The sequence below is a fragment of the Chryseobacterium sp. X308 genome (genome assembly GCF_020733145.1).
In the GTDB taxonomy this organism is placed as follows: Bacteria; Bacteroidota; Bacteroidia; order Flavobacteriales; family Weeksellaceae; genus Chryseobacterium; species Chryseobacterium cupriresistens.
In genome coordinates, this window is the sequence record NZ_JAJFZH010000016.1 from 1 (window position 1) to 115343 (window position 115343).

The 115343-nt window shown below is 36.7% G+C and carries 102 protein-coding genes and 1 tRNA gene (1 of these 103 running past the window's edge); 39 read left to right on the forward strand and 64 right to left on the reverse strand.

Annotated elements, in window-relative coordinates; genetic code table 11:
• Positions 1 to 255: 255 nt before the first annotated feature.
• The 7 genes from LIV57_RS16240 to LIV57_RS16270 form a co-directional block, all read right to left on the reverse strand.
• The gene (locus LIV57_RS16240; protein WP_227943455.1) at positions 256 to 633 is read right to left on the reverse strand and encodes a VanZ family protein; all 378 of its coding nucleotides are present in this window, start codon (positions 631 to 633) and stop codon (positions 256 to 258) included.
• Positions 608 to 985 carry a glycine cleavage system protein GcvH gene (gcvH, locus tag LIV57_RS16245; protein WP_047098621.1) on the reverse strand — a complete coding sequence of 126 codons (378 nt, stop codon included), beginning with the start codon at positions 983 to 985 and terminating at the stop codon, positions 608 to 610. Before gcvH ends, LIV57_RS16240 begins: the two co-directional genes overlap by 26 nt.
• A gap of 107 nt (positions 986 to 1092) precedes the next feature.
• Complete coding sequence (sprA, locus tag LIV57_RS16250; protein ID WP_227943532.1) at positions 1093 to 8124, reverse strand: cell surface protein SprA; 7032 nt, start codon at positions 8122 to 8124, stop codon at positions 1093 to 1095.
• A 57-nt stretch (positions 8125 to 8181) separates the two neighbouring features.
• Entirely contained in the window at positions 8182 to 8766 is a 585-nt protein-coding gene (gene ruvA / locus LIV57_RS16255; RefSeq protein ID WP_110010714.1) for a Holliday junction branch migration protein RuvA, read from the reverse strand.
• Between the two features lie 227 nt (positions 8767 to 8993).
• Complete coding sequence (locus LIV57_RS16260; protein ID WP_110010713.1) at positions 8994 to 11279, reverse strand: NADP-dependent malic enzyme; 2286 nt, start codon at positions 11277 to 11279, stop codon at positions 8994 to 8996.
• Between the two features lie 16 nt (positions 11280 to 11295).
• The gene (locus LIV57_RS16265; RefSeq protein ID WP_110010712.1) at positions 11296 to 12147 is read right to left on the reverse strand and encodes a BadF/BadG/BcrA/BcrD ATPase family protein; all 852 of its coding nucleotides are present in this window, start codon (positions 12145 to 12147) and stop codon (positions 11296 to 11298) included.
• An 85-nt stretch (positions 12148 to 12232) separates the two neighbouring features.
• Positions 12233 to 12496, reverse strand: a complete 264-nt coding sequence (locus tag LIV57_RS16270) for a hypothetical protein (RefSeq protein WP_227943456.1) — start codon at positions 12494 to 12496, stop codon at positions 12233 to 12235.
• Positions 12497 to 12861: 365 nt separating this feature from the next.
• Between LIV57_RS16270 and LIV57_RS16275 the strand changes: the two genes are divergently transcribed.
• The 7 genes from LIV57_RS16275 (at position 12862) to LIV57_RS16305 (ending at position 23203) form a co-directional block, all read left to right on the forward strand.
• Positions 12862 to 13320, forward strand: coding sequence for a GtrA family protein (locus tag LIV57_RS16275; protein WP_110010710.1), 459 nt, complete (start codon positions 12862 to 12864; stop codon positions 13318 to 13320).
• A gap of 3 nt (positions 13321 to 13323) precedes the next feature.
• Positions 13324 to 14061, forward strand: a complete 738-nt coding sequence (locus LIV57_RS16280; protein WP_227943457.1) for a lysophospholipid acyltransferase family protein — start codon at positions 13324 to 13326, stop codon at positions 14059 to 14061.
• A 30-nt stretch (positions 14062 to 14091) separates the two neighbouring features.
• Entirely contained in the window at positions 14092 to 15537 is a 1446-nt protein-coding gene (locus tag LIV57_RS16285) for an MFS transporter (RefSeq protein ID WP_227943458.1), read from the forward strand.
• Between the two features lie 94 nt (positions 15538 to 15631).
• Positions 15632 to 16591 carry a DUF3810 domain-containing protein gene (locus LIV57_RS16290; RefSeq protein ID WP_262908369.1) on the forward strand — a complete coding sequence of 320 codons (960 nt, stop codon included), beginning with the start codon at positions 15632 to 15634 and terminating at the stop codon, positions 16589 to 16591.
• Positions 16592 to 17691: 1100 nt separating this feature from the next.
• Complete coding sequence (locus tag LIV57_RS16295) at positions 17692 to 19206, forward strand: thioredoxin domain-containing protein (RefSeq protein WP_227943459.1); 1515 nt, start codon at positions 17692 to 17694, stop codon at positions 19204 to 19206.
• 190 nt (positions 19207 to 19396) lie between these two features.
• Positions 19397 to 21592: a peptidase domain-containing ABC transporter gene (locus tag LIV57_RS16300; RefSeq protein WP_227943460.1), complete on the forward strand. Its 2196-nt coding sequence runs from the start codon at positions 19397 to 19399 to the stop codon at positions 21590 to 21592.
• Positions 21593 to 21904: 312 nt separating this feature from the next.
• On the forward strand, positions 21905 to 23203 hold the full coding sequence (locus LIV57_RS16305) for an HlyD family secretion protein (RefSeq protein WP_227943461.1): 1299 nt from the start codon (positions 21905 to 21907) through the stop codon (positions 23201 to 23203).
• A gap of 408 nt (positions 23204 to 23611) precedes the next feature.
• Here LIV57_RS16305 and LIV57_RS16310 read toward each other — a convergent pair.
• From LIV57_RS16310 to greA, 7 genes are all read right to left on the reverse strand, one after another.
• A tRNA-Met gene (locus LIV57_RS16310) sits at positions 23612 to 23685 on the reverse strand.
• A gap of 44 nt (positions 23686 to 23729) precedes the next feature.
• Entirely contained in the window at positions 23730 to 25022 is a 1293-nt protein-coding gene (locus LIV57_RS16315) for a TlpA family protein disulfide reductase (protein WP_227943462.1), read from the reverse strand.
• Positions 25023 to 25083: 61 nt separating this feature from the next.
• Entirely contained in the window at positions 25084 to 25305 is a 222-nt protein-coding gene (locus tag LIV57_RS16320) for a signal peptidase (protein WP_110010702.1), read from the reverse strand.
• A 5-nt stretch (positions 25306 to 25310) separates the two neighbouring features.
• Entirely contained in the window at positions 25311 to 27281 is a 1971-nt protein-coding gene (locus LIV57_RS16325; protein ID WP_227943463.1) for a T9SS type A sorting domain-containing protein, read from the reverse strand.
• A gap of 74 nt (positions 27282 to 27355) precedes the next feature.
• Positions 27356 to 28543, reverse strand: a complete 1188-nt coding sequence (gene clpX, locus LIV57_RS16330) for an ATP-dependent Clp protease ATP-binding subunit ClpX (protein WP_110010700.1) — start codon at positions 28541 to 28543, stop codon at positions 27356 to 27358.
• 68 nt (positions 28544 to 28611) lie between these two features.
• Positions 28612 to 29001, reverse strand: coding sequence for an HIT family protein (locus tag LIV57_RS16335; RefSeq protein WP_110010699.1), 390 nt, complete (start codon positions 28999 to 29001; stop codon positions 28612 to 28614).
• 58 nt (positions 29002 to 29059) lie between these two features.
• Positions 29060 to 29530 (reverse strand): transcription elongation factor GreA, encoded by a 471-nt coding sequence (greA, locus tag LIV57_RS16340; protein ID WP_002981731.1) that lies wholly within the window; start codon positions 29528 to 29530, stop codon positions 29060 to 29062.
• A gap of 109 nt (positions 29531 to 29639) precedes the next feature.
• On the opposite strand from greA, the gene LIV57_RS16345 reads away from it, so the two are divergent.
• The 3 genes from LIV57_RS16345 (at position 29640) to LIV57_RS16355 (ending at position 32462) form a co-directional block, all read left to right on the forward strand.
• Positions 29640 to 30095 carry a hypothetical protein gene (locus LIV57_RS16345; protein ID WP_227943464.1) on the forward strand — a complete coding sequence of 152 codons (456 nt, stop codon included), beginning with the start codon at positions 29640 to 29642 and terminating at the stop codon, positions 30093 to 30095.
• Positions 30096 to 30104: 9 nt separating this feature from the next.
• On the forward strand, positions 30105 to 30554 hold the full coding sequence (gene dtd / locus LIV57_RS16350) for a D-aminoacyl-tRNA deacylase (protein WP_227943465.1): 450 nt from the start codon (positions 30105 to 30107) through the stop codon (positions 30552 to 30554).
• A gap of 249 nt (positions 30555 to 30803) precedes the next feature.
• Positions 30804 to 32462: a S8/S53 family peptidase gene (locus tag LIV57_RS16355; protein ID WP_227943466.1), complete on the forward strand. Its 1659-nt coding sequence runs from the start codon at positions 30804 to 30806 to the stop codon at positions 32460 to 32462.
• 86 nt (positions 32463 to 32548) lie between these two features.
• Here the strand turns inward: LIV57_RS16355 and LIV57_RS16360 are convergent, their stop codons facing one another.
• From LIV57_RS16360 to LIV57_RS16415, 12 genes are all read right to left on the reverse strand, one after another.
• Positions 32549 to 33061 (reverse strand): hypothetical protein, encoded by a 513-nt coding sequence (locus LIV57_RS16360; protein ID WP_137905297.1) that lies wholly within the window; start codon positions 33059 to 33061, stop codon positions 32549 to 32551.
• A gap of 60 nt (positions 33062 to 33121) precedes the next feature.
• Complete coding sequence (locus LIV57_RS16365) at positions 33122 to 33661, reverse strand: hypothetical protein (RefSeq protein ID WP_227943467.1); 540 nt, start codon at positions 33659 to 33661, stop codon at positions 33122 to 33124.
• 53 nt (positions 33662 to 33714) lie between these two features.
• Entirely contained in the window at positions 33715 to 34419 is a 705-nt protein-coding gene (locus tag LIV57_RS16370) for a DUF1361 domain-containing protein (RefSeq protein WP_227943468.1), read from the reverse strand.
• Between the two features lie 6 nt (positions 34420 to 34425).
• A complete protein-coding gene (locus LIV57_RS16375; RefSeq protein ID WP_227943469.1) occupies positions 34426 to 35796 on the reverse strand; it encodes a DUF4153 domain-containing protein in 1371 nt (456 codons plus the stop codon).
• 70 nt (positions 35797 to 35866) lie between these two features.
• Positions 35867 to 36352, reverse strand: a complete 486-nt coding sequence (locus LIV57_RS16380; RefSeq protein WP_227943470.1) for a ubiquinone biosynthesis protein COQ4 — start codon at positions 36350 to 36352, stop codon at positions 35867 to 35869.
• Positions 36353 to 36358: 6 nt separating this feature from the next.
• Positions 36359 to 36661, reverse strand: coding sequence for a hypothetical protein (locus LIV57_RS16385; protein ID WP_227943471.1), 303 nt, complete (start codon positions 36659 to 36661; stop codon positions 36359 to 36361).
• A gap of 29 nt (positions 36662 to 36690) precedes the next feature.
• Entirely contained in the window at positions 36691 to 36981 is a 291-nt protein-coding gene (locus tag LIV57_RS16390) for a hypothetical protein (protein WP_227943472.1), read from the reverse strand.
• A 64-nt stretch (positions 36982 to 37045) separates the two neighbouring features.
• Positions 37046 to 37336 carry a winged helix-turn-helix domain-containing protein gene (locus tag LIV57_RS16395; RefSeq protein ID WP_110010688.1) on the reverse strand — a complete coding sequence of 97 codons (291 nt, stop codon included), beginning with the start codon at positions 37334 to 37336 and terminating at the stop codon, positions 37046 to 37048.
• A 96-nt stretch (positions 37337 to 37432) separates the two neighbouring features.
• The gene (locus LIV57_RS16400; RefSeq protein WP_202840515.1) at positions 37433 to 38050 is read right to left on the reverse strand and encodes a hypothetical protein; all 618 of its coding nucleotides are present in this window, start codon (positions 38048 to 38050) and stop codon (positions 37433 to 37435) included.
• A 173-nt stretch (positions 38051 to 38223) separates the two neighbouring features.
• The gene (locus LIV57_RS16405) at positions 38224 to 39723 is read right to left on the reverse strand and encodes a RagB/SusD family nutrient uptake outer membrane protein (RefSeq protein ID WP_227943473.1); all 1500 of its coding nucleotides are present in this window, start codon (positions 39721 to 39723) and stop codon (positions 38224 to 38226) included.
• 11 nt (positions 39724 to 39734) lie between these two features.
• Complete coding sequence (locus LIV57_RS16410; protein ID WP_227943474.1) at positions 39735 to 42683, reverse strand: SusC/RagA family TonB-linked outer membrane protein; 2949 nt, start codon at positions 42681 to 42683, stop codon at positions 39735 to 39737.
• Positions 42684 to 43072: 389 nt separating this feature from the next.
• Positions 43073 to 43837, reverse strand: a complete 765-nt coding sequence (locus LIV57_RS16415) for an enoyl-CoA hydratase/isomerase family protein (RefSeq protein ID WP_227943475.1) — start codon at positions 43835 to 43837, stop codon at positions 43073 to 43075.
• Between the two features lie 257 nt (positions 43838 to 44094).
• Between LIV57_RS16415 and LIV57_RS16420 the strand changes: the two genes are divergently transcribed.
• Both LIV57_RS16420 and LIV57_RS16425 read left to right on the forward strand, forming a co-directional pair.
• Positions 44095 to 44646 carry a phage tail protein gene (locus LIV57_RS16420; protein ID WP_110010685.1) on the forward strand — a complete coding sequence of 184 codons (552 nt, stop codon included), beginning with the start codon at positions 44095 to 44097 and terminating at the stop codon, positions 44644 to 44646.
• Positions 44647 to 44683: 37 nt separating this feature from the next.
• Complete coding sequence (locus LIV57_RS16425) at positions 44684 to 45505, forward strand: T9SS type A sorting domain-containing protein (RefSeq protein ID WP_227943476.1); 822 nt, start codon at positions 44684 to 44686, stop codon at positions 45503 to 45505.
• A 148-nt stretch (positions 45506 to 45653) separates the two neighbouring features.
• Here the strand turns inward: LIV57_RS16425 and LIV57_RS16430 are convergent, their stop codons facing one another.
• Both LIV57_RS16430 and LIV57_RS16435 read right to left on the reverse strand, forming a co-directional pair.
• Positions 45654 to 48275, reverse strand: a complete 2622-nt coding sequence (locus LIV57_RS16430; protein WP_227943477.1) for a DEAD/DEAH box helicase family protein — start codon at positions 48273 to 48275, stop codon at positions 45654 to 45656.
• A 57-nt stretch (positions 48276 to 48332) separates the two neighbouring features.
• On the reverse strand, positions 48333 to 49019 hold the full coding sequence (locus LIV57_RS16435) for an SMUG2 DNA glycosylase family protein (protein ID WP_227943478.1): 687 nt from the start codon (positions 49017 to 49019) through the stop codon (positions 48333 to 48335).
• Positions 49020 to 49195: 176 nt separating this feature from the next.
• Here LIV57_RS16435 and LIV57_RS16440 point away from each other — a divergent pair, with 176 nt between their 5' ends.
• Positions 49196 to 49873: a CPBP family intramembrane glutamic endopeptidase gene (locus tag LIV57_RS16440; protein WP_227943479.1), complete on the forward strand. Its 678-nt coding sequence runs from the start codon at positions 49196 to 49198 to the stop codon at positions 49871 to 49873.
• 57 nt (positions 49874 to 49930) lie between these two features.
• Here LIV57_RS16440 and LIV57_RS16445 read toward each other — a convergent pair whose 3' ends face one another.
• The 20 genes from LIV57_RS16445 to LIV57_RS16540 form a co-directional block, all read right to left on the reverse strand.
• The gene (locus LIV57_RS16445) at positions 49931 to 50092 is read right to left on the reverse strand and encodes a bacteriocin-like protein (protein WP_227943480.1); all 162 of its coding nucleotides are present in this window, start codon (positions 50090 to 50092) and stop codon (positions 49931 to 49933) included.
• Between the two features lie 125 nt (positions 50093 to 50217).
• The gene (locus tag LIV57_RS16450) at positions 50218 to 50943 is read right to left on the reverse strand and encodes an XAC2610-related protein (protein ID WP_227943481.1); all 726 of its coding nucleotides are present in this window, start codon (positions 50941 to 50943) and stop codon (positions 50218 to 50220) included.
• Positions 50944 to 51060: 117 nt separating this feature from the next.
• Positions 51061 to 53556 (reverse strand): phenylacetic acid degradation bifunctional protein PaaZ, encoded by a 2496-nt coding sequence (gene paaZ / locus LIV57_RS16455; RefSeq protein ID WP_227943482.1) that lies wholly within the window; start codon positions 53554 to 53556, stop codon positions 51061 to 51063.
• A gap of 8 nt (positions 53557 to 53564) precedes the next feature.
• A complete protein-coding gene (locus LIV57_RS16460) occupies positions 53565 to 53837 on the reverse strand; it encodes a hypothetical protein (RefSeq protein ID WP_227943483.1) in 273 nt (90 codons plus the stop codon).
• Between the two features lie 14 nt (positions 53838 to 53851).
• Positions 53852 to 54679, reverse strand: a complete 828-nt coding sequence (locus LIV57_RS16465) for an alpha/beta hydrolase (RefSeq protein ID WP_227943484.1) — start codon at positions 54677 to 54679, stop codon at positions 53852 to 53854.
• Positions 54680 to 54747: 68 nt separating this feature from the next.
• A complete protein-coding gene (locus LIV57_RS16470; protein WP_227943485.1) occupies positions 54748 to 55341 on the reverse strand; it encodes a transferase hexapeptide repeat family protein in 594 nt (197 codons plus the stop codon).
• Positions 55342 to 55437: 96 nt separating this feature from the next.
• Positions 55438 to 56643: a 3-oxoadipyl-CoA thiolase gene (gene pcaF, locus LIV57_RS16475; RefSeq protein ID WP_227943486.1), complete on the reverse strand. Its 1206-nt coding sequence runs from the start codon at positions 56641 to 56643 to the stop codon at positions 55438 to 55440.
• A gap of 89 nt (positions 56644 to 56732) precedes the next feature.
• On the reverse strand, positions 56733 to 57146 hold the full coding sequence (locus LIV57_RS16480; protein WP_034695815.1) for a PaaI family thioesterase: 414 nt from the start codon (positions 57144 to 57146) through the stop codon (positions 56733 to 56735).
• A gap of 9 nt (positions 57147 to 57155) precedes the next feature.
• Positions 57156 to 57464 (reverse strand): hypothetical protein, encoded by a 309-nt coding sequence (locus LIV57_RS16485; protein WP_062672196.1) that lies wholly within the window; start codon positions 57462 to 57464, stop codon positions 57156 to 57158.
• Positions 57465 to 57556: 92 nt separating this feature from the next.
• Positions 57557 to 58687, reverse strand: coding sequence for a 3-hydroxyacyl-CoA dehydrogenase NAD-binding domain-containing protein (locus tag LIV57_RS16490; RefSeq protein ID WP_227943487.1), 1131 nt, complete (start codon positions 58685 to 58687; stop codon positions 57557 to 57559).
• 40 nt (positions 58688 to 58727) lie between these two features.
• Complete coding sequence (locus LIV57_RS16495) at positions 58728 to 59081, reverse strand: four helix bundle protein (protein ID WP_227943488.1); 354 nt, start codon at positions 59079 to 59081, stop codon at positions 58728 to 58730.
• 34 nt (positions 59082 to 59115) lie between these two features.
• Positions 59116 to 59916, reverse strand: coding sequence for an enoyl-CoA hydratase/isomerase family protein (locus tag LIV57_RS16500; protein WP_227943489.1), 801 nt, complete (start codon positions 59914 to 59916; stop codon positions 59116 to 59118).
• Between the two features lie 142 nt (positions 59917 to 60058).
• Positions 60059 to 60523: a 1,2-phenylacetyl-CoA epoxidase subunit PaaD gene (gene paaD, locus LIV57_RS16505; protein ID WP_227943490.1), complete on the reverse strand. Its 465-nt coding sequence runs from the start codon at positions 60521 to 60523 to the stop codon at positions 60059 to 60061.
• A gap of 166 nt (positions 60524 to 60689) precedes the next feature.
• Positions 60690 to 61337: an alpha/beta hydrolase gene (locus LIV57_RS16510; RefSeq protein WP_227943491.1), complete on the reverse strand. Its 648-nt coding sequence runs from the start codon at positions 61335 to 61337 to the stop codon at positions 60690 to 60692.
• Between the two features lie 6 nt (positions 61338 to 61343).
• Complete coding sequence (paaC, locus tag LIV57_RS16515; protein WP_227943492.1) at positions 61344 to 62093, reverse strand: 1,2-phenylacetyl-CoA epoxidase subunit PaaC; 750 nt, start codon at positions 62091 to 62093, stop codon at positions 61344 to 61346.
• Positions 62094 to 62162: 69 nt separating this feature from the next.
• Positions 62163 to 62444 (reverse strand): 1,2-phenylacetyl-CoA epoxidase subunit PaaB, encoded by a 282-nt coding sequence (gene paaB / locus LIV57_RS16520; protein ID WP_002981782.1) that lies wholly within the window; start codon positions 62442 to 62444, stop codon positions 62163 to 62165.
• Between the two features lie 111 nt (positions 62445 to 62555).
• Entirely contained in the window at positions 62556 to 63494 is a 939-nt protein-coding gene (gene paaA / locus LIV57_RS16525) for a 1,2-phenylacetyl-CoA epoxidase subunit PaaA (protein WP_110010672.1), read from the reverse strand.
• 115 nt (positions 63495 to 63609) lie between these two features.
• The gene (locus LIV57_RS16530; protein WP_227943493.1) at positions 63610 to 64695 is read right to left on the reverse strand and encodes a 2Fe-2S iron-sulfur cluster-binding protein; all 1086 of its coding nucleotides are present in this window, start codon (positions 64693 to 64695) and stop codon (positions 63610 to 63612) included.
• The gene (locus tag LIV57_RS16535; RefSeq protein WP_227943494.1) at positions 64695 to 66011 is read right to left on the reverse strand and encodes a phenylacetate--CoA ligase family protein; all 1317 of its coding nucleotides are present in this window, start codon (positions 66009 to 66011) and stop codon (positions 64695 to 64697) included. The genes LIV57_RS16530 and LIV57_RS16535 overlap by 1 nt, the downstream gene beginning before the upstream one ends.
• Before the next feature lie 237 nt (positions 66012 to 66248).
• Positions 66249 to 66827, reverse strand: a complete 579-nt coding sequence (locus LIV57_RS16540) for a TetR/AcrR family transcriptional regulator (protein ID WP_227943495.1) — start codon at positions 66825 to 66827, stop codon at positions 66249 to 66251.
• Positions 66828 to 67194: 367 nt separating this feature from the next.
• On the opposite strand from LIV57_RS16540, the gene clpB reads away from it, so the two are divergent.
• The 8 genes from clpB to LIV57_RS16580 all read left to right on the forward strand — a co-directional run bounded on the left by clpB (position 67195) and on the right by LIV57_RS16580 (position 78086).
• Positions 67195 to 69786, forward strand: coding sequence for an ATP-dependent chaperone ClpB (gene clpB / locus LIV57_RS16545; RefSeq protein ID WP_227943496.1), 2592 nt, complete (start codon positions 67195 to 67197; stop codon positions 69784 to 69786).
• Between the two features lie 322 nt (positions 69787 to 70108).
• The gene (locus LIV57_RS16550; RefSeq protein ID WP_110010667.1) at positions 70109 to 71113 is read left to right on the forward strand and encodes a zinc metalloprotease; all 1005 of its coding nucleotides are present in this window, start codon (positions 70109 to 70111) and stop codon (positions 71111 to 71113) included.
• 249 nt (positions 71114 to 71362) lie between these two features.
• Positions 71363 to 71893, forward strand: coding sequence for a hypothetical protein (locus tag LIV57_RS16555; protein WP_227943497.1), 531 nt, complete (start codon positions 71363 to 71365; stop codon positions 71891 to 71893).
• Positions 71894 to 72659: 766 nt separating this feature from the next.
• Positions 72660 to 73331 carry a sensor histidine kinase gene (locus LIV57_RS16560; protein ID WP_227943498.1) on the forward strand — a complete coding sequence of 224 codons (672 nt, stop codon included), beginning with the start codon at positions 72660 to 72662 and terminating at the stop codon, positions 73329 to 73331.
• Positions 73328 to 73969 carry a response regulator transcription factor gene (locus LIV57_RS16565; RefSeq protein WP_227943499.1) on the forward strand — a complete coding sequence of 214 codons (642 nt, stop codon included), beginning with the start codon at positions 73328 to 73330 and terminating at the stop codon, positions 73967 to 73969. Before LIV57_RS16560 ends, LIV57_RS16565 begins: the two co-directional genes overlap by 4 nt.
• Before the next feature lie 250 nt (positions 73970 to 74219).
• Positions 74220 to 75224 carry a zinc metalloprotease gene (locus LIV57_RS16570; protein WP_110010662.1) on the forward strand — a complete coding sequence of 335 codons (1005 nt, stop codon included), beginning with the start codon at positions 74220 to 74222 and terminating at the stop codon, positions 75222 to 75224.
• Between the two features lie 354 nt (positions 75225 to 75578).
• Positions 75579 to 76592 (forward strand): zinc metalloprotease, encoded by a 1014-nt coding sequence (locus LIV57_RS16575; RefSeq protein ID WP_227943500.1) that lies wholly within the window; start codon positions 75579 to 75581, stop codon positions 76590 to 76592.
• A 108-nt stretch (positions 76593 to 76700) separates the two neighbouring features.
• Complete coding sequence (locus LIV57_RS16580; RefSeq protein WP_227943501.1) at positions 76701 to 78086, forward strand: phosphatase PAP2 family protein; 1386 nt, start codon at positions 76701 to 76703, stop codon at positions 78084 to 78086.
• A 35-nt stretch (positions 78087 to 78121) separates the two neighbouring features.
• Here the strand turns inward: LIV57_RS16580 and LIV57_RS16585 are convergent, their stop codons facing one another.
• The gene (locus LIV57_RS16585) at positions 78122 to 79987 is read right to left on the reverse strand and encodes a M1 family metallopeptidase (RefSeq protein WP_227943502.1); all 1866 of its coding nucleotides are present in this window, start codon (positions 79985 to 79987) and stop codon (positions 78122 to 78124) included.
• A gap of 106 nt (positions 79988 to 80093) precedes the next feature.
• On the reverse strand, positions 80094 to 82463 hold the full coding sequence (locus LIV57_RS16590; RefSeq protein ID WP_227943503.1) for an outer membrane beta-barrel family protein: 2370 nt from the start codon (positions 82461 to 82463) through the stop codon (positions 80094 to 80096).
• A 247-nt stretch (positions 82464 to 82710) separates the two neighbouring features.
• On the opposite strand from LIV57_RS16590, the gene LIV57_RS16595 reads away from it, so the two are divergent.
• Positions 82711 to 84033 carry a sensor histidine kinase gene (locus tag LIV57_RS16595; protein WP_227943504.1) on the forward strand — a complete coding sequence of 441 codons (1323 nt, stop codon included), beginning with the start codon at positions 82711 to 82713 and terminating at the stop codon, positions 84031 to 84033.
• The gene (locus tag LIV57_RS16600) at positions 84023 to 84709 is read left to right on the forward strand and encodes a response regulator transcription factor (protein ID WP_227943505.1); all 687 of its coding nucleotides are present in this window, start codon (positions 84023 to 84025) and stop codon (positions 84707 to 84709) included. The genes LIV57_RS16595 and LIV57_RS16600 overlap by 11 nt, the downstream gene beginning before the upstream one ends.
• A gap of 4 nt (positions 84710 to 84713) precedes the next feature.
• Here the strand turns inward: LIV57_RS16600 and LIV57_RS16605 are convergent, their stop codons facing one another.
• From LIV57_RS16605 to LIV57_RS16645, 9 genes are all read right to left on the reverse strand, one after another.
• Entirely contained in the window at positions 84714 to 85541 is an 828-nt protein-coding gene (locus LIV57_RS16605; RefSeq protein WP_227943506.1) for an endonuclease/exonuclease/phosphatase family protein, read from the reverse strand.
• A 66-nt stretch (positions 85542 to 85607) separates the two neighbouring features.
• Positions 85608 to 85811: a hypothetical protein gene (locus LIV57_RS16610; RefSeq protein ID WP_202840449.1), complete on the reverse strand. Its 204-nt coding sequence runs from the start codon at positions 85809 to 85811 to the stop codon at positions 85608 to 85610.
• Positions 85808 to 87070: a S8 family peptidase gene (locus LIV57_RS16615; protein WP_227943507.1), complete on the reverse strand. Its 1263-nt coding sequence runs from the start codon at positions 87068 to 87070 to the stop codon at positions 85808 to 85810. The genes LIV57_RS16610 and LIV57_RS16615 overlap by 4 nt, the downstream gene beginning before the upstream one ends.
• 11 nt (positions 87071 to 87081) lie before the next feature.
• Positions 87082 to 87660, reverse strand: a complete 579-nt coding sequence (locus LIV57_RS16620) for a hypothetical protein (protein ID WP_227943508.1) — start codon at positions 87658 to 87660, stop codon at positions 87082 to 87084.
• Complete coding sequence (locus LIV57_RS16625; RefSeq protein ID WP_227943509.1) at positions 87660 to 88355, reverse strand: hypothetical protein; 696 nt, start codon at positions 88353 to 88355, stop codon at positions 87660 to 87662. Before LIV57_RS16625 ends, LIV57_RS16620 begins: the two co-directional genes overlap by 1 nt.
• Positions 88356 to 88371: 16 nt before the next feature.
• Positions 88372 to 89259, reverse strand: coding sequence for a DUF2589 domain-containing protein (locus LIV57_RS16630; protein WP_227943510.1), 888 nt, complete (start codon positions 89257 to 89259; stop codon positions 88372 to 88374).
• Between the two features lie 387 nt (positions 89260 to 89646).
• Positions 89647 to 91587 (reverse strand): M1 family metallopeptidase, encoded by a 1941-nt coding sequence (locus LIV57_RS16635; RefSeq protein WP_227943511.1) that lies wholly within the window; start codon positions 91585 to 91587, stop codon positions 89647 to 89649.
• An 83-nt stretch (positions 91588 to 91670) separates the two neighbouring features.
• Positions 91671 to 92552 carry an SDR family oxidoreductase gene (locus tag LIV57_RS16640; RefSeq protein WP_227943512.1) on the reverse strand — a complete coding sequence of 294 codons (882 nt, stop codon included), beginning with the start codon at positions 92550 to 92552 and terminating at the stop codon, positions 91671 to 91673.
• Between the two features lie 364 nt (positions 92553 to 92916).
• Positions 92917 to 93327 carry a DUF1573 domain-containing protein gene (locus LIV57_RS16645; protein WP_202840441.1) on the reverse strand — a complete coding sequence of 137 codons (411 nt, stop codon included), beginning with the start codon at positions 93325 to 93327 and terminating at the stop codon, positions 92917 to 92919.
• A 158-nt stretch (positions 93328 to 93485) separates the two neighbouring features.
• Between LIV57_RS16645 and LIV57_RS16650 the strand changes: the two genes are divergently transcribed.
• The 3 genes from LIV57_RS16650 (at position 93486) to LIV57_RS16660 (ending at position 97809) form a co-directional block, all read left to right on the forward strand.
• The gene (locus tag LIV57_RS16650) at positions 93486 to 94739 is read left to right on the forward strand and encodes a sensor histidine kinase (protein WP_227943513.1); all 1254 of its coding nucleotides are present in this window, start codon (positions 93486 to 93488) and stop codon (positions 94737 to 94739) included.
• A 12-nt stretch (positions 94740 to 94751) separates the two neighbouring features.
• A complete protein-coding gene (locus LIV57_RS16655) occupies positions 94752 to 95435 on the forward strand; it encodes a response regulator transcription factor (RefSeq protein ID WP_227943514.1) in 684 nt (227 codons plus the stop codon).
• A gap of 76 nt (positions 95436 to 95511) precedes the next feature.
• Positions 95512 to 97809 (forward strand): GH92 family glycosyl hydrolase, encoded by a 2298-nt coding sequence (locus LIV57_RS16660; protein ID WP_227943515.1) that lies wholly within the window; start codon positions 95512 to 95514, stop codon positions 97807 to 97809.
• Positions 97810 to 97925: 116 nt separating this feature from the next.
• Here LIV57_RS16660 and LIV57_RS16665 read toward each other — a convergent pair whose 3' ends face one another.
• Both LIV57_RS16665 and LIV57_RS16670 read right to left on the reverse strand, forming a co-directional pair.
• A complete protein-coding gene (locus LIV57_RS16665) occupies positions 97926 to 98996 on the reverse strand; it encodes a tetratricopeptide repeat protein (protein ID WP_227943516.1) in 1071 nt (356 codons plus the stop codon).
• A gap of 187 nt (positions 98997 to 99183) precedes the next feature.
• Positions 99184 to 100521, reverse strand: a complete 1338-nt coding sequence (locus LIV57_RS16670) for a dihydroorotase (protein WP_227943517.1) — start codon at positions 100519 to 100521, stop codon at positions 99184 to 99186.
• Positions 100522 to 100623: 102 nt separating this feature from the next.
• Here LIV57_RS16670 and LIV57_RS16675 point away from each other — a divergent pair, with 102 nt between their 5' ends.
• The 8 genes from LIV57_RS16675 to ribA all read left to right on the forward strand — a co-directional run bounded on the left by LIV57_RS16675 (position 100624) and on the right by ribA (position 107709).
• Complete coding sequence (locus LIV57_RS16675; protein ID WP_227943518.1) at positions 100624 to 102078, forward strand: lipopolysaccharide biosynthesis protein; 1455 nt, start codon at positions 100624 to 100626, stop codon at positions 102076 to 102078.
• 153 nt (positions 102079 to 102231) lie between these two features.
• On the forward strand, positions 102232 to 103248 hold the full coding sequence (locus LIV57_RS16680; RefSeq protein WP_110010644.1) for a sugar phosphate nucleotidyltransferase: 1017 nt from the start codon (positions 102232 to 102234) through the stop codon (positions 103246 to 103248).
• A gap of 106 nt (positions 103249 to 103354) precedes the next feature.
• A complete protein-coding gene (locus LIV57_RS16685) occupies positions 103355 to 104206 on the forward strand; it encodes a DUF4292 domain-containing protein (protein ID WP_227943519.1) in 852 nt (283 codons plus the stop codon).
• A complete protein-coding gene (locus LIV57_RS16690; RefSeq protein WP_202840430.1) occupies positions 104203 to 105765 on the forward strand; it encodes a peptidoglycan DD-metalloendopeptidase family protein in 1563 nt (520 codons plus the stop codon). Before LIV57_RS16685 ends, LIV57_RS16690 begins: the two co-directional genes overlap by 4 nt.
• 31 nt (positions 105766 to 105796) lie before the next feature.
• A complete protein-coding gene (locus LIV57_RS16695) occupies positions 105797 to 106009 on the forward strand; it encodes a twin-arginine translocase TatA/TatE family subunit (RefSeq protein ID WP_076596910.1) in 213 nt (70 codons plus the stop codon).
• 15 nt (positions 106010 to 106024) lie between these two features.
• Positions 106025 to 106639, forward strand: a complete 615-nt coding sequence (locus LIV57_RS16700) for a DUF4254 domain-containing protein (RefSeq protein WP_002981819.1) — start codon at positions 106025 to 106027, stop codon at positions 106637 to 106639.
• A complete protein-coding gene (locus tag LIV57_RS16705; protein WP_062672271.1) occupies positions 106636 to 107094 on the forward strand; it encodes a hypothetical protein in 459 nt (152 codons plus the stop codon). Before LIV57_RS16700 ends, LIV57_RS16705 begins: the two co-directional genes overlap by 4 nt.
• Positions 107095 to 107112: 18 nt before the next feature.
• Complete coding sequence (gene ribA / locus LIV57_RS16710; RefSeq protein ID WP_034695719.1) at positions 107113 to 107709, forward strand: GTP cyclohydrolase II; 597 nt, start codon at positions 107113 to 107115, stop codon at positions 107707 to 107709.
• Between the two features lie 187 nt (positions 107710 to 107896).
• Here ribA and LIV57_RS16715 read toward each other — a convergent pair whose 3' ends face one another.
• Positions 107897 to 108445 carry a hypothetical protein gene (locus LIV57_RS16715; RefSeq protein ID WP_202840427.1) on the reverse strand — a complete coding sequence of 183 codons (549 nt, stop codon included), beginning with the start codon at positions 108443 to 108445 and terminating at the stop codon, positions 107897 to 107899.
• 115 nt (positions 108446 to 108560) lie between these two features.
• Between LIV57_RS16715 and LIV57_RS16720 the strand changes: the two genes are divergently transcribed.
• From LIV57_RS16720 to LIV57_RS16740, 5 genes are all read left to right on the forward strand, one after another.
• The gene (locus tag LIV57_RS16720) at positions 108561 to 110264 is read left to right on the forward strand and encodes a glycoside hydrolase family 3 protein (protein ID WP_227943520.1); all 1704 of its coding nucleotides are present in this window, start codon (positions 108561 to 108563) and stop codon (positions 110262 to 110264) included.
• Positions 110265 to 110290: 26 nt separating this feature from the next.
• Positions 110291 to 111439: an N-acetyl-alpha-D-glucosaminyl L-malate synthase BshA gene (bshA, locus tag LIV57_RS16725; protein WP_079240311.1), complete on the forward strand. Its 1149-nt coding sequence runs from the start codon at positions 110291 to 110293 to the stop codon at positions 111437 to 111439.
• Positions 111440 to 111466: 27 nt separating this feature from the next.
• Positions 111467 to 112723 carry a DUF2851 family protein gene (locus LIV57_RS16730; RefSeq protein WP_227943521.1) on the forward strand — a complete coding sequence of 419 codons (1257 nt, stop codon included), beginning with the start codon at positions 111467 to 111469 and terminating at the stop codon, positions 112721 to 112723.
• Between the two features lie 341 nt (positions 112724 to 113064).
• Positions 113065 to 113286, forward strand: coding sequence for a PspC family transcriptional regulator (locus LIV57_RS16735; protein WP_002981826.1), 222 nt, complete (start codon positions 113065 to 113067; stop codon positions 113284 to 113286).
• A gap of 3 nt (positions 113287 to 113289) precedes the next feature.
• Positions 113290 to 113802, forward strand: coding sequence for a GNAT family N-acetyltransferase (locus tag LIV57_RS16740; protein ID WP_227943522.1), 513 nt, complete (start codon positions 113290 to 113292; stop codon positions 113800 to 113802).
• 268 nt (positions 113803 to 114070) lie between these two features.
• Here the strand turns inward: LIV57_RS16740 and LIV57_RS16745 are convergent, their stop codons facing one another.
• Positions 114071 to 114805, reverse strand: coding sequence for an SIMPL domain-containing protein (locus tag LIV57_RS16745; protein WP_227943523.1), 735 nt, complete (start codon positions 114803 to 114805; stop codon positions 114071 to 114073).
• 75 nt (positions 114806 to 114880) lie between these two features.
• Positions 114881 to 115343, reverse strand: the 3' portion of a protein-coding gene (locus LIV57_RS16750; RefSeq protein WP_227943524.1) for a carboxypeptidase regulatory-like domain-containing protein. It continues 350 nt past the right edge of the window; only the last 463 of its 813 coding nucleotides appear in the window; its start codon lies beyond the right edge, outside the window — the gene reads right to left on this strand; its stop codon occupies positions 114881 to 114883.

The following is a 115343-nucleotide window of genomic DNA, read 5'->3' on the forward strand; positions in this document are numbered from 1 at the left end:
TCCTACCCTAGCCCTGATAGCAATGGTTACCCCGCAGCTTGCGCCAGAGGGTGGTGGGTTTTAGGTGTGGGGGCCCTTTGGCTTCGCTCATGGTGAGAGCATTGGAGGGCGAGGGCGCGAGGAGTATGAATGGATAGCAGGAAATAGCTCCTAATAAAGTTCGAGAGTTTGAGAGTTTGAGAGGGAAGAAATTAAATGTAATGGTAAAGAGGGAATAAAAGAGGAATTTGAAATCCTGATGAATTGAAAGGCGTGTTAAAAGAATCGCTTGATTAAAAACTTATAGGTATAGTATCCTAATAAGCATCCAATGGTATCTGCTACGATATCTAAAGTTTCCATCGATCTTCCCAATCCCATTTCTTCCTGCAGGATTTCTGTAAGGAAAGCATAAAGAAGGATGATCTGGACAAAGTATGAAAATTTTATTTTGGGAAAAGCAGCAATGAAAGAGAAACCCAGTGCTGCGAATATGCTTACATGCAAAACCTTGTCGATACCGCTGAACATGAACCAATATTCATGGTTTTCTTCTCCCGGCTTGAGAAGCATATAAGTAAGAAATGCCCAATAAATGGGCAGTATCTTACTAAATATTTTTGAAATCTTATCCAATGATCGCTTTGTAATCATCTGCAGAAAGTAATTCTGACTGGTCTGCTCCATCAGCAATTTCCAATTTGATGATCCATCCGTCTCCATAAGGATCTGTATTTAACAGTTCAGGCTGATCTTCTAATTCTGAATTAAATTCAATAACCTTTCCTGAGATAGGTAAGAACAGGTCTGAAACAGTTTTTACTGCTTCTACACTTCCGAAAACGTCTCCTCCATTAAGATCATCATCTACAGTATCTACATCAACGTAAACGATATCTCCAAGTTCTCCTTGTGCGAAGTCTGTAATACCGATTGTAGCAACGTTACCTTCGATCTTGATCCATTCGTGATCTTTCGTGTACTTTAATTCTGATGGTGTGTTCATTTTTAAATTTTTATTTTGTACAAATGTATTCAAAAATATAGTAGTTTCAAATATTGGATATAAAAAAAGTCCCTCAAAACTGAAGGACTTTTATGTTTGTATTATTTTTAGAATCCACCTCCGGAATCTCCGAATGTAAATGTGGCTGAAATACCTGCTCTGACCGTAGACAGCGGGAATGCTGTGGAGATCTTATATTTTGAGGTCATCTGTTCGTAGAACACTCTCAGATTCAGATTCTCGGAAACATTGTAATCTGCTGAAAGTTTGATGTTCATCAATCTTTGTCCTCCGGTAACCTGAGCATCATTCAACAGGATATTCATAATGGATGTTTTACTGTCTCTTAATGAAATATCTCCTCTGATGTTAAGATCACTTCCTTTTCCTCTTGTTCCTCTTCCTCTGATATTGGCTGTTCCTAATCTGAAGTTTCTGACAATATACCCCAGTCTTACAACATATTCTGTATTCGCATCTTCGGTAAGTGTCTGGTTGACTAATCCCAGCACCATCATTCTGGTTCTGTTATACTGTATCCCAAACTGCATATTGTTTCTCATGGTAACATCTACTCCGATAAGCGGTGAGAAAGATTCTACATATCCCACCTGTGCGAATGTATATGGGTTAATCTTATCTCCATCATTTTTTTTCACATTACCGGCATCATCCACTGTCTGATAATATCCATTCGGGTTGCCGTGATAGTCTACATTGCTTTGAATACCTGTTGCTGTATACGTAGCAGTGTAGGCATGTAAGATATCGAACTTTGTGAACTGCCCACTGATGATCGGGATATTTTTTAATCCTGAATACGTAATTCTCCAATTTGGCAATGGGAATCCTGCTTTTTTAGGGTTACCCATAGGTGACACAGATTTTCCTTCCATCGCTGCTCTAAAGGCTGGGATTAATACATAGGCATTTCCAATGCTGTAATGCTTTGCAAATCCGTTATTATCCAGTACTGCCCCGGGACCTCCCAATTGTTGAGAAAGCGCTCTTGCATTTTCTCTGATCGCCTGGTAAACTGCCTGCCCATCTTTAAATGATGTGCTGAGAAGCGACGTAGTATTGGAATACGTTATCATTTCGCTGGCAAATGTAAAATCCGTATCAGGAACCCCACCATTGGTATAGTTAAATCCTGTATGCGAGAAGTTACTGTTGAAGGTATGCAACACATTAAGATCTACTCTCAGGTCATTCATAGGCATCACCTGTAGGTCTGCTCTCAGCTCTTTGGTCGACATTCTTACATACGGATCTGTCATATAATTTGAATTACTCACCCATCCGTTTTCCATTACGGTTCTTCTGATATCTGCCTGTGATCCTAAAAGGAATCCCAGTGTCGGACCTCCCAATGTCTGTCCGTATCCATACCAGTTTGGTGCTGATATTAATCCCGGAAGTACTGTTCCATTCGTTTCGTTATAACTTACGTTTAGCTGTTTGAAAGAAGTTAAGAAGAATGCAGCACTTTGAAGTGGCGTAAGCTTATTCTTAAATTTATATTTTTTATATCTGTATCTGTTTTTCTCCCATTGTTTCGCATACACATTATTCAGAGAGTCCATCTCTTGTCTGCGTTTCTGAAGTTTGGCATTAATATTTTTGAAATAGTTAAACTGTCCAAAGAACTTCGGAAGATCCGCAGAAGCTGTTGCCTGAATCACATTGGTATTTTGTCCAACGGATCCTAAACTTGCGGTCTGATTTGTATTAGGATCAGTAAATCCAAGTAATGACGTAGACCTCGCCGCCCAGTTATAGGTAAATCCATATCCAACTTCTGCATCAATGAAATCCAGATAAGGCAAATATTGGAATGGTAGCTTATAGTTTAACTGTGCTCTGTGATTATACAATACCGGCCTTCCTGCTCTGAATATATTTCCGAAAATCGATTTGCTGTTCATCGAATTTACATCCAGATTGTCATTTAATGTTCTGGTTGCGGAATTGATTTCCAGTTTTAATGATTTTGTAAAATTGAATCCTAATCCATACTGCCATCCAAAGAAGAAGTTTCTGTTTCTGATGGCATCGAAATTACTGTTCATATCACCATTAAGGATCGCTTCCACATTTCTGAACTCAAGCTCGTTGTAGTTTCTGTCGATTTCAGTTCTGAAAGAGATTCTTGTAGGAATTGGATTAATATTAAACTCCTTTACCCATCTCAGATACTTCGTAGATTTTGCCGTATCACTGATCATCTTGTTGAAAGGTTTCAGTACCCACGGTTTAAAGGTGTAATTATAATCTATATACCCTCTCAGATACTGTCTGTAGTTTCTCTTGGTATAGATATCTCTAAAGTAGTCATCGTTATAAACAGCAGTTACTGATACGTTTTCAATATCATAAAACTTAGGCTTTTTATTTGGATTTACTCTTTCCTTATGCATGTTAACGACTCCTATACTTCTCTGTTGAGTATAGGTTCTCGCTACTTTTTTCAATTGCTCTTTGTTCGGTGCCTTATTGAATTCTACGTCGGTATCCAGAGGATTGTACTTTGGATCTTCAATAGTCTGCGAGTAAGAATAGTTTAAAGGAATTTTCACCCCAGTTTTTTCCGGAAGGAATTTATCTACATTGATCGCCGTATTGATGCTGAATGCGGATTGAGTAGACTGTGTTCTTTCTGCAGGTTTTGAATCGATATTTCCGAAACCAACCGATGTATAAGAGGCATTGGCATTCACTGTTGCCAGATCTCCCATATTGAAGTTTAAGCTGGCATTTCCTGCATATCCTCCATCATTCTCAATTTCAGAAAGACGGATTTCGTTTACCCATAAAACTCTTGTTATGGTAGAGTTTGTTCTTGGATCTGCATTTCTTACCCCAATCATAATGGTGGTAATATTTCCTAAACTTGGTCTCCCTTTGATATAAATATTTTTATAAGGTTCCTGATATCCTGTGTCAACGGTTCTATTCGTAATGGCAACCCCTGATTTGTCTCTTCTGATTTTAGCATCTACAAAGTTCTGAACATCAAAATCAACTTCATTTTCCATTGGCCATATCTCCATAGGAGCTGTTGCTGTTGTAGGAGTCATTCTTAAAGATGATTCATACTCATAATAGTTATCAGTAGCATCACTTCCGAAACGGATAAAGAATTTGGTATTTTCATCCAATCCAATCACTCTGTTCAATGGATCGTGAGCGTGTACAAACAGTTTCAGCTTTTTGTATCTTCTCATATCCAACGTCGTATTTTTGAATACACCTCTTGCCTCAGTTTTAAGGTCTTTCACTTTCATATAAAGTGACGCTTCATTCTGTCTCTGAGCTCCTGCATTTCCACTCAATACCTGTCTGTCAATTCCCGGAGGCAATACATATGGCGGTTGGTTTAATGCATTTTCTTCAATATTTACACTTCCTATTTCAAAATTAGGATCTGTCACAGTTCCCGTTCCTTCGTCGGAATTTGGAACATTTACACTGGCAATTTTACTGGTATATTTTCTCCAGTCTGATCTTACAAGATCCATTGTTCCGAATCTCAGCGTAGAGGTCTGATCAAATCCTGCCAGCATCAATCTTGCAAACCTTACATTATTCAATACAGATGGCTCTGCTGTCCCTTCAGCTGGATCATAATTCGCTACAGGAATTCTGAACAGGTACCATTTAACATCTGAACTCTGTCCGTTCTGGAATGTTGCTTTTACTGTTTTTACATCTACAATATTATTCGTTCCCAGTGACAAACTTGGCTGGTCAAGCTTTATAACATATTGGTTATAGTTTTCAGTCTGATCCAGATTGTAATCTTTATTGATATCTTCAACATCCGGAGTTTGTGAAGCTACGTTAAGAGAGTTTGCTTCTGAATTTCCTTCCGGATTTCTGAAATATTTGTATCGTTCCACTACTGAAGCTGCCTGACTTCCTGTAAATTTATCCGAAAGATAGAATACGAAGTCATCTACTGCAGGGTCTGCAATATTGGTTACCGGATTTACAAACGTATTTCCGAATCTCATGGCTTCCTGGTCCGAGGTAAGACCATCATATCCGGCATCCTGTACTTTCCTATCCTCTCCTTCTGTAGAGAATGCATATAAGATTGGCGGCTGTTTTGGCTGCACTCCCCAATTTGAATTCGTCGTAGAAGATGGTGTACCTAGCGTTGGCAGTCCGTTTTCATACTGCATTTTTCCATCTTTCAATACATCTTCTGAAACGTTTCCTAAGTGAAGTAAAAGTTTTGGATCAGTACCCAGCGTTTTACCATCTGCGTAAGGGTCCATCATCCAGAATTCAACATACTCAATGTTTGAAGTAATAAAGTTCGGAACACTGATGGATCTCATAATCCCTGCCCATCTGCTTTGTGCCTGTTCTGTTACTGGATTTACGTTGTACGGTCCTTTTTCTTTCGGAAAATAAGAGATATCAAAAGTATTCGTAAAGGTTTGTTCTCCTGCTACGAAATCTCGGTTGTTGTAGATCTCCGAATATTGTACTCTTCTGGAGGCATGATTGGATACAGACTGCGGTGTAATTCCTGCAGGTGCTTTCCCTCCAACTCCCCAGAATCTAGGGTCGATGTTATACCATGTTAATAATCCTCTTCCATATCCGCTTGTTAGATCATCATTGCCAGGCACTGTGTTAAATGGCGGTAATTTATTTTTTTCCGGTTTTGAAGCTAAACTCCATGCTGCAGGCTCTTTTAATGATATTTTAGAGGTTGTTTGTTCAAAATCGTCAATATAAGACTGATTATTTGTTCCTTTATTCAATCCAGGTAATAAGTAAGCTGCTTCCATCTTAAAGTTTAAGTTGGATGGAGCTTCAGTTTTTACCATCGGAAGTTTATTGGCAAATCTTGTCAAATAAGGGGCCTGATTGTTGTACATCAGGTTGATCCCTGCCATGGTATTGTTTACCGCTTCCTGCCCGAAGTTTACTTTCTGAGTCAATGGAGATTCTGAGTAATTGATCACCGTTCCTCCCAAGATAAAGTTTTCACTAAATCTTCTTTCTAAATTTAATCCTAAGAATCTTTTTCGTTGGGTATTAAATGTCAACTGATTTTCCAGTGAAATATTGATGGCCTGTCCGGACTGTTTTACATTTTCATTGATGATCGTAACCGTACCCAGCATATAATCTACTGTATAGTCTACGCCTTCCGTAAGCTGTACTCCGTTTGCTGCCACTTTTACTGATCCCTGAGGAACGTTTACAGCTCCTAAAGAAATACCTTGTCCCTGAACACCTTTGTAACGCCCTTCCATGGTATACCTTTGTGTAAGGTTACTCTGGGAAGCTTCTTGTTTTTGTTTGGTATAAAGATCCTGAAATATATATTGAGGATCACTTGTTCCTAATTTTGCTTCCAGAAATTTACCGAAAGGCTGCACTTTGGTAAAGATGACTCTTCCTGTTTCCGGTCTGATGGTAATCCCATTCACAAAGTCGAAAATACCGTCTCCTTTACTTCCATCTTTATTGTTCTGGATATCTCCATTCATATTAAGACGGTCCCAGTTAAATAACTTCAGTAAATTCTGATCTTTTACAGGAGTATCTGGAAGATAGTTTACTTTACCTCCTGTTTTTGGATCTCTGTAATATACGTTAAGGATAAAGCCATCCGGAGATACCTGTCCCGCATCAATAGAATAGATATTCTTCATCATCAGATCCCACATCGGAGATTGAGTGTTCACCTTGTTATTTACTCTCAATACCTTGGTGATCAGCACAGGGCTTTCTTCAGAAAATTCCCCTACTTTGTATACTTTATTACTTCCATTAACAGTATAAGAGTACGAAACGGCTAAAAGCTGCTGGTCATTCAATTTTTGGTTTAATGAAATATATCCCAGCTGTGGCTGGTAGATAAATTCGTTAGCATTCAGCTTTCTCGCTTTTGTAGCAAGAACAAATTCTTCTCCGTTATTGTAGGGAGTAGATGTTCCCGGGAAGACATGCCCCTGAAAAAGAGCATTGTAATTTTTCCCAGCTTCTCTTGTTCCGGCTACTTGTGATACTTCATCATACAATCCGTTCAACGAGTTATCCGGCAGCGTAACTCCTCCAGGACCTTCTCCCAGATCCCTGATCCCGATAATACTTTTCTGATATGCCAGATTACTGTTACTCTGATCCAATACCCAGACTTCCATTCTGGTAATGTTGATGGTTGAGTTGATCTGCGGATAATTAAGTAAGGCATCATCATATTTGTTCAGGAAATAATGTCCTATAAAGAAGTGCTGGTTTTCTTCGTAGTCAATGGCATTGACTTTAAAATTGTTCATCACACCACCACCCTGTACTACAATATTACGGGCTTCACCCTGCTGCTGGGAAAGAACTACTGTTCCAAATGTTTTTCCTAACTGGAATTCTGTTTTCACCCCGAACAGCGATTGTGAACCACGGATAAGGCTGGTTGAAAGCGGCATGTTTACGTTACCAAATTCAACTCTTTTGATGATTTTATCTTCTCCTCCTTCATTCGGTTTATCTACATTCCCAAGACCTTTACTCTGAAGATCTTTCCAGCTTCCTTTTGCCTGCCATACAAGATTCATTCTGTTTTCAAAAGCAAAACCACTCTGGGTATCATAATTGGCCTTTAACTGTAAGTTTTCCCCTACTTTTCCCAATAATCCCAACTGAATTCTCTGATCGATATCAAAGGTAAAACTGGTCCTGTTCTGAGGCAGGATCATTGGGTTATCTATTTTCTGGTAAAGTCCTGCAAAGTCCAGGGATGCGTATCCTGAAGGGATGATTTCAATTTTATTACCACCGAAAATGGTTTCAAAAAGCTTGTTGTTGATCTGTAATGAAGGAATAAGCCCCTTCTTTCTGGCATCAGATCTGTCTCTTCTGAAGAGAAGATTATATTTATCGGATTTCTCCTTGTAATAGGCTTTTGTCTGGCTGGCAAGCATATATTCTTTATACTCTTCCGGAGACATGGCTGTAGGAGGACCTGTAATGGTATTTCCGATTTTTGGATATACATAGTACATCCCGGTTTTTATGTCGTAATAGGCTTCATACCTCGTAGGGTCGGCCACTTCATATTGTTTTCTTATGATCGCTGTATCTTTCTGTGCTTGCCCAAAGGCACTTACAGACATACACAGGAACGACAGGAACAAAAATATGTTAAGATGCTTAATATTCGCCACCAAATGTTAAATGTTTTTTAAGATTTGTTTAACCAATTCTTCTACCGAGATGTTTGGATTTTGTTTGATAATTTTATCCGCAATCTTCTCGCTTGTTCGTTTAGGAATGCCTAAAACTTCTAATGCAGATAACGATTCTTCCTTAATTTTATTATCCACCATCACAGAAATGTTCGCGTTTGGATCGCTGTATTTCTGTACTTTATCTTTAAGATCCACGATAATTCTTTCGGCAGTTTTTGCACCAATTCCTTTTGCTTTTTGGATCAATGCACTGTTTCCGGAAAGTATCGCCGAAGCAATCTCGTCAAGGCTCAATGTTGACAACAGAATCAATGCTGAAACAGCTCCTACTCCATTAACGCTTATTAACAGATTGAACATTTCTTTTTCTGAACGTGTGTTAAATCCAAAGAGAAGATGAGCATCTTCACGAATGATCTGCTGAATAAATAAAAAGGTCTGCTGATTCAAAACCAGCGTCTGTGAGGTCATCAGACTGATTCCCACGTAGTAACCAACTCCTTGAACATTGATGACAGCGTAAGTAGGCGTAAGTTCTTGAACAGTGCCTTGTAAAGAAAATATCATTATTAATTTTTAAAACTCCCAAATATAGCAATTTAAACTAATTAATGTTTTCATTTGATGTACGAATGATTTTTAACTTAAATTTTAAATAAGAATTCAAGGAATTAACAGAAAAACAAAAGACTCCAAAATATGGAGTCTTTTTACTATCTGTACACGGTTTAAAGTGTCAATTTTGAAATAAGAAAGATGGATTATTGCTTTCCAGTGATGCCATCTGTTCTGTATTATTTCTTCTCTCTTCTCTGAGCATCAAGAACAGCAATGGTAGCAAGATTTACGATCTCATCAACGCTTGAACGCATCTGAAGCACGTGTACCGGCTGTTTTAATCCCATTAGGATAGGTCCGATTACCTGTGCTACTTTCATTCCTCTCAGAATTTTATAGGAAAGGTTTGCACTTTCCAGATTCGGGAAGATGAATGTGTTGGCAGGTGTAGTTCCTAATTTTGAGAATGGATAATCGCTCAGGTGGTCTGCATTCATTGCAAAGTCCGGCTGAATTTCACCATCCACAACCATTTTCGGATATTTTTCATGAAGGATTCCTACTGCTTTTGCTACTTTCTTGGAAGTTTCAGAAATCGCAGCAAAGTTTTCAAATCCAAGCATTGCAATTCTTGGTTCAATCGCAAAAGATTTTACTGTAAATTCAGCCATTTTAGCAATATTCACAAGATCTTCTGCTGTAGGGTTTTGGTTGATAGAGGTATCTGCGAAGAAAATAGGTTTCTTTTCAGACAAGATCATCATCATGGCCGCTACTTTATCTACTCCTTTATCTTTTTCGATCACTTCTAAAACAGGACGTAAAACGGAAGTATAGTTCTTAGAGAATCCTACGATAAGTCCGTCTGTATCACCATGTTTCAGCATCAAAGGTCCGAAATAATCTCTCTGGCGTACGTATCTTTTCGCTTTGTACTCGTTCATTCCTTTTCTCTGACGAAGTTTCCAAAGGGTTTCTCTGTATTTTTTTCTGTTTTCTTTCTGATCGTCATCACTTGGATCAATGATAGGAACATCCAGAGTAATTCCGTAACGCTCCATCTGCTCCTTGATGTATTTTTTATCTCCTAAAAGGCTTGGGTAAGCAATTCCTTCTTCATAAAGAATCTGGGCAGCTTTCAATACATTATATTCTTCAGCATTTCCAAGGGTAATTCTTTTCGGATTGGATTTTGCACGGCTCTGCATCATTCTTACCAATCTTTCATCTCTGCCCATTCGGTCTAAAAGCTGGTGCTCATATTCATCAAAATCCGTTATGGTTTTTCTGGCAACACCACTTTCAATAGCTGCTTTTGCCACAGCGCTTGATACTTTTGTGATCAGTCTGTTATCAAATGGTTTTGGAATGAAGTATTCTCTTCCAAACTGAAGGTTCTGAACATTGTATGCCAAAATTACAGCTTCCGGCACCGGTTCTTTCGCAAGATCAGCAATAGCGTGTACGGCAGCCAGTTTCATGGCTTCATTAATTCCTGTAGCCTGTACATCCAATGCTCCACGGAAGATATAAGGGAATCCCAATACGTTGTTTACCTGATTAGGATAATCACTTCTTCCCGTTGCCATGATCACATCTTTACGGGTTTCCAGCGCAAGGTCATAAGCAATTTCAGGATCAGGGTTGGCAAGAGCAAATACGATAGGGTTTTCATTCATGCTCTGTAACATCTCAGGAGTCATTACGTTTCCTTTTGACAATCCTACAAAAACATCAGATCCTTTTACAGCATCTTCTAATGTTTCGATATCTGTCTGAGCGATGAAATCTAATTTTTCAGGAGTAAGGTTTTCTCTTTTATGATTGATTACGCCTTTACTGTCACACATCAGGACGTTTTCTTTTTTCAGTCCTAATGAAATATAAAGCTTGGTACATGCAATAGCTGCAGCACCAGCTCCGTTCACCACCATTTTTACTTTATCAATATCTTTATTGGCAATCTGCAGAGAGTTGATCAATGCAGCTGCGGAGATAATGGCTGTTCCGTGCTGGTCATCGTGCATCAAAGGAATATTCAACTCCTCTTTCAGTCTTTGTTCTATATAAAAAGCTTCAGGAGCTTTAATATCTTCAAGATTGATTCCTCCAAAAGTAGGAGCAATTCCTTTTACGATTTCAATAAATTTATCCGGATCTTTTTCATCGATCTCAATATCAAAAACGTTGATATCTGCAAAGATCTTGAATAATAATCCTTTCCCTTCCATTACCGGTTTTGAAGCCTCAGCACCGATATCTCCGAGTCCAAGTACGGCAGTACCGTTAGAAATTACTGCTACCAGGTTTCCTTTTCCTGTATAATCATATACAGTTTCCGGCTTATCATGAATTTCCATACAAGGAACCGCTACTCCCGGAGAGTAAGCCAATGATAAATCTCTTTGGGAAGAGTGTGGCTTTGATGGGATAACTTCAATTTTTCCTTTGGGTTCTGCTTTATGATAATCTAGCGCTGCCTGGCTAAAGTTCTTTTCGTCACGATTGTTGTTACTTGACATAAAATTTTGTTTTTTGTTAAAGTATATATTTAATGTGGTAATCTACTAAGCTTTCAATTGGTTTCTGCACAACATGTCCCACATTTAAATTAAGTTCTGCAGCTACAGAACGTAGTATATTTTCATAATAATAAGCGATAGAGCCAATAAAATTGATCTCGGCATCATGCGCCTCCTCATAAGGAAGAACCTGGTATTCAAAGAAACTTTTCATTTCTTCAAAAACCATATCTTTGAAATAAGGATGATCTTTTCTTTCGATTACAAATTTGGTAAAATTCGCCAGATATGCATTGGGTCTTGGAGTATGATACATATTTTTCAATGCATCTTCTACGGTAAGCTGATAATCTGCTTCAAATTCTTTATGAAGATCCGCAGGCAGTTTTTTCATAAAATATCTGCGCACCAGCTGCTTTCCGATAGCACTGCCGCTTCCTTCATCCCCGATCAGGAATCCCAGCGAAGGCAATTCTATCTTCACATTTTCACCGTCAAAAAAACAGGAATTAGATCCTGTGCCGAGAATGCACACGATAGCAGGTTTTCCACTGTATGCTGCATAGGCTGCAGCCATCAGATCTTCCTTCACAATAATCTCTGCTTTTCCAAAAACTTTTGTCAGTTCTTCTTCTATGGTTTCGCAGTTTTTTTTCACTCCGCATCCGGAACCATAAAAAAAGACTTTGGTAATTGAATTTTTAACCGATATCAGATTGCTATTTTTCTGTATTTCAGGAGCGATAAGTTCTCTGTTGATAAAATTCGGATTGAAACCGATGGTTTCTGTTTTCAGAAAAACTTTTTTAAAGTCATCAAGAATTACCCAATCCGTTTTAGTAGAACCACTATCTACAATAGCAACCATATTTTAGATTTTAATTTAAGGGTGCTAAATTATGAATTTATCTTCAATTAGCATTTAAAAACAACCTGGAAGCTGTCCAAAATCATTAATGTTTGATTTGTGTGTTTTTTTCGTTGAATTGTAAAAGCCAATCTTCTATTTCATCTTCAAGATAGGAAGTCTGTAATTCCATTGCATTGATAAAATCATCAGGCACCGGCTCGCCAGTGGAGTTTTCAAGATTCCACAATTCGTTTGACATATTTTCATACTCTGAATACACTCTTTTGAAGCGGGAATTTTCTTTCTCAAGAGCCTCAATATTTTTCTGTTGAAGCTGGAATTTTCTGTATTTGTTTTGACGTTTCATACAAATATTATTAATAATTGGGTCATAAAAAAGTTGGAGTATATGCTCTTAACCGTGCACTACAAGATAGAAAAAACCATCAACACAAGGAGTTGAAAATGAATTTATTATCAGGTCTTTATTACATCATTCTGAATATTAAAATTAGAAATAATTTTTATTAAAAAAAATATTTTAACAACTTTTTTCAGTGTTTAACATATAGTTATAAATTTGCATATTCATATTGTAAAGCGATATAACTGCCGGGATTTCAAAACCGTTATAAACAGAAGAAATTTTCTAAGGTGTTTATATGATGAGAGATAAATCAGCCCGGCAGGCTGTCTGATATGTACAAAGATGTTTAGTTTTATACTTATTAAATGAAAGAAATACTCTTACGCCAGAAACAGGTTTTGTTCTTCATCATTGCCGGAGGACTGAGTGCCATTGTAGAAATAGGAAGCTTTAAAATTTTCAGCACCTATCTTCCGCACTTCTTTGTAAAGGAAACCAATTTCTACGGAGTACACTATCCTTTAAGCAACATTTTTTCCACGAGCTGCGGGATTATTACCAATTATTTTCTGAGCATATGGTTTGTGTTTGAAAGGGGAAAACATTCGAAGAGAAAAGAATTTGCTTATTTTATGGTGGTATCTTTTTTTTCAACATTACTCAGCTTAGGTTTTTTCCAGGTATTTTACAGTTTCGTATTTAAAGATAATATCAATTTATTTTTTTATACCTTGAGCCCGGAAATGATCAGTAAAATTGCAGCAATATTGCTGGTTTCCATTCTGAATTATTCGATAAAAAAGAAAGTAATTTTTAACGGTTAAGCTGTGACAAAAATTTTAAATTATCTCTGGAGATTCTGGCTGCTGCTGTTGGCATTTTTTCTGACAGTCATTATTGGGATCCCGGTTTACATTTTATCCTTTAATAAAAAGCATTATAAATACGGCTATAAACTGGTCAGAATCTGGTGTTTCGGTATGTTCTACGGAATGGGTTTCAGGTATGACCTGATTAAACTTTCGGAACAGGAAAAAGATAAGAATATCCCTTATGTCTTTATCTCCAATCATACGTCTATTATGGATATTATGCTTGTATGTATTCTGTTTCCTGATCATCCGATTTGTTTTGTAGGAAAAAAAGAACTGGTTAAGATTCCTATTTTCGGAACTATATATAAAAGGATATGTGTAATGGTAGACAGAGCGAGTGCAAAAAGCCGTGCAGATGTTTACCGAAGATGCGCAGAGAAGATGGAAGAAGGCAACAGTATCGCCATTTTTCCTGAAGGCGGTGTACCGGACGACACTTCTATTATCCTGGATGATTTTAAGGACGGTGCATTTATACTGTCTTCAAAACATCATTCTCCTATCGCTGTTTATACCTTTGTGGGACTTAAAGAAATGTTCCCTTTTGAAAACTCAAAAGGCTTTCCCGGAAGGGTAAAGGTATATTTCAATGGCATCATTGAGCCTGCAGATTCTCCAAAAGACTCAAAAGCAGAGGCTTATGAGACAATAAAAAAAACCTTAATCAGGTATTCCGTTGAAAGGAAATAGTTATATTTGTTTGTGAAATCTATAATAAATATGTCAAATTATTCTAAACAAACCAATTGGGCCCAATTCATTCCGTTGGTTACTGTATTCTTCTTTTGGGGATTTGTAGCAGCCAGTAATGATATTCTGATCCCTGTTTTTCAAAAAGCCTTCAATCTATCCCAAACTGAAAGTATGCTTGTACAGATATGCTTTTATGTAGCGTATACTGTAGGTTCTTTAATTTATATGCTTGTATCAAAGAGCCTTAAACAGGATTTGATCAATAAAATCGGATATAAGAATGGTCTTATTGTGGGGCTTCTGATTTCCGCATTGGGAACCTTATTGTTCTACCCGGCTGCCAATATGCATTCTTTCCCTTTAATGATCTCAGGATTATTTATTGTAGGTTTAGGATTCTCTCTTCAGCAGATTGTTGCTAATCCGCTTGCTATTGAAGTAGGTCCTACGGAAACGGGATCTCAGAGGCTAACAATGGCAGGAGGGATTAATAACTTAGGAACTACTATTGGACCGCTTATCGTTGCATTTGCTATTTTTGGATCTGCAAGTGCTGCCAACACGGAAGCAAGTATAGAAAGCGTAAAAACACCTTATCTGATATTAGGAGCAGCTTTTGCTCTGGTAGCTTTAATGCTTAAATTCTCTTCTCTTCCTGCGGTGACTCCAACAAACACTGAGGACACCGATGATGCAACTCCGGGAGAACATAGAAAGTCAGCATTCCAGTATCCTCAGTTGGTGATGGGAATGATCGCTATTTTTGTGTATGTAGGGGTAGAAGTTTCCACAGCCAGTAACCTTCCGGCGTATATGGAAAAAAGCTTAGGATTTGAAACGAAAGAGGTAGCACCTTATATCTCTTTATACTGGGCATCATTAATGATTGGCCGTTGGACAGGTGCTGTAGAAGCATTTGACGTCAATGCAGGATCCAAAAAGATCCTAAGATTCTTAGCTCCTTATCTTGCATTCGGTGTATTTTTATTGGTAAACGCTATTGCCGATCATGATCTTTCTCCATTCTATGTATATGGGTTTATCATTATCGCAATGATTATCTGTGATATTTTAAGCAAAGGAAACCCGGCAAGAATGCTTCTGATCTTCTCTCTGGCAGGGATTACAGCTCTACTTATAGGGATGTTCACTACAGGAATGGTATCTGTATATGCATTTACCAGTGTAGGTCTTTTTTGCTCTACGCTATGGCCATGTATCTTCGCATTGGCTATCAACGGACTTGGAAAACACACTAACCAGGGTTCAGGATACCTTATCATGATGATTATGGGAGGAGGTATTGTAAGTGTTATACAGGGATATGTTGCAGATATTACCAATATTCATTTCAGTTATATCGTAGGGGTTATTTGTTTTGCTTATCTTGCATTCTATGCGATCCGTGTAAGTGGGATTCTGAAAGCCCAGGGCATTGATCTTGATAAAATATCTAAAGGAAGTGGTCATTAATATAACAACAAATATATATAAGAAAAAGAGGTTTTGGGCAGGTGTATTACTTGCCCAATTTCTTTTGTTTTATGGATTTTCAAAATCCAAAATAATGATTTCTTTTTTTGAACGCTTTTTTGAATTTCAGAAAGAGCTTCATCAGGTGCTGTTCAGCTGGGTTCCATTTTCTGTCGGGGATTTGATCTATATTGTGCTGGGAGCTTTTCTTTTATACTGTTTCATCACTTTATTCAAAAAGCAGCAAAGGAATGATTCGATGATAAAAATTCTTATCGTCATGAATGTCTTTTATTTTATTTATCAGATCTTTTGGGGAATGCTGTATTTCCAGATCCCGATTATTAAAAAACTTTCCAGCCAGGATGAGCCGGATATAGGAAAAGCAAAAAAACTGGCTCTTGTTTACCTTGAAAAATGTAAGGCAACACGACAGTATGTACAGGAGGACAGCAACGGAGTATTTATAATCACTAACCTTACATCTATTCAAAAGGAAATCCTGAATCAGCAGACAAAGCTGCCTTCTTATATTTCCGATAAAAAAGCTCCGGAGATACTGGACATCAAGCCTAGTTTATTCAAAAATGTAATGAGCTTTACTGGAATTCTAGGTTATTATAATCCTTTTACAGCTGAAGCCCAGTACAATGCTGAGCTGCCTCATACTTTAATCCCATTCACCACAGCCCACGAAAGTTCACATCAGCTTGGCTTTGCCAGAGAGCAGGAAGCTAATTTTGTAGGGTACTTAATAGGCATTCACTCTGGTAATCCTGAGTTGAGATACAGTACTGAATTTTTCACTTTAAAAAGTCTTTTAAGATATATTGTGGAAGAGGATCCTGGGTTTGTAAAGAATATTCTTCACCAATATTCCCCGGCTATGAAAAGAGACCGTGCTTATGAAAAAAGTTTTATTTTTCAGCATCAGGGATGGCTTGACGAATTCTTTGGATTTACTAACAACCTGTTTCTGAAAAGTAATCAGCAGGAAGGTTCTGTTACCTATTCTTACTTTATTGATCTTCTCTTGAACTATGAGAAAACATAAAAAAAGAATCGTATCAGGCGATACGATTCTAAAAACACAAATGATGAAAAAAAATTTATTACCTTGACTTGTTCCCTCATTCAAGGCGATGTAAAAGTACGACATATTTTATAAATACAAAAACATTTCTATCCTTTTTTAAAACTTTATGAAAACTTTATGATTTTTTAAGTTTTTTTGAGTTCATTTCTGTTTGTTACAAATTACACAAAACATCGACATTCAATAAACAAAACAGGCATAAAACACTATATGAGTTATAAAATAACCATAAAATAAAACATTTGTTTACATAAAAAACATTACTTCTAAGCATTATTTCCTATGTTTTAAAGTTGGAGTTATCTTCAGTATTTTATATGATATTTCTAAAAATCTGAACTTCAAAATCACAGGATATCCTGATATAAAATCCACTCATTTTTATTTCGATTCCGTTTATTGTCTCAAAATAGGAATTTCTACATAACTGTCATTATACCATTTGATCTCCAAAGGCTCTTTTAGCATCAGCCATATTGCTAAATAATCCAGGTTGAATTAAAGTCCGCAAAGATTGTCAATTGTTACATTTCTATAAAAGTCAATCGAAATACCAAAGAACCTTGCGTATATACTCTTGTAAAGGCATAATGTTACACTTCTTTATTTTCTTAATTCATTCCACCAATGCAATCCTATCAGGAACGGATAATAAATTATCCAAAATTGATCAATTCCGACATGCTTTTCTTGCATTCCCAGAGTTATGAATGCATCTTTGTCTCAGGTAAAAACACGAAATACTTTTTCTAATAAGATCCTTTTACTTCCCACAGGCAACATTTAATATACGCTTAACCATGAAAACTTTAGAATACCTGCCTGTGGGAAATGGATCTTTCCTTCTTAAAATGATCCCGCTTAAAATAGTAAAACATCAATTACTCAAAGAATAACACAAAAGGCATATTACAGAAACTGCTTTCCGTATCCGGATTCAAGAAATAAAATACTGAAGATCAAATAAAATCTACCAACATCCGTTTATATCTCACTAATAAAGGAGATTTTTTTTTGTATATTTAAAACATCTGTGTATTTTAGATAAAAATATTAATATGATTTTTGACAAACTAATCAACCATCTAAAACTAGATAAACAGGAATTTATTTTCCAGTTCAACTCTCATCCCAATTACCCATCTGCACTGGCATTCAGTGACACACTCAACTTTATGGGTGTAAAAAATGACGCTTATGAACTTGACAAAGAATATTGGGACGAACTCCCGGAGGAATTTATTGCCATTGTTGAGAATTCATTCTCTCTTGTAAAAAAGTCAGGAAGCAATTATTCAGTATATTCGGAAAAAGCAAAAACTTTCGGTAAAGAGGAGCTTTATAATAAATCAACGGACTTTGTATTATTGTTTGAAAAAACAGAAAATGCAGAAAGCAAACTGACATTCAATTTTAAGCCGGTCCTTTATATTATTTTTGCTGCCGTTCTTGCTTATTCTTTGATAAGCCAAAGCATCTATGAAGCTATATTCAATCTTCTTTCGTTAGCAGGAGTTTATATTTCTCTGGAAATTTTCAACCAGAAATTCGGAAACACCTCTACGGTTATCGGAAGTATATGCGGAGGCGGAGGTGCGGCAGCAAGCCAGACAGCCAACTCCTGTGATAAAATTATAAAACAGGATAAAACCAGTATTCTGGGTTTAAAATTTGCAGATTTTTCTCTGATTTATTTTACAGGACTCGCTGTATTAGGTCTGTTCTTACCAGCTACAGCTTATATTGTAAAAGGATTTACATTCGTTTCTGTACTTGCCATCGGGTACTCTCTGTACATTCAGGCATTTGTAGAAAAAACATTCTGCAGAGTATGTCTTTTGATCATTTCAATTCTTGTAGGCCAGATTGTAGTAAGCAGTTTATTTTTTGAGAACCTGTCATTCAGTGTGGGAACTCTTTTATTGACTGTCATTCTGTGGGCTCTTGTATTTTCTGCAGTTATTTATTTTAATACTCTTCTTGAGCAAAAAGAAACGCTGCAGAAATCGAATGCAAAAAATCTCAGATTCAAAAGAAACTATGAGCTTTTCAAAAATCAGATGGAACAAAATCCAAAAATAGAATTTCAGGATACTGAAACTTTTGCTGTTGGAAAAAGGGATGCCAAGCTTCGCATTTCTATCGTTTCCAACCCGTACTGTGGTTTCTGTAAAGATGCGCATAAGTTGGTGGAAGGACTTTTGGAGAAATACCCTGATGATATTTCATTGCAGATGAGATTCAATTACAGCCCGGACAGAGCTCCAGAAAAATATACACAGCTTATTTCAGATTTAACTCATATTTATCATAACAAACCTGAAAAAGAGTTTTTACACGCTGTTGAAGAATGGTTTGAAACCAAGGATGAAGGCAAAATCAATGCACTTTCCGGAGGAAAAGTAAATTCAGAAAATCTGGATCCGCTGATAGAGATGTCTAAAGAAAACAGTAATGCAGGATTAAGCTTTACGCCAATCTTTATCATCAACGGATATCAGTTCCCGGATAAGTATGATCGCGAAGATATCACCTTCTTTATTGATGAATTAATCGAGGATGATGAGATTTAACAAATAAATCTTCTTCATTTAAAAATTTCACTATCTTAGGAAAAACAAAATAACCATCTGAAAAGATGTAAAAGAGTAGAAAAACGGTGATCAATGGGACTATTTCCAGTTTACCATTTCATTGAATTATAATTGAATTAAAGCAAAAATGTCGCCATAATTTGGCGGCATTTTATAATGAGTAGTAGTTTTGAAAAAAAAGTTTCCTTTTTATAAGCAGCCAGATACCAAAGACTGCGGTCCTACATGTCTTAGGATCGTAAGTAAGTATTATGGTAAAAGTATATCCCTGCAGCAGATTCGTAACCTCTCCGAAACCACCCGTGAAGGAAGCAGCCTTCTTGGGCTGAGTGATGCCGCAGAAAATCTGGGATTCCGGTCAATGGGAGTCCAGATCGATTTCAATACCCTCACAGAAGAAGTTCCTTTCCCATGTGTGGCACACTGGAATAAAAATCATTTTGTTGTTGTATACAAAATTGACAAAAATAACAAGGTATATATTTCAGATCCCAGCTATGGACTGATCACTTATACCAGAGAAGAATTTATCAAGTCCTGGATCGGAGAAAATGCCAACGAAAATACAGAAGAGGGAATTGTCCTGATCCTTGAAACTACTCCTGCATTCTTTCAAACAGAATTTGATGCAGAAGAAAGTAAGGCAAGTTTTACATTCCTTTCCAAATATCTTCTAAAGTACAAAACACTTGTTATACAGCTTGCGATCGGACTTTTAGGAGGAAGTTTACTTTCCCTTATATTTCCGTTTCTTACCCAAAGTATTGTAGACGTTGGGATCCAGAACCAGGATATTAATTTTATCTATGTAGTTTTGCTTGCACAGATTATGTTATTCCTGGGAAGAATGGGAATTGAAACCATAAGAAGCTGGATTCTTCTCCACCTTTCAGCAAGAATTAACATTTCGATCATCTCCGATTTCTTTATTAAATTGATGAAACTTCCGATAAGTTTCTTTGATACCAGGATGACAGGAGATATCATGCAGAGAATTAATGACCATCACAGAATTGAACAGCTTCTTACAAGTTCTTCATTGAATACATTATTCTCACTGGTCAACCTTATCATTTTCAGTATTGTCTTACTGTTTTATGATTACAGGCTTTTCCTTGTTTATCTTGTTGGAGCAGTATTGTATATCGGATGGATCAGTTTCTTCCTGAAAAAAAGAAAAGAACTTGATTACAAGAGATTCTCTCAGGTATCTCAGGAACAAAGTAAAGTCATCGAGCTTATCAACGGAATGCAGGAGATCAAAATGCATAATGCTGAAAAACAAAAACGATGGGACTGGGAATTTCTTCAGGTAAAACTGTTTAAAATCAGGATAAAATCTTTATCCTTAGAACAATGGCAGTCTGTGGGAGGTAATTTTATCAATCAGATGAAAGATATCCTGGTGAGTTTTCTTTCTGCTAAACTTGTTTTAAGTGGGAACCTTACTTTGGGGATGATGCTTTCTGTTCAGTATATCATCGGACAGCTGAACAGCCCACTTCTTCAGCTTATCGACTTTATCAAGCAGACACAGGATGCTAAAATCTCTCTTGAAAGATTGGGAGAAATCCACGATAAAGATGATGAAGAAGATAAGAATGAGCAATATGTTACCGATGTTCCGAAACAAGATATTGAAATCAAAGATATGTCGTTCAGATATATTGGTTCCGATGTTCCGGTTTTTGAAAATCTCTGCCTTACGATACCTTATCAGCAAACGACAGCAATTGTCGGGGCCAGTGGAAGTGGAAAGACAACTTTATTGAAACTGCTGATGAAGTTCTATGATCCTGATCAGGGTGAAATCAGAATCGGAAATACCAATATGAAAAATATTTCTCCAAGATACTGGAGGGATCATTGCGGTGTTGTCATGCAGGAAGGATATGTATTCAATGACACCATTGCCAACAATATTGCTGTTGGTGAAGATCATATAGATAAACAAAAGCTGAGACGTGCTGTAGAAATAGCCAATATCAAAGATTTTATTGAAAGTCTTCCATTAAGCTATAACACCAAAATCGGAAATGAGGGCGTTGGAGTAAGTGGTGGTCAGAAACAGAGACTTTTCATTGCAAGAGCTGTTTATAAAGCTCCTGAATATATTTTATTTGATGAAGCTACCTCTGCACTGGATGCCAATAATGAAAAAGTGATCATGGAAAACCTTGAGCAGTTCTTTAAAGGCAAAACAGCAGTGGTGATTGCCCATAGACTTTCCACAGTAAGACATGCAGACAAAATCATTGTACTGGATCAGGGAAGAGTGGTAGAAGAAGGAAGCCATGCTGAGCTGGTAGACTTAAGAGGAGAATATTACAGATTGGTAAGAAATCAGCTTGAATTAGGAAATTAACCAAGATAAAGCCACCATATAGCGGAATCCGAAAAGCTTACAGAGTAGGAAAAATAAAAACTAATAGTAATCATGAAAAATCTTAAAAAACTTTCGAGAAAAGATTTGACATTTGTCAGCGGAGGTGTTATTATTCCGGACAACAACTGCTGTGGATCCTGGTGTCTAGGCAGCTGGGTACCATGCCGCATAAAGCACTTTGAATGCCCGCCGGATGCAGATACTTCGCCACCATCATGGTATGACGGGAACTGCCCAATTATTTAAATTATATTCCCCCTGAAATATTGGGGGAAATTTTACTACATAACAATGAAAGAAGACGTTTTAGACAATATTGAACTCCGCTCAGAAAGCGTACAGGATATTCTTACCCAGCCGCCGCATTGGATGATCCGCTGGGGAAATACGGTGATATTTATTATCCTGCTATTGATTCTCTTAATGAGCTACATTATAAAATATCCGGAATTTGTACCGGCTCCTATTATTGTGACTTCTCAGAATCCTCCGGAGAAAATAGAAGCACGAACAAGCTCTAAAATTGAAAAAATATTCATAAAAGACCACCAGGAAGTTAAAAAGAATGATGTCCTGATGGTGATGCAGTCTGCAGCCAACTATAAGGATATTTTAGAGCTTAAAAAGCTGGTAGACTCCATCACCCCTGATCAATTATACTCCTTCCCTATTGTCCAGGCTTCAAGATTTAAGCTTGGGGAATTACAGGGTGAATACAACAGTTTTGCAAAAGCATTCCAGGACGAAGCCCTTTTTACAAGATTACAGCCATACGCTCCCGAAAATCTGGCGGCCAATCAGAGTATTTCAGAATATAAAGTAAGAATTGCCACGTTAAAACAGCAGAAAAACCTGGAGTCTATAAAGTATGATCTGACTAAGAAAAATTTCAACAGATCTCAGGAACTATTTAATCAGGGTGTTATCTCTGCTATGGAACTTGAAAACGAAAAAATCAAATATCTTCAGGCTCAGCAAAATCTTGAGAATATTAAAATTTCCATATCACAAATGGATGAAGGGATCTCCAACCTGAATAAAACCAAAAGCGGAACTGCCATTAACACAGAAAAAGACAGAATTACCTACTCGTCACAAACCCTGCAGCTTCTTGAACAGCTGCGAAAATCTTTGAAACAGTGGGAGCTGAACTATTTGGTGATCTCATCCACAGACGGCGTTGCCAGTTTTCAGCAGTTTTTTGGCGAGAATCAATTCGTAAAGGTAGGAGAACCTATTCTTTCTATTCTTCCTAAAAATAAAGAGCAGTTGGTGGGCAGAATGTCCGTACCTACAACAAACTCAGGAAAAATAACTCCGGGTGAAAAAGTTCTGATTAAACTGGATAACTACAGATTTCAGGAGTACGGTATCATCGAAGGAAAAGTACAGAACATCTCCCTGATTCCTGATGATAAAGGAAACTACTATGTAGATGTGATTTTGCCAAAAGGGTTAAAAACAAGCTACAATAAAACACTTACATTCGATAAAGAGCTTAGAGGCAGTGCAGAGATTGTCACACAGGATCTGCGACTGATTGAAAGATTCTTCTATCAGATCAGAAAGCTGCTCGGATATCAGGTTTAATAAGCTTTTAAAAAACATTAAAACCGTTTTACAGATGCGTAAGACGGTTTTTTTTATTCTTTATTTTTAAGATGGCCACTTCTATGATTCTATTTTCCGGAAACGCAATATACTTTTCCTTTTATACAGGCCATTACAGCCATAATTCAGCGAAACAAAGGATTTCCTATTACTGACAGTAAGATCATCAAAAAAGGACAGCAAAAAGGCGAATATAAAAGAGATAATAACGTCAGACGAATAAATGATCTCAGTACTAACGCTGAAAAGTATAATTATTCCCTTAATACTCCATCAGAAGACCTAAATTATTAAAAATAAAATTTAGTTGAAAGAATTAAAGAGTAAAATATTAATTCTTTTAAAAGTAAAAACCGCAATCATTGGTGTAATGATTGCGGTTTATTGTAGCGAAGACGGGAATTGAACCCGTGACCTCAGGGTTATGAATCCTGCGCTCTAACCAACTGAGCTACCTCGCCGTTTTGGTGGTGCAAATATAGAAAATATTTCTTTACCTCCAAAATTATTTTACCTTAAAATATTCTAAAACATCTCCAACATGATCTGGTTTGCTGATTATCTTATTGTTAGCATCCAAAATAAAATACGTCGGAGTTGCATGAATATTATACAAATCTGTGTAACTGCTGTTCCATCCTCTCAATTCTGAATCATTCACCCAGGGAAATGCAGCGATTTTTTTGGTATATGAATTCTTATCCACATCCAAAGACAGTCCTACAATCTGGATATTTTTTGATTTCAGGTCATTGTATTTTTCCAGAAGTTTCGGAAGTTCACTTTCACAGTGTGAACATGTGGACGACCAGAAGACAACGACCTTTTTATCTGCTTTAATATCGTGTAATGATTTGGCAGTGGTATTAACAGGTGACTGGAACTTATAATTAGGGAAAACAGCCCCCATTTCAATATTGGCGTTCGATTTCAACGTAGAAGCAAGTCTATCGTTAATGGTACACTTAAGGTTTTTGGCAAGAGACAGATATTTACTCTTATATTCATCCATCTGATAGACATCAAAAATATCAATCAATTCTGACAATACAGTCTGCCCTCTTGGAGTTTCTACTTTTAAACGATCCAATAACTTATCAACAGACGCCGTAACGTTTGTATTCCCTCCTGAATTCAGATAAGCTACCAACAAAGGTCTTAATAATGATGAGCTTTCAAGCATATCACCTGATTTGTCCAGAAAGTTGATTATTTCTTCCTGATCTACTTTTTTCACGGCATCAGGAGAGTTGGAAAGAAACTTGCTGTAATTCGTATTGTAATAAGCAATAAACGGGTGTTGCGCTGCATCAATAGAGCTTGATGCACCGGAAAGTCTGTCAATTTCTGTTTTCAGCGCTTTTCCAAAGTCGGTATTATCTTTATAATATTCTTTAATCTGTGCTAAAGCCGGTAAAATAAGCTCTTTCTTTTGTGAACCCTCCTGTTGTTTACTCATCAGATTATTGGCTTCATCCAGATAGATAACATCCTTCACTTTATTATTCTGAATATCCAGTTTAAAGTTGACATTTTTATTTTCAGAAATAAAGCTTACGGTATTATTGGAGCCAGGGAAATAGACTTTCATCATCCCCATATAATGGCCCGGATATTTAAAAGTCCACGTACTATTCTTACTCTGTTCTTTAGTAACAATAATATCTTTCGATCCGTTTAATGTATATAAAATAGCGTCCTGATCTTTAAAATCTGCCGGAGTCTGAATTGTAACAGTAAATTGAGCCTGCAGAGCAAATGCAGTTAAAACTGCAGATAGCATATAAATTTTTTTCATATAGTAAAAATAAAAAAACTCCCTGACTAATCAGAGAGTTTAATATTATTTTAATAAAATTTTATGCTTTTACGCTCTTGTACTTTTTTGTAAAGTAAACAATAAATCCAATTGCTACGATACCAAGTACATATACATACATATCAATTGGTGAGGCAGGTGACCCGGTACCATTTCCTCCATTTCCTCCTCCTCCCGGGATTGCTGGTTGTGGTGGAGCGGCATTTGCTAAAGATACAGCAAACAGGAAAAACGCCAAGACTAGCTTATTAATAGTTTTCATGTGGTTTATTTTAAGATTTTAGTATTAACAGTTTCTCCCTTATCAGAAACGATTTTTACAACATATGAATTTTTAACTGAGCCATCAAGCTCGATTACAAAATCTCGGGATGTTTCAACCGCTTTTTTAGAGATTACCAGTTTACCGCTCATATCATAAACTTGAATGTCCGCTTTTTTCCATTTTGGATCAAATCTAACAATGTAATTTGTAACTGATGGATCGTAAACAACAAGTGTTCTGGAAACACTAGGAGCTGTTTTATCTACAGCCAAAGTAATATTACTTGGCTCACCATAATACAAGTTAGCTTCTTCATTTGTTACCGCTACAACATCTCCTTGTTTAGCCTGTACTAAATTTCCATTTTCCGCTTTATAGTAGAAACCAATTCCTGAAGATAACTGGTGTGTCCCAGCAGGAATAAGTTCTGCATTTTCTCTGATCTCGAACTTATAAGATTTAACCTGGTCAAGTTTATAGTTAACTAACTTAACATTTTTACCTTGGAAGTTACTCTCATTAGCTTCGTTAATATATAACCAATAATTAGTATAATTGTTATCATACCCACCATTCAGAGCTTCTTCATAAGTACCAATAATTCTGGTACCCGCTGAAGCCTGAACTGTTGTAGCTGTAGAAACCTGGTGTCCTGTTGTAAATGATGGAGAAACCACATAATATGTTCTGGAAATCTCTTTCCCATTAGCATCAAGACCGATTACCCCAAGCTGTTTCACTGTACTGTTTGTACCTTTACCAGCCATTCTGGCTGCATTTACACCGTTAGGAGTACCTGCTGCTCTTGCTGTTGATTTGAATCTTCTCAGTGTATTAAAATCTAAAGTCTGAGCTGTATTGTCTCTTAACTTTATTTTAAATGACTGCATAGGTTTCATTACTACATTATCTACATCTCCAACAGCTGGAGCAACACCATCACCTGTAGTAACAAAAGTAACCACCTGAGCACCTGTAGCATAAGTAGAACCACCAGGAAGTGTAACAACAGTACCCGGGTTATATTCAATACCCCAGATATTTTTTACAGCATTTCCATCTGATCCGGTAACACTTTCAGTATATCCGATATTAGATAAATCTAAATTGGTAAGGAATGGGTTACCAAACTGATACCAGTTTTGTCCAAATGTTCCAGCCCATGCGCTTGTAGTAAACTCAAAACTGTCATCTAAATAAGTGTTGTACTTTTCGTTGTAAGAATTCACAGCGTTACCACCAGCTCCGAATACTACATTAGAAGGTCCCAAGTTAGATTTTCCTCCATTCTGCAATGTTACAGTTCCAGCTAACGGAGCATATGGCTTCCCGTTAATATTGAATACTGTTCCGGTTGCAGGTGTGCTTGGATTCCAATCATTATTGGTAACTTTCAGCATATAATATCCCGGACCATCAGTAGTTGTCGTTGCCAAATTTGTAAAATGTGCAGAAACTGCATTAGCGTTGTCCCACTTAAGAATTGGATTGCTGTATCTACTCGTATTGAAAGTCTTACCAACTTCAGTAGATAATGAGCTTAAAGCTTTACCATAGAAAGGCAAAGCAACTTGTTGGAAATAATTACCACTACCATTACTTGTAGTTCTGTATTCTTTGGTTACAATACCCGTAATGTTGGACTGGGATAGCCCATCGATGTACAGCTGGCCATACGTGGAAGTAGCAAAAGAAGCAGGGGTATTAAGTCTTAAGATGATATTTCCGCCATCAGTCTTATCAGCACCGCTGGCATCAATTGTTTTTAAGAGATCCGTACCAGATCCTACAACCATGATATTTCCATGCACGTCCAAAAGGCCATTACCCTTTGTTTGTACACCTCCACCGCTATAAACTAGGGTGCCTTCGCTCACATACATATTAGCATTAGTGTCAACATGACATAGTATCTGCGCCTGAACAGAATAACTAATTGCTAAAAGACCTATAGCAAATAAACTTTTTCTCATTGTATAAATTATTTGTGTGTTAATACAATCTTCACCCGCAAAGGTATTATTATTTTTCTTAAAAAAAAAATTTTTTATCTATTAATCAAAACATTATCTTCATTTAAGATGATATCTTTCTCCTCTCCTATTGAAAACATGTAGTCTTCTAGAACTTTTTCGGTGGTCCCCCTAAGGCCTCTTGCACCTAGCCCTTTTTCAATAGTTTCTTCTACGATTTTTTCAATGGCTCCGTCTGTAATAACCAAATTTGTGCCATCCATTTTAAAAAGTTCCACAAATTGATTCACGATAGAGTTTTTAGGTTCCTTCATGATTCTTACCAGGGTCTCTTTGGTGAGTTTATCGAGGTAAGTGATGATTGGAAATCTTCCTAAAAGTTCGGGAATTAATCCGAAAGTACGAAGATCAATTGCATTAATATTTGTTAATATATATTCGTCTTCGTCTGTTTTATTGATTTTTTCAGAGCTGAACCCGATGGCCTGCTTGTTCATTCTTCTTTCGATGATTTCTTTGATTCCGTCAAAAGCTCCTCCTGCAATAAATAAGATGTTCTGAGTATTAACCTGGATGTATTTCTGATCCGGGTGCTTTCTTCCTCCCTGCGGCGGAACATTCACAATACTTCCTTCCAGTAGTTTCAGCAATCCCTGCTGTACTCCTTCTCCGGAAACGTCTCTTGTAATACTTGGATTGTCTGATTTTCTGGCAATTTTATCAATCTCATCAATGAAAACGATTCCTTTTTCAGCTTTTTCCACATCATAATCTGCCACCATAAGAAGTCTTGAAAGGATACTTTCAACATCTTCTCCTACATATCCAGCTTCTGTTAAAATAGTAGCATCTACGATACAGAAAGGAACATTAAGCTCTCTGGCAATCGTTTTTGCCAAAAGGGTTTTACCTGTTCCGGTTTCCCCTATCATGATAATATTTGATTTTTCAAGCTCCACCTCCCTGTTTTCGTCCTGGGCGTGAAGTAATCTTTTATAATGATTATATACAGCGATTGAAAGCTGCTTTTTTGCCTGATCCTGTCCAATCACATACTGATCAAGGAATTCTTTGATCTCTTTTGGTTTTTTAAGCTCATCCATGCTGTCTGCAGGTGAATATCCTGTTTTGGATGCACCATCTTTTACGATCGCATGTGCCTGCTCTATACAATTTTCACAAATAAAACCATTCTGCCCGGAAATCAGCATCTGTACTTCATTTCTTTTTCTGCCGCAGAAAGAACATTGGTTTGAGTTCATATGATATAATATATATGTATATGTTAAAGAAAATCGTAAAAAATTACTTTTTTACGATTTTCTGGTTGTTAAGAATTCATAATTGAGTGTTGAATCTCTGTATATTCTTCGTTCGTTAATTTTAATCTTTCATTTCTGAAATTCATATCTTCCATCTTATTTAAAGGAATCAGATGGATGTGCGCATGAGGAACTTCAAGTCCCACCACTGCTACTCCTACTCTCACACATGGAACTGCAGTTTTGATCTTCTTGGCTACCTCTTGGGCAAATCCCCAAAGGTTTTTGTATTCTTCACTTTCAAGATCAAAAATCAAATCCACTTCTTTTTTAGGTACAACTAAAGTATGTCCCTTCACCAAAGGCATTGCGTCTAAGAATGCAATAAAGTTTTCATTTTCTGCAATCTTATAAGAGGGAATTTCGCCATTAATGATTTTCGTGAATATAGTGCTCATTTTATCAGAAGTTTGGGTTTAGATATTTAGAAGTTTAGAAATAGAAAGGGATATCAGACTATAAAGAAATGTCTAATACTTCGAAAGACAGTTTGTTTCCGTTGGGTAAAGTAATTTCAGCAGTTTCACCAATAGCTTTTCCTAACAGACCTTTTGCGATAGGTGTGTTCACAGAAATCTTCCCTGTCTTCAGGTCGCTTTCATTATCCGGTACCAATGTAAATACCTGCTCCTGCTTGGTAGCATTATTTTTAAGTTTCACTGTTGTTAAGATTGAAACTTTTGAAGTATCTAATTGGCTTTCATCTATAATTTTAGAAGTAGAAATAACATCTTTCAGCTTGGAAATTCTCATTTCAAGCATCCCCTGAGCCTCTTTAGCCGCATCATATTCTGCATTTTCCGATAAATCTCCTTTATCTCTTGCTTCTGCGATCTGCTGAGTAATTTTTGGTCTCTCCACAGTTTCCAACTGTTCCAGCTCAGCTTTCATTTTCTCTAGGCCCTCCTTAGTTACATAGCTTGCCATAATTTTCAAAATTTAGTTTTAGTATAAAAAAATAATCCGACATTTGCCGGACAATGTTTTCGTGTTGTAATCGTTTAATTTTTACAAATATATAAAAATTTAAATTGAAATGAAAAAAACTTTTTCAATCTTATCCATTTTCAGTTTATTGATTTTCAGTAATTTAACCATAAACTCATGTGGAAGCAGAGAAGATACCGTCAACTGCTTTCCCAATGTTCCTATCAATGTATCACTTAATTTAAACCTGCCTGCTTACTATGTTTTGAACAATATCAACGGCTGGATTTATGTGAACGAGCAACAGTCAGGAACCAGAGGGTTGATTATTGTCCGGACAGCTAACGGATTTAAAGTCTATGACAGAAATGCTCCGCATATATGTCCTGGTAGCAATACAACTCTTGAAGTAAAAGATAATATTGCCATTATATGTCCTGAGGATAATACCAGATGGATTTTAAGTACCGGACAGCCGGAATCAGGCGCAAAAACGTCTCTGCCGCCTAAAACCTATCCTTACAGTTACGATGCGGCAAGTAAAACCTTAAATGTTTATTATTAAAATTATAAGATGAAGATCGTTATACAAAGAGTCTCTGAAGCCAATGTAAAAGTAGATGGAAAAATTGTAGGTCAAATCGGGAAAGGGCTTATGCTGCTGACAGGTATAGATGAAAATGATGAAAAAGCTGATGCAGACTGGCTTGTACAGAAGGTTTTAAACCTTAGAATCTTTGGTGATGAAGATGACAAGCTTAATCTTTCTGTGAAGGATATTTCAGGAGAAATTCTTTGCATCAGCCAGTTTACATTAATTGCAGATTATAAAAAAGGCAACAGACCTTCTTTCATAAAGGCAGCAAAACCGGATAAAGCTGTACCGCTTTTTGATTATTTTAAGGAAGAAATAGCCAAATCGGGATTAAAAACCGAAAGCGGAATCTTTGGGGCCGATATGAAAGTGTCCCTGATCAATGACGGGCCGGTAACTATTGTAATGGATTCTATTACTAAAAGTTAAACAGAAAAAGACAAAAGTTCTATATAACGCAATCCGTTTCAATACATTGAGACGGATTTTTTTGATACACGGGTACTCAATAGTCCTTTTTAAACCTGGCAGGTTTATTTTTTGTAAGCAAAGAAATCCTTTATACAAAAGGCAGGACTCAAAATGCAAAAATAAATTCACAAAAACGTGATTTGTTTTCATTTTATTATTATTTTTGGTATAAATCAAAACTGATTTACAACCATTTAACAAAATTGTATGAAAACAAAAATCAACCTTTTCGCATTGTTTGCGTTCTGTTCTACTCTGTCATTCGGGCAGGACAGCCAGCCCAAAATGGCTACTGAACAAAGTTCAATTATTTATGTTTGCTTTTCAAAAGGCATCAATTCAGAAAAAACAGCCTTCAGCAGAAACGCTGATCTGGAAAGATTTTCAAGAGAAAATCACATCGCATTCAAGTATGATCTGGACTTCACAGACAGCAAACTTGATGAAATGGCCAGAAACAGCAAGGCTATCGGAAATTCCACGGAATCTGTGGAAAAACTGAAAAGAATTTATAAGGCTGATATTCCTCTGCAAAATAAAGAAGCCTCAGAAAAAATCATCCATACCCTGGAGAGCTTTCCTGAAATAGAATATGTTTCCGTAATGAGTGCCGAACCTATCGAACCACCTTTGGTAAATGCTTTTGTAGCAACTCCTGATCTGGAAAGCCTGCAGACCTACCTGAATGACAATCCGGGAATCAACGCCAAATATGCATGGTCCCGAGGAATCACAGGACAGAATATCCGTGTGCGGGATGTAGAATATGGCTTCTATAAAACTCACGAGATGCTGTCTAATCAAAACTCCATACAACTGGAACCGGGATATTCTCCGAATGCCGGGCTGGCCAATAATAATTACCGTGATCACGGAACGGCAGTAGTAAGTATTTTAGGTTCTGTAAAAGATAATATTGGTCTTACAGGTGCAGCCTACAATACTTCTGAAATAAAAGGATACATGGAATGGACAACTGTAGGTTATAACAGAGCTTCTGCCGTGAGCAGATCCATCAACGCTTCTCAGGCGGGCGATATTATTTTATATGAAATGCAGACTGGCGGAAAAGACGGGCAATATTGTCCTGCAGAATATGATAAAGTAATCTGGGATCTTACCAAAGCTGCTACTGATTCAGGAATCATTATTATCGCAGCGGCAGGTAACGGGAATCAGAACCTGGATGACCCTTTTTATGCTACCTATCTTGCAAGAGGAAACAGCGGAGCTATCATTGTAGGAGCAGGATCTCCCAATACTACCCATTCAAAATTAAGTTTCAGTACTTATGGAAACAGAGTGGATGTACAGGGCTGGGGAAGCAGCGTGATGGCAGCAGGTTATGGGTCTTATGCGAAATATGACAATGATAACAACAGAACCTATAATTATTTCAGCGGCACCAGTTCTGCTACGCCGGTGGTATCTTCTGCGGCAATTTTGATCCAGTCTTACTATCGTCAGACTACAGGTCAGTACTTAACCCCTTCAGCGATGAAAAACCTTTTAATTTCAACGGGGATTCCTCAGGGAGGAACTGTGACCGGCCAAAAGATCGGGCCTCTTCCCAATGTGAAGAATGCGATTCTTCAGCTGGAAAGTAAATTGGCAACACCTGTTACAGCTTTGCCTGCATTGGAAGTTAAAATCTACCCTAACCCGTCCAGCAGCTCTATCGCTATTCAAAGCGGTGAAAATAAAAAACTGGATGTAGAGATTATTAATCTTCAGGGTCGTACGGTTATCAAAAATTCAGTTTTACCAAATGAGAAAATTGATATTTCACAATTGCCGACAGGTCAGTATATTATTAATATTAATGAAGGACAGAGAAGGGTTGTTGAGAAATTAACAAAACTCTAAAATAAGATTTTATATACATTTTACTTCACATTAAACCCTCTTACAGAATACTGCAAGAGGGTTTTTAGATAGTATTTTTTATGCACTTATTGTGCAGGAACACTGCTGAAATTCAGCGCTACTTTGATGTTCATATCTGAAGAGGTCTGATTTTTCAGCTCGTACACTGTTCTTACTGTTAAACCAGAACTTTTTACAATTTCATCCAGAAATCCGGTATCATTAAGATCAAGATTTAAGCTGGAAGAATTGGTGGAAATATTGGAGCGCGAAGCGATGAGTCTTTCTCCTGTTCCGTTGGATGAAACGTATATTTTCACAGTTTTAAAAGCACTCAGATTTCCTCCTGACGGAGAAGCTACAGAGATTTTCGCATCTGAAATTCTTACGTCTTTAATCTTTGCATTGTTATTTCCTCCGAACCAGGTCTGTACATTGGTAGCTGTTGCAGTGGAAGAAACTTCTTTATCTGCAGGAACTCCCGTAGACACCAAAACATTCGTTGTGTATGGAAATGTATTCTGAACCAGCGACTGTACGGTTCCGCAACTTACGAGTACAGCTGAAGCGGCCATTGCTGTTAGAACTATATTTTTCATAATTTTTAAATTTTAAACTTAAAGGTTAGTTTGCAGAAATTGTACCAAATTGATTGAATTTTATTCCACCGTTACCGTAAAACTTCCTTTTGTATTTCCGGAAGCCATGTTACTTTTCCCGATAATCAGCCATATTTCACCTTTTCCGGGAGTATCATAGGTGATTTCTCTTCCGAAAGGCCCGTCATAATTTCCGTTTGGAAGTCTGATCTGATTGAACCGGATATTGAAGTCCTTTTCTTTGGTAGAAATTTTTGCTTTGATGTTCGGGCGGTCGTAGTGGGTCAGTTTTAAAATAAAATCCTGATCATCTTTTGTAAATTCTTCTCCAATGGTAAAAGGCAGCTGATTAGCATCCGCCGTTCTTATGATCTGTCCGTCTTTTTCATTTCTCATTACCCCTTTTCGCAGAACTTCCTTAGTGGCCGGAGCATTGTTAATAATGGAGTCTTTCTTTCTTAATGCTGCAGAATCTGTTTTTACCACAGAATCCGGCATTTCTGTTACCACTGTAGAATCCTTCTCCGGAACGTTTGTCACAGCAGGATCTTTTTTACAGGCAACAATAATCAAAGGAATTAACAATAAGCTTTTTTTCATAATAATTATTTTAAGAATAGATCAACATTGATTATGCTGAGCTCATTTAAATGCTAAAACTGTTCCAATCCGTTTAATGATTTGTTTCCCGGCTTCAATTCTTTTTCTTCACTAATGCCCGCACATTTAAATGTAAAGTACATAAAGTTGAGCATAATTCCCATCAAAAGAGTAACACCCCATGTTTTGGTATATTCCATCGGATAAATAAATCTCACTACAATATCAGAGAACAGGCCGAAAGGATTATTAAGTACGTCCCAGCTGTTCCATCTCAGAAAACGGCCAAGATAAACTCCAAAGCTGCTCATGAAAAGAAAAAATACAATAATTCCATTGATACTATTTTTTTTCCCGTAATCAGAAAGTCGTTTTTCAATATCATTAAGGCTAATAAATCCGCAGATCAGGCCGGTCCATGCAAAAGAAAGAATCACAATGAGATCATACCAGACCGGGATTGAATTTCTTGCTCTGAGATGAAAAAGATCTGTCAGAATGTAGGGAGAATTGGGAAAGAACAAAATCCAGATTATAATAATAAAGACCAGCGAGATTTTACTTCTGATATTAAAAGCAAGAACAAAAGAACTTAATAATAAAGGAATCCACGCCAGAAAGAGGTTCCAGTTGAGAAATAAAAACACTTTTGTATCACTGATATAGTATCTGAAAGCAGAAAGACTGAAACAGAATATGGTCATCATTATCAACAATACATTAATTTTAAATCTTGAGGGTTCTACAAAGTTTTTCATGATCTTTTATTTTATAGTCTGATAATATAAAATCTTTGAAAGAAAGTTTTTGGATGTTTCGTTTTTCACCTTATCCTGCAAGGTCTTTTTAAGTTTCTCATCATTTTTTTCATCCGCATATTTAAGAAGTGCTTTTTCACTGAAGTTGATAGACGTTACATGATAATTGACCGCAAAATCCTTTCGTTTCATATTCTGAGAAGTAATAAAACCACCCCAGTTGAAGTAACTGCACACGAGGACAGTTCCATAAAAATACCAGATCATTGTATTAACAAGGAAAATATTTCTTTTTTGCTTTTGAATTTTAATATAAGTCAGAACAAGACCGATCAGTGATAAAAGCAGGAAAGCAAATACACCTAGTCTTTTATAGGTAAATGCATAATAAACAATATATTCATAATTTTTAAGGGCTGCGGAAATAACAAGAACAGCATTGAGAAAAATCCATATTTTGGCTAATAGTTTAAGTGAACCTGCTTTCGGATCAAAATTAAATCCTGATTTAAAATAAAACATAATCACAAGAATTGCCATGACAATAGACATAATAACAGCGTTTACTCTCTCATGGGTTTCTTCTGAAAGCTGAACAGGTGTTTTTACAGCTTCATAAAACTGTTCATAATTATAGGTAATAATAAAGAATACCAATAAAACATTCAGCAAGACAAAAGAAATGATTCCGCTTATTCTTTCTGCATCAAGATCAAGGAAGGAATAAGTAGCTTTGGGAATCCGGGATTCTTTGCGGAACTCGTTATCCAGAACATGATTGTTTTTATAGATTAACTTTTCCACCGCATAATTCCAGTAATTAAAGGCAATAAAGAATCCCAGCACAGAGAGACAGAATACCTGCCATAGATTAATATCCAGTTCGTAATCTGTGAAAAGGGCTGCAAAATGGTCGCTTCCTGCAGAATATATTCCAAAGAAAATGGAAACCAACACCAGCGGAATCAAAAAGAAAGCCAATGTCTTTTGCCAAAATCCTGAAAAATTTTTCTTAGGCAGCCATTCATCAAAGCTAAAAAAACGACAGAACGAAGTACAGCTATTCACGATAAAAACCGGAATTAAAAAGAGAATCTTCAGCCTTCTGTTCTTTGATTTATATCCCAGCAAGAGAAGCGAGCTCACCACTGCGATAAAGGATGTAAAATCTCCAAACCAGGCAAATGCAATGCTGGAAAGAATACTTGTCGCAAAAAGACCATATAGTATTCCTGTTTTATTTTTTGCAGGTGTCCTGAAAAGTGTTAATAATGCGTAAACAATTCCAAGAATTCCAAGATTAAGCCCCAACTCCTGATCATAAAAGACGATGACAAAGAGAATGGCTGTAAGAAATATATAATGATGTGTTTTCATGAGGTTAATTATTTAACGTTTAAAGCATTTTGTGCCCAACGGGCTGACCTTTATTTTCCTGTTATCAGTTTTAATGAAGAACTATCGTTTCTTTCTGTTGAATAAAATCTTTCACATGCTCATAATTCTGCCATAGCAGCTCTTCAAAATCCCAGTGATGAAAGGCTCTCATATTTTGTCCCTTTTTATACGCTTTGATATAAATTTTCGCATACTCAGGCAGGATAATTGTTCCCAATACGATTGCGGCCAGCAGATGTGCATTGAGTTTACCGTTTCCAAGGAGCAGATACTGCATGGCAATTTCATCTTCGAAGCTCGTTCCACAACCGGTAATCAGATGGTGTACATCATGATTTTCCATTTTGGGGATCATCGAAAAACCGTGTTTTCTATAAAATTCTCCCTGTTTTCGGCCTAAAGAATCTTCCTGAAACTCCAGCAGTTGTTTTTCATTGAACTGCCACTGTCTTTTTTTCTTTTTGAAATATTTTCTGTATAATTTTTGAGTTTTATCGTATACAAAAAGCAGAAACTGAACACGTATTTTTTTCATAGTGAATTAATTAAAAATAACAAGATTGCATCCTATTATGGTATAAAGTATAGCTATGGGTATATTGATCAGAATTAACCCCGCCGACTGTAAACAGGCTTTACTTGCAGACCGGTCTGCAGCAGCATATATCAACAAAACTGATAGGACAATAACATTGAATACAGTTCCATAAGTAATCAGTAGAAATCCTGAGTCTGCAAACCAATATTCTTTTGTTAGAATGTATCCGAAAAGACAGATATTTCCGGCTAAAAAGAATAATCCGAATATGAATCTTCCGAAGTATATAATTTTTTGATCTTTCATTATTTCAAGGTTTAAATAAAAAAGGTTGATCAGCTTCCCGCAAACGGGCTTCCGAAGATTCCTACTGCTAATTCGCACCAGATAAGTACCAGAGCCAGCAATATGAGAATGCAGATCATCATTCTCTGACTTTGCTTTTTGATTTTATTTCTAACCATATTGATCAGAAAAGCGGTTGTAAAAAGCAAAGTTCCCGCAATAAGAAAATCTGCTTCTGACCAGTTCACTTCCTTAGAAAACAGATTGCCAACCAAGGGAATACTGAGTAAAGCCAATGGAAGGGCATAAATGGCGATTGTTTTTTGTTTCTGTGTCATCATTTTATTTAGTTTAAATATATAAAGTACTTTGTAATTCAAAGTTAATTTTCAAAAAAATATAGGACTATCGCCCCAATAATTTTTCAAGTGCATCTAAATGCTCATTAAACGCCTGCCTTCCGCTCTGTGTAACACGATAAGACGTTTTAGGTTTCTTCCCGACAAATTCTTTCTTTACTTCGATATAGCCTGCTTTTTCCAGCGCATTGCTGTGGCTGGCAAGATTTCCGTCTGTAATTTCGAGCAGGCTTTTCATTTCAGAAAAATCAACCCAGTCGTTAACCATAAGAACGGACATTATTCCCAGTCTTACACGGCTTTCGAATTCTTTATTGAGCTGATTTATTTTGATCATTTTACTTTATCTTTATTCTGAAACACTGCTAAAATGCAATATGCTTGATTATTATTCCGATTTTCACTACTCAATAGCAAAACCACATCTCATTCATTATTTATACTTCTTATGCATGATCAATCCATACACAATATGCAGAACACCAAAACCAATGGCCCAGAACAGCAATCCCCATCCTAAAAAGAACAAAGAAATAAGTCCCAAAATAATCTCAAGATATCCTAAATACTTTACATCCGTTAATGTATATCGTTCTGCGGCTACCAGAGCCAATCCATAAAAAATAAGCGTAGCCGGAGCAATGAAAACAAAAAGATGATGATAAAGAAGCGCAAGGCAAAAGACACCACCTGCTGCCAAAGGCACTGCAAAGGTAACCAAAAGTCTCTTTGTTGTAGCATCCCAGATCTTCAAACCTTTCTTTTTACTTTTATGAGCTGTAAAAAGATAACCGCTGAGGATTGCAATTACCAGAATAACAATACCAATCAGGACAAGCTCTTTAACCAGGGCAGGGCCTAAAATATTCCTGTCTCCATCAAAATAACTGATTCCTTCCCTCTGAAAAACACAGTATACATATACAGCACCAATAATGGCCGTTAAACCTGCAACCACTCCGGATAGACCACTTAGCGAAATAAACCTGGAAGAACGCTCCATCATAGAACGGATATGGGATAAGTCTTCGTGATAGTTTTTTGAATCCATAAAAAGAACTTTGAATTACAAAGTTATGATTTATTTTCAATCTTCCAAGTTTTTTTTAAAAATTCTGGAAATATTTTTTCTGGAAACCTCATCGTTTTTGCCAACACATAGAAATAAAAAAAGAGAACCCAGCCAAAGCCAGGTTCTCCATAATATATTAAAATTTGTACGTGTTATAATGGATTCTGAACAATTAATGGATTAGCATTGATCTCAGCTCTTGGTATCAGGAATTCCCAACGTAAGTCTGTATTAGCTACTGTCATTAAATTATTGGTCACTACAGAAGAATGATTAGCTCCTGTTCTATCTAAACCTTGGTTTAATCTTTTCAGATCCAAGAATCTGAAACCTTCACCCCAAAATTCAAGCCTTCTGCTGTTAAGAATTTCAGTGATATAAGCTGCTCCTGTTGTTGTAGCACCAGTATAAGAAGGATTTCTGTTTTTTGCAAATACATCAAAAACAGCTTTAGAACCAGCTTCGTTTCCAGATCTAGCCAAAGCTTCTGCTTCAATAAGGTACATTTCTGCAGACCGCATATAAGGAACATCTACTCTACTGTCTGCCTGACTTGCTGCAAGGAATTTCTGACCTGTATAAGGGAATTTAGAATATGTTGAAGGTAAAGCCAGAGCTGTATGCGCTCCTGTTGGATCAAAATTCTTAGTTCTTACATCTGTAGATGGGAATGAAAGGAATAATTTACTGTTAATCGCTTTTGGAGCCTGACGAATATTCGTAGAATTAAAGTTTCTTGACATATACGCTCCAAAGTTTGAAAACGTATCCCCCTGATCTGCTATGATTGTAGCTCCCCACATCCATTCACCATTGCCTGCCAAATTATTAAAGCCTGCAGTGTAAGTGGCATTATCCATCAATGGAAATCCTGTACGAGCGGATTGAGCCGCAGTTATAGCCACAGCATAATTCCCTTGCGTTAATGCTATTCTGGCTCTGAGTCCCAAAATCACTTTATCGTTAAAATGAGATTTCGTAGCTCTTGTACTTCCAAGTCTGGCTGCAGCCTCGTCTAGGTCTTTATTGATCTGAGTATATACTTCTTCTACCGTATTTCTTGCCAGAGGTACTTCATTAGCCACCAATCTGATAGGAACGCCAAGCTGAGTATTGTTCGTACCCGGTACATATCTTTTTCCATAAATCTGAACCAGCATATAATAACAGAACGCTCTGAACGCATATGCTTCACCAATGGCTGTTTTAATGGTAGCTGCATCAGTTGCAGTAGGTGCAGGAACTGAAGGACCATTAGCAATAACCATATTCGCGTTTCTGATCAATGCATAATAAAACTGGTAAGGATAAAGATCATTGGAAGCATTATCATTTACCTGATCCTGCCATCTTACAGCTGAGACATACCAGCCATTTCCTGTAGATGGAAAAACAAGGTCATCTGCTAAAGCATCCATTATAATCATGATTCCACCCTGACCATTCTGCCCTTGATCACTTTGTCTGTAGTACATATCTCTATGCATACCATTTACAATAGCCATAAGATTGGCAGCACTTGAATAAGCCGCTTCTTCTGAAGCTGCAGTGGTAGGATCTGTCTCAAGATAATCACTCTGGCATGAAGCCATTCCCGTAAGGACTGAAAGCACAACAGCCCACTTCATATATTGTTTTACGATATTTTTCATTATTAAATTTTTTAAAAAGATACATTAAATCCAATAGTCACTACTCTCGCCGGAGTATATCTATTGGTGGTTGTTCCATTAAAAGCCTGAGCAGGTTCTAATCCTTTTCTTGCTGTTTTACTCCATAAGTTTTCGCCGGAAATAAGGATTCTTAATCCTGAAACCCCAAGCTGAGATAAAGTTTCAGGAGTAAAGCTATAACTTAAAGTAGCCTGTCTGAATGTAAGAAAATCTGAACTTATCAACCATCTTGATGAACCAGCATTCGAACTCGTATACGTTGAAGAGTTCAATGCAGGAATATCTGTGATTTGTCCCGGAGTTGTCCATCTATCCAGAATATCGGTACTTAAAGCTCCTCCTTGTGAGTAGCTGGACATCAAAGCAGCATAGTTGGAATCGTACGTCTTTCCACCTAACTGATAGGTAAACATTGCAGATAATGACCATTGTTTATAGGTAATTGTAGTTCCAAAACTTCCGAACAAGTCAGGAATCGCTGTGCCAGAATAGTCATATTTTGCTTTATTGAAATTGGTGGTAACTTTTTGGCCATTCACTGTTCTTATATCAGCGGCTGTTGTATTTACATACGCGTCGGCAACAAGGAATAAAGGAGAACCATCTGCAGGATCCACACCATACCACTGTCTTAGCCAATAATCATACACTGAATGTCCTACAGAAATCTTTTTAGTTCCGTTAATAATTTCCGTTATTCCATTGGAAAGTTCTGTAATCTGGTTTTTAAGTGTTGATGCATTCGCATTAATATTCCACGTAAAATTTTGGTTTTTAATAATATCAGCATTAACAGTGAATTCAAATCCACGGTTGTACATTGTCCCAACATTTCGGCTGATCGTATTATCCGGAACACCCGCAGAAACAGGAAGAGGGACAGGGAAGATAAGATCTTCAGTTACTCTGTTATAATATTCTACCGACCCTGTAATTCTGTTGTTTAAGAATCCGAAATCAATCCCGACATCGGTTTGCTTGTTAGTCTCCCAGGTAATTGATGGATCTGCTAAAAAACCGAATAAAATCCCAGGTTCCTGAGCATTATTATACCCTAAAGTATAAGTACTTTTATACATATAATAACTATCTGTTCTATCATTTCCTACTTCACCATACGATCCTCTTAATTTCAATTCACTGATAAGATTAGAATTACTTAAGAACTCTTCTCCTTTCAGTCTCCATCCTGCACCAAGAGACCAGAATGAATCCCATCTTACATCTTTGGCGAATCTGGACGAACCATCCCAGCGGATAGATCCTGAAAGTAAATATTTTGATTTATAATCATAATTCAATCTCGAAAAGACCCCTTCCTTTCTGTAATTGTCTGTACGCGAGGTAAGCGTTGATGGAGTAACGAAGTTTACCAGTTCGTCATTATCATCTACGATCTGACCTTTTTTATATCCATATAGGTATTCATACATGAATTTGTAGTTTTCATGCCCTAAAAGAAATTCAAAATTATGGTCTCCAAATTTTCTTTTATAATTCAGGAGCTGATTCCAGGTAAAGGTTTGTTCGGTAAAACTAAATTTTTCTGCTGAACCTCCGGGAGCCGCATCACCAATAATTTTATTTCCATAGGTACTTCTTCTGTTATTTCTGATATCATACCCTGCATTGGTAGACAAAGTAAGATATGGATCTACTTTGATCTCAGCATATGCTCTGGAAATAATATAGTAATTTTTAGATAGATCTTTATTCAAAAGCGTTTCCTGAATTACATTTCTTCCCGCCGCTGCATCAGCACCTCTGGCACTTCCGGCATCATACACAATATTCCCTGCAGCATCATACAGTGTAGCAAATGTATTTGGATCATGAGCATAAGGGCTGTAGATTGGCCCCATCGTTCTTGTCCATCTGTATGGATTGATATAAGCAGAATTATTATCCACACCTTCAACAGAATTGTTTCCGTTGGAAGATACCCCACTGATGCTTGTTCCTAGTTTTAACCAGCTTTTAACTTGAGAATCTACTTTTAATCTTGCCGTAAATCTTTCAAAATCTGACTTGATAAGATATCCTGTTTCATTGGTATATCCTACTGAAGAAAAATATGTCGTAGTATTACTTCCACCACTGTAATTCAATTCATAGTTCTGTCTGAAACCTGTATTCATCAAAGGCTTCTGCCAGTCTAAATCTGTATATTTAAGTTTAGCATCTGGATTCAAAATACCATTGACAACTAACTGATTATCGGGAACATTAAAAACATTGGTTTTTAAAACTCCGGAAATCAACTGTGCTGTAGCATAAGCATTGGCATCAGCTAAAGTTGTACCGGGTATTGAGGTCATTCTACCATTTCTTATTGACTCCCAGATAAGAGGATAATATTGATGAACGTTCACTCTGTCATATTCCGGGATTGATCTTCCTACCGCTCCGGTACTCATACTAAAGTTGAATGCATCTTTTCCTTTTCTCCCTGATTTTGTGGTAATCAAAACAACACCATTAGCAGCTGCGGAACCATACAAAGAAGTAGAAGCAGCATCTTTCAGAATATTGTAAGATGCAATATCATTGGGATTGATAGCAGCAAGAGAACCGGTATATATAGTCCCATCTACTACATATAAAGGGTTTGTTGTAATTCCATAGGAGCCTATCCCACGGATCTGAATACTTGGTGAACTTCCCGGTTGCCCAGTTCCGGTACTTACTTTCACACCAGCACTGGCACCATCCAATGCCTGCCCAATACTTGTTATTGGACGATCAGCAAATTGTTTTGCTTTAACTTCAGTATTGGAGCCAACCATTGTTTCTCTTTTCTGACTTCCGTAAGCAACTACAACAATTTCATCAATCTTAGTATCCTGAGGTATTGTATCCCGTTTTACCTTTTGGGCTTCTACCATGTGCCCTCCTATGAAGAACAGCACAGCAGCACTTAACATTAACTTGATTTTCATATTTAACAAATTTTAACAGTATAAAGGCAAATATATGTAATAAAAATTATTAAAAATACAATAAAAACAAAGTTTTAACTAATTAAATGCAAACAATTGAAAATTTTAATAAACACTTTAGTATCTATTAAAAAAATATATTAAAACTAAGATAATTTAGTTTTTTAAAAACACGATATTCACTTAAAAACAGTTAAATCGGTGTAAATTCGAAATAAAAACAGCTATCAAAATAACAAAAACCCATATTTAACAACAAAAAAATTAAGACAAAACAATTTGAACGTAAAACAATGATTCAATGCAACATAAAAAATCCGGAGAAAAAAAGTGTTTCTCCGGATATATGTTGAATTGGAATTTCGTTGTTTAGCAGATAAAGGGAAAAATTACTTCACTCTTAACCTTTCTTTAATAGACTCAATATTTTTCTTTGCAGAATCTTCAAGAATAAGACTTGCACTCATGTGAATTCTTGCCGGCATCAATTCATTGAAATGATCTGTTCCTTCCCATGAAACTTTTTTAATTAATGCTAAGGCATCACTGCTTCTGGATGCTAAAGTTTGTAAAAATTTCTCCAGCTTTTCATCCATTTCTTCAATAGTATCTGAAACCGAATGGTAAATATTATGCTGCTCAGCCCATTCAGCAGATCTGAACTCTGCATCAATGGCCATTGCGGAGAATTGTGACTTACCTATTTTTCTTTCAACATAAGGGCCGATTACAAAAGGGCCGATTCCAAGATTGATTTCTGTAAGTGCCAGAGCCGAGTCTTTAGTAGCAAAACAATAATCTGCCCCGCAGGCAATCCCTACTCCTCCGCCGGTAGTTTTTCCCTGTACTCTTACCACAACAATTTTACCACAGTTTCTCATTGCATTTAAAACTTTGGCAAAACCTCCGAAAAACTGTGTGGAAGCTTCAAGTTCCTCAATTGCCAAAAGTTCATCAAAACTTGCTCCTGCACAGAAAGCCTTCTCACCTGCACTTTTCACTAAAATAGCTTTCACTTCTTCTTTTGCCCCTTCCTCAAGGATAGTTTCTGCCAGTTTTTCCAAAATTGCTCCTGGAAGAGAATTACTTTTAGGTGTTCCGAAACTGATTTCGGCAATATTATTTTTAATTTCTGATGCTACAAATTCGCTCATTTTTATTTTTATTGGATTCTTACAAAAATACGAAATACAGCTCGTTCAGAGAAACTTAAAGTATAAATTTTCTTTTCCGAATCCGCAAAATTCAGGACATTATTACGTAGAAATACGGAGTTTTTAATTTGGTATTTTCTACTCTAGTACCTGCCTTTTATTAATTGTTCCTTTGAACTAAGAAATAATAACCAAAAGGCGGAATCTGAAAAGCCTGTAAAAAGAGTAAGAAATCTAAAAACTAAAAACATATTATCATGGACGAGTACATTGGAATCGTAAAATTATTTGCAGGAAATTTCGCACCTAGAGGCTGGATGTTTTGTGATGGAAGTTTAATAAGCATCTCAAGAAATTCTGCTTTATTTTCTATTTTAGGAACAACTTACGGTGGAGACGGTATCACTACTTTTGCCCTGCCTAACTTAAAAGGACGTATGGCTTTGGGAGCAGGGAATGTAAACTCCGGCGAAAGTTATCCTTTGGGAATCGTATCCGGTACAACACAAAATACTCTTTTATCATCGAACCTCCCAAGCATAGGGGCCGGATTCCAGCTTAAAGTAGCGAATAAAAATGCCAATTCATCTACTCCTACAGCTACCTCAACAATTGCCATTTCAGGAACACAGGTGGGAAGAGATTTCAATGCAGTACCGAGTTTCGTGAATGATGCCAACCCTGATACAACTATTAATCCGTTAAGTATTTCTTATACAGGGCAAGGCTTACCGTTGAATAATATGCCTCCTTACCTAGGCTTAAATTATATCATTTGTGTTGAAGGTATTTATCCGCCAAGGGATTAATATCCACACCATCACCTAACATTTAAAACAAAACATCATGAAAAGCACTACTTTTTTAGCAATCTGTAGTCTGCTCATTTCAATTTTTTCATTCGGGCAGACCAGTACAGAACAATTTGAAACGGAATCGCACGGAAGTACAAGCTTCACCGATAATGGAGTCATCTTTAATATCATTTCACATGTAAGTGTTTTTGATATTCAGGGTAATTTCCCGGGAACCGGCTGGAGTGGAACAGCAAATGATAACAGGTACATCGACAATTCGAATAACTCACAATCCCCACCGTCATTCAGCATCAAAACCACTTCCAATTTGTTTAAAGTAAACAGATTCTGGATGTATCTTTCTGCGTTGAACCTGGATCTTAATGTTGCGGGAACACTAACTGTAACCGGAAAACTAAGTGGCGTAACAAAATTTACCCAAACAAAAACAACCGGATTTGCAACAAGCTTAGGCAGCACGAATGGATATACTTTGATTGATCTTACCAACTTAAATGGTCAGAATTACTCAAATATTGTGATTGACGAGTTACAAATCACAGCAAACGGAGCCTTCCGATATGTAGGCTTCGATGCTTTCACCTGGGTAAAAGACAGCAATCTGGTACTGGGGACTTCGGAAGCTAAAAGCACCAAAAAAGACCTGACTGTTTATCCTAATCCAACCAACGGACCTCTTTCTATTACAACAGAAAAAGCAAGTGAAGCTAAGATCTACAACCTGGATGGTAAATTGCTGAAAACTATTCAAACTCAAAAAGGAAATAATGAGGTTAATATTTCAGAACTTCCAAAAGGGGTTTATATTATTAAAACAGCAACAGAATCTACCAAAGTTATTAAAAACTAATATCAGAAAATTTTATAAGTTCCATATCCCACAAAGATTCTAATTCATGAATGACAAATCCCTTTTAACGAAGGGATTTTGTCATTTTATCGGGTCCATTTGTGGAGATGCTCTATCCTTCCGTTTCTATTAAGTAAAGCCTGGAATCTCAATTTAATAAGATTTTACGTCCCTCAATAGTTCTTGTAAAAACCATCTCAGATTTCCCTATCATTTTATCCCATAGTTTTTTAAAAAATTCTGCATTTTTTTTATTTTTTGCAAAAATTTCAGGTATGGGATAATATATATCTTTTTCCAAAAACAATAAACCTCTTTTTTGTTTCAATAGATATCTTGGGTTATCTATTTGTGATACCAATTCCTGTAAAGTTTGTATAAACTGGGCATTTTCATATTGACTTCCTCCATCCAGATAACAAAATGCATTTTTATTTTTATCTGAAGAACTTACAATTCTAAGTTTTTCAATAGAGGTACGGATTACTTTCTCATGAATCAAGCCATATAGGATTATTTCAGCAAGGGAACTAAGCTGTCTTCCAACATTTTTACATCTTAAATACTGTTTTGTAGATCTATATAGTTTCCCGCCATAAACAACTATACCTGCAATACCAAATAGAGAAACCAATAATGAAAAACTTCTTATAGATTTAATTTCATCAATATTTCTTAGAAGCCCCATTAAAAGATCCTGCCAAAATAGCAATAGGGAAGAAACCATTATTTTCGCAAAACTCCCACTCATTTTACCCAGATAATCCATCCGTATTTTGTCCATACCTGTCATATTCAATAAAGGGACCTCAATTTCTTCCACCAAAACACTTCCTTTATCAAGAGCAGTTTTCCATCGCTGAGCAAGGGCAGTTCTATCTTTCGCCCATGCAAAAAATATCTGATTGATTTCTGGTAATTCTTCTTTACGTTCTATCGTTTTAATATTCAGCCGTTCAAAATTATTTTCTATGGTAGCCTCATCCTTGTAGGAAATCCCGACAAAAGTTTTAAATCTTTTCTTTATATTGCTTAAATCCTGTCCTCCATCAATATCATAAGAATCAAAACATATCAGGTGCCAGATATTTCCTGTTTTGTTTACATTATCTTTACCTGTTCTGATAACTCTTCCTCTCATTTGGTTAGAGAGCACAAAAGAACTTACAAAACTGGCAAGCACAAGACTATTCATTTTGGGAGCATCCCAACCTTCTCCTAACAAAGACTTTGTGCCAATTAAGACCTGAATTCCTCCACATTGAAAAATATCAGTTATTATATGAACTACATCATGCTTTATCTGATCTGTAAGATTAATTATCAAATAACTCTGATCATATGAAAGTGCAGAAAAAGATACTCCGGATATACTCTTTTTTACACAAAGTTGATCAAACATATCCTTTGCACTCGAAGGGATGAGTACCAAACTACCTGTAAGAATTCCTATTTTTTTATTCTGTGAATTTTCTCTTCTAAGTTTTTCAAATATTGGAATCGCTCCAATCTTATCAAGACTTACTATATTCTCGGTGCTATTGCTCAGATATTCTTTTTTAATAAAATCCGTGAGAATTACCATTCTGAGATCTTCTTTAAGAACTGAAAATTCAAAATCTGCAATTTCCCTTATCCCTTGAAGCTTACCAATACTTGAATTAAGAATCTGATTTACATTTTTACTATTATAAAAACTAATTGTTCTTTGTTCAAGAAACCCCAATCTTCTGAGTCTGTTTCCTAGATCTGTCCGGTGATCTTCATATTTTTTAAAATTAATACCATCCAATAACAGATAAAAATCAAGAAGTTCTTCCATCCAGAAGAAATCAAATTCAGGAACATAATTTTGCTCATCTCCAATGATACTAAAATGGATATCTGAAATCTCTTTTCCTCTGAAATGAAGATAAACAAGTCCAGAGGTATATGATGATATATTTTCATAAATCCATTCCAAATGTAAAGCAGGATTCAGGTACACAGGATGCTGTTCAAGAGCTTCAAATAATGTATCATCATTTTGAACTTCTTGGAAAAATGCAGCTGCCTGATGATGATAGTATTCAATTTTTCTCTCCTCTTCTTTTGAGGGTGAAGTAAAATAAACCAAATCCTGATGAGGGCAGAGATCTCCTTCAATCATCAATTCAGGAACAGAAATCTCTACATCAATAGGTCCATTCAGTTGAATATATTTTTGCCATTCGGAACCAGAAACATCAAAAGGAGGAGTCGCAGTAAGAGCAACAACTGTAGGACTAATCTTATTTTTCAATTCCATTAGACTTCTCCACCAGGCATTTTTCAAATGATGCGCTTCATCCAGAATAAGAGTGCCCACTTTCAGCTTCTCTAGCCTTTTAATAATTTCAGCAACTGAGATTTTTGAAGTTTTTTTTATCAGATCTTCGTCTTGTTCATCCACACCAGAGGCAGAATGAATACCCTGATAAGTGGTAACAGTTAAAATTCCTGGTTTTTTAATATCAGAAGATATCCATTCAGGAATAGTTTCTGTATCCAGAAAAAGCTCACAAAATCTCTGAATCCATTGGTTTTTGATCGCCAGCGTGGGAGCAACAATCAATGTTGGCTCACCGAGTCTCAGCATTATTTCCAATCCAAGAATAGTTTTCCCAGAACCAGGAGGAGCCGAAATATGGAGATGATTATCATGCAGATAGTCATCCATATTGTCTAAAATTTTCTTCTGATAAGTTCGCCAGTCGTATTTAAAGGTTGTGTTTTTAGGGAAAACATTCATAATCACAATTTAATAAAACTAAACATACAATCTTAGAAAATCATCTGATCTCATGTTTTATTTTTGCAGAGCTAAAATATATTTGTCTATATAAAGCTGTTTTTCTTTTGATTTGTACTGCTGGATATATCTTGGATGCTCCAGAACGGTCATCGTCTCAAAGAGTTGGGTTTCTTTGTTTAATTTTGAAATGAATTCGGCATTCTTTTTACCCAGAACAAAAACTTCTGAGGTATCCAGATTAAGGCTGATATGCTTCTTCAAAGATTCGATCATAAAATCTTTTACTGAATTGAAGAGTTCTTTATCATCATAATAGTTGGCATTGAGCCAGCCGTTTTTTGTTTTTCTTACAATAGCCAGCGGAAATGGAGAATTGATATAAATATCTTTATAGAAAAGATCAGCACCACCATAGTCTTCAATCATATCATACATGAAAACGGAAGAAACTTCATGGGTACGGGCAGATTTCATTTTGATTCCGCAGACATTTTCCAGTCTTTTTGTATCGGTAAACGGAACTCCGGTTACTCCCGCACCATGACGGCTGGGATTAATTCCGATGATGAATTTCCTCTTAGCTGAATCATCGTAGAATTTATGATAAAACTCTTCCATCACCTTCAACGTCTCAGGATTATCCAGATAAGGATTCAGGACTTGAAAATCATCAGGAAGATTTCCTGTGAAACTAAGGTTTTTGTTGAAATCTATCACATGATCCGCAAAAGTTTTATCCATGAAATCATTTTTATTGTAAAGTAACAAAATTATCCTGTTGCTCAAACCTTTTATCATCATCCTGTCAAGGTTTAAAGTCTTGAACGATAAATATTTTAAAGAAACTTTTCGCATCCGTTTTTTTATTATATTCGTTTTCAATAAGATAACACTTATTCAATTAAAACTTCTAACCTATGATTGGAATTATTATTGAGCTTATCATTTCGTGGCTTCTCCTGAGGTTCATCGCAAAAAAGGACCTTTCTGTTTTAGGATTTAAACCCAGCCAGGCAAGATTGATTAACCTGAGCATAGGTTTTCTTTTGGCAGCTGTAGTATGCAGCGTTTATCAAATCTTGACAACAGCCTTTATCAATAACAGCTGGATACTGAATAAGCCAATATCATTTTCTGCAGCATTGATGAGCTTATGGTGGATTGTAAAGTCTGTTTTGTTTGAAGAATTACTTTTCAGAGGGGCTTTGCTATATCTTGCTATTGAAAAATGGGGAACAACAAAAGCCTGCATTTTATCTGCTGTCTGCTTCGGAGTTTACCACTGGTTTTCTTATAGTGCATTCGGAAATCCTTTTCAGATGGTAATTATTTTTGTAATGACCTCTGTTTTTGGGTGGATGCTCGCAGTGTCCTTCGCTAAGACAAAATCTTTATACCTTCCTATAGGTCTTCATCTGGGCTGGAATTTGTTTAATATTCTGATATTCTCGAACGGACCGCTTGGCAAGCAGCTCCTTATAAAAGCTAATGCAAATCATCTGGAAGGAATTCCCTCACTGCTTGTTTTTTTGTTTCAGATATTCGCGTTACCCATTTTAATGTACGGATATTTTAAGTTTAAGAAAAAAATATAAAAAAACTGCCAATCACGAGGAGTAGCAGCTTTGTGTATTGTTTTAAGTTAAAAAAGTCTAAGAATCCGCACATATATAACATGCTCTTGCAATATCAGGCCATCTTCCGGGAAGACAACATGTTCCGGGAGGACAAGGGTTAAGAGTACAAGACCAGTTTGGCCCAGCTCCTTTAAGAGATTTCAACTCATGTCTTGAAAGTTTTTTTAAGTTTTTCATAGTGGTTTGTTTTGATGTTCTCTCCTACTCTGTATGCTTTTCGGATTTCGCCTATTAAAGTTAGTAATTTTTCAAACAAAAAACCATAACTAACTGAAATAATGAATATTTCAATTTATATAAGACTAATATTCTAAAGGCTTATAATTTCTAAAAACCTTATAAGGATCCTTATCATTTCCTGTGAATACTTTTTCTTCAATAACCTTAAACTTGCCTGTAGAATCTTTTTCTTCCACCACTATTTTATCAGAAACATCTACCCGTGCAAATTCATCCAGAGAATCTTTTTTAATTTTTAGAAATACTGTTGTGATAGAGCCTGTTAAAATTACAGAATTGATACACTTTAGTTTTGAATTAAAACTCAGGTTTGGATAATTATCTGAATTTTTGATGTGGATAAAATTTTTATTTTCCGGTTCATACACGAATAAGGTCATTACCATATTTCCTCCTCTTCCTGCTATTCCACTTTGATAAGTCACATCATTAAAGCCATCATTATTAAAATCACATATCTGAACATCTAAACCTGTTACTCCATCTTTGATAAATTTAAAAGTATTTTTTAATTCCCAGGTATGAAACATAGATCCTTTACTTTCTACCCAAATATCTTTTAGATCATAAACATTCAAGGTTACAAATACATCACCATTCTTAATATGTCTAAATTTTTCAAACTCTACTTTAGTTTTACCTTTTCTTCCCACATTCAGACTGTCAACAAATTTTTCTTCAGAATAATAGCCGTCTTTATCTTGTTTTAGATTTCCCGAACAGGAAAAAAGAAATAAAATTGAAAAAGCCCAAAAGACAATGTTAAAAAAGGTTTCTAATGATTTCATGATAAAAATTTTCTGATTTTATTACTTATGTTAAGGTTTCAAATCTTGGCAGTAGTTATTAAAAAGTCCCTTTCGGTTTAAACCGGAAGGGACTCTAAATTTATATTTTATTTTGAATTAAATCAATCCAAATTGTTGGAAGTGGTGTGTAAAATGCTTTTTGTGCATCAGTTCCCACATTTCTTTATTCAGTTTTCCGAAAACGTAATTCATGTGCTCTGCCTGCGGGTTTTCCTTGTAGTAGATCACAAATTTCTTCAGGTTATCCATGAATGACAGTTTTGCTGCTTCCAGATTTTTATGTTTGGGTTCCGGAAGTGATCCATCCTGAGGAAGGAATGGAGCTGTGAATTCTTTTGGCATTGCTCTGTGATTGTAAAGAGAATCCTGCCATTTTTCAAGATTTTCTTCAGGAGTGAAACATTTTTCTGCTTCGGGTTCTCCAAAACTTACCAATACAGCCTGCTCCAAATGCTCAATCATCTGCTGCGGAGACATTTTTCCCCAAAGCGCAGGAGTACTTTCCGTTAATCCATTCAATATTTTCTGAATATTTTTTACATTCAGATCGATGAAAGGAGATTGTTTTGCTACCAATGTCAGGATTGTTGCTACACATACAATCTCATCTCTTTGGTTTACAACCTCAACCAACCATTTTACAACACCGGAAGGGATATTTCTTCCTTTTACTCCTCTGTTGATTTTTTCTTTTGCTGTTAAATAAACCGTGATGGTGTCTCCGGCGTATACAGGTTTGAAGAAGCTGCAGTCTTCCAATCCGTAATTAGCAATTACAGGTCCTTTTTTACCTGAAACAAATAGTCCTGCTGCTGCTGAAAGGATAAAATATCCATGAGCAACCGTCTTATCGAAAATAGTACCTGTTAAACTTGTTGCATCTGTATGGGCATAAAAATGGTCCCATGAAACATTGGAAAAATTAACGATATCGGCATCAGTAACAGTTCTTCCTGCTGTTTCCAGAGAGTCTCCTACTTCCACTTCCTCAAAATATTTCTGGAAAGGATGTTTGTCTGAGAATTTTTTCTCAGCTCCCTGCTGATAAATCTTAGTGATTGCTTTCAGAACATCCGGTGATCCCTGAATAGCTGTTTTCTGTAAGAAGAAATGAAGACCGCTTAAACCGCCCATTTCCTCACCGCCTCCCGCTCTACCAGGACCTCCGTGCATCAGTGTCGGAAGTGGAGAACCATGACCAGTGCTTTCTTTGGCGTTATCTCTGTTCAATACAAAGATTCTTCCATGCTGAGAGGCCATTTTCCATGAAGTTTCGGCGATAAAGTTTTCGTCATGGGAAACGATAGATCCTACCAGACTTCCTTTTCCTCTTTTGGCCAGTGCAGCAGCTTCTTCAGCATCTTTGTACGGCATTAATGTGGATACCGGCCCGAAAGCTTCTACATCGTGAGAGATATTTTTTTCGAAAGGCTTGTCGTTCAGGAATAGTTTCGGACTCATAAATGCACCGTTTTCGTAGTTGGCATCTACCAGTTCATGTTTTCCGTCATAGACAAGTTCTGTTTCTGATTTTAATAGATTTACTTTTCTTAAAACTTCATCATACTGCTGCCTTCCCACCAAAGATCCCATTTTGGTTTCTCTGCTTAGTGGGTTACCTATTTTAGTCTGATCCAAAGCTTTAGATAAAGCATTCTGAACGTCACCGATTAAATGCTCAGGAACGATAATTCTTCTGATCGCGGTACATTTCTGCCCGGCTTTCGTAGTCATTTCGTTACGAACTTCTTTGATGAAAAGATCGAATTCAGGTGTTCCCGGTTTTGCTTCCAATCCAAGAATTGAACAGTTTAATGAATCTGCTTCCATGTTGAAACGAACAGCATTTCCTGCGATAGAAGGAAGTGATTTTAATTTTCTTCCTGTATGAGCCGAACCTGTAAACAATACAGAATCTCCATCCTGAACATAATCTAAAATATTTCCAGGCTCTCCACAAACTAATTGCACAGCGCCTTCAGGCAGCACTCCGCTTTCAATCATATCCTGGAACACTGCATTAGTAAGGTAAGACCCGAAGGGAGATGGTTTTACAATAGAAGGAACTCCAGCCAATAAGGAAGTTGATAGTTTTTCCAGCATTCCCCATACCGGAAAGTTATAGGCATTGATCTGTACTGAAACCCCTTCACTAGGTGTCAGAATGTGAGTTCCTAAGAAAGTTCCGTTAGCAGAAATCTTCTGAGTGTCTCCATCTACCCAAAATGAAGTATTAGGAAGCATTCTTTTTGCCAATCCGGAATAGGTAAAGAAAGTTCCGAACCCTCCTTCAATATCTACCCAGGAATCTATGTGGGTAGCTCCCGTCTTGTATGATAAGTCGTAGTATTTTTTCTTTCTTTCCAGTAAGTAAAGTGCAACTTTTTTCAACATTTCTCCACGGTCGTAGAAAGTCATTGAAGAAAGGTTTTTGTACCCCACGGTTCTTCCGTAGTCAAGAGCCTGTTCAAAATTAAGCCCTTCGGTATCGGAAACAGCTACCTGTTCTCCTGTAACGGCATTGTACAAAGGAATTCCGTTTCCGGTACCTTCTACCCATTGTCCGTAGATATAGTTTTTTAACTTTTCCATATAGTTTTTTACTTTTTGCTTAGATTAATCTTTTTAATAAAGTTTCTAATAATCAGATAAGGGATAAAAAGCGCCAGCCAGCCGTCTAAAATGATGACAATTTTAACAAATAACGTATAGAAATAATCTTTACGCTCTAGCTTAGCAATTACCTCATCTGATTCAACATGTTCCAAAGCATCTGAAATTCCTATTGATTCTTTTGCAAAGTGAAACCCTAAAGTATTCACAATGATTATGACGATCAGTATTATGATCCAATATTTTTTCAGAGTGCTCATCAACTGCAACTCATCTATTTAGGTTCCTGATAGGGAAACATTTTCACCAATCCTTCATATAAACTTCTGTGAAGAATGGTTGCGTGATTGTCTGTTTCCATCATTTTATATTCCAATGTCCAGTTTTTCTTTCCTGCTTTTTTTAAAACATCATAGAAAGCTTCAGCATCTTTTACCATCACCGGATGTTCTCCTTTCCCTACAGAAACATAAACAAACTTTTTGGTATCCGGAGATTTTGAAAGTAGTATTCCTGCCTGGTTGAGAAGACTTTCATCATCCCACCATAAGCTTGGACTGATAATAAAATAGTTATCAAACATTTCCGGCTTTTTCAAAAGGATTTCCGTTGCCAGAAGTCCTCCCAAAGATTGACCGAAAAGGTATTTGTCTGTCGTCTTAAACTGACTTTCCACGTAAGGTTTTAATTCTTTTTCCATGAATGTAATAAACTTATCTGAATGTCCTGTTGTAGGATAGTCTTTCTGTAAGTCTTTTAAATCTGTATGAAAGGTAAAATCTCTTTTTCTGTCTACATTAGCAACTCCCACCACAATGGTTTCCGGCATGGAATACATCTGATTAAAGAACTGTACTAATCCTGTCACATGAATAAAATCTTCATTGATACTTCCATCCAAAAGATAAATTACCGGATATGATTTTGTTTTGTCATATCCCTGCGGAAGATAAATATTCAGCGTTCTGTCTTCATTTAATGTTTTGGACTTAATGGTCCTCACTTCTCCGATGGTAAGCGGTTTTGTAGCAACAGTCTGTGCTGATAACGTACACGCCACCGCAAACATTATGCTGCATGCAAGTGCAATTTTTTTAATCATATTTATTTTTGTTAAACCCAACGGGTTTTAGAAACCCGTTAGATTTGATTATTAGCCATTAGTTACTTTTATTTTATATCATCCCAGATACTGTAATCCACAACTTTGGTTGGGATCTGCTGAACATATTCTGTAAAAGGCTCACAAGGAAGAATAGCTTCTTTTCCTTCCCTTGCCAGCTCCTGATATAATTTTGTTCCTTCTGTTTTCCAGTGAATCATTTCATCAGAAACATCACGGATAATTTTCGCAGGGCTTCCTACCACCAGTTTTCTTGGTTCACATCTGAAATTAGCCGGTACAAAAGCCAATGCTCCTACAATACTTTCATCACCAATATAAGCTTTGTCCATTACAACGGAATTCATTCCGATCAGACAGTTTTTTCCGATGTGTCCAGAGTGAATAATTGCACCGTGCCCGATATGTGCAGATTCTTCCAATATGGTTTCAATATTCGGGAAAACATGAAGGGTACAGTTTTCCTGTACATTAGCTCCGTCTTTAATGATAATTTTTCCCCAGTCACCGCGAATGACCGCATTGGGACCAATATAGACTTCCTCACCTATTTCTACATTCCCGATAATGACTGCCTGCGGATGAATATAAGCAGAAGGTTTTATAATGGGACGAATCCCGTGGTATGAGTAGATGTTCATATTTTTTAATTTGAAAATCTGAGAATGGAATAATTTGAAAATTAATAATGGTTTTAAACGTTTTCAACTTCTCAAATTAACTCACTTTCAAATTCATTATACTTTTTCGATGACCATTGCATATCCCTGACCTACACCGATACAAAGGGTACACAATGCATACTTTTTATCCTGCTTCTGAAGCTCCATTGCTGCAGAACCTACGATTCTTGCCCCGGAAACTCCAAGTGGGTGGCCGATGGCAATAGCACCTCCGTTCGGGTTTATTCTTGCATCGTCATCTTTCAACCCTAAGCTTCTTGTTACAGCCAATGCCTGTGCTGCAAATGCTTCATTTAGTTCAATAATGTCTATATCTTCAAGAGAAAGATTTAATCTCTTTAATAATTTCTGAGTGGCTTCTACCGGTCCGATTCCCATGATTCTTGGTTCAACACCTGCCACGGAAGATCCCAGAATTTTCGCTTTGGGTTTTAATCCATATTTTTTCACCGCATCTTCACTTGCTAAAATCAAAGCAGCGGCTCCGTCATTCATTCCTGAAGCGTTTCCGGCAGTTACCGTTCCTTCTTTTCTGAAAGCGGGACGAAGTTTGGCCAACCCTTCCATCGATGAAGTTGGTTTAATGAATTCATCTTTTTCGAAAACGACTGGATCACCTTTTCTCTGAGGAATTTCAACTTTTACAATTTCTTCTGCCAGCCTTCCGCTTTCCTGAGCCTTAGTTGCTTTCTGCTGGGACCAAAGGGCAAATTTATCCTGATCTTCCCTGTTGATCTTGTGAATATCCGCTAAGTTTTCAGCAGTTTCTCCCATTCCGTCAACACCGTATAATTCTTTCATTTTTGGGTTGATGAAACGCCATCCGAAAGTAGTATCGAACATCTGACTGTCTCTCCCAAAAGCAGCGCTTGGCTTTGACATCACGTAAGGCGAACGGGTCATATGCTCTACTCCTCCTGCAATATAAATTTCTCCTTCTCCTGCAGCAATGGAACGGAATGCATTGGCTACCGCAGACATTCCTGAGGCACATAGTCTGTTGACAGTTTCTCCACCGATTTTATAAGGAAGGCCAGCCAGTAAAAGTCCCATTCTGGCAACATTTCTGTTATCCTCACCCGCCTGATTGGCACATCCGAAAATAACGTCTTCAATTTCCTCAACTGGAACTTCAGGGTTTCTTGCTACCACTTCTTTGATCACAATAGCAGCCAGGTCATCGGCTCTTACTTCTGATAATCCTCCCTGCAGTTTTGAAATGGGAGTTCTGACATAGTCTATGATGTATACGTTGTTCATTTTTATTTGCTTTAGGCTTTAAGCTATATGCAACAGGCTCTATCAGCTTCAAAAAAGCTTACTAACTATTGCTTCAAGCTTACTGCTTATTATAATTCTGTTACTTTTTTCCCTATTTTGTAAACTGTTCCTACAAATTTTGCAATCAGTTCTTTGTTTTGATTGGTAATCTGAATGTCATAAACAGCTGTTTTCCTCGTATCATTGACCAAAACACTTTCTGCTCTGAAAACATCACCTTCTTTTCCGGCTTTGGTAAAATTGATGATACAGTTCAATGCTACAGCTGCATCTCCGGTATTATTGGAAGAAAATGCCAGCGCAGAGTCTGCAAACGCAAAGGTTACTCCGCCATGAACTGTTTTCAGTCCGTTCAGCATATCCTTCTTGATTGGCATTTCTATTAAACAGTAATTTTCTTTTACTTCAATCATTTTAATATTCATCCACTGGGAAAAATAATCCTGATTGAACATATAATCTGCTACTTGTCTTGGATTCATTTCTGTTAATTATATGTTTATTATTTCTTCATACAGCTCATCTGATAATCTGTCGTAAACACTCATGGTTTTCCCGAGAATAATCTGCCCGTATGAAAGGTTTTCTGAGTCTGATGAATTTTCAGAGGGATAGGATTCGTTTAAATCAATTCCATTTTCGTTGGCCAGTCTTTTGATCAGCTCTTTATATTTTTCATTAAATTTTCCTAAAAGCTCAAGTCTTTCATGCTCATCAACGGAGGAAGCTTCCTGAGTTAAATACTGTTTCTCAATTAAAAGTCTGGTCTCCAGCTCTGCCCTGAATTCATCTATATTCATTATTTTTTTAAATGTAGCAATTTAACAATCTATCAGTTTAGCAATGTTTATAAAATGATTGTTCTATTGATAAAATGATAGATTGGTATATTTTATAATTTACGAAGCAAAGGGCTTTGTCTGTATCTTTCTTCCTGATATTCCTCGTAAAGATTCTGAAGGGTTTCGGAGATTTTTGCATATCCTATTTCTTTCCCCCAGCTTAATAAACCTTTCGGATAGTTGACGCCTTTCTGCATTGCCAGCTCGATATCTTCGTCATTGGCAACGCCTAATCTTTTGGCTTCAACAGCCTCATTGATCAACATGGAAATGATTCTTAAAAAGATTTGTTGGTATAAAGCATCGTCTTTCTGAGGAATAGGTTTTTCTGCGCCTTCGCTGTAATCATAAAACCCTTTTCCTGTTTTTCTGCCGTGAAGTTTGGCTTCAGACATTCTTTGCTGTAATAAAGAAGGTTTGTATTTGGGATCGTAGAAATAATCTTTGTACACAGTAGTTGTTACTGCAAAATTGACATCTACTCCGATAAGATCCATTAGTTCGAAAGGTCCCATTTTGAAATTCCCCAACGTTTTCATGGCTTCATCCACCTGTTCCGGTGTAGCGATATTTTCTTCAACAATCCTAAGGGCTTCCCCATAGTAAGGTCTGGCAATTCTGTTGACGATAAACCCGGGAATATCTTTGGCAATAACAGGAGTCTTCCCCCATTCTTTCATGAGGTTGTAGATTTTTTCTGCTAATGTTTTTTCTGTTAATAAGGATGGAATAACTTCCACTAAAGGCATCAATGGGGCCGGATTAAAAAAGTGAATTCCGATGAAACGCTCCGGTTTTTTGAGTTCTGCACCCAGAGAGGTGATAGAAATAGATGAGGTATTGGAACTAAGAATACAGCTTTCTGAAACATAATTTTCAAGCTCTGTAAACACTTTGGTTTTGATCTCTTTGTTTTCGATAATGGCTTCTATAATCAGCTCACAATCTTTGAAATCCTTCAATTCTGCAGCAATGGAAATATTAGCTAAAATTTCAGTCATTTTTTCTGCTGAAATTTTTTGTTTATCCACCAATTTGGTGAGTGTTTTTTCCAGACCTACCGTTGCCGTTTCTACTTGTTTTGCGTTGGCGTCGTAAACCCATACTTTGCATCCGTTCGTTGCGGCTACTTGTGCAATGCCGATTCCCATGGTTCCGGCACCGATAATTCCTACATTCATATTTTAAATTTGAAAATTTGAAAATGAGTTAATTTGAAAATTATTTTAATTTTGAGCTTGAAATAATTTTAGACAGAATTAATAGAATTTCTTTTAAATCAGATAGTAATTTTTCGTTTGGCGATTTCAAATATGGAGACTTTAAACAAAGCAAAAGCCAATATTCTGTCTCATCAGCCTCTTTAGCGGCAATTTTTAATTTATGAATAAAATCTGCCTTACTTTCTGCATTTTGAGCTTCTCTAACATTTGCTCCAATTGAAGTTCCTGATTTAAAAATTTGATTTGCCAAAGGAAATTTTTTCGCTTCGTATAAATATTCTGAAAATTCGATGATATTGAGTGCAAAATCAAAAGTCTTATTTACAATAATATTTTCTTTGTCATTTCTCATTTTCAAATTCTCAAATTAACTCATTTCAAATTAATTATCTTCCTTTATAATTAGGTTTTCTTTTCTGTAAAAAGGCGTTTACTCCTTCTATGAAATCTTCTGTTTCTGCAGCTTCCTGCTGAAGATCACCTTCCAGTTCAAGCTGTTCTTTCAATGTGTTGTTATAAGAATTGGCAAATGCTTTTTTCGTAAGCTTGATGGCTGCTGTCGGCATGTTTGCCATTCTTTCAAGAATTTCCATAGATTTCGGAACAAATTCTTCTTCACTAAAAACTTCTGCTACCAGACCATAAGATTTAGATTCTTCGGCAGATAATTTTTTACCTGTAAATGCTAAATAATTGGCCAATTGTCTACCCAGAAGTTTCGGTAAGAAGTAAGTTCCTCCGGTATCAGGAATCAAACCGATATTTGAAAATGCCTGAGCAAAATATGCTTTCTCGTTCGCTAAAACGAAGTCAGAGATCAAAGCCAGCATTGCGCCGGCTCCTACTGCAGGGCCGTTTACTAAAGCAATAACCGGTTTTTTACAACGGGTAACTTCCATTACCAAAGGGTTATAATAGTCTACCACAATTTTTCTGATGATATCATGATCATGATGTTCTTTTCCTACTACAAAAGCTTCGTCCAGATTCTGACCTGAGCAAAATGCTCTTCCTCTTCCGGAAATAGCGACACATCTTACGGTTTCATCTTCGCTGCATTCTTTTACAAAATCTCTAAGATCAGATAACGCCGGTTTTGTAAGGGCATTCATCGTGTCCGGTTGATTAAGATATGCGATTTTAAGCTTTCCGTCAAAATGCGTTTCAATATCAAGTTGTGTATACATAGTTTTTATTAATTTATTATTTAACAACGCACTAATTTAACAATATAAATCAATGTAACGGTCTAATAATTTAACATTCTAACAATTCCTTCGTTATGCTTTGCATAGCCATAAAATTTGTGGTGTATGGGTTGATTATTCATCAATGACATTTAAAATAATCAAATGGCTCCAGGCAGTCTAAGCATTGATAAGAGGCCTTACACAAAGTAGACCCGAATCTGCTGATCTGTTTGGTATTCTCGGAACCACAGCGCGGACATTTTTTCGGTTTTCCGATGTGGTGTTCGTCTGCTCCTTTTTCAGGAGGTGTAATTCCGTAAGCACGGAGCTTTTCTCTCGCTTCATCCGTTAGCCAGTCTGTTGTCCAGATCGGAAACATCTTGGTGACTACTTTTGCATCCCATCCGTTTTCTTTCATCATTTTGATAATGTCTTCCTCAATGGTAAACATGGCAGGACATGCAGAATAAGTAGGAGTAATGATCACTTCACAGGTATTTTCACCCGTAATCTGTGCATCTCTTACAATTCCTAATTCCACAATATCAATAACTGGAATTTCCGGGTCAGGAATGGTTTTTAATAAATCTAAAAGCTGATTCATATTTTATTTTTTATCAGAATCAAGGATTATTTTCATTGCTTTCTGATAATCTAAATTATCTGTTATGCCGTTGTGATACTGATCTTTTAATATAATCAGGCTATCTCCTTTTTTAAAATTATTTTTAAGTTTTAAAGATGCTTTATAGTTAATAACCTCATCTTTATTACCCATGAAAAATAACTACTGGCGATGCAACGGCTTTTAAATATTTGCTGGTCTCAAAATTATATTTCAGTAAAAATCTCGGAAGAAATGAAAATTTCTGGCTCATTTCATCTTCCATACTGTAATATGGTGCCTGTAAAATCAATAATCCTGCATTATGCATGGATGCTAATTTTGCAGCTAATCCTGTTCCTACAGAATATCCCAAAATAATAATTCTATTCTCAGGATATCGTTTTAAAAGCTCTTTGTAAGCATTCTCAACATCCGAAAAAAGCTGGTCTTTACTGTTAATTTTATCTTCGCTTTTTCCATATCCTCTGTAATCAAGTATAAACGTATCATAGTTCATACTCCGATATAATGGAGCTACTTCTCCCCAATTTTTTATTGATCCTCCGTTTCCATGAAGATAAAAGATGACTCCTTTTGGGTTTTGTGCTTTAAATAATACAGCATTTAAATTCTTATTATCTTTTGTTCTGATCGTTACTTCTTCAAAATCATTATCAAATTTAAATTTGTAATTTCCCGGTAGTTTTTCCGGATAAAAAATAATTTTCTCCTGATAGAAATAAAGACCAATACATAATATCACATAGACCGCAAGAAAAAAAGCCAATATTCCCAGAAACAATTTCTTCATGACTTCTTACCATGTACACCCCGGATATGCTCTCTGCATATACTGAAGTTCACAAAGGATGTATCCGAAATACTCTGTATGGTATCCTGTTCTTGATTTTGGCTGCATGAAAGGATTTACCGGATATTCTAAACCAAAATCTGCAAAATCTTTCTTGGTAATCGCAAGAAATTCTTCATAAAGGACATCTGTATCCGGAGCAATATTCAAGGCAACAAGATCATCTTCACCTTCTGTTTTAGCAAAAAGACCTTTCGTATATTCCCAGATATTTTCTATAGCTTTTACCAAACGGGACTTACTTTCTTCTGTTCCCTGAGCAAAGATCTTCATCCATGAAGAAGCATGAGTATAGTGATATCTTACTTCTTTCAGTGATTTTTGAGCAATGGCAGCCAGTTCTTCGTTAGAAGAGTTTGATAAAGCCTCATACATCAGTTTCTGATATACTGACAATACATATACTTTAAGAATAGTCTGCGCATAATCTTCGTTGGGAAGTTCTACCCAATGTGCATTCACATATTCATGCTCATATCTTAAAAATGCGATATCATCTTCACTTTTACCGTTATCAATCACTCTCGAAGCGTAAACGTAAAAGTTATTCGCTTGTCCCAGTTCATCCAACGCAATATTCGTCAATGCAATATCTTCCTCCAGATAAGGACCTTCACCGCACCATTCAGACAGACGCTGTCCCATAATGAAACTGTCGTCTGCTAGTTTTAATAAATAATTATATAATGGGTTCATTATTTTAGCTTTTGGCTTTTGGCATATAGCTTTTAGCAAATTGCAAGCAGCTAATAGCCATTAGCTATTTTACATATTTTTTACGTCGTTTGGAATCTCATAGAAAGTTGGATGACGGTAAAGTTTGTCATCAGCCGGATCGAAGAATGCTTCTTTATCCACACCTTCTGAAGTCACAATATATTTACTTGGAACTACCCAAACAGAAGTTCCTTCTTTTCTTCTTGTATAAACGTCTCTTGCGTTCTGCAAAGCCATTTCTGCTGTTGGTGCCTGTACAATTCCAACGTGTTTGTGAGATAATCCCGGTTTAGTCTGAATAAACACTTCCCACATATCTAAATTTGCCATAGTCAAATTAATTTAACAATGTATCAATGTACCGGTTTAACAATGAGATGCTTCGACAAGCTCAGCATGACAATGATTGTTACATTTCTACATTGGTATATTGTTACATTATTATATTACTTCTTTTTGTTGTTTTTCTGCAAAAGCTGCCGCGGCTTCTTTTACCCAAGCATTCTCTCTTTGCGCTTTTCTCTTCGTTTCGATACGCTTTTTGTTGCAAGGGCCGTTTCCTTTTAAGATTTCCATGAATTCATCCCAGGGAAGTTCTCCGAAATCGTAATGCTGTCTTTCCTCATTCCATTTCAGATCTTTATCAGGAATAGTTAATCCAAGGAATTCAGCCTGAGAAACGGTAACATCGATAAATCTCTGACGAAGACTGTCATTACTTTCTCTTTTTACTCTGTAATTCATAGAGATTTTAGAGTTGGGTGAGCTGTCATCATTAGGTCCGAACATCATCAAAGCTGGCCACCAGAAACGGTTTAACGAAGCCTGAGCCATTTCTTTCTGTTGTTTTGTACCACGGCATAGTGCCATAAGAATTTCATACCCTTGTCTTTGGTGGAATGATTCTTCCTTACAGATTTTCACCATCGCTCTTGAATAAGGACCGTAAGAATTCCCCATCAGCATTACCTGATTCATAATAGCCGCACCATCTACTAACCAACCGATGGCACCGATATCTGCCCAACTTAAGGTAGGATAGTTGAAAATACTTGAATATTTTGCTTTTCCTTCCAGCATATCATCATAGGTAGCATCTCGGTCTGCTCTGATGCTTCCGTCTCCTAACGTTTCGGTAGCAGAGTAAAGGTATAAACCGTGACCTGCCTCATCCTGAACTTTCGCTAAAAGCGCCATTTTTCTTCTCAATGAAGGTGCTCTGGAGATCCAGTTGGCTTCCGGCAGCATTCCTACAATTTCAGAATGGGCGTGCTGTGAAATCTGACGAACCAATAATTTTCTGTAATCATCAGGCATTACATCTTTTGGTTCTACTTTATTTTCTTCGTGAACGTATTGAACAAATTTTTCTAAGTCCATCTTTTTTGAATTTGAAAATTAAATAATTTGAGAATTTGAGAATTAGGCGATTTGGAAATTTAAATATGATAATAGCATGTTCAAATTAGCACATTTTTCTCATTTTCAAATTGTCTTAAACATCATAATTAAGCATCACCACATTCGTTGTCGGGTGACATTGGCAGGTAAGAACATAGCCTCTGGCTACTTCTTCTTCGGTAAGCGCATAGTTTTTCTCCATGAAAACTTCTCCTTCCAGAACTTGTGCTTTACACGTACAACAAACGCCTCCTTTACATGCAAAAGGTACAGGAAGATTGTCTTTCAATGCTTTATCTAAGATACTCTCTTTTTTAGAATTAAGATGGAACGAATATTCATCGTCATCAATAATTACCGTTACCATACTTTCAATATTGGCAATCGCCTTGAATTCATCACTCATTTCCTCCGTATTTTCTTCATCCGGAGCAGTGAAATATTCAAATAGCACCTGAATAGCAGGTACTTTTTTATCTTTTTTCAGATAATCTGCAATCCCTTTGATCATTTCTGACGGACCACAAATAAAATAAGTAGCTTCTTTTACATCAATATCTGTATATCTTTCAAACAGCTGTTCTAATTTTTCTGATGAAATCCTTCCTTCAAAAACCGGATCTTCATGCTTCTCACGGCTTACTAAATAAACCACTTTAAGCCTGCCATTGAAGTGTTCAACCAGCTTATCGATCTCTGCTTTTCTTAAAACATGATTCATACTTCTGTTGCTGTAGAACAGATAAGCATTACTGTTAGGTTCCTGATAAAGACTTTCTTTAATATTGGATAATACAGGTGTAATTCCGCTACCGGCAGCCAATCCGATATAAGTTTTTACATTGCTTGGGTGATAAGAGGTATTAAAACCACCCATAGGAGGCATTACTTCCAGCACTTCATCCATATGAAGATGCTCATTGAAATAGCCAGATACCTTTCCACCCTCCAATAATTTCACCAATACTTCCAGCGTATTGCCTTTTTCACTTGGAGCATTACAAATAGAGTAAGAACGTCTTTCTTCATTTCCGTTGATCATCATCCGGAAATTCAGATACTGTCCCTGTTTAAACCTGAACTTGTCTTTCAGTTCTTCAGGGATTTCTACCGCCACATTCACTGCTTCGGAAGTATCTTTCTGAACTTTAACTGTTTTAAGTTTATAAAATGAATTCATTATTTTTTTAGTATTCTATTAATTTTTCCACCTTCGCACTTTGGCAGGCTGTCCTGAGCATGAACTTTTACTTTCGTTGTAATCCCTACCCTCTTTTTTATTTCGTTTTCAATGTTTTTCCCAAAGTTTCCGACAAAATTAAAATAATCATCGGTATTGGCTTCCATTTTCTGAGACTTTACCAGTTCATCATCTATTTCAACATCAATATCCAAAGCAATACACATGTGCTCTTTTTCTACAGGTGTTAAATAGTAATTGGGAACCACTCCTTTCACATAAGAAAAAGCATCTTCAATCTGGCTTGGGTATACGTTTACTCCTCTTACGATCAGCATATCATCTGCTCTTCCTACGATAGGTTTCATTTTCACCATTGATCTTTTGGCATTTTCATCGTAGTAAAGGCTTGTAATGTCATTCGTCCAGTAACGTAAAAGCGGCATTGCTTTTTTTGTTAAAGTAGTAATCACTAAAACCCCTTCTTCTCCAAAAGGAACCGGCTGTTTGGTAACAGGATCTAAAATCTCGGGATAAAAATGATCCTCCCAGATATAAGCTCCTCCCTTCTCTTCGAAATCCTCCATGGAAACTCCGGGACCGATAATTTCGCTTAATCCATAGATATTCGTTGCATGAACGCCTAATCTTTCTTCAATGTGTCCTCTGATAATCTCTGTCCATGGCTCTGAACCCAGCACAGCGTATTTAAGACTGATTTCATCTGCTGATATTCCCCTTTTTGCAAATTCATCTGCAATCGTTAAAGCATATGAAGGAGAACAGCAGATCACTTCCGGTTTAAAATCTACAATAAGATCTACCTGTCTTGCCGTCATTCCCCCTGAAATGGGAAGAACACTCATTCCCAGCATTTCGGCTCCGTAATGAAGGCCTAATCCACCGGTAAAAATCCCATAACCATAAGCATTATGTAACTGCATTCCCGTTCTTGCTCCTGCAGCATGTAAAGATCTTGCCACCACTTCACTGAAAAGGTCTACATCTTCTTTTGTATATCCTACCACAGTCGGTTTTCCTGTCGTTCCGCTTGAGCAGTGGATACGCTGAAGCTCATTTTTAGGAACCGTAAATAATCCGAACGGATAGTTATCTCTTAAATCCTGCTTGTAAGTAATAGGAAGTTTAGTGATATCCTCAATCGACTTTATATCCTGAGGGGATATTTGAAGTTCATCAAATTTCTTTTTATAAAATTCCGACTTCTCTTCCAAATAGCTGATCAGGCTGATCAACCGGTCGGATTGAAGCTGTCTCAACTGACCCAGCTCCAGATATTCAACTGAAAAATCCATAAAACTAACTAACATTTGTTAGGTGTAAATTTAAAAAGATTTCGGAAGCTGGCAAAATTTTTATGACTTTTGTCATATTTTGAATGGTTCTAAATAAGAAAGACGGTTAAAATTATGTCCAATGTCATTCTGAGCGGAACGAAGTGTAGAGAAGAATCTTTAACCTGATCATTTGGTACGAGATTCTTCCTTCGTCAGAAATCGAAGATTCGACGTAATCAATGACAAACGGAGTGCTTATTTTTTCTGGTTTCCAAGCAGGCCGAAAAGAATTTTCTCTCTGATTTCTTCGGTAATTTCATCCGTGGAATCACTGCTTCTTTTGAACCAGAAATAGGAATTATTTAAAGTATGAAGGATAAATCTGGTGGTAAATGATGGAGATTTTAACTCCCAGTTTTCAGCTTTATAGATCTCGGAAATCAGTTCTTCAACCTCTTGCTGGTAGTTTTTCCTTAATTCTACAAATTCGGAAAGCCTTTCTTCAAGATGTTTCCATTCATTGGAATAGATATGGGTAACATCACGGTTTTTAAGAACAACAGATAAGTGTTTATCCAATAAGAGATTCAGTTTTTCTCTGGGAGCGATATTGGTATTTTTTACTTCCTGAAGCTCATCGAAAAACTCCTGAGCAATGCCAAAGCAAATCCATTCCAAAATTTCTTCCTTTGAACGGATATGTGCATACAGTGACGCAGCTTTGATATTAAGTTTTGTAGCCAGGTCTCGTACTGAGCTTCCCATATACCCTTTCTCTTTGAAAAGTTCTACTGCTACGTTGAGTATTTTTCTCTGTTTTTCTTTGAGTTCCATCTGGTAAAATGCAAAAGTAATTATTCTGATTTAAACTCTCGTTTTTTTGATCATAAAAAGAAAAAGTCTTCATCTTCAGTTTAATTGCCGGGCTATTTATCTGCTATGACGATTTGTTCATCAATTATAAAGAGATAATGACGAAACCGGAAATTTTGTCAAGTTAAATTTCCGTTAAAAATACAATATCCGGAAAATTTGTCCTATTTTTTTGTAAATTTAATAATTGAACAGTTTTTGCGATACAGTCATCGAATAAATGATTAAATAATTGATGGCATTAAGAAACTGAGCCTTAGAATTTGGTTTCTTGATGTTTTTTAAAAAACTAAACTTTAAACGAATCATTACCAAAAATATATAAAATATGAACTTAAACCAATATACTGTAAAATCACAGGAAGCCATCCAGGCAGCACAACAGGTTGCTATGGAATTGGGCAACCAAAGTATTGAACCTCAACATCTTCTGGAAGGAATTTTTCAGGTAGATGAAAATATTTCGCCTTTCTTATTAAAAAAATCTGAAGCAGATGCAGCATTAGTAAGAGAGCGCAACCGTGAAAATTTAGAAAAGCTTCCTAAAGTTCAGGGAGGAAATATTTATCTTTCACAATCTGCCAACAAAGTATTGCTGGATGCACCGAACGTCGCCAAAAAGATGGGTGACGAATATGTAACGATTGAACATTTATGGCTATCTCTTTTGGAAACCTCTTCTGAAGTTTCCAAAATGCTGAAAGATATGGGTGTAACCAAAAATCTGCTGGAAGGCGCAATTAAAGAATTAAGAAAAGGAAGTAAAGCTACTTCTGCAAGTTCAGAGGAAACATATCAGTCTTTAAATAAATATGCTAAAAACTTCAACGAGTTAGCAGCAGAAGGTAAGCTGGATCCGGTAATCGGGCGTGATGAAGAAATCAGAAGAGTGTTGCAAATTCTTTCCAGAAGAACCAAAAACAACCCTATCCTTATCGGGGAACCGGGAGTAGGTAAAACCGCAATTGCTGAAGGAATTGCCCACAGAATTATCAGCGGCGACGTTCCTGAAAACCTGATGGATAAAACACTTTATTCATTAGACATGGGAGCTTTGATCGCCGGAGCCAAATACAAAGGTGAATTTGAAGAGCGACTGAAATCTGTGGTGAATGAGGTAATCAAGTCTGATGGACAGATTATTCTTTTCATCGATGAGATCCACACTTTGGTAGGAGCCGGAGGTGGTGAAGGAGCAATGGATGCAGCCAACATTCTGAAACCTGCTCTGGCAAGAGGAGAATTAAGAGCTATCGGAGCCACTACATTGAACGAATACCAAAAGTATTTTGAAAAAGATAAAGCGTTGGAAAGACGTTTCCAGAAAGTAATGGTGGAAGAACCGGATACTGAATCTGCAATTTCTATCCTTCGTGGTATTAAAGATAAATATGAGGCTCACCACAAAGTAAGAATCAAAGACGAGGCAATTATTGCTGCGGTGGAAATGTCTCAAAGATATATTTCAGACCGTTTTTTACCGGATAAAGCTATTGACCTTATTGACGAAGCTTCGGCTAAACTGAGAATGGAAATTAATTCCAAGCCGGAAGAGCTGGACGTTCTGGACAGAAAACTCATGCAGATGGAAATTGAGCTGGCTGCTATTTCAAGAGAAGGCAACCAGACCAAGATTGATCACCTTAAGGAAGATATTGCAAAAATATCCGAACAGAGAAATGAGATCAATGCCAAATGGCTGAAAGAAAAACAGAAAAGTGAAGATCTTACCCAGATCAAAAAAGATATTGAGTCTCTGAAACTTGAAGCAGAAAGAGCTTCCAGAGCCGGAGATTATGCAAAAGTAGCAGAGATCCAGTACGGAAAACTTCGTGAAAAAGAGGAAGAACTTACCAAAGTTGAGCTGGAAATGCAGAATCATCAGAATGAGCTGATCAAAGAAGAAGTTACTGCCGAAAACATCTCTGAAGTGATTGCTAAATGGACAGGTATTCCTGTAACTAAATTGCTGCAATCAGAAAGAGATAAGTTATTGAATCTTGAGGCTGAACTACATCATAGAGTTGTTGGACAGGATGAAGCGATTCAGGCAGTTGCAGATGCGATCAGAAGAAACAGAGCCGGATTGAGTGATGATAAAAAGCCTATCGGATCCTTCTTATTCCTTGGAACTACCGGAGTCGGTAAAACGGAGCTGGCAAAAGCACTGGCGGAGTTCTTATTTGATGATGAGAACAATATGACCAGAATTGATATGAGTGAATATCAGGAACGTCACAGTGTTTCCAGATTAGTAGGAGCGCCTCCGGGATATGTGGGATATGATGAAGGCGGACAATTGACTGAAGCAGTTAGAAGAAGACCTTATTCTGTAGTGCTTTTAGATGAGATTGAAAAAGCACATCCGGATGTTTTCAATACATTACTTCAGGTTTTGGATGACGGACGTCTTACGGATAATAAAGGAAGGGTGGTGAATTTCAAAAATTCTATCATCATCATGACTTCCAATTTAGGTTCACATCTGATTCAGGAGAATTTTGAGAATCTTACGGAGGAAAATCAGGATGAAATTGTGGATAAAACAAAAGACGAAGTATTCGATCTGCTGAAACAAACGCTGCGTCCGGAATTCCTGAACAGAATTGATGAAATTGTACTCTTCCAGCCTTTAAGAAAAAAAGAAATCGGAAAAATCGTTCAGTATCAGCTGAGAGGATTTAATGAAATGTTATCTAAACGAAACATTATTATGACTTTCACTCAGGATGCAGTAGATTATCTGATGGACAAAGGATATGATCCTGCCTTCGGAGCAAGACCACTGAAGAGAGTAATTCAGCAGGAAGTTTTAAACAAACTTTCTAAAGAGATTCTTGCAGGAAATGTAAACGACGGAGATAGAATTACGCTGGATTACTTTGTAGAAACAGGTTTGGTTTTCCGACCTACTGAATAATAAAATAGTTTTTTTTCATATACATTATTTTTGTAAGTAAGTGCTGTAGAATAATCTGCAGCACTTATTTTTTATACCAACATCTTTTTAAGCAATTTGTTTTCAGTAAATAATAATTTACATTTAATTTCAAATTTTTAGAAAAAAATATTCGTAGTAAAAAATTCAATTTGTAGCATATTTATTAAAAAACAGTATTAATAATGTAAATACCCCATATAAAATGTAAATAAATTAAATTTAACATAAAATAATAAATGATTAATTAAATATATCGTATTAAATTTTCTCCTATATTCGTTTTACTAAAAAACGAGATTTTATGAAAAAAACAATTTTCGGAGTCCTAATCACACTCCTGGTTTCATGTAATAATAATGAAACAGAAAACATTACTCCAGAGAACACAAACGTGGAAGAAACCAATATCACAGCCGGCAAAGAGGCCTTCTGCGGCTCTGATATCCTCAGAAAAAAACACCTTGCTGAAGATCCTGCGGCTATGCAGCGAATGCTTCAGATAGAAAGCCAGACCGCAAACTATATCGAGCAGAAAAAAATGGGTAAAGTTTTGCCTGACGGAAGCGTAGAAATACCGGTTATCTTCAATGTCCTTTATACTAAGGCATCAAATAACGTATCAGATGCCAGAATAAATTCCCAAATAGATGTACTTAATAAAGCTTTCGCATCTACGCATTCTGATATTTCCAAGATTCCCGCAGAATTTCAACCGGTAAATGCAGGAGATACCAAAATTAAATTCAGATTGGCGGGCATTAACAGAAAGTCAACAAAGACTTCCAGATGGGCACCGGATGATAAAATGAAAAAAGCATCTACAGGAGGAATGGACTCTACGGATCCTAACCAGTATCTGAATATCTGGGTAGTTGATTATATGCCATATCAGTCCGGATATGTCTTAGGATATGCTACTTTCCCGGAAGATGCAGGACTTTGGAACGATGGTGTTGTTATGATGGACGATTATGTGGGTGAAGGTGGTCCTGATGCCACTCATAATCAGGGAAGAGTAACAGTACACGAGGTTGGACATTACTTAAATCTAAGACATATCTGGGGAGACGCCAACTGTGGTAACGATTTCGTAGATGATACACCTCAACAGATTACAAAACACTCCGGTGTACCAACTTATCCGAGATACGAAACCTGCGGAGGAGTTTCACGCTCTGTAATGTTTATGAATTACATGGATTATTCTGACGAAACAACATTGTTTATGTTTACACAACAACAAAACAGCAGAATGCAGGCTACCATTTCAGCATCCGGCCCTCGCGCAGGATTAAGAGTTCTGTAAAAAAATTTTAAAATCAATATAAAAGGTCGCTTGTGAAAGGCGACCTTTTGTTTTTTGCCCCCCGTATGCCTTTCAAAGAATTCAGATTGAAAGATTTTCTCCAAATTCCAACTTATTCTTTATAAAATATACAATCCGTAAAATCACGGTAAAAATAACAGTGTAATTCCCTATTAACAGATACATTTTCTACCATTATTTTTCCGAAATTTGCATATTAATTAAGTTTTATCCGCAAACCACTAAGCTATGAATACAGAATCAAACAATCCACTGGAACCTGGAATCATGTCAAACAGTCTTATCCAGGCTCTGATTGACAATTACCGTCAAAATCATCTCACTGCTATTAATACCGCTTTAGGAATACAAGATGCTCATTCCATCTGGTTTGATCTTCCTAAACTAAAAAGTTTTATTGCAAAGATCGAAGAAGAAGCTGCCAAAGTGAACCCAGCTGCATCTTCAGAAGACTTAGGGATCAGATTTTATTATGCTACGTATCCGAAACAGGAAAACTGGTCTATCATGGATTCACACCCTGTTCCGACAGAATATGCAGGAAGACACACGCTGGTGATGATCCCAACATTAAAAAAAGCCAATGAAACCGGAGAGCTTATTGATTATGATTTCAATCCTTTTCAGAGTGCTGAAGGAAAATCCTTAGCGTTAGCCAATAAATCTGCTAAAGGTATGGGAGAAGATAGTGATACCGGTCTTGGAGAAAATAGTGGAACACTTATTCCGCCATCACCTCCGATGGGTACATCTTATTAATTACTATTCATAGTCTTAAATACAGTATGACTGAGATTCAAAAAATTTTTTCATCATTTATGTATTGGGGAGAAGCCTTTGCTGCTATAATCTCCCTGATTTATTATAATCGTGTAAAAAAACAACATTGGAAATATCTGGCAATTTATCTGATTCTTATTTTCCTGTGTGAGTCAGCTGTAAAATGGGGAGAAAAACCTCTTAAAATAGACAGGATAAATTTTCACAACTACTTTGTGATTCCACTGCAGTTTATATTTTTTTATTGGCTGTACGCAAAAGAGTCTTTAAAGAAAACAAAACTATTCTATATCTTAACGGGAGCATATCTTTTAACATATATTATCAGGGCACTCTTTTTTCCGGAAAAGAAAGTTATCTTTTCATTCAATTATAATATAGGGTGTCTACTCTTGATGGCTCTGGTTATTATGGAGTACTATAAACAGGTTAATTCGTCTGATATTCTTAATTTCAGCAAAAACAAAATGTTTTATATTAATTTGGGAGTAACACTTTTTTATATTGCTAACATGCCATTTATGACGTTCAACTCTCTTCTGTGGAAATATATAGATATCTGGGATATTTATTTTATATATTTTCAGGTTTCAGGGGCGGTTATGTATATTTTATTTGCAAGTTCATTTATATGGGGAAAACAGAGCTCTTAATAACCATCATTTCGTTCAACATCTTTTTTTTGATGTTTGTAATTGCCGTATTTATCTATATCCGGAATTACAGGCAACGAAAAAAAGAGTATTTGAATGAAATTGAAAGAAAAAATGAACTTCATCAGAGAGAGCTTCTTTCTACCCAACTGGAAATTCAGCAGGCCACCATGCAGCAGATCGGAAGAGAACTGCATGACAATATTGGCCAGAAACTTACCCTGGTAAGCCTCTATGTGCAGCAGATGCTTTATGAAAATAAGGTATCCGAAGCAAGTGAAAGAATTGATCAGGTTTCACAAATCATCAACCAATCTTTGCAGGATCTCAGAAGCTTGTCAAAAACGCTTACAGATGACAATATCAACCAGAAGGAAATTGTAACTTTGATACAGGAAGAAGTGGACAATACCAATTCCTTTAAAAAGTGCCATGTAAGTTTTGAGCATAATTTTAAACAACTGGACCTGGGCTTTGTTCATAAAAATGTCCTTCTGAGGATTACCCAGGAGTTTATTCAGAACAGTATAAAACATTCCCGCTGTAAAAATATTTTTATCAGCCTGAATACTTCCGAAGACATCCTTTGGGAACTTGATATTCGTGATGATGGAATAGGGTTCGATACTTCACGGATCAAATCCAACGGAATAGGCCTTACGAATATGAAAAACAGAGCGGAAATCATAGGAGCAAGTTTTCGTATGGAAAGCCGGGAAAATGCAGGAACCCAAATCAATATTATCTTAAAAAAGCAGTCATGAAAAAATCTATCGTAATTGTTGACGACCATATACTTATTGCAAAAGCCCTGGAAGGAATTATAGGTAACTTCAGTGAATTTGAAGTCATCTATGTAAGTGAGAACGGGAAAGACCTTATCCAAAAATTTGAAGAAGGCAATGCCATTCCTGATATTATTCTTTTAGATATCAGTATGCCTATTATGGACGGTTTTGAAACGGCAGTCTGGCTTACAAAAAACCATCCCGATGTTAAAATTATGGCTCTCAGTATGCAGGGAGACGACAACAGCGTAATCAAGATGATCAAAAGCGGAGCAAAAGGTTATCTTTTGAAAAACACCCATCCAAGAGATCTGGAAACCGCACTTACCCGACTTAATAGTGATGGCTTCTTTTATCCGGACTGGGCTTCCAAAATCATATTTTCCAACCTGAACAAAGAGACTGAATCTGAGATTGCGATAAAAATTTCCGACAGAGAAAAAGAGTTTCTGAAATACACTGTAACCGAACTCAGTTATAAGGAAATTGCCGACAGAATGTGCTGCAGTCCGAGAACAGTAGAAAGCTATCGCGATCAGCTATGTGAAAAACTGGATCTTAAAACCCGCGTAGGTCTAGCCGTTTTTGCCATTAAAAATGGTTTTGCTAATTAAGTTTTTATAGTGAAAAAATTCTTTTAAAAAATAAATATAAACGAAAAGTATACACATAAAATAATCAAAAACTAAAAACGAACCAGTAGATTTATCGAAATTGATTAAAATTCAATACATTCGAAATAACAATAGGATTTAATTAAACAAAAAGACTAATTATTAACAATATATCAATTAAATTACAAAATTATTTGCATATTAATTTCAAATAATATAATTTCACATCCTCAACCTAAATGATTTTGATATGAAAAAACTATTATTTGGAGCTTTTATGCTCACTGTAATGTCTGCATGTAATACTGACAGCGTTACTAATCAAAATGAAAACACAACTGACGAAGCAGTAGCAACTGCAGGTTTTGCTCAAAGGGGCTGTGCGTCTGAGGAAATCAGACAGGAAGCATTGAAAAGAAGTCCTGAACTCCAACAAAGATTTGCAGCATTAGAAACCAATACAGAAAAGTTCGCCAATGATGTAAAATTTGGAAAAGTTTTAGCTGATGGTACTGTAGAAATCCCGGTTGTAGTGAATGTGATATACAGAACTACAGCTGAAAACGTTTCTGATGCAAGAATTGCTGAACAAATTGCAGTATTGAATGCTGATTATTCCGGAACCAACACTGATGCCAGCAAAATTCCAACTGAATTCCAGGCTGTAAGCTCCGGTGACACAAAAGTAAAATTCAGACTGGTCAATACTGTTAGAAAATCTACCACAAAAACCGGATGGGCCACCAATGATGATATGAAAAAAGCATCAAAAGGAGGAATTGATGCTACTAATCCTACCAATTATTTAAATTTATGGGTTGTAGGTAAAATGACCAGCCAGGGACGTACCATTCTTGGATATGCAACTTTCCCTGAATCTGCAGGTTTATGGAATGACGGTGTTGTAATTGCTGCTCCGTATTTTGGAAAAACAGGAGCTTCTTCACCTTTCAACCTGGGAAGAACAGCAACACATGAAGTAGGACACTACTTAAACTTAAGACACATCTGGGGAGATGCTAATTGCGGAAATGACCAGGTAAGTGACACTCCTACACAAACTACAGCAAATTACGGAAAACCTTCATACCCGCTATATAATACTTGCAGCGGTGTACAGAGATCTGTAATGTTTATGAATTATATGGATTATGTAGATGATGCAGCAATGTTTATGTTCTCTGCAGGACAAAAAACAAGAATGCAGTCTGTAGTAGCTTCTTCTGGTGCAAGATCCGGATTGAGAGTATATTAAAATCTAAATATTGACAAACTTAAGATCTATCTCAAATTGAGATAGATTTTTTTATTATATCTATCTCCTGAAATTAAATCCCATTTCGGTTTTCAACAAAACTTTGCTTACATAAAAATATCCTATAAAAAGCAATAGAATCGTAAAATTATTCACACTTAAAATCCGCTCAATTGTTAAATATAAATCAAATAATTATTTTTAACTAAAATTCAATTAAACGCCACTTTAATTACATTTAACTCAACTAAACACTATATAATTTAAAAAATTACTGCCTTTTCCAATAAATAATTTGCATATTAATCACAAATACTATAATTTCACACCTCAACCAAATTATATTATAACGATATGAAAAAATTCTTAATGGGAGCCCTGGTCCTGGGCTTTATGTCGGCATGTAACACCGACAGTTTAACCAATCAAAATGAAACATCTGCGGATCAGGAAAATTCTGTTCCAGGTGCTCTTAAAAGAAGCTGCCCTTCGGAAGAAATCAGACAAGCAATGCTTTTGAAAAATCCAGCGCTACAACAAAAAATAGCAGATATTGAATCCGGTACTGAAAAATTTGCAGAAAACCTTAAAGTGGGAAAAGTACTTGCAGACGGAACTGTTGAGATCCCGGTAGTTTTTAATGTCATCTATAACACTTCCACTCAAAATGTTTCTGACACAAGAATTGCAGAACAAATTGCTGTTCTTAATGCCGATTACGGAGGCACCAATTCTGATGTTACGAAAATTCCTTCTGCATTTCAGCCTGCCGCAGCAGGTGATGTAAAAATCCGTTTCAAATTAGTTGCAACCAACCGTAAACAGAGTTCAAAAACAGGCTGGAGATCTGATCTTGAACAAATGAAAAAAGCCAGCACCGGAGGAATTGATGCAACTGATGTCAATAAAAACCTGAATATCTGGGTTGTAAATTCAATTCTTGATGAAAACAACCAACCTGGAACTCTGGGCTACGCTTATTACCCTGAACATGCAGGACAATGGTATGACGGTCTTGTAATAGGCTATCAGTATATAGGAAAAACAGGTGCTTCAGCTCCGTTTAATTTAGGAAGAACAGTAACCCATGAAGTAGGACATTACCTGAACCTTCCGCACCTTTGGGGATCATCAGACACAGGCTGCCAGACAGATTACTCTAATGATACTCCTACATCTCCCGGCCCTAATTATGGAAATCCCACCTACCCTCTAAACAGAATTTGCGGAGGTGTAAGCCGTTCTCAGATGTTTATGAATTATATGGATTATGTAGATGACAAATCTATGTTTATGTTCTCTGCCAACCAAAAAACAAGAATGCAGGCTGTAGTATCAGCATCGGGACCAAGAGCAGGATTAAGATAATCATCCGGATTACTTAAAAATATTATAAAAATATTAAAATAGTCTATCTCAATTTTTGGGATAGATTTTTTTAATATTTTTACGCGATTTAAATTCAACACCACTACGATGAAAAAAATAGCATTAGCATCAGGAATACTATTGCAATTATACTGTATTAAAGCACAGGATACTATCCCATCCCGAAATCTCAAGGAAGATCTGGCTCTCATCAATTCAGGGTATACAATTCAGGAGAAAACTCCTTTTTTCCAAAAAGAATGGGTAAAAAAATCGGTGGCTCCAGCTCTACTTTTTACGGCAGCCGCAGCAACATGGGGAGAAAAAGAGAATATTCGCGAGGTAAGAAACCGGTACCTTCCCAACTTCAAAGTAAAATATGATGATTATCTGCAATACGCTCCTGCTGCTGCAGTCTATGGATTAAAACTGGCAGGTGTAAAAGGGCGTAACAATATAGGACGGGCTACTTTATCCTATGGCACCAGCTTAGCCATCATGGCTATTTTAGTTAATTCTATTAAATATACAGCAAAAGTGGAACGTCCCGATGGCTCCAAAAACAATTCTTTCCCATCAGGACATGCCGCAATGGCTTTTACCAATGCCACATTTCTACACAAAGAATATGGTTTGGTGAATCCGGCTTACAGTATTGCCGGATATGGTTCTGCTACTCTTACAGGACTTGGACGAAATTTAAATAACAGACACTGGGTTCCGGATATTCTCGCCGGCGCAGGTATCGGAATTATATCAACAGAACTGGGGTATTTTTTTATTGACAAAATTTATAAAAACAAGGGTGATAATTTAAGTATCTTATCCAGAATACAGGGTAACGATTATCCATCCTTTCTTTCTTTAAAGATGGGAACTGCGTTTGGCACCACTAACTTCCTGAGGGAATCTGAACTGGACGATAAAAAACAAATCGGTTTTGAGGGTGGACTGGAAGGCGCTTATTTCTTTTCAAAAAAATGGGGTGTGGGTGCCGATGTATCTTTCAGCAGCTTCCCTATTAAATCTCAAAGAATAACATTGGATGACGGGCAGGATTTTGGTGATCATGAAATCAAAACACAATCCATGGGATTCCTTTCTGCAGGTATTGGGCCTTATTTTTCCCATGAATTATCAGATAAATGGCAGCTTACTTTAAAGATTACCGGAGGATATGCCGCTACTGCCACTGGAAAAGTATTTGTAAAGGGAGAGGATATCGATGCTCCCAACCATGAGCTTCAAATAGCCAGATATAAACCCAAACCAGCTTTCCGCTGGAATACAGGTGCTTCTATGACTTACAAGTTTAATCCGGGATTAGGTCTTACCTTCTATACGGATTACAATCAGATCAACTCCACCATCCGTTATTACTTCAGCGATGAAATTAAGGAAAGTGCTGAACTGGATCAGGAACTGAACAACCTGATTGCTAAAGAAAAAATCAATTATGTCACGCTAGGGTTACGATTGACAGCCTATTTTTAAAACAAGAAAGCCTCCAGAATCTGAAGGCTTTACTTTTATAAGTTTTTACGGTTGTCATCCGGAGTATAATCCATAAAGATATCTCCGTCCAGCTGTACCGATTTTATTTTCTTCTTAATAGGAATGACAAGGTCAGTCAGTTTCTGGTCTTTTTCCCACACTGAAGGTGAAAAATGGATTTTTTCTGTCGTTCTATCATCATAAGACAGGATGGCATCAAACGGAATGGCAAAACCTCCTACATTCGCTACGTTGATGGTAAGCATGTCATTCATCTGGGATGCTCCTGTTACTTTTAAGTCAATATAATTATTGGTATAAAACCAATTATGGAAGAACCAGTTCAGATTTTTTCCTGATCCCGCATTCATAGAATTGAAATAATCCCATGGCACAGGATGTTTCCCGTTCCAGTTGTCCATATAATGGTGTAATGCTTTTTTGAAGAGTTCATCTCCCAGATAATCTTTCAGCGCCAGATAAGACAATGAAGATTTTACATAGGAGTTGTTTCCATATCCGGCACCACTTACCTGCGTACTCATGGTAATTATCGGTTGATCCTGCTCTGCAGAAGGATCATTGATCCATTTTTTAACGCGGAAGTTTTTATAAAATTCCCTGGCAGCAGCTTCTCCGTTTTCATCAATCCCTATAAGGTATTCCAGCGTGGTTGCCCAGCCTTCATCCATAAATGCATATCTGGTCTCATTGATTCCCATATAAAAAGGGAAGTAGGTATGGGCAATTTCATGATCTGCCGTAAGCCTGGCATCATTAAGATCATCAGGAATACTGGTATCATTAATCATCATAGGATATTCCATATCTGCGTATCCCTGGATAGCCGTCATTACATTGTACGGATATTCTACGCCTGGCCAGTTTTTCGAGAACCAATCCAGGTTGTAGCGCATCCAGTCCACATAGTGTTCAAAATCTTTAGCTCCGTTTTTATATCCTGCCTGAACGCTGGCTCTTTTTGTTTTTAACTGAACGCTGGCGGCATCCCATACATAATGGTTACTCATCGCAAAACAGAAATCTGTAATATGGCTTGCTTTAAATTTCCAGATATTCCATTTATTCTGTTTGGTTACTTTACCGGACTTCATTTCCTGTTCTGTGGCAATATGCATCAGCTTATCACTTTTCAGGGAAGCTTTATATCTTTTTAAATATTGAGGCTGAAGCACCGCTTCCGGATTCAGAAAATCTCCGGTTGCCCAGACTACATAATTTTTCGGTGCGGTGATGGCAAAACTGTAATCATTGAAATCATTATAAAACTCCTGTCTGTCTGAGTGCTGAAGCATATCCCATCCGTTGTAATCATCATACACAGAAATTCTTGGAAAAGAATATGCCACATAGAATGTTTCAGGATCAATCTGTCCTTCTCTTCCACTCTGAACCGACAATGGATATTCCCACTCTATTTTAACCTCAGCTTTTGATTTGGATTTCAGGGCTGATTTTAATTTTACTTTTTCAACAGTACTCCAGTCATCACTGTCGATCTCATATTTTACATTGTTTACCGTAAAAGATTTAATTTTCAGCCCTGATGAAAGGAAATCTTTAGATACAAATCCTGATCTTGGCGACTGTGGCTTGTGAAGGTTATTCACAAATCGTATAGCCAGTTCATTCAGGTTATCCGGACTGTTGTTGGTATAAATAATGGTTTCTTTTCCGGAAACCACTTTTGTAGCAGCATCTACTTTCACCTCTACATTATACACTCCTTTATTCTGCCAGTAGTTTTTCCCTGGTGCTCCGGAGATATCACGTGTACCTCTTTCATACGCTTTTTTGATATTCCTCGGCATATACAATTCCTGAGCTGACAGCTGCAGTAAAGAAACTGCGATCAGCATTCCGGAAAAAATTTTCTTCATAGCGATCTCTTTAAAGATAGGCATCAAAAATAACGAAAATGTGCCATCAGACGACCATTCTTTCACAATAATATTTTACCGTGATTAACTTTTATATTAAAATATTCTACAATCTATCTTGTTCGGCTGTTTTTTTAATTGTTTTGGCATTTTTAACTGATTGATTTCCAAAGTTGAATTTCAATGAAAATGTTACTCCCTGAGTATCGGTATAATCAAGAAAATAATTATCCTGATTTGCATATTTTGTACTGACCTTCTGTTCTGTGGATCTGAAAATATCGCTAAAAATAAGGCTGGCTTCCAGTTTTTTACTAAAGAATTTCCTGTTCATTACAAAATAAGCCGACCATAGAGAAGATATCCTGAATGTTCCCTGTATGCCGGGAGAATAGTAGCGGTGTCCCATTTCCATTTTCCAGTCGCTGTTTTTATCGAGCGTAAAGCTTGTTGAAATGTTTGAAACCCAGTTCCAGACTTTATTTTTATACAGCATTCCATCAACTCCTGTGAAATAATTTTCATTGTGTTCAAGGTTTTCAGAAAGGATGATATTCCACCATGGTTTTACCTGGAAATTTTTATAAAAGCTTAATCCGAAAGCCTCTCCTTTCTCAATATTGGTAAAATAATAGATCAGACTATTCGTACTGGGTTCCTGATAGGAAATTTCCATGGACGGATAAATTTCTTTTCTATAGTACAAATCAAGATTCCAGTCTTTCCATGAATAAGTAAGATTGAGATTGTGGGTAATCGTTGCTTTTAATTTGGGATCACCCTGATAATAGGAAAACAGATTGTAGTAAGATTTTGCAGGGTTCAGCCATGAATAGGACGGTCTGCTGATTCTTTTCCCATAGGAGAACCCGAATTCCTGTTTATTTTCTGTCGTGTACTGTGCATAAAAAGTGGGAAAGAATTTCCAATAATTACTTTTATTCAGTTCATAAGGCTCTGAAACCACACCTTCAAGATCTGTCATTTCCGCACGAAGACCTCCCTTGAAATTCCACTTCCCGATATTATAGGTTAATGAAGAATACAAGGCAACATTGTGTTCTTTATAATCAAAAATACTGCTTTTATCCGGTCTGTATTGTAGTGTTCCGTTCTCGTTATCAGAGAAATCAAGTTGACTGCTGGTCTTTACAAAACTATACTTAGCTCCCGATTCAAGTTCCAGCTTATCCCCTTTCCATTGGTAATCGAATTGGGTAGAATATAGCTGAACATCCGCTTTATTCTGGGTAAGGAAATTATCTTCTTTGGGAGGTTGCCCTGCAAAATTCAGATAGGTGATTACATTCTGATATTTATCGGCATTATTTCCGGTAAAATAATTGATCCAGGAAAGGCTGCTTTTCTTATTGAGTTTCCTGTCTATCTGAAAACTTACAGAGTTATTGATGGAACGTGAGCGATGATCATTGATGGTGGTATAATCAGATTCTACCCTATCCTGCTGGTTATAGATCAGCGTAGGAACATTGTAGGTTCCGAAGGATTTCGGAGAAAAATACCCTGAGTAGTTGAGGCTAAGATTGGTCAGGCTGTCCAGTTCATATTCCACATTAAAATTCAGGGTATTCTGGTTATTGTTTTTATCCTTCCTGTTCATCGTACTTACCCATCGGGTTTGGCTTTCCGGATAGTTTACATAATCTGTTCCTTCCCGGTAGTACGTTCCCAGCCCTTTATAATAGCTCCCCATAATGGAAAGTTTATCTTTTTTATAATATTGAGAGAGACCAAATACACCTTTCGCATATTGTGTCTGCACATATTTGGATGAAAGAATACCACGGTAGCCTTCAATTTTATTCTTTTTCAGAATGATATTCAGTACTGCGCTTCCTGAAGCTTCATATTTGGCAGGCGGATTGGTAATCACTTCTACAGATTTCACTTCATCTCCCTGTGTATTTTCCAGAAGATTTTTAAGCTCATCCCCTGTCAGCATTACTTTTTTATCATTAATCGTCACCAGAATTCCGGTACTTCCCTTTACACTCAATACACTGTTGTTAATGGTAACACTGGGTGTATTTTTTAGAATTTCCCAGGCATTGAGTGAGGAAATACTACTGTTTTCCACATTAAATTCCAGACGGTCTACCTTTCTTTTCACCAAAGGCTTACGTTTCGTCATGATTACTTCTTCTATTTCCTGAGATTCTTTTTTAAGAACAATGTTCAGAGGTTCAGGCTCTTTTAAATCCAATTTTTTCTCAAATAAAGAATATCCCTGATTTTTAACTACCAGCTTTACATCCTGTTTTTCTATGCCCTCGAGTACAAACTTCCCGTGTTCATCCGTTTTTAATTCTTTGATCAATGCATTCTGAGCGTTATATACTTCTACCTTTACGAAAGAAAGTTTTTCATTTTCGGTGTTCATCACTGTACCTTCAGTTTTTTGTTGCTGGGCAAGAATCAAGGCTGGAAAACACAGAAGAAAAAGAATTTTATACATGGTTATTTTTTATCCGTTCAAACAAAAACTATTGTTCTGTTCTATGGGGACAAAATTCCATATTGACTGGAAAAAATACGGTTAACAGAAGGTTAATGATGGGTTAATGTCTTTTCTGGTTTCAAAACATCCAGATTCAGACAGAAGGATAAATCTTTATTTTAGAAGATTCAAAACTATGGTTAATGGAAGGTTAATAATAAAATAATCATTTCCTGAAAATGACTAAAGTTTTATCTTTGTTTTAATGATAGCCAAAAGTAAAATTCTCATCCCGGTTTTTGCCGCTCTGTTCCTGCTTTTACTGGGAATTCAGGTTTATTTTATGTATAAAACCTATCAGGTAAAAGAGAGGGACATCTACAGATCCGTGAATGACGGGCTTACCAATTACACAGACGATCTTGAAGATATACAGGAAATAAAAGAAAGGAATGATGATTCTCTTCAGGAAATTATTATACAGTATCATAATAAAGAGATCAACAAAAAAGATTTTCTCCGCTATTTCATAGAAAACAGAAAATCTGCCAGAGAAAGGCTGATTCATTATATCGACAGCCGCTACCAAAAAGACGGTTACGAAATCTCTGCAAGAATACGGTATCTTTCCATTGTTCATCTTCCGGACAGTTCAAAAGTAATTACCGAACCTATTGTTATTTTTGAGACAAAAGACAAGATCGAAAAGCCGCGTATTGCGAGTATCGGAAGCTGGGAAACCTCCAGTACCAAAAGAAATGATTCGGATAGGGGTCATATTGAAAAAAAGAATACTTTTCTTGTTAAAACCCAGACCGATTTTGAGATCAGAAATATAAAAAGTATTGTTTTCAAGGAGCTTACTTTATTGATTATATGCTGTATTATTCTTCTTTCGGGAGTTCTTCTGCTTTATATTTTCACGATCAGAAATCTTATCCAGCAGCAGAAGCAGGTGGAAGTTCTCCACAGCATTGTGGATAACATTTCACATGAGTTTAAAACGCCTATCGCTACTTTAAAAATAGCTTCGAAAGCATTAAAAAAAGAATGGAATCCTGATACGCTGCCTCTTATAGACAGACAGATTTCCAGGCTCGAAAGTCTGATGCTTCAACTTCATAAGGATGAAATTCCGGATGAAATGACTGCTATACAACCTGAGGACTGGAACTTTTTTATTCATGATCTTTCCGTTACTTACCCAAATTGTGATTTTAACCTCGAAAACACCGTTTCACAAAAACTTCCTTTTGATAAAAACCTGATGGAAACAGTCATTAAAAACCTTTGTGAAAACAGTGTGAAATATGGAGCATCGGTTATTACAATACATATCCGCAACAATTCTCAACAATTGGAAATTGAAGTTGCCGACAACGGTCAGGGCATGGAGGCTAAAGAACTGAATAGTATTTTTGAAAAATTCTACAGAATACAGAATAACAATATTCACAATAGCAAAGGACTGGGACTGGGACTTTATTTCGTGAAAAAAATTATTACCAGTTATGGTGGTAAAACAGAGGTTTCCAGTCAGCTTCATACAGGCAGTACTTTTAAAATATCAATTCCTTATGAAAACTAAAATCCTTCTGGTAGAAGACGATCCGGATTTCGGAATGATTCTTAAACAATATCTTGAACTGGAAGATTTTGAAGTCAGCTGGTTTCAGAATCCGGAAGATATCGTACCATTTGTTCAGGCTGATTTTCCCTTTCAGATAGGAATTCTGGATGTGATGATGCCCAATGTTGATGGCTTTTCTCTGGCGAAAATGATCATTAAGGAAAGAAGTAATTTCCCTTTATTATTTTTAACGGCTAAAAATCAAAAAATAGACCGATTGACCGGATTGAAAATAGGTGCCGACGATTATATTTCCAAGCCTTGCGACCCTGAAGAACTTGTTTTACGAATTAAAAATATTCTGAAAAGAACACTTCCCGCCGTTACGGAAAGCCAAATAAAAATAGGAGAGTTTTCACTGGATACTACCAAACTTCTGTTGTCACATCCTGACGGGAATACCCGATTGACCATACGGGAACAGGAATTACTGCTGTACCTTCTGAAACACAACCGGACGATCATCACCAGAGATAATATTCTTGATAATCTCTGGGAAACCAATGATTATTTTACCGGAAGAAGTCTTGATGTGTTTATCAGCAGGCTTCGTAAATATTTCATCCATGATCCCCAAATAAAAATCCAATCCCTGAGAGGAATTGGATTTGAAATTGATTTTCCAACCAATTGATTTTTTATAGAGAAAGATTCACGATCACCGGAAAATGGTCTGACGGATACAAGAGATTTTCTCTTCTGTCATTGATATGTCTGTGAGATCTGATCTTAAAGCCTTGTGTAAAAATATAATCGATTCTGTCTTTCGGGACTGTATTGACATCAAAAGCGGTGAAAGTTCCTACAGGACCATAATGCCTGGTTTCCGAGTGATAGAAACTGTCTTTCATATTCTGAGAAAGGATTTTAATAGGTTCTGAATCATCTGTCAGGTTAAAATCTCCGCTCAGCGTTACCGGAAGGTTTTTTGGATTCAGTTCTTTGATTTTTTTCAGAATCAGTTCCGAAGATTTTACTCTTGCCACATTTCCTACATGATCAAAATGAAGATTCATCGCCAGGAATTCTTTCTTCGATTTTTTATCTTTAAATATGGCGTAAGTACAGATCCTGTTCAGTGCAGCATCCCAGCCTTTTGACGGTTTTTCCGGAGTTTCAGATAACCAGAATGTCCCTGATTTTACTGCTTCAAGTCTGTTTGTGTCATAAAAGATGGCAGAAAACTCTCCTTTCTCTTTGCCGTCATCTCTTCCTACTCCTATATAATCATAGTTTTTTAATCCTGCTTTAATATCTTTCATCTGTTCCGGAAGCGCTTCCTGTACTCCGAAATAATCGGGATGATAATACGTCAGTAAATCGGCAACATCCTGCTTTCTTTTTGGCCAGGCATTGTCTTTATCCGACTCTACATTCAGTCTGATATTAAAACTCATTACGGTAAGGTCTTGTGAAAATCCCAATGCAAAAAACATCAGAAACACCATTGAAAATCTGAAATTCATATGTTATTTTATCATTAAGAGACAAAAATAAAACTTCTCTGCGACAGAAAAGCTTTATTGATGTGATTATATTGTTAAATTATCTTTTTCTTCTTCTACAGATATAAAATATTCCTGAAATTCGGACTCCAAAACCGGCAGCTGACTTTCAAGTTTTACAATTCCCAAGGTTTTATAGTGAGAGGCCAGTTTTATGCCTTTACTTTTGAGAAGAGCTTCAAGCCTTTTAAAATTTATATCTTTCTTTAAAACTGCGAGATAAGTGATCATAGGTATACCTGTATTAAACCATTTCCAATATCTCTGTATTTTATCCCTTCAACAGGTCTTGCTTTGTTTTCAATCAGTTCCCAGATCTCTTTTGCCGATTTATCGGGAAACTGTTCCATATACAACGCTGCAAGCCCTGAAACATGCGGTGCGGCCATACTGGTACCACTCATTGTATAGTACAGGTTATTTTTGTTCTTCGCATTTTTAGGATAGGAACTGATAATGTCTACTCCGGGAGCACAGACATTGATGCTTCCGCCTGTAGATGGATTAAGACCTGCGTTTGAAAATCTGGCGATCTTCATTTGTCCGTCAATAGCTCCAACAGCCATGATCGATTTTGAATTGGCAGGCATGGAAACAGGCTGTGGAATCTGTGGCCTGTTGCTGTCATTTCCTGCTGCTGCGATAATAAGACAGTTGTTTTCCAGTGCTCTTTCTCCAATGGTTTCAAAAAGAACAGACGGCTGATCATCAAACTTCACCGGAGAAGCCAGTGAAAGAGACAATATTCTGAATTTCTTCGAAATGGCCCAGTCTATCGCATCAATGACACTGCTGGTAGTTCCTCTTCCATTGTCTGCGAGCACTTTTGCTATTTTCAGGTTGCAATCCTTAGCTATTCCGTAACGTCTTCCGTTATCACTTCTTGTATTTCCTGCAGCCACTCCTGCACAGTGTGTGCCATGTCCGTTGGGATCTCTGTTCCAGTCCTCACCATCTATAAAAGATTTCCCTTCAATCACTTCTGCGGAAAAATCCGGATGGGAAATTTCAAGTCCGGTATCAAGAATGCATACATCAATTCCTTTTCCTGTATAGTTTGCATTTTCCAGTCCGATCGCTTTTAATCCCCATTCCATTTCAATGAATGATTTTTGAGGCAAAGGTTTATTCGTGATATATTTTTCAAGTTCTGAGATTTTTTCTGCAAGCCCGGCCGACTGCTTTTTAAGCTCATTAATCAATTGCAATTCATCAGCAGGAAAAAACTCTCTTTCTTTTTCGTAGTATACAATAGAATTAGATTCATCTTTCACAGCACTTTTCAATTGATCTTCATCCATATTTTCCACCACCAAAACCCCAAGATTTTTGTAAAGTACGCCATTGTCCTTATTAATGATTTCATAAGAACGGTTTTCTTTAGACAGCAATTCTGAAGAGGTGATACTCACTTCCAGCTCTTTTTCAATTTTTTTAAGTGCATTTTTCTGCTGGTTCTGCAACAGAACAATATATCTTTCGGTTTCCATAATGATCTTTTTTAAATTAATTTCAGAAATATCTTTTCGAGAATAAGAAAAATATCCTCCGGAATAATGGTCAGTCTAAGTTTCTTATTAATCCCGGATATCGCTGTATTCTGTTCAGCCAGTGAAGTCCAGAAACGTTCAATTTTAGGAACGGAATTCATGTCCTTCAGCTTTTCATCGTCCAGAATACCATTCTGATATAATGAGACAATGATTCCTGAAATAAGTTCTTCCGCCTCATCAAGTTTTTTATTTTCTCTGGCATATATTTCCATCAGAATATCATAAATACTTTCCATTCCGTTAAATGAGAATCCTGCGAGCATTTCTCTTCTTCCCGTCATTATTTTTTCCATTTTAATAGGATTAAAGCCTCTTTTAACGGTAGAAATCATATTCATTACCTTCAGCACTTCGGATTCGTGGCTGGTGTTTCCTTTGGTACGGAAATACTCCAGAACCTCGTTGAGAAATGTATCGAACCGGGCATCAAAGTCAAATGATTTTGACAGGTATAAAGCCTGAACTTCATTGAACTGTTCCAGCAGTTCTTTGATTTTCTGTACCGTAAAGTGAATAAGTTCCTGCATTATTCAAATGTTATCTGTTCTATTTCATTACCGTCTTTATCTTTGTAGGACACAATCCTGATTCCTTCCTCCTCCATTTCCACATGAAGGTTGATGAATAATTTATCTTTATCTTCTGCCGCACTTGTATTGGGGTCTATGTAAATGCTGTTCAGCTTTGCATTCACCAACGTATATTTATTCAAAAGAACCTTTGAAAAAATTTCTTTCAATTCATCAGTTTCCTCTTCTATTCCTTCCTGAGGTCGGAATATTCCGGAATTCAGAAGCTGCATTTTCTTTCTGAGATCCAGTTTGAGCACTTCATTGGCAGGAAGGTTCCCGAATTTCTGATCATTCTTTTCCAGCTTGCTGAACAGGGTTTTGAATTCTTCAGTCTGAAGCTGTCTTTTGCTGATTTCGGGAATATTAAATTTCTTCTCCCTATTCACCAGACGGATCCTTTCATTTATTTCTGTCACCAACTGATCTTCATTCAGTTTAAAATTATATTTGGAATCGGAATCGATATCCGTAATTTTAATCGGAATGTCCATCTTTACACTAGGCAGAGCATAGCGCGGAACCTTGAAATATTTAAGGTATTCATGGCGGGCATATTCTTTGGCAATAAGAACCGCATTCTCATCTGCTTTTTTACGAGCCTGAATTATCTCGTTGTTGAGATAATCCAGGTAGTCTGATAGTTTTATCATCTTTCGTAAAATCTAATTATTGTGAAAGAAGTCCAAGCACTTTTTCAAGCCCTGCAGGCATTTCGTCATTGGTTGCACGCACTTTTACCCCAAGAGAATATTCTTTTTCCACTTTAATTCCTGTGCTGGAAGTTCTCTTATAGGAGACATCCACTTTGAATTTCACAGGCCCCCATCCACCGGATACTCCGGCATTGATCCCGAATTCATCACTTACGTCTTTTGTGTATGTAGAATTAAGTTTCACATTAAAGTCTACTTCACAGGTTTCAATTCTGAAGCTTGGTACATTCAACAGCGCAATAAAAGGCACTGAAATTTCTACATCATTCGGAATCGTTTTAGGGTTGGTGGCACTTACCGGCTCATCTTCCTTAAAATCCGGGTTCGGAATATTTTTTTTGTATTTGAATTCTGCCATTCTCAGTTTTTTAGGACTGGCAGCATTGGCCGGATCTGTAAGCTCGAAACCGACTTCGTTGATGAAATTAACGGTGGCAATTGAGGCATTGGACTGTGCTTTTACGCAGGCATCCAAAGGTCCGCCAATAATCGTTGCAAAGTCGATGCTTCCCAATTCTGCTGCAAAATCTGCATTGGCAGCATCTGAAGTTCTGAAGATCTCTTCATCGGCTGCCATTCTACCGGCAATCAGTTTCATAATCTCAGAAGAGGCACCGGAAAAAGATTTTTCCCACTTTTCGTCATAATTCTTTTTGAACTCGTCTACAATGGCTAACAATTCCTTATTCGTCAATGAACTCAGTTCTGAAGTTTCAATTCCTGACACTTTTTCATAGACTGCCGGAGTCAATACTTTTTCTACTCCCGATAAAAGGTCGATTAACTCATTTTTTGTTTTTTTGGCGTGGCTTGCTTCAAGCACCGATTTTAATGTTTCCATGTTTTTTGTTTTTGATTAATATTGTGGGACAAAATTAGATCACCGGCCTTCAAAACATTTCAGGAGAACCCCTCTACTTGTTCAGGAAAAACACCCTAAAAAATAAAAAGCCTGAACTTACGGTGGTAAGCTCAGGCTTTTGTAATATATAGCAAATATTTATTTTATAGACGCAAAGATCATATTAACTATTATTATTTTTAAGTAAGCTGAGAAAGCAACAAAGTTGCTGATGAAGCTGCATGGATATGCTTACGCTTAGACAGTGAAATGAAGAATCCTGGTTTTATGTGAGATTCTTCCTTCGTCAGAAATCGAAGATTCGACGTAGTCAATGACAATGGCGTAAAATTGTATATAGTCGCCAATTAAATAAATTCACCTTTTCTATGCCGGCTTTTTGCTGTTATTTTCCAGATTGACATCAGGAACTACAGAATCCGGATCCAGTTTTACTTCGTTTATTTCCTTTTTAGAATCTACTTTAAATGTCCATTCGGTATTTCTTTTCCAGACCTCAACAGGAATTTTTACCGTCTGTGCCGTTCCATCTTTGAATCTGATTTGTACAGTTGTTGGCATTGGCAGCTGACCAATATTTTCAACCGTAATCTGAACGCCGTTTTTAAAGTCTCCGTTGATATATTGTACGTTTTTAACAGCCTGATCAATTTTCCATTTATTAAAGAACCATCCTCTCCAGAACCAGTTCAGTTCTTCTCCGGAAACATTTTCCATTGTGTGGAAGAAATCCCATGGTGTCGGATGTTTGAATGCCCAGCGATCTATATAGGTTCTGAATGCTTTGTCAAACTTTTCAGGTCCCAGAATTGCTTCTCTTAAAACATCTAATCCTGTTCCCGGTTTATAGTAAGCCAACGCTCCGATACTTCTTTCTTTCATATTATCAGGTCCTACCATTACAGGCTCCAGACTGTCAGTCAGCAAATACATTCCTGATCTTGCCAGATTCGGTTTACGGTAATATTCTCCTTTATTGAAAGCTTCGGTGGAAAGTCCGTTGATAAAAGTATTAAATCCTTCATCCATCCATGCAAATAATCTCTCATTAGATCCTACGATCATAGGGAACCAGTTGTGTCCGAACTCGTGGTCTGTAACGCCCCAAAGATCTTCCCCTTTGGAATCCATATGACAGAAAACAATTCCCGGATATTCCATTCCACCTTCGTTTCCTGCTACATTGGTGGCAGCCGGATAGGTGTATTCATACCATTTTTTCGAATAATGCTCTATGGCCGCTTTCGTATATTCTGTAGATCTTCCCCAGGCTTTATCACCGGCACTTTCTACTGGATAAGCAGAAATAGCTAAAGATTTCTTTCCACTGGGTAAATTGATTTTTGCAGCATCTAAAATAAATCCGGCAGATGATGCCCATGCAAAATCTCTTGTCTGATTAATTTTAAATTTCCAGGTCTTTGTTCCTGAAGTTTTATTTTTACCGATTTCAGACTCAGGGCGGATCATTACCGTTTTATCACTGTTTCTTGCCTCATTCCATCTGTTGATTTCTTCTTTGCTGTACACTTCTTTCTCATTCAGAAGTTCTCCGGATGCTACAACATAATGACTGGCAGGAACAGTAATATTGGCTGTAATATTCCCGTACTCCAGATAAAACTCTGAAGCTCCAAGGTAAGGAAGCGTATTCCATCCCATCACATCATCATACACGCACATTCTCGGATACCACTGTGCGATGGTAAATATTTTACCGTTTTTAGTATCCTGAACGCCCATTCTGTCTGAACCATACTCAGGAGAAATAAAAGAATATTCTATTTCTATCTTTGCCACACCTCCATTGGCTTTCAGCTCTTTGGGAAGATCAATCTGCATTCTTGTATCGGTAACGGTGTATTTTACATCTTTCTTACCATCCAGTTTGACTGATTTAATGGTATATCCACCGTTAAATTCTTCACCATGAGCTCCGTTTCTGCTCCCGGAGAGCGGCACTACACCATTTCCTCTGGAATCTTTTGCAAACAGATTCTGATCCAGCTGCAGCCAGAGAAAACCTAATTTGTCAGGACTGTTGTTGGTATAGGTAATCTGGGCTGTACCGGTAATTTCTTTTTTATCTTCATTCAGGCTGACGTTCAAATGATAATCTGCTGAATTCTGCCAGTAAGCATGTCCCGGCTGTCCGCTTGCAGAACGGGTAGCTGTGCCTGTCTGCGGATAAAAGAACGGCTTAAATGCTTCTACATAATCGTATTTCGGAGTCTGCTGTGCATATGCAGAACCTGAAAAGAGGACAACTGCAAGCGTCGAAACAAGGGTTGGAAGTTTAAAATTCATTTGAAAAGTATTATTTAGTGTATAGGTAAAAAAAACTCCCGGATTTGTTACACATCCGGGAGTTTTTTTAATACAAGTTTAATTTAATTTGATTTTTTGGCTTTAATCATTGCTTCCAAAGCATCCCACATTTCTTTAGGAATTGCTTCAAGCATATTGAACTCTCCGGCACCCTGAAGCCATTCTCCACCATCAATGGTTACCACTTCCCCGTTCATATAAGCGGAATAGTCGGAAACCAGATAAGCCGCAAGGTTGGCCAGCTCCTGATGTTCTCCTACTCTTCTCAACGGAACTTTTTTCTTCATATCGAATTTCTCCTGAAGATCTCCGGGAAGAAGTCTGTCCCAGGCTCCTTTCGTAGGGAAAGGTCCCGGTGCAATAGCATTGAAGCGGATTCCGTATTTTGCCCATTCTACCGCTAATGATCTGGTCATCGCCAGCACTCCTGCTTTTGCACAGGCAGACGGTACAACATAAGCGGAACCTGTCCATGCGTAAGTGGTTACGATATTCAGTACTGTTCCGGGAGTTTTAGAATCTATCCAGTGTTTTCCTACGGAAAGGGTACAGTTTTTTGTTCCTTTTAAAACAATATCGAGAATGGAATCAAAAGCAGAGTGAGTCAGTTTTTCTGTTGGAGAAATGAAGTTTCCGGCAGCATTATTCAACAAAATATCAATCTTTCCGAATTCTTTCAGTGTTGCCTCTTTCATGGCTTCCACCTCATCCCAGTTTCTTACATCACAGGCTACACAAAGCACCTTGCCTCCTGTTTCATCTTCCAGCTCCTTAGCTGTGGTCTGCAGCTTCTCCAGATTTCTGGAAGTGATCACTACTTTGGCGCCCAGTTCAAGAAAGTATTTAGTCATCGCTTTTCCAAGACCGCTTCCGCCTCCTGTTACAATTGCTACTTTATCTTTTAGTGCACCTTCGCGCAGCATAGGTTGTGTATATAGACTCATAAAATATTTTTTCTTAAAAATAATAAATATTGAAATGCAATCCTGTAAAATAGGTTGATAAATAATGCTACAAATAATTATTCTTCACATAGAAGCTCTCTCAACTTTTACATTCATGATTTTTAACCCCAAAAGACATAAAATTTTTAAATCCTTAAGTTTTTAGAGCCAAGCTCTATGTAAATAAGTATCTTATTTGAACTTTTCTCCGGCATTATTTTAAACTTACCTAAGCGGACAAAATGAAAGCTTTTGTGCCTTTTGCGGTTTCATAAAGATTAGGCGTCTTTATAAATAAACTATTCGAAAAAGAAAATAGCCTGATAACAATTACCAGGCTATTTCTATTTGTTAAAACGATATATTAAGAAGCTACCACTCCTTTGAAAGAAAGTGTTTTAGGAGTTTTGCTGTCGCTGGTAGTAACATTTACTGTCTTCATAAATGGTCCTACTGTTGCTGCGTTATAGCTGGCTTCCACAAATCCTTTTTTCCCTGGCTGGATAGGAGTTTTTGTGTAATCAGCAGTTGTACATCCGCATGAAGGGGCTACATTCTGAATAATGATTGGTTTTGAACTTGTGTTTGTAAATTCAAATCTGATCAATTTTGGTTTACCCTGAGGAATATTTCCTACATCGATAGATTCTGATTTCCATTTAATAGCATCAGCAACCATTTTTACGATAGATGGAGCATCTGTTGTCAATACATTCGCATAAAACGGAGAGAACGCCAACACGGCTAAAAGAGCTGTAATTTTTAATTTTTTCATGAGTATATATTTTAATATTTGAAACTGACTATGTTCTTCTATATGACAAATGTAAAGCAGACAATGATTACGGCTTGTTAACCGCTGTCTAACATTTGTTAATGAGTTGTTAATAGTAAAAGATAAATAGATATTTTTGGATAATATTGTTTCAGGAAATGAAAATAAAAAGACTCAATATTATTATCACGCTTGGATTCGTCGCTATTATCGGAATTTTAATAGCACAATTGATGTGGACGATACAGGCTTATAATCTTGAAGACAAAAAATTTAACCAGAAAGTCAATATTGCCTTAATGGAAGTCGCAGAAAAACTCTCAGGAGGAAAGACGTCCTACACCGAAAATCCGGTACAGAATATTGCCAATGATTATTACGTGGTTAATATCAACAATGAATTTCATCCCGTAGTTCTTGAATATTATCTGAAAACAGAGTTTACCCGTTTCCAGATCAACACAGATTATGTGTATGCATTATACAATTGCCACAGCGATAAAATGATCTATGGAAAATACATGACCTCTCATCAGGAAAGCCCCAGCAATAAGGTGATCAATTTTCCGAAGCATAAAAATCTGATCTATTACTTTTCCATACGCTTCCCGGACAAAACTACTTACCTGATCAGTTCATTACGGTTCTGGTATCTCCTTACATTTGCCCTTATCATCATCCTTCTGGTGTATGTATATTCTATTTATACGATCATTCAGCAGAAGAAGTTCTCGGAGTTGCAGCGTGATTTTATCAATAATATGACTCATGAGTTTAAAACACCTTTATCCTCCATCCTGTTAGCATCAGAAGCGCTTAATAAACAGGAAATGGTACAGGAAAATTCTAAACTGCAGACCTATACCTCCATTATCATCAATCAAAGCCACAAGCTCAATAGCCACATTGAGAAAATATTGAATATTGCTAAAAATGATGCGGCAGGACTGTCATTAAAGCCTCAAAAGATTCTGCTACTCCCTTTTATTCAGGAGATTGCAGACAATGTACAGCATAAAAACAAGGACCTCAGCATTGAGATCGATATTGAAAACAGTACTTCGGTAATGGCAGATGAATTTCACTTTACGAATATCATTTACAACCTGCTGGATAATTCCATCAAGTATTGTGAAACAAAGCCTGTGATTAAAATTTCAGCTTATAAAGATTCAAAAGGCTTATATTTAAAGTTTAAAGACAACGGAATGGGAATTCCTGCTAAAAATATTCCTCATATTTTTGAAAAGTTTTATCGGGTACATACCAAAAGAAGTGAAGAAGTAAATGGTTTCGGGTTGGGATTATTTTATGTAAAAAAAGTTGTTCAGCAGCATCATTGGAAAATTTCTGTGGAGAATAATGAAGACAAAGGAATTACTACAACGCTCTTCTTTCCGTTTTCAAATTAATCATGTGTAAGTATGGAGAAATCTAAAATTTTATATGCCGAAGATGACAAAACAATAGCTTTTCTGGTGGAAGACAGTTTGGAAAGTTATTATGATATCAGCTGTTATTCTGATGGAGAATCTGCGTTGGAAGCATTTAACAGTCGGGATTTTGATATCTGCCTGCTGGATATTATGATGCCCGGCATGAGCGGATTTGAGGTAGCACAAAATATCCGCAGTAAAAATTCTGAAATTCCTATTATTTTCATCTCTGCAAAAGCATTAAAAGAGGACAGAATCAAAGGGCTTAAAATTGGAGCTGATGATTATCTGGTAAAACCATTCAGTATTGAAGAACTGATGTTGAAAATTGAAGTTTTTCTGAAACGCACTAAGAAGTCGGACACTTCTTCTCTGCAATATAAAGTGGGCAAATATGATTTTGATCCAAAAAATTACACCCTGAAAGGTGCGGAAAACAATATTACCCTTACCCAAAGAGAATCTGACCTCCTTTTATATTTTATCCGCCATAAAAATCTGGTGGTTAAAAGGCAGGACATTCTAAAGGCCATCTGGGGTGATGATGATTATTTCATGGGACGGAGCCTCGATGTTTTTATTTCCCGGCTGAGGAAGGTACTGGCTGAAGAACAGAACATAGTAATAGAAAATCTTCACGGAATAGGTTTCCGTTTTTCTGAAAAAGAGTAAATAGCCCTTAACTAATTTAAAACACAACAGAAAATGATGATTTTAATTAATTTTAAACTTTGAAAAATTGTCATTAATGAAAAATCGCAAGTCTATTGTTTTTCTTTCTCTAGCATTTTTAAGTGCAAACTTTCACGCCCAAAAATTTGAAAAATTAATACAATATGTTAATCCTCTGATCGGAACTGAAAAGATGGGCCATACGTATCCGGGAGCCACCGTTCCTTTTGGTGCCGTACAGCTAAGCCCTGAAACAGACACCATTTCCTATGAACTCAATGGAAAATACAATGGTGAGGTTTACAAATACTGCGCCGGCTACCGTTATGAAGATAAAACCATAGTGGGATTCAGCTCTACCCATTTCAGCGGTACCGGACATTCTGATCTGGGAGATTTCCTGGTGATGCCTACTGTAGGAAAACTTCAATTGAATCCCGGAACAGCAGCTAATCCTGAAAGCGGTTACAGAAGCAGATTTTCACACCAGAACGAAACTGCAGAAGCCGGATATTATAAAGTAAAACTGGATGACCACAATATTCTGGCAGAGCTGACAGCAACTCCAAGAGTCGGAATTCACCGTTATACTTTCCCAAAATCTGACCAGGCTCACATTATTCTGGATCTGATGGCCGGCATTTACAATTATGACGGGAAAAATGTATGGACATACGTTCGTGTAGAAAACGGAAATACTATTACAGGTTATCGGCAGACCAACGGATGGGCAAGAACCAGAATGGTTTATTTCGCCATGAAATTTTCAAAACCTTTTAAATCTTACGGCCAGCAAAACTATGATGAAAAGCAGGTTTACAAAGGATTCTGGAGAAAATTCGACCAAAATAAAAACTTCCCGGAGATTGCAGGAAAGAACCTGAAAATGTATTTTGATTTTGATACCAATGAAAATGAAGCGATTGAAGTAAAATTGGCCATTTCTCCGGTAAGCCAGACCAACGCTCTGGAAAATCTGGAAAAAGAAACCGGGAATATGACTTTTGATCAGGTTAAAGCTATAGCCCAGGACAACTGGAACAAGGAATTAAATAAAATTGTCATCAAAGGTTCTGATACGGAAAAGACTAACTTCTATACAGCAATGTACCACACCTTTATCAATCCCACCACTTATATGGACGTCAATGGAGAATATAAAGGACTGGATCAGAATGTTCATAAAGCAGATGGCTTTACCCATTATACAACCTTCTCTCTGTGGGATACTTACCGCACGCTTCATCCTTTCTTTAATATCATTCAGCCTAAACGGAATGGTGACATGGTAAAATCTATGATGGCTCATTACAATCAATTCTCAATGAAAATGCTGCCGATCTGGTCTCATTATGCTAATGACAACTGGTGTATGAGCGGATACCACAGTGTAAGTGTTGTTGCTGATGCTATTATTAAAGGAAATTATACGGGTGATCCTGAAGAAGCTTTGAAAGCATGTATAGAAACAGCAAATAAAAGAGATTACGAAGGCATAGGACAATATATTGATCTTGGATATATTCCGGCTGAGAAAAACGGAACTTCAGTTTCCAATACCTTGGAATATGCCTATGATGACTGGGCGATTGCCCAGCTGGCAAAGCATTTAAACAAAACAGATATTTACAATCAGTTTATTAGACGGTCTGAAAACTGGAAAAATAATTTTGACAAAACTATCGGTTTTATGCGCCCACGTCTGGCAGATGGAAGTTTTAAGAAAGATTTTGATGTATTAAGTACCCATGGACAGGGCTTTATTGAAGGGAATTCATGGAACTACAGTTTCTTTGTCCCGCAAAATCCCGATGAACTGATCACGATGATGGGCGGAAAGAAAAAATTTGCATCCAAACTGGATGAGCTGTTCACCATGCATTTACCTGATGAATTCTTTGCAGACACTGAAGATATTACCCGTGAAGGAATTATTGGTGGATATGTTCACGGAAATGAACCGGCTCACCATGTTGCGTATTTTTATAACTGGGCAGGACAGCCGTGGAAAGCACAGGCACAGATCCGCCGTATTCTGGAAATGCAGTATAAAGCAACACCGGACGGATTGGGCGGAAATGATGATGCCGGACAAATGAGTGCATGGTATATTCTGAGTTCATTAGGTTTCTATCCTGTAGCTCCTGGATCAGAGAACTATTCTATCGGAAGCCCGGCGATTGATCACGCTGTACTGAATCTGGAAAACGGAAAAACTTTTGAAATTGAAGCAATCAACCAAAGTCCGGAAAATGTGTATGTTCAGAAAGTTCTTTTGAATGGAAAAGAGATCAAAAACTTTACATTGAAGCATTCTGAGATCATGAACGGTGGGAAGCTGACATTTTATATGGGAAATAAGGCGAAAAAGTAAAAAGGCGAATGAGCTGGAATTTGAACATTCACAGTCTTTTAATTAAATAAGTTTTGGCTCTAAAGCCAATGGAAGGTTAAATATAAAGTGAGCGGGCTAAAGCCCGCTCCTATTGATTATTTTCCTGAACATTTTTCGTTGTATAATTTGGTTCCTTCTGTTTGCTCCAGATCCTTCAATCTTTTTAATGCTGTGCAAGCAACATCTGTTTTGTTTTGTGCTGTTGCAATTGAAGCAACGTTGTACAATGCATCTGTATTGGTGTTATCATATTCATGGGTTTCAATAAAGAACTCAATTGCCTTATCCAATTTGTTAGCGTTCATAGCCTGTACTGCTTTACTGAAATTTTGCAAAGATTTTTTTTTGTCTTTTATATATACAATAAACTCTGGAAGGAAATCAATATAATTACGATTAAAAAAAGTAATCCCCATTCTATTAATTTCACCTATGCCATTTGTTACTTTACTAGAATATTTATAAGGAATAATGACTTTTTCAAAATTTTCAAATCCTGAAAGATCCCATAAATAAAAATTCTTTTCAAATGTTCCTTTAAAAAGATTAACACTCACCTGATTCATTTTTACTCCTTCTTCTTTATCAATTTCTACTCTAATAATTTTCTTTTTTGGAAAGATTAGAATATTTCCATTTAAAGTAAAATCATGAGAATACTCTTTTTTCGCATAAATATCAGCAATTTCTGAAACTAGATTTCTTTTTAATGACGGAGTAAATTCTCTGGTTGCAGTTATAACTGTATCATTTTTATATTGTTTTAAAAAGTTACTTATTCTTAAAGAATTATTTACAAACCACATTTTTCTTATCTTATCTGGAGCTTCTTCTCCATCTACTCTTTGTGTTACAACCAAAGAATCTGCAGTTAATTTTTCAATCTGATAACCTGCTTCTTTTGATGTTCTCATTATTCTTTTCTCTAAGTTAAAATCAACACAGCTTTTCATTTCAATGAAAATGGGATCACTATATACACAAAGAGTATTACCAGTAATTTTCCACAATAAAACTCCCAATTCCCTTTGGTTTAAATCTCTGCTGCCATCCAGCATACTAAATTTTACTCTTGTCCATGAAGAATTTGAAAGTAATTCTGTATTTATTTGTGAACTAAATTGCAAAGAAATTGATAGAAATAACAATAAAAAGAGTTTGTACATAGGTATTAATTATTTTTTGCGCGAAGCTACATAAATTTAAAATATCTTGAAACTTAAAAGAGTGTCTAGCTAATCATTCGCCAATCTTTAATAATCTTCCAGCTTAGTTTTGGCTGAAGCCAATGGAAGGTTAAATATAAAGTGAGCGGGCTAAAGCCCGCTCCTATTGAATTATAATAATCTCTGATTAATCTCTAGGTTCAAAAAGTAATCTCTCTCCAAATTTCTCTTCTGCAATTGTACCATTGTCATACACCAAATGACCATTGACAAAAGTATGGGTAACTTTAGAGTGGAAATTCATCCCTTCCAGTGGGCTCCAGCCACACTTGTATAGTAAATTGTCTTTGGAAACCGTCCAATCCTGGTTTAAATCTACCAAAACAAGATCCGCTTTATACCCTTCCCTTACAAAACCTCTTTTTTCAACTTTAAAAAGAATAGCAGGATTATGAGCCATCTTTTCAACGATTTTCTCAAGGGATATTTTACCGTTTTTATAGTTTTCAAGCATTACAATCAATGAATGCTGTACCAAAGGTGCACCAGACGGACATTTTGTATATACATTATTCTTCTCTTCTGCCGTATGCGGAGCGTGATCTGTAGCAATCACATCAATTCTGTCATCCAGCAAAGCTTCCCAAAGGGCATCTTTATCTTTCTGGGTTTTTACAGCAGGGTTCCATTTGATAAGACCACCTCTTGTTTCGTAATCCTCATTGGTAAATGTAAGATGATGAACACATACCTCAGCAGTGATTTTTTTGTCTTTTAGAGGAATATCATTTCGGAAAAGTTCCATTTCCTTTGCTGTTGAAAGGTGGAAAACATGAAGTCTCGCCCCTGTTTTTTTCGCAAGCTCTATCGCCTTGGATGAAGATTTATAACATGCCTCTTCACTTCTGATCAGGTGGTGGAATTTTACAGGAATATCATCTCCATATTCATCCATATATTTCTGAGTATTGGCTCTGATGGTAGCTTCATCTTCACAGTGCACAGCAATCAGCATTTTGGTATTACTGAAAATGTTTTCCAGAGTTTCAGGATTATCAACCAGCATATTTCCTGTAGATGATCCTAAAAATAACTTGATTCCCGGAACATTTCTAGGGTTCGTTTTCAAAACTTCCTCCAGATTATCATTCGTTCCTCCCATCATAAAACCATAGTTGGCATATGCTTTTTGGGAAGCAATCTCATACTTGTCTGCCAATAGCTCCTGGGTAACAGCGTTTGGAACAGTATTCGGCTGATCAATAAAACTGGTGATCCCTCCGGCAATGGCTGCTCTTGATTCGCTTTCAATATCACCTTTATGAGTAAGTCCCGGCTCACGGAAATGCACCTGATCATCTATTACTCCGGGAAGAAGATATTTACCTGAACCATCAATAATCTGATCTGCGTCTTCAGAAATGCCGGCAGCTATTTTAGAGATTAAATCATTTTCTATCAGGATATCGCTTTCAAAAACTTTTCCTTCGTTGACGATATTTACATTTTTTATAAGAACTTTCATTTCAATTTATTTCGCTGTAAAATTAAGATTTTAAGTTTTAATTAACCCCAAAATCGCAAAACGAATGCTTAAAGTTTTACATTTGCAAAAAAAAATTCGACTTTGTATAAGAAACTATTAGGACAGACAGCGGTATATGGACTTAGCTCCGTATTAGTCCGTATTTTTCCATTTATCATTGCACCCATCGTTACAAAGGCTTTCGGACCAGCTGCTTCGTCACCGTTTGTAGACTGGTATTCCATTGCAGGTGTAATTACGGTATTGCTTACACATGGCATGGAAACTTCTTTCTTCCGATTTGCACAAGAGGATAACATTGACAAAAAAACATTGATTTCAACCTGCTCAATGAGTATCATCAGTATGGGGTTAATTTACCTTATCCTGGGATATGTATTCAGATTTCAGCTTGCTGAAGCCTTTGAAACTCCTGATCAGGTCAATTTTCTAATCATATTCTTATTTATTCTCTCATTGGATGCATTTTCCACCATACCATCTGCTATATTGAGGTTACAAGGAAAACCCTTCAAATATATGCTTTCCAAGGTAGCCGGCTCCCTGGTTTACTTTTTACTGGTTTTATTCTTCATCAGATGGCTTCCTAAACATCCTGAGGGAGTACTTGGGTTAAAATATAATCCTGACTTCGGAGTCGGATATGTTTTCGTTGCCAATCTCATCCAAAGTATTATCACCCTTTTGATTGTAGGAAAAGAATTCTTCAGCTTCAGTATATCCAGATTTGATTTCGGACTGTGGAAAAGAATTATGAACTATTCCTGGCCGGTAATGATTGCAGGACTGGCTGGTATTGTAAATCAGACATTAGACCGACAATTCTTAAAATACCTCCTTCCTGAAGAAGAAGCCCGTCATCAGATTGGAGTATATGGAGCAGTTTACAAGATTGCTACCTTTATTACTGTGTTCAGACAAGCCTATCAATTGGGTATTGAACCTTACTTTTTTTCAAGTTTCAAGAACAAGGATTCTCACAAGACCTATGCCGTATTGATGGATATTTTTGTTGTATGCAGCTGCATCATTTATATGGGACTTATGGTAAATCTTCAATGGATTTCTGAAAAATATTTAAGAAACCCTCTCTACTATGAGGGAATTGAAATCATTCCATTTATCATGCTTGGAGCTCTGTTTCTGGGAATCTACCTTAATCTTTCTATATGGTATAAGCTATCAGACCAGACAAGGGTTGGCTTATATATTTCTGTTATAGGAGCATGCATCACCATTCTTATCAACTTCTTGTTCATTCCTCAATATGGATATTGGGCAAGTGCCATAGCAGCACTGATTACCTTCATGTCTATGATGATCATTTCCTATGTATGGGGACAAAGGCAGTATCCTATTCATTATAATATAGGTAAAATATTGATTTATCTGGGATTCACCATTGTTTGTTCATTGGTTTCTTTCTATTATTTCAGAACTAATTATCTGGTAGGTAATCTATTCCTCCTTTTATTCCTGGCTTTGATAGTATTCAAAGAAAAAGCAATAGTATCCAAAATCATAAAAAGATCTTAAACTTTGGTCTTTATTTTGCTTGTAAACAAACCTGTTGTTAATTTAAACAATTATTTAAAAAGATATAAATCATAATCCCTCAAAGGTTTTAATTATTATCTTTAACCTAAATATCAAAAACAACTAATAAAACATCTTTTATACATATAATTTATGAAAATTATTGTCCCTATGGCTGGACGTGGTTCCAGATTACGTCCACATACACTGACAGTTCCAAAACCTCTTATTCCAATTGCAGGAAAACCTATTGTACAGAGATTAGTGGAAGATATTGCTAAAGTTGCAGGAGAAAACATTGAAGAGGTAGCTTTTATCATCGGAGATTTTGGCCCTGAGATCGAAAGATCCCTTATTCAGATTGCTGAAAAGCTGGGAGCAAAAGGAAGTATATATTATCAGAACGATCCTCTTGGAACTGCTCACGCCATCAAATGTGCGGAACAATCTATGCAGGGAGATATCGTTATTGCCTTTGCAGATACTCTTTTCCGTGCAGATTTCCAGTTGGACAAAAATTCTGACGGTGTAATCTGGGTGAAAAGTGTTGAAGACCCATCAGCGTTCGGAGTTGTAAAACTGGATAATTACGGTTTTATTACAGACTTTGTTGAAAAACCAACGACTTACGTTTCAGATCTTGCTATCATTGGTATCTATTATTTCAACAGTGCTGAAAAGCTGATGGAAGAAATTAATTATATCATGGATAATGATATTAAAAACGGCGGCGAATACCAATTAACAACCGCTCTTGAAAACCTCAGAGCTAAGGGTGCCAAGTTTACCCTTGGAAAAGTAAACGACTGGATGGATTGCGGTAACAAAAATGCTACCGTAGAAACCAACAGCAAAATCCTTGAATATGAAAGAGAAGCAATGACTCACTATCCTGCTTCCGCTGTGATTGAAAATTCTTTGATCATTCAACCGTGCTTTATTGGAGAAAATGTAAAAATTTCCAATTCAAAAGTAGGACCTGGCGTTTCTTTAGGAAACAACACAACTGTTGTGAATTCTAATATTGAAAACTCCCTGATTCAGGAAAACACAAGAATTAATCACGGGAACCTTTCCAATTCTATGATCGGTAATTCTGCACAGTATTTCGGAGTTGCCAGAGAAATTTCTTTGGGTGATTATTCCGTTTTAGATTTTTTATCTAAATAAGAATAGGAAATATTTTAATTTAAACATCATATCATCAGGCCACACAAAATGTTTTGTGTGGTTTGGCGTTAATATTGCAACGTATTTTTTAATTAAAGATAAATACATGAAAAACTGGATCCCATTTCTTTTATTGCTTCTTGCCTTATCATCCTGTAAGACCCGTAATACTGCCCAAAGTGATACTGATCATACACGGGACAGCATTAATGCTGCAAAAGATAGAGATAATGGAGATCCAAAAGATGTTAATGAACCGGTGAGAGACAAACTCACTTTTTATGAACATGTATTGATTCCACCCAAATTTGAACAAATCAAAATAGACAGCAAAGTAAGAGTAGAAACAGGAAGCTATGTTCCTACGCTGGATGCAACCATCTATATTGAAAATGATAAAAAGGTCTGGATGAACCTGAGAGCTTTGTTCATCAATGCTGCCCGCGGTATTGCCACTCCGGAAGGAATAAAAGGACAGGATAAAATCAATAAAACTTATATAGATTCCGATTTTGACTATCTTAATAACCTTCTGAACGTTAATTTCATTGATTATAAATCATTGGAAAAGATCTTACTGGGGAGAACTTTTGTAAAGATCAACGACAGACAGTTTGATCTCACTCAAAATGCTCAGGGTTTTAAAATGGTTTCCAATACGAACCAGAAAATCGTTACGGACGAAAAAAACAGGGAGTATAAGGTAGCTCTCCAATACGACACCAATTACGATTTGTTAGCCGTGAATTTAAAAGATATTCTTTCATCAGACGAACTAGATGTTTCTTATAGTGACTGGAATGAATACGGAGGAATACGCCTTCCAAAAAATGTTAAAATAATTATAAAAGGCTCAAAATCTAGTCAGATTTTATTGGAAAACACGAAATTTGACTTTTCGAGGATGGAAACACCTTATTCTGTACCATCCAGTTATAAGAAAATTGAGATTAAATGATTAGAAAATTTAGCTTTTTAATAGGTGTTTTGATGTTCGGACTGCATCAGGGACAGCAGACCAAAGAACAACTGCAGAAGCAGAATGCCGAACTTAAAAAACAAATTGCACAAATAAATACCGATTTAGCCAAAACCAGAAGTGAATCTAAACTTTCCGTAGCCTACCTTTCCAATGTCAACCAAAAACTGGTGTTAAGAGAAAAGGTTTACAATAATACGCAGAAAGAAAAAAGGTTCATTGAGGATGATATTTATTTACGTCAGCTGGAAATCAACCGTCAGAATAAAGAACTGGCAGTTTTAAGAAAAAACTATGCTGAAGTTTTGGTGAATGCTTATAAAAACAAAGGAGTACAGAACAAAGTAACTTTTATTCTTTCTGCTAAAAATTTAGGAGAAGCCATACGAAGAGTTCAGTATCTGAAACAATACTCAGACTACCAGGATAAAAAAGCAGCTGAAATCACAAATGCTGCCAATCTCATCAAAAAGACCATTGCCCAAAAGCAAAATTCTGTAAAAGCGAAAGAATCCCTTTTGATTAACCAGCAGAAAGACCTGGCAACCATCAATGCTGAAAGAGCTCAAAAAGAACAGTTGGTAGCTGAATTCAAGAAAAACGAATCCAAGCTGACTGCTGAACTTAAGCAAAAACAAGTTCAGTCTAAAGCACTGGAAGGACAGATCAGAGCTATTATTGCAGAAGAGATCAGAATTGCAAAAGCAGAAGAAGAAGCCAGAAGAAAGGCAGAAGCAGAAAAAATACGTTTGGCAAAACTGGCTGCTGAAAGAGAAAAAGCAAGAATCGAAGCGGAAGCTAAGGCAAGAGCTGAAGCCCTTGAAAGAGAAAGAAGACTTGCAGAAGCTGAAGCCAAGAGAGCTGCAGAACTTGCTGCAAAAAGAGCTGAAGAAGAAAGAAAACGTAATGAAGATGCCGCGAGAGCCGAAGCTAATGCAAGAGATGAAGCCAGAAGAGTAGCCGCTAAAAAAGCTTCAGACGAGGCCAATGCAAGAGCTAAAGAAGCTGCAGATAAATTAGCTGCCGCAAGAGCAGCAGAAGCAGCGCTTGCGAAAAGAAAAGAAGAAGAGAAAAAGGCAGCAGAGAGCAAAGCCATGACAAACTACGGAGTTTCCACCGCTACAGGAAGCAGTTTTGCAGATAACAGAGGTAGATTAGGTTATCCTGCAGACAGAGCCGGACAAATCACTCACCGTTTCGGAAGACAGCCTCACCCGGTTTTCAAAAATATTACTGAAGAAAATAACGGGATCAAAATTTCCGTCCCTTCAGGCGCACGTGCAAAATCGGTGTTCCCGGGATCAGTATCTTCGGTACTGGCTAATAATGACGGAACCAAGACCGTTATCATCAAACACGGAAGTTATTTTACCATTTATTCCAACTTAGGAAATGTAAGTGTTTCCAAAGGGCAACAGGTTTCATCAGGAACTCCGGTAGGTACGATAGCTCAGGATTTTGATGGTGCTTATACGCTTGATTTCCAAGTATGGAACGGAAGTACACCAGTTGATCCATTAGGTTGGATTTCATATTAAAAAAAGTGTAACTTTGCAAAAATTTTAAGAGATGAATACACTAACAATACTTGCCTTATCTTGGCAGCACATCCTTATCGTAGCAATACTTTTGGTATTACTTTTCGGAGGAAAGAAAATCCCTGAATTAATGAGAGGAGTTGGTTCAGGAATCAAGGAATTTAAAGATGCAGTAAAAGAAGAAGACAAACCAGGTTCTGAAAACAAATCGGCTTCCAACAATAACAATTCTTCCAGCAACTAAAATTCCTTAGAATTAATGAAATTTACTGAGACTGCATGGAAAGTCTTCAATCAAGCTATTGAAGACTATCACGTGTCTGATGACGTTAACACTCTAATTAATAACCCGTTCGAAAAAGATAGTTTGGAACGGATTTTGTATGCAAAGAACTGGATTGATACCGTTCAATGGCATTTGGAAGATATAATTAGAGATGAAAATATTGATCCGGCTGAAGCTCTTCAACTGAAGAGAACAATAGACGCTTCCAATCAAAAAAGAACTGATTTGGTAGAGTACATTGATGGCTGGTTTCTTAATAAGTTTGAAAATATAACTCCTAAACCTGAAGCAAAAATAAATACAGAAACTCCCGCTTGGGCAGTAGACAGGCTATCAATTCTTGCATTAAAGGTTTATCATATGTCGTTAGAAGCTAACAGAGAATCTGCTTCTGAAGAACACAGAAACAACTGCCAGGCTAAGCTGGATGTTCTGCTTACTCAGAAAGAAGACCTATCAACTTCTATAGATCAGTTGCTTGCTGATATTGAGAACGGTAACGTTAAGATGAAAGTGTACAAACAAATGAAAATGTACAACGATGAAAGTCTTAACCCAATCCTTTATCAAAAAGGGCAACAAAAATGAAACGACTATTTTTCTTTGGAGTACTTATCATATTAACATCTTCCTGCGCATCGGAGAAGCTTAATCTTTCTCCGTTGTCAAATAATTTTTACAGTGATGCTAAAGGGTCTGATTCAGACAGAAGCTCTAAGAAGAATTTTAATATCAATATCAAACAGAATGTCAATGCTTCTGAAATTTCAAATATGATCTCCACTTTTCCCAAGTTTAAAAACAACGGATTAAATGATGAGATTACCAGCTTGAAATACAGTCTTCAGAATTATTTATATGCTATTGATGCCAGCAATTCTGCCGGAAAAAGCAGAGCCCTTAAAAGCTTCGAAAAATCATACAAAAAAATTCAAAAGCTAAGGCAGAATCTTGACAGAGACGACGATGAAGTTCTTAACAGATATCTGGTGCGTTTAAAAACCAATATTTCTGTTATTGAAGATACTTTGCCAGGAAGTTAAAAACTAATTGAACTATCAATGATTAAAATTCAGGCGGAAGCCAATGTTCCCACAGAGCACGGCACTTTCCGAATGATCGCTTTCTCCGAAAACGAAAACGACTGGATGCCGCATATGGCCATCGTTGCTGAAAATACAGATTTTTCAAAACCGGTCAATGTTCGTTTCCATTCAGAATGTATTACCGGAGAAGTTTTCCATTCAAAAAAATGTGAATGCGGCCAACAATTGGATGCTGCAATGAAATATATCCATGAAAACGGTGGGATTATCATCTACCTTCGTCAGGAAGGAAGAAACATCGGGATCATCAACAAGCTTAAGGCTTACTCACTACAGGAAAAAGGATTGGATACCGTACAGGCCAATCTTGAACTGGGACTTCCTGCAGATGACAGAAACTTTGGCGTAGCCATTGAAATTCTTAATCTATTGGATGTAAAAGATATCAATCTACTCACCAATAATCCTGAAAAGGTAAAATATGTGGTAGACAGCAATATTCACCTTAATTCAAGAGTCCCATTACAGATTCCTGCCAATGAAATAAGCAAAGGATATCTGCAGACAAAAAAAGACTTCTTTGGACATCTTCTTGATGACAATGATAACTAATAAAAATAAAGCCTCAGAATAAATACTCTGAGGCTTTTAATTTTAATTACTGCTAAAATACAGGCTTTCTCTTCATAGCTATTATAGACAGATTAAACGCTTAGTATCGTTTTCTATTATAAATCAAAAGCCCCGGAAGATATTCTCCCGGGACTTTTTTAATTATAAAAAACTGAAAAGATATTTCTTAGTATTTAGTTACAATTTTAGACTCGTCAATATTGTAATATTTGATTACACTTTTATAATCGTTGTAATCTACGGCAGCACCTTTTGCCATTTTTGCACCACCAGTTCCTGTTCCATTTGCAGGAAGAATAAGAACTCTGAATTTTTTATTCTGATAGTATGATGGGTTAGCTGTTAAGCTGAATGTATTGGTAGAGTTAATATTAATGGTAGCAGCATACTTACTGAATTCATAAATATAATCTACAGCATCGTTATTTCCATTACCTACATAATAAGTATAAGGAAGAAGTTTCCATACAGGAGAATCTCCGTCAGTACCAATCTGCATATAAATAAGCACCATGTCGGATTGTACTAATGGCTTGTTAAAGTCATCACTCCATCTGTAAAGATTATCAGTAACTTTTGTAAAAGTAGGAGATATATCAAATGATTGGTTTATGGTATCATAATCTGTTCCTTGTACTACAGTATCATCATTATCACAGCTATAAGCAGTAAAACCTACAGCCCCAAGGAATAAAAAGAGAAGTATTTTTTTCATTTTTATTAAAGTTTAGTTATTATTTATATTGCGTATTCAAATCATATACCAAAAATTTCAAAAACTTTGTTTTCCTCACTTTTTTAATTGTATTTTTGTTCTTATTCAAAAAGTCATGAAGAAATTATTATATACTTCACTCTTTATTGCTGCCTTGATAAGCCCTAAGGTGAAAGCCCAGTATCAGCCAAAAAATGCTTCTAAGGCGGATCTGAAAAAAGCTCAGCAATGGGTTGATACTACCTATAAAAATCTTACTCAGGATGAAAAACTGGGACAGCTTTTTATTGTGGCATTGTATACCAACAGAGGGGAAGATTATATCAGCCAGGTAAGAAATATCGTTACGAATGATAAAATAGGCGGTCTGATCTTAATGCAGGATGATGCAGCAAGAGAAATTAACCTGGTGAATGAATTTCAGCAAAAATCTAAAGTTCCTTTAATGATCGGAATGGATGCAGAATGGGGGCTCTATCAGCGAATTGCTACTGCCCACAAATTTCCATGGGCCATGACATTAGGCGCTATCCAGGATAAAAATCTTGTGTATCAGATGGCTGCAAAAATTGCAGAGGATTGCAAAAGAATGGGGATCAACTGGGATTTTGCGCCTGTAGTAGATGTTAACACCAATCCTGATAACCCGATTATCGGCAACAGAAGTTTCGGATCTGATGTGAATAATGTCATCACATCAGCCCTATCCTACTCCAACGGTCTTCAGGATAATAATATTTTAGCGGCTATAAAACACTTCCCGGGACACGGAGATACCAGTACAGACTCTCACCTTGATCTTCCGGTAGTTCCTCATGGTATTGACAGACTTGACGCTGTGGAACTTGCACCTTTTAAAGCGCTGATGAATAAAGGAATTGGCGGTGTGATGGTTGCTCATTTATATGTTCCAAGCTTAGAATCAGAAAAAGGAATTCCGGCCTCTGTTTCTAAAAACATTATTACAGGAGTACTGAAAGATAAACTGGGTTATAAAGGTTTAATCATTACAGATGCATTAAACATGGCCGCTGTAGCGAATAAATACCAACCGGGCGAACTGGATGCCATGGCCTTTAAAGCAGGAAATGACATTATGCTTTTCTCACAAGGTGTTTCTGAAGGCAAAAAACTGATCCAGAAAGCTATTGATAAAGGAGAAATTTCACAATCCAGAGTAGAGGAAAGTGTGAAAAAAATCCTTTTAACCAAATATTTCCTCGGTCTTACACAATATACACCTAAAAACCCTGAAAATATCAATAAGGATTTAAATAATGATTCTCATATCCAATTGGTACAGAATCTTTACTCCAATGCATTGACTTTACTAAAGGATGAAAAGAAATTACTGCCTCTCAAGGAAAAACAGACTTATTATGTTCCTCTTGAAGAAGCTCCTTATCAGACTTTTGCCAACAGATTGGGTAACAATGTTATCATTAAAAAAGCAGGAGAAATTAATACAATTCCAGCTGGTTCTACAGTTATCGTAGGTTTCCATAAGGATAATTCAACAGCTTATAAGCCATATAAAATCTCAGCAGAATCTAAAAAAGTACTTTCTGATCTTACCAAAAATCAAAATGTTATATTGAATGTTTTCGGAAGTGCTTATGCCTTAAAGGATATTGATATTTCAAAAGTTTCAACCGTTCTTGTTTCTTATGAAAACAATGATGATTCTATGAATGCAACTGCGGATGCTTTCAATGGAAAAACAAAAATATGGGGAAAACTTCCGGTACTGGTTAATGATCAGTTGAAACCGGGAATGGGTATAGAGCTTCCTATGGCAACCTCAACAAAAACCAAATAATACAAAATTAAAACAACAATAATCTAATGAAAATAGGCATACTTTGCTATCCTACCTATGGAGGAAGCGGAATTGTAGCAACAGAATTAGGAATGTCCCTTGCCAATAAAGGATATGAGGTACATTTCATCAGTTCTGCACTTCCTGCAAGATTAGATATCACCAACCCGAATATTTTCTTTCACAGGGTCAATGTTCAGACGTATCCCCTTTTCCAGTATCAGCCTTATGATATTGCGCTAAGTTCGATGATCTACAGAGTTGTCAATCTTTATAAACTGGATCTTCTTCACGCACATTATGCCATTCCTTACGCATATGCCGCTTTTACGGCAAAACAAATGCTCAAGGAAGACAATAATGATATTCCGTTGGTCACTACATTACACGGTACAGATATTACCCTTGTAGGCCAGCACCCGAGTTATAAACATGCGGTAGAATTTTCGATCAATCAGTCTGATGCGATTACTTCAGTTTCTGAAAGCCTGAAAAAAGATACCCTTCAGTTTTTCAATATCAAAAAAGAAATTCAGGTGATTACCAATTTTATTGATAATTCCGAATTTGATGACTGCTCTGAGTGCCAAAGAACCCAGTTTGCCAATCCGGATGAAAAAATCCTGATCCACGTGTCCAACCTTCGTCCTGTAAAACGTGTAGACGAAGTGTTGCAGATCTTTAAGAATGTGGAAAGAAAAGTGAAATCCAAGCTGATTATCATTGGTGAAGGCCCTGATATGGAAAAAGTAAATCAGTTCCTTGAAGAAAATCCTGAGCTTATTTCCAAAATCCGCCTTTTAGGAAAGGTAAATGATTTGTATAAAATCTTACAGCTTTCGGATGTATTTCTCCTGCCTTCCGAGCAGGAAAGTTTCGGTCTTGCAGCATTGGAAGCCATGGCAGCATATACTCCGGTTATCAGTTCCAATGCAGGAGGAATTCCTGAGGTGAATATTCAGGGGGAAACCGGATATCTGGCTGAAATCGGAAATGTGGAAGCGATGAGCAACTACACCATCAAGCTGTTGAGTAATGATGAACTTTTAGCCAAAATGAAGCAAAATGCGAAAGATCAGGCAATAAAATTCGATTTGAAAAACATTCTTCCTATCTATGAGAAAATGTATAGAACAACCATAGAAAATTTTAATAAGGAGCTGACGAAAGTATAATATTTCTATTATATTTACGTCACACTTATGACGGAAAAACTACTTCAATATCTTTGGAACTACAAGGTTTTCAAACATTTTGACTTCAAGGATATTGAAGGAAATTCCGTTGAGATCATCCATTTCGGAAAATGGAACAAAAATGCAGGCCCTGATTTTCTTGATGCTAAAATCAAAATCAACGGCTTACTTCTCGCAGGAAATATAGAACTGCACGTACGCTCTTCAGACTGGATTTTCCACAATCATTCCCAGGATCCCAATTACCGCAACATCATTCTTCATGTTGTATTCCAGCACGACATAGACATTCATGAACTTATCGGAAAGCAGGTTCCTACCTTGGAACTTCAAAGTTATATTGATAAAAATATTCTTTGGAAATATGAAAAACTTATGAATGGCAATGAATTTATTGCCTGTGAAAAGATTTTTGATCCGAAAAAAATCCCGGTCAATTTTTATGAAGAAAGCATACTGAAAAAACTGGATGAGAAATCTTCAGAGCTTGAACAGAGTTTACATCAATATAAAAATAATTTTGAAGCCGTTTTATTTCACAGTTTTGCCTACTCATTCGGGTTAAAAGTAAATGCTTCTATTTTCCGGCAGATTGCAGAAAGTATTGATTACAGTATTATCAATAAAATACGTCAGAATCCCCTTCAGCTTGAAGCCTTATTATTTGGAATTTCAGGATGGCTTGAGAAACCCCAGGACGGGCAGATGAAAATATGGAAAAGAGAATTTGATTTCATTAAAGCCAAATTTTCCATTTCTGATTTACAATTTCATCCTAAGTTTTTAAGACTGAGACCACCGAATTTTCCAACAATCCGGTTGTCACAATTGACTGACCTGTACAAGCAGCAGAATTTATTCTCAAAAATCATGGAAGCAAGAAGCGCAGAACAGCTGTACACTATTTTCAGCTCTGTAAAAGCTTCTGAATATTGGGATTTTCATTTTAATTTCGGGAGTATTTCCAAAGTACAGTCAAAAACACTGAGTAAAGATTTTGTTGATCTTCTCATTCTGAATACCATCCTTCCTTTACAATATGCTTATCACAGATATCACAAGGAAGATATTGCAGATGAAATTATTGCGCTTTACAAGACAATTTCCGGAGAGAAAAACACCATCATTACGAGCTGGAAAAAACACGGATTAGAGGTCAGCAATGCGCTGGAAAGTCAAAGTCTTATCTATCATTATAAAACCTATTGCGAGCCGAAAAATTGCTTAGCCTGTACTATCGGATTCAAACTTTTAAAAGAATAGTTATATCTTACAGCATTACTGTCCGATAAAAAGTAAATACATTGAAAATATCAATATTTACAGCATGAATTAACAGATCGCTCCTCTGGAGCTTTATTTTTTACGGAAACTTCATTTTTTCTACTAACAGCAGATCCCGATGGGATCAAATCCAGCTCCAGCGGGAGCTGACTGTTAATAGGACGTATTTGTTTCAAAATTATAGCTCCGGAGGAGCGACCTGTTAATTATTCTTTAATTTAACCGGACAAGAATGATTTACAGATAAAATCAGGCAAAAAATGTATCAAAAATCCTTAACTTTGAGTAATAAATTCAAACTTTTAAATAACAATCTGGAAATGCTGAGTAATATTCGTCATAAAATGGAAAGAGAATGGTTTGGTGTACTGACCAGAATGGGAGCCAAGCTGGGAATTCCTGTTTCTAAATTGAGAGTTTTCTTCATCTATTCTACTTTCGCTACAGCTGGATTTTTCTTTCTGATCTATCTGGGACTGGCATTCACCCTTTGGATTAAAGATATTTTCATCACCAGAAGACCGAGTGTCTTTGATTTATAAATTATGGAATTTTTACCGATTACTTCCGCAGAAGATCCTAGAGTTCAGGAAATCTATACTTCTTATACTAGCACTTTTCCTGTAGACGAACAAAGAGATAAAGATCAGTTTGAAAGTTTATTTTCAAATCCTTATGTGGAATTCATGTCTGTTATCCACGAATCGGAAGCTATTGGCTACCTCATCCTGTGGAAGTTGAGTTCTTTTGTTTTTGTAGAGCATTTTGAAGTGTTTGAAGCATTCAGAAGTAAAAAACTGGGATCTCATATTATGAATCATTTATCAGAAAATTATCCAAGTATTGTTCTGGAAATTGAACCTGCAGAATTGAGCGAAGATGCATCAAGACGGTATTCTTTTTATCAGAGAAATAATTTCAGTCTGATTGACACTACTCATGTTCAGCCGAGCTATGGCGAAGGAAAAAAATCTTTAAACTTATGGCTGCTGGCCAATTATACTCCCGAAAATGTAGAGGAAGCCAAAAAAGAAATTCATAACATTATTTATGCTTAAAATATAAAACGCCGGAATAGTCTTCCGGCGTTTTTCTTTTCTATTTCTTGACCACAAAAGGCACAAAAGTTTTAAACACTTAAGTTTTTTAGAGCAAAACTTTATGCATAATGAGTTCACCTAAGTTTTGTGAAAATCTTTGATTTTAATCTTATGTGAGCTTTTATGAGGTATAATTTTAAACTCACATAACTGAACAAAAGTGTTTTAAAATGAATCCTTTTGTGACTTTTGTGGTTTTATAAAGTTTATCAGACAACTTTTTCTATTAATTTACTTCATATTCCAGCTTGATGGTAATACTGGCTTCTTTTTCTTTGGATGAAGTATTGAAAGTTCCGCCATAAGAATAATCTTCATTGGAGTTGGGTGCTGTAATCTGAATCACTCCCATTGTTGCTTTCTTCAGATTTCCGAGACTGCTTCCAGAATTTTCTGCAATTTTTTCAGCACGTTCTTTAGCATCTTTTGTAGCACTGGCAATCATTTCCTGTTTTACTGTAGCCAGCTTGGTGTAGAAATACGCTGGTGAAGAAGAAGTGAATTCAATGCCACGGTTGATAATCTCGGTAATATTTCTGGAGAGGTTTTCTATTTTTCCCACTTCTTTACTTTCAATAGAAACTTTTTGGGTGAGATTATAACCGGAGAATTCCCCTTGTACATAGTTTCCGTTTGAATCATTATAGCTTCTGAACTGTTTCTGAATATCTACGGAAGAAAACACGATCTCTTTCTGTTGTATCCCTTTTGAAAGCAGATAGTCGTTAATTATTTTTCTGTCTGTTGCCAGTTCATCGTAGGCAGATTTGAGATCCACATTATTTTTGGAAAAGCTTCCGGACCAGGTGATCAGATCTGATGTAAACTGTTTGGTTCCTAATCCTGTCACGGAAATGGTATTTTCAGATTTATTCCTGTTTTTAATAGCATTTCCCAAAAAACCGAGACCTACTACAAAACCTAATGCTGCAATAGCTACTGCAAAAATGTTTTTATTCATAAAATGTGTGAATTTGTGTTACCAAAATGGTATCAATTTCTATTCCAATATTTTAAGAATTTATTAACATTTACATTACTTTTGGTCCTGGTTTACTCTCTCCAGAAAAAGCGGAACTGTCTCTTCCAGTCTCAGCATGACCCCCGAAAGATTTCTTGCTTTTACATACGTTCGTACCTGAGGTTTTGCCAGAAATGAAAACTGAATAAATTCTGAAATTCTGTCACCAGGAATTCCGGCTTTGATAAAATATTCATCGTCTATTCTATCCCGAACCCAGGCAATATGTTCCTGAAGATCATCATACCTGTATTGTCTTTTCTGCCTTCTGGCTTTCCCGCTAATCAGGTCATATACGCCCTGAACATTGAGGTTTCCTAAAAGTATTGGTAAAAGAACACTTTTCACTTCTGCCGGCTTCTCTCTCATTTTTCCTACCGGCTGCGGAAGGCCAACGGCATCTCTTACCTGCTCTCCTTTATCTACTTTGGCTACTATCCGGGAATCTGTTTCCAGATCTCCGGTGAGTTTTTTTACA

Excerpts from the sequence above, each read along its gene's own strand:
- LIV57_RS16240 (WP_227943455.1), bottom strand. The coding sequence starts at position 633 with ATGATTACAAAGCGATCATTGGATAAGATTTCAAAAATATTTAGTAAG.
- gcvH (WP_047098621.1), bottom strand. The coding sequence starts at position 985 with ATGAACACACCATCAGAATTAAAGTACACGAAAGATCACGAATGGATC.
- sprA (WP_227943532.1), bottom strand. The coding sequence starts at position 8,124 with ATGTCTGTAAGTGCCTTTGGGCAAGCACAGAAAGATACAGCGATCATA.
- ruvA (WP_110010714.1), bottom strand. The coding sequence starts at position 8,766 with ATGATATTTTCTTTACAAGGCACTGTTCAAGAACTTACGCCTACTTAC.
- LIV57_RS16260 (WP_110010713.1), bottom strand. The coding sequence starts at position 11,279 with ATGTCAAGTAACAACAATCGTGACGAAAAGAACTTTAGCCAGGCAGCG.
- LIV57_RS16265 (WP_110010712.1), bottom strand. The coding sequence starts at position 12,147 with ATGGTTGCTATTGTAGATAGTGGTTCTACTAAAACGGATTGGGTAATT.
- LIV57_RS16270 (WP_227943456.1), bottom strand. The coding sequence starts at position 12,496 with ATGAAACGTCAAAACAAATACAGAAAATTCCAGCTTCAACAGAAAAAT.
- LIV57_RS16275 (WP_110010710.1), top strand. The coding sequence starts at position 12,862 with ATGAAAGAAATACTCTTACGCCAGAAACAGGTTTTGTTCTTCATCATT.
- LIV57_RS16285 (WP_227943458.1), top strand. The coding sequence starts at position 14,092 with ATGTCAAATTATTCTAAACAAACCAATTGGGCCCAATTCATTCCGTTG.
- LIV57_RS16290 (WP_262908369.1), top strand. The coding sequence starts at position 15,632 with ATGATTTCTTTTTTTGAACGCTTTTTTGAATTTCAGAAAGAGCTTCAT.
- LIV57_RS16295 (WP_227943459.1), top strand. The coding sequence starts at position 17,692 with ATGATTTTTGACAAACTAATCAACCATCTAAAACTAGATAAACAGGAA.
- LIV57_RS16305 (WP_227943461.1), top strand. The coding sequence starts at position 21,905 with ATGAAAGAAGACGTTTTAGACAATATTGAACTCCGCTCAGAAAGCGTA.
- LIV57_RS16315 (WP_227943462.1), bottom strand. The coding sequence starts at position 25,022 with ATGAAAAAAATTTATATGCTATCTGCAGTTTTAACTGCATTTGCTCTG.
- LIV57_RS16320 (WP_110010702.1), bottom strand. The coding sequence starts at position 25,305 with ATGAAAACTATTAATAAGCTAGTCTTGGCGTTTTTCCTGTTTGCTGTA.
- LIV57_RS16325 (WP_227943463.1), bottom strand. The coding sequence starts at position 27,281 with ATGAGAAAAAGTTTATTTGCTATAGGTCTTTTAGCAATTAGTTATTCT.
- clpX (WP_110010700.1), bottom strand. The coding sequence starts at position 28,543 with ATGAACTCAAACCAATGTTCTTTCTGCGGCAGAAAAAGAAATGAAGTA.
- LIV57_RS16335 (WP_110010699.1), bottom strand. The coding sequence starts at position 29,001 with ATGAGCACTATATTCACGAAAATCATTAATGGCGAAATTCCCTCTTAT.
- greA (WP_002981731.1), bottom strand. The coding sequence starts at position 29,530 with ATGGCAAGCTATGTAACTAAGGAGGGCCTAGAGAAAATGAAAGCTGAG.
- LIV57_RS16345 (WP_227943464.1), top strand. The coding sequence starts at position 29,640 with ATGAAAAAAACTTTTTCAATCTTATCCATTTTCAGTTTATTGATTTTC.
- dtd (WP_227943465.1), top strand. The coding sequence starts at position 30,105 with ATGAAGATCGTTATACAAAGAGTCTCTGAAGCCAATGTAAAAGTAGAT.
- LIV57_RS16355 (WP_227943466.1), top strand. The coding sequence starts at position 30,804 with ATGAAAACAAAAATCAACCTTTTCGCATTGTTTGCGTTCTGTTCTACT.
- LIV57_RS16360 (WP_137905297.1), bottom strand. The coding sequence starts at position 33,061 with ATGAAAAATATAGTTCTAACAGCAATGGCCGCTTCAGCTGTACTCGTA.
- LIV57_RS16365 (WP_227943467.1), bottom strand. The coding sequence starts at position 33,661 with ATGAAAAAAAGCTTATTGTTAATTCCTTTGATTATTGTTGCCTGTAAA.
- LIV57_RS16370 (WP_227943468.1), bottom strand. The coding sequence starts at position 34,419 with ATGAAAAACTTTGTAGAACCCTCAAGATTTAAAATTAATGTATTGTTG.
- LIV57_RS16375 (WP_227943469.1), bottom strand. The coding sequence starts at position 35,796 with ATGAAAACACATCATTATATATTTCTTACAGCCATTCTCTTTGTCATC.
- LIV57_RS16380 (WP_227943470.1), bottom strand. The coding sequence starts at position 36,352 with ATGAAAAAAATACGTGTTCAGTTTCTGCTTTTTGTATACGATAAAACT.
- LIV57_RS16385 (WP_227943471.1), bottom strand. The coding sequence starts at position 36,661 with ATGAAAGATCAAAAAATTATATACTTCGGAAGATTCATATTCGGATTA.
- LIV57_RS16390 (WP_227943472.1), bottom strand. The coding sequence starts at position 36,981 with ATGATGACACAGAAACAAAAAACAATCGCCATTTATGCCCTTCCATTG.
- LIV57_RS16395 (WP_110010688.1), bottom strand. The coding sequence starts at position 37,336 with ATGATCAAAATAAATCAGCTCAATAAAGAATTCGAAAGCCGTGTAAGA.
- LIV57_RS16400 (WP_202840515.1), bottom strand. The coding sequence starts at position 38,050 with ATGGATTCAAAAAACTATCACGAAGACTTATCCCATATCCGTTCTATG.
- LIV57_RS16405 (WP_227943473.1), bottom strand. The coding sequence starts at position 39,723 with ATGAAAAATATCGTAAAACAATATATGAAGTGGGCTGTTGTGCTTTCA.
- LIV57_RS16410 (WP_227943474.1), bottom strand. The coding sequence starts at position 42,683 with ATGAAAATCAAGTTAATGTTAAGTGCTGCTGTGCTGTTCTTCATAGGA.
- LIV57_RS16415 (WP_227943475.1), bottom strand. The coding sequence starts at position 43,837 with ATGAGCGAATTTGTAGCATCAGAAATTAAAAATAATATTGCCGAAATC.
- LIV57_RS16420 (WP_110010685.1), top strand. The coding sequence starts at position 44,095 with ATGGACGAGTACATTGGAATCGTAAAATTATTTGCAGGAAATTTCGCA.
- LIV57_RS16425 (WP_227943476.1), top strand. The coding sequence starts at position 44,684 with ATGAAAAGCACTACTTTTTTAGCAATCTGTAGTCTGCTCATTTCAATT.
- LIV57_RS16430 (WP_227943477.1), bottom strand. The coding sequence starts at position 48,275 with ATGAATGTTTTCCCTAAAAACACAACCTTTAAATACGACTGGCGAACT.
- LIV57_RS16435 (WP_227943478.1), bottom strand. The coding sequence starts at position 49,019 with ATGGATAAAACTTTTGCGGATCATGTGATAGATTTCAACAAAAACCTT.
- LIV57_RS16440 (WP_227943479.1), top strand. The coding sequence starts at position 49,196 with ATGATTGGAATTATTATTGAGCTTATCATTTCGTGGCTTCTCCTGAGG.
- LIV57_RS16445 (WP_227943480.1), bottom strand. The coding sequence starts at position 50,092 with ATGAAAAACTTAAAAAAACTTTCAAGACATGAGTTGAAATCTCTTAAA.
- LIV57_RS16450 (WP_227943481.1), bottom strand. The coding sequence starts at position 50,943 with ATGAAATCATTAGAAACCTTTTTTAACATTGTCTTTTGGGCTTTTTCA.
- paaZ (WP_227943482.1), bottom strand. The coding sequence starts at position 53,556 with ATGGAAAAGTTAAAAAACTATATCTACGGACAATGGGTAGAAGGTACC.
- LIV57_RS16460 (WP_227943483.1), bottom strand. The coding sequence starts at position 53,837 with ATGAGCACTCTGAAAAAATATTGGATCATAATACTGATCGTCATAATC.
- LIV57_RS16465 (WP_227943484.1), bottom strand. The coding sequence starts at position 54,679 with ATGATTAAAAAAATTGCACTTGCATGCAGCATAATGTTTGCGGTGGCG.
- LIV57_RS16470 (WP_227943485.1), bottom strand. The coding sequence starts at position 55,341 with ATGAACATCTACTCATACCACGGGATTCGTCCCATTATAAAACCTTCT.
- pcaF (WP_227943486.1), bottom strand. The coding sequence starts at position 56,643 with ATGAACAACGTATACATCATAGACTATGTCAGAACTCCCATTTCAAAA.
- LIV57_RS16480 (WP_034695815.1), bottom strand. The coding sequence starts at position 57,146 with ATGAATCCAAGACAAGTAGCAGATTATATGTTCAATCAGGATTATTTT.
- LIV57_RS16485 (WP_062672196.1), bottom strand. The coding sequence starts at position 57,464 with ATGAATATAGATGAATTCAGGGCAGAGCTGGAGACCAGACTTTTAATT.
- LIV57_RS16490 (WP_227943487.1), bottom strand. The coding sequence starts at position 58,687 with ATGAATGTAGGAATTATCGGTGCCGGAACCATGGGAATCGGCATTGCA.
- LIV57_RS16495 (WP_227943488.1), bottom strand. The coding sequence starts at position 59,081 with ATGAGAAATGACAAAGAAAATATTATTGTAAATAAGACTTTTGATTTT.
- LIV57_RS16500 (WP_227943489.1), bottom strand. The coding sequence starts at position 59,916 with ATGTATACACAACTTGATATTGAAACGCATTTTGACGGAAAGCTTAAA.
- paaD (WP_227943490.1), bottom strand. The coding sequence starts at position 60,523 with ATGAATCAGCTTTTAGATTTATTAAAAACCATTCCTGACCCGGAAATT.
- LIV57_RS16510 (WP_227943491.1), bottom strand. The coding sequence starts at position 61,337 with ATGAAGAAATTGTTTCTGGGAATATTGGCTTTTTTTCTTGCGGTCTAT.
- paaC (WP_227943492.1), bottom strand. The coding sequence starts at position 62,093 with ATGAACCCATTATATAATTATTTATTAAAACTAGCAGACGACAGTTTC.
- paaB (WP_002981782.1), bottom strand. The coding sequence starts at position 62,444 with ATGGCAAATTTAGATATGTGGGAAGTGTTTATTCAGACTAAACCGGGA.
- paaA (WP_110010672.1), bottom strand. The coding sequence starts at position 63,494 with ATGGACTTAGAAAAATTTGTTCAATACGTTCACGAAGAAAATAAAGTA.
- LIV57_RS16530 (WP_227943493.1), bottom strand. The coding sequence starts at position 64,695 with ATGAATTCATTTTATAAACTTAAAACAGTTAAAGTTCAGAAAGATACT.
- LIV57_RS16535 (WP_227943494.1), bottom strand. The coding sequence starts at position 66,011 with ATGGATTTTTCAGTTGAATATCTGGAGCTGGGTCAGTTGAGACAGCTT.
- LIV57_RS16540 (WP_227943495.1), bottom strand. The coding sequence starts at position 66,827 with ATGGAACTCAAAGAAAAACAGAGAAAAATACTCAACGTAGCAGTAGAA.
- clpB (WP_227943496.1), top strand. The coding sequence starts at position 67,195 with ATGAACTTAAACCAATATACTGTAAAATCACAGGAAGCCATCCAGGCA.
- LIV57_RS16550 (WP_110010667.1), top strand. The coding sequence starts at position 70,109 with ATGAAAAAAACAATTTTCGGAGTCCTAATCACACTCCTGGTTTCATGT.
- LIV57_RS16555 (WP_227943497.1), top strand. The coding sequence starts at position 71,363 with ATGAATACAGAATCAAACAATCCACTGGAACCTGGAATCATGTCAAAC.
- LIV57_RS16565 (WP_227943499.1), top strand. The coding sequence starts at position 73,328 with ATGAAAAAATCTATCGTAATTGTTGACGACCATATACTTATTGCAAAA.
- LIV57_RS16570 (WP_110010662.1), top strand. The coding sequence starts at position 74,220 with ATGAAAAAACTATTATTTGGAGCTTTTATGCTCACTGTAATGTCTGCA.
- LIV57_RS16575 (WP_227943500.1), top strand. The coding sequence starts at position 75,579 with ATGAAAAAATTCTTAATGGGAGCCCTGGTCCTGGGCTTTATGTCGGCA.
- LIV57_RS16580 (WP_227943501.1), top strand. The coding sequence starts at position 76,701 with ATGAAAAAAATAGCATTAGCATCAGGAATACTATTGCAATTATACTGT.
- LIV57_RS16585 (WP_227943502.1), bottom strand. The coding sequence starts at position 79,987 with ATGAAGAAAATTTTTTCCGGAATGCTGATCGCAGTTTCTTTACTGCAG.
- LIV57_RS16590 (WP_227943503.1), bottom strand. The coding sequence starts at position 82,463 with ATGTATAAAATTCTTTTTCTTCTGTGTTTTCCAGCCTTGATTCTTGCC.
- LIV57_RS16595 (WP_227943504.1), top strand. The coding sequence starts at position 82,711 with ATGATAGCCAAAAGTAAAATTCTCATCCCGGTTTTTGCCGCTCTGTTC.
- LIV57_RS16600 (WP_227943505.1), top strand. The coding sequence starts at position 84,023 with ATGAAAACTAAAATCCTTCTGGTAGAAGACGATCCGGATTTCGGAATG.
- LIV57_RS16605 (WP_227943506.1), bottom strand. The coding sequence starts at position 85,541 with ATGAATTTCAGATTTTCAATGGTGTTTCTGATGTTTTTTGCATTGGGA.
- LIV57_RS16610 (WP_202840449.1), bottom strand. The coding sequence starts at position 85,811 with ATGATCACTTATCTCGCAGTTTTAAAGAAAGATATAAATTTTAAAAGG.
- LIV57_RS16615 (WP_227943507.1), bottom strand. The coding sequence starts at position 87,070 with ATGGAAACCGAAAGATATATTGTTCTGTTGCAGAACCAGCAGAAAAAT.
- LIV57_RS16620 (WP_227943508.1), bottom strand. The coding sequence starts at position 87,660 with ATGCAGGAACTTATTCACTTTACGGTACAGAAAATCAAAGAACTGCTG.
- LIV57_RS16625 (WP_227943509.1), bottom strand. The coding sequence starts at position 88,355 with ATGATAAAACTATCAGACTACCTGGATTATCTCAACAACGAGATAATT.
- LIV57_RS16630 (WP_227943510.1), bottom strand. The coding sequence starts at position 89,259 with ATGGAAACATTAAAATCGGTGCTTGAAGCAAGCCACGCCAAAAAAACA.
- LIV57_RS16635 (WP_227943511.1), bottom strand. The coding sequence starts at position 91,587 with ATGAATTTTAAACTTCCAACCCTTGTTTCGACGCTTGCAGTTGTCCTC.
- LIV57_RS16640 (WP_227943512.1), bottom strand. The coding sequence starts at position 92,552 with ATGAGTCTATATACACAACCTATGCTGCGCGAAGGTGCACTAAAAGAT.
- LIV57_RS16645 (WP_202840441.1), bottom strand. The coding sequence starts at position 93,327 with ATGAAAAAATTAAAAATTACAGCTCTTTTAGCCGTGTTGGCGTTCTCT.
- LIV57_RS16650 (WP_227943513.1), top strand. The coding sequence starts at position 93,486 with ATGAAAATAAAAAGACTCAATATTATTATCACGCTTGGATTCGTCGCT.
- LIV57_RS16655 (WP_227943514.1), top strand. The coding sequence starts at position 94,752 with ATGGAGAAATCTAAAATTTTATATGCCGAAGATGACAAAACAATAGCT.
- LIV57_RS16660 (WP_227943515.1), top strand. The coding sequence starts at position 95,512 with ATGAAAAATCGCAAGTCTATTGTTTTTCTTTCTCTAGCATTTTTAAGT.
- LIV57_RS16665 (WP_227943516.1), bottom strand. The coding sequence starts at position 98,996 with ATGTACAAACTCTTTTTATTGTTATTTCTATCAATTTCTTTGCAATTT.
- LIV57_RS16670 (WP_227943517.1), bottom strand. The coding sequence starts at position 100,521 with ATGAAAGTTCTTATAAAAAATGTAAATATCGTCAACGAAGGAAAAGTT.
- LIV57_RS16680 (WP_110010644.1), top strand. The coding sequence starts at position 102,232 with ATGAAAATTATTGTCCCTATGGCTGGACGTGGTTCCAGATTACGTCCA.
- LIV57_RS16685 (WP_227943519.1), top strand. The coding sequence starts at position 103,355 with ATGAAAAACTGGATCCCATTTCTTTTATTGCTTCTTGCCTTATCATCC.
- LIV57_RS16690 (WP_202840430.1), top strand. The coding sequence starts at position 104,203 with ATGATTAGAAAATTTAGCTTTTTAATAGGTGTTTTGATGTTCGGACTG.
- LIV57_RS16695 (WP_076596910.1), top strand. The coding sequence starts at position 105,797 with ATGAATACACTAACAATACTTGCCTTATCTTGGCAGCACATCCTTATC.
- LIV57_RS16700 (WP_002981819.1), top strand. The coding sequence starts at position 106,025 with ATGAAATTTACTGAGACTGCATGGAAAGTCTTCAATCAAGCTATTGAA.
- LIV57_RS16705 (WP_062672271.1), top strand. The coding sequence starts at position 106,636 with ATGAAACGACTATTTTTCTTTGGAGTACTTATCATATTAACATCTTCC.
- ribA (WP_034695719.1), top strand. The coding sequence starts at position 107,113 with ATGATTAAAATTCAGGCGGAAGCCAATGTTCCCACAGAGCACGGCACT.
- LIV57_RS16715 (WP_202840427.1), bottom strand. The coding sequence starts at position 108,445 with ATGAAAAAAATACTTCTCTTTTTATTCCTTGGGGCTGTAGGTTTTACT.
- LIV57_RS16720 (WP_227943520.1), top strand. The coding sequence starts at position 108,561 with ATGAAGAAATTATTATATACTTCACTCTTTATTGCTGCCTTGATAAGC.
- bshA (WP_079240311.1), top strand. The coding sequence starts at position 110,291 with ATGAAAATAGGCATACTTTGCTATCCTACCTATGGAGGAAGCGGAATT.
- LIV57_RS16730 (WP_227943521.1), top strand. The coding sequence starts at position 111,467 with ATGACGGAAAAACTACTTCAATATCTTTGGAACTACAAGGTTTTCAAA.
- LIV57_RS16735 (WP_002981826.1), top strand. The coding sequence starts at position 113,065 with ATGCTGAGTAATATTCGTCATAAAATGGAAAGAGAATGGTTTGGTGTA.
- LIV57_RS16740 (WP_227943522.1), top strand. The coding sequence starts at position 113,290 with ATGGAATTTTTACCGATTACTTCCGCAGAAGATCCTAGAGTTCAGGAA.
- LIV57_RS16745 (WP_227943523.1), bottom strand. The coding sequence starts at position 114,805 with ATGAATAAAAACATTTTTGCAGTAGCTATTGCAGCATTAGGTTTTGTA.